Origin of the sequence: Micromonospora alfalfae, assembly GCF_022230925.1 — a bacterium.
GTDB lineage: Bacteria > Actinomycetota > Actinomycetes > Mycobacteriales > Micromonosporaceae > Micromonospora > Micromonospora alfalfae.
In genome coordinates this window covers 287,599-399,888 of the sequence record NZ_JAKKFH010000045.1, presented here as the reverse complement: position 1 = coordinate 399,888, position 112,290 = coordinate 287,599, and the positions used below count along the sequence as shown (strand labels likewise).

103 protein-coding genes, 5 tRNA genes and 1 pseudogene (1 of these 109 only partly in view) are annotated in these 112,290 nt (G+C 72.3%); 55 read left to right on the top strand and 54 right to left on the bottom strand.

What is annotated here, in order from left to right; genetic code table 11:
- Positions 1-259: 259 nt before the first annotated feature.
- Entirely contained in the window at positions 260-580 is a 321-nt protein-coding gene (locus tag MED01_RS30835) for a DMT family transporter (protein ID WP_238671961.1), read from the top strand.
- Positions 581-635: 55 nt separating this feature from the next.
- Here MED01_RS30835 and MED01_RS30830 read toward each other — a convergent pair whose 3' ends face one another.
- Positions 636-2,012, bottom strand: a complete 1,377-nt coding sequence (locus MED01_RS30830; RefSeq protein ID WP_238671960.1) for a cellulase family glycosylhydrolase — start codon at positions 2,010-2,012, stop codon at positions 636-638.
- A 375-nt stretch (positions 2,013-2,387) separates the two neighbouring features.
- Here MED01_RS30830 and MED01_RS30825 point away from each other — a divergent pair, with 375 nt between their 5' ends.
- Genes MED01_RS30825 through MED01_RS35915 form a run of 3 tightly spaced genes read left to right on the top strand, consistent with a single transcriptional unit; the run spans position 2,388 to position 4,347 of the window.
- A complete protein-coding gene (locus MED01_RS30825; protein WP_238671959.1) occupies positions 2,388-3,350 on the top strand; it encodes a TIGR03557 family F420-dependent LLM class oxidoreductase in 963 nt (320 codons plus the stop codon).
- A complete protein-coding gene (locus MED01_RS30820; RefSeq protein WP_238671958.1) occupies positions 3,347-4,222 on the top strand; it encodes an alpha/beta fold hydrolase in 876 nt (291 codons plus the stop codon). Before MED01_RS30825 ends, MED01_RS30820 begins: the two co-directional genes overlap by 4 nt.
- Positions 4,219-4,347, top strand: coding sequence for a hypothetical protein (locus MED01_RS35915; RefSeq protein ID WP_256443305.1), 129 nt, complete (start codon positions 4,219-4,221; stop codon positions 4,345-4,347). The genes MED01_RS30820 and MED01_RS35915 overlap by 4 nt, the downstream gene beginning before the upstream one ends.
- A 13-nt stretch (positions 4,348-4,360) precedes the next feature.
- On the opposite strand, the gene MED01_RS30815 is transcribed toward MED01_RS35915, so the two are convergent.
- From MED01_RS30815 to MED01_RS30790, 6 genes are all read right to left on the bottom strand, one after another.
- The gene (locus tag MED01_RS30815) at positions 4,361-5,170 is read right to left on the bottom strand and encodes an endonuclease/exonuclease/phosphatase family protein (RefSeq protein WP_238671957.1); all 810 of its coding nucleotides are present in this window, start codon (positions 5,168-5,170) and stop codon (positions 4,361-4,363) included.
- An 11-nt stretch (positions 5,171-5,181) separates the two neighbouring features.
- On the bottom strand, positions 5,182-6,672 hold the full coding sequence (locus MED01_RS30810) for a phosphatase PAP2 family protein (protein ID WP_238671956.1): 1,491 nt from the start codon (positions 6,670-6,672) through the stop codon (positions 5,182-5,184).
- 69 nt (positions 6,673-6,741) lie between these two features.
- Positions 6,742-7,743, bottom strand: a complete 1,002-nt coding sequence (locus tag MED01_RS30805; RefSeq protein ID WP_238671955.1) for a YihY/virulence factor BrkB family protein — start codon at positions 7,741-7,743, stop codon at positions 6,742-6,744.
- Positions 7,736-8,740 carry a diacylglycerol/lipid kinase family protein gene (locus tag MED01_RS30800; protein WP_238671954.1) on the bottom strand — a complete coding sequence of 335 codons (1,005 nt, stop codon included), beginning with the start codon at positions 8,738-8,740 and terminating at the stop codon, positions 7,736-7,738. The genes MED01_RS30805 and MED01_RS30800 overlap by 8 nt, the downstream gene beginning before the upstream one ends.
- Before the next feature lie 93 nt (positions 8,741-8,833).
- Positions 8,834-9,412: a Clp protease N-terminal domain-containing protein gene (locus MED01_RS30795; protein WP_238671987.1), complete on the bottom strand. Its 579-nt coding sequence runs from the start codon at positions 9,410-9,412 to the stop codon at positions 8,834-8,836.
- On the bottom strand, positions 9,412-9,648 hold the full coding sequence (locus tag MED01_RS30790; RefSeq protein ID WP_007457155.1) for an HTH domain-containing protein: 237 nt from the start codon (positions 9,646-9,648) through the stop codon (positions 9,412-9,414). Before MED01_RS30790 ends, MED01_RS30795 begins: the two co-directional genes overlap by 1 nt.
- Before the next feature lie 143 nt (positions 9,649-9,791).
- Between MED01_RS30790 and MED01_RS30785 the strand changes: the two genes are divergently transcribed.
- From MED01_RS30785 to MED01_RS30760, 6 genes are all read left to right on the top strand, one after another.
- On the top strand, positions 9,792-10,331 hold the full coding sequence (locus tag MED01_RS30785) for a helix-turn-helix transcriptional regulator (RefSeq protein WP_238671953.1): 540 nt from the start codon (positions 9,792-9,794) through the stop codon (positions 10,329-10,331).
- Positions 10,328-11,050, top strand: a complete 723-nt coding sequence (locus MED01_RS30780) for an ABC transporter ATP-binding protein (protein ID WP_238671952.1) — start codon at positions 10,328-10,330, stop codon at positions 11,048-11,050. Before MED01_RS30785 ends, MED01_RS30780 begins: the two co-directional genes overlap by 4 nt.
- A 1-nt stretch (position 11,051) precedes the next feature.
- Positions 11,052-12,815: an ABC transporter permease gene (locus MED01_RS30775; protein ID WP_238671951.1), complete on the top strand. Its 1,764-nt coding sequence runs from the start codon at positions 11,052-11,054 to the stop codon at positions 12,813-12,815.
- A gap of 102 nt (positions 12,816-12,917) precedes the next feature.
- The gene (locus tag MED01_RS30770; RefSeq protein WP_238671950.1) at positions 12,918-13,778 is read left to right on the top strand and encodes a universal stress protein; all 861 of its coding nucleotides are present in this window, start codon (positions 12,918-12,920) and stop codon (positions 13,776-13,778) included.
- Positions 13,779-13,845: 67 nt separating this feature from the next.
- Positions 13,846-16,239 (top strand): phosphoketolase family protein, encoded by a 2,394-nt coding sequence (locus MED01_RS30765; RefSeq protein WP_238671986.1) that lies wholly within the window; start codon positions 13,846-13,848, stop codon positions 16,237-16,239.
- On the top strand, positions 16,200-17,099 hold the full coding sequence (locus MED01_RS30760) for a universal stress protein (protein WP_274526454.1): 900 nt from the start codon (positions 16,200-16,202) through the stop codon (positions 17,097-17,099). The genes MED01_RS30765 and MED01_RS30760 overlap by 40 nt, the downstream gene beginning before the upstream one ends.
- Before the next feature lie 25 nt (positions 17,100-17,124).
- Here MED01_RS30760 and MED01_RS30750 read toward each other — a convergent pair whose 3' ends face one another.
- On the bottom strand, positions 17,125-19,470 hold the full coding sequence (locus MED01_RS30750) for a heavy metal translocating P-type ATPase (RefSeq protein WP_308193581.1): 2,346 nt from the start codon (positions 19,468-19,470) through the stop codon (positions 17,125-17,127).
- A gap of 231 nt (positions 19,471-19,701) precedes the next feature.
- Here MED01_RS30750 and MED01_RS30745 point away from each other — a divergent pair, with 231 nt between their 5' ends.
- Both MED01_RS30745 and MED01_RS30740 read left to right on the top strand, forming a co-directional pair.
- Entirely contained in the window at positions 19,702-20,685 is a 984-nt protein-coding gene (locus MED01_RS30745) for an Acg family FMN-binding oxidoreductase (protein ID WP_238671948.1), read from the top strand.
- Positions 20,686-20,782: 97 nt separating this feature from the next.
- On the top strand, positions 20,783-22,456 hold the full coding sequence (locus MED01_RS30740) for a sensor histidine kinase (protein WP_238671984.1): 1,674 nt from the start codon (positions 20,783-20,785) through the stop codon (positions 22,454-22,456).
- A gap of 16 nt (positions 22,457-22,472) precedes the next feature.
- On the opposite strand, the gene MED01_RS30735 is transcribed toward MED01_RS30740, so the two are convergent.
- Complete coding sequence (locus MED01_RS30735) at positions 22,473-23,111, bottom strand: response regulator (protein ID WP_238671947.1); 639 nt, start codon at positions 23,109-23,111, stop codon at positions 22,473-22,475.
- Between the two features lie 194 nt (positions 23,112-23,305).
- Here MED01_RS30735 and MED01_RS30730 point away from each other — a divergent pair, with 194 nt between their 5' ends.
- A complete protein-coding gene (locus tag MED01_RS30730) occupies positions 23,306-24,280 on the top strand; it encodes an Acg family FMN-binding oxidoreductase (protein ID WP_238671946.1) in 975 nt (324 codons plus the stop codon).
- A 15-nt stretch (positions 24,281-24,295) separates the two neighbouring features.
- Here MED01_RS30730 and MED01_RS30725 read toward each other — a convergent pair whose 3' ends face one another.
- The gene (locus MED01_RS30725) at positions 24,296-25,288 is read right to left on the bottom strand and encodes a Rossmann-fold NAD(P)-binding domain-containing protein (RefSeq protein ID WP_238671945.1); all 993 of its coding nucleotides are present in this window, start codon (positions 25,286-25,288) and stop codon (positions 24,296-24,298) included.
- A 330-nt stretch (positions 25,289-25,618) separates the two neighbouring features.
- Here MED01_RS30725 and MED01_RS30720 point away from each other — a divergent pair, with 330 nt between their 5' ends.
- The 5 genes from MED01_RS30720 to MED01_RS30700 all read left to right on the top strand — a co-directional run bounded on the left by MED01_RS30720 (position 25,619) and on the right by MED01_RS30700 (position 34,140).
- Entirely contained in the window at positions 25,619-26,551 is a 933-nt protein-coding gene (locus tag MED01_RS30720) for an ABC transporter ATP-binding protein (protein WP_238671944.1), read from the top strand.
- Entirely contained in the window at positions 26,548-27,270 is a 723-nt protein-coding gene (locus tag MED01_RS30715; RefSeq protein ID WP_238671943.1) for an ABC transporter ATP-binding protein, read from the top strand. Before MED01_RS30720 ends, MED01_RS30715 begins: the two co-directional genes overlap by 4 nt.
- A gap of 7 nt (positions 27,271-27,277) precedes the next feature.
- Entirely contained in the window at positions 27,278-30,442 is a 3,165-nt protein-coding gene (locus MED01_RS30710; protein WP_238671942.1) for a permease, read from the top strand.
- A complete protein-coding gene (locus tag MED01_RS30705; protein ID WP_238671941.1) occupies positions 30,439-33,198 on the top strand; it encodes an FtsX-like permease family protein in 2,760 nt (919 codons plus the stop codon). The genes MED01_RS30710 and MED01_RS30705 overlap by 4 nt, the downstream gene beginning before the upstream one ends.
- 309 nt (positions 33,199-33,507) lie before the next feature.
- Positions 33,508-34,140: a hypothetical protein gene (locus tag MED01_RS30700; RefSeq protein ID WP_238671940.1), complete on the top strand. Its 633-nt coding sequence runs from the start codon at positions 33,508-33,510 to the stop codon at positions 34,138-34,140.
- 104 nt (positions 34,141-34,244) lie between these two features.
- Here MED01_RS30700 and MED01_RS30695 read toward each other — a convergent pair.
- Positions 34,245-34,319: transfer RNA gene (locus tag MED01_RS30695), tRNA-Val, on the bottom strand.
- A gap of 48 nt (positions 34,320-34,367) precedes the next feature.
- Positions 34,368-34,440, bottom strand: a tRNA-Gly gene (locus MED01_RS30690).
- 147 nt (positions 34,441-34,587) lie between these two features.
- Between MED01_RS30690 and MED01_RS30685 the strand changes: the two genes are divergently transcribed.
- Positions 34,588-34,830, top strand: coding sequence for a DUF6458 family protein (locus MED01_RS30685; protein WP_091400768.1), 243 nt, complete (start codon positions 34,588-34,590; stop codon positions 34,828-34,830).
- 118 nt (positions 34,831-34,948) lie between these two features.
- Here MED01_RS30685 and MED01_RS30680 read toward each other — a convergent pair whose 3' ends face one another.
- On the bottom strand, positions 34,949-35,905 hold the full coding sequence (locus tag MED01_RS30680) for an NADP-dependent oxidoreductase (RefSeq protein WP_238671939.1): 957 nt from the start codon (positions 35,903-35,905) through the stop codon (positions 34,949-34,951).
- A gap of 48 nt (positions 35,906-35,953) precedes the next feature.
- Positions 35,954-36,535: a TetR/AcrR family transcriptional regulator gene (locus MED01_RS30675; RefSeq protein WP_238671938.1), complete on the bottom strand. Its 582-nt coding sequence runs from the start codon at positions 36,533-36,535 to the stop codon at positions 35,954-35,956.
- Positions 36,536-36,650: 115 nt separating this feature from the next.
- Between MED01_RS30675 and MED01_RS30670 the strand changes: the two genes are divergently transcribed.
- Together MED01_RS30670 and MED01_RS30665 are read left to right on the top strand one after the other, a co-directional pair.
- Positions 36,651-37,385 (top strand): GNAT family N-acetyltransferase, encoded by a 735-nt coding sequence (locus tag MED01_RS30670; RefSeq protein WP_238671937.1) that lies wholly within the window; start codon positions 36,651-36,653, stop codon positions 37,383-37,385.
- Positions 37,386-37,562: 177 nt separating this feature from the next.
- Positions 37,563-38,064, top strand: a pseudogene (locus MED01_RS30665) (winged helix-turn-helix domain-containing protein).
- A 13-nt stretch (positions 38,065-38,077) separates the two neighbouring features.
- Here MED01_RS30665 and MED01_RS30660 read toward each other — a convergent pair.
- The 3 genes from MED01_RS30660 to MED01_RS30650 form a co-directional block, all read right to left on the bottom strand.
- A tRNA-Val gene (locus MED01_RS30660) sits at positions 38,078-38,152 on the bottom strand.
- 13 nt (positions 38,153-38,165) lie between these two features.
- Positions 38,166-38,236: transfer RNA gene (locus MED01_RS30655), tRNA-Cys, on the bottom strand.
- A 34-nt stretch (positions 38,237-38,270) separates the two neighbouring features.
- Positions 38,271-38,343, bottom strand: a tRNA-Gly gene (locus MED01_RS30650).
- A 387-nt stretch (positions 38,344-38,730) separates the two neighbouring features.
- Here MED01_RS30650 and MED01_RS30645 point away from each other — a divergent pair.
- From MED01_RS30645 to MED01_RS30635, 3 genes are all read left to right on the top strand, one after another.
- The gene (locus MED01_RS30645) at positions 38,731-39,333 is read left to right on the top strand and encodes a TetR/AcrR family transcriptional regulator (RefSeq protein ID WP_238671936.1); all 603 of its coding nucleotides are present in this window, start codon (positions 38,731-38,733) and stop codon (positions 39,331-39,333) included.
- 79 nt (positions 39,334-39,412) lie between these two features.
- Complete coding sequence (locus MED01_RS30640) at positions 39,413-39,994, top strand: TIGR03086 family metal-binding protein (protein WP_238671935.1); 582 nt, start codon at positions 39,413-39,415, stop codon at positions 39,992-39,994.
- Positions 39,995-40,134: 140 nt separating this feature from the next.
- On the top strand, positions 40,135-43,065 hold the full coding sequence (locus MED01_RS30635; RefSeq protein WP_238671934.1) for a M36 family metallopeptidase: 2,931 nt from the start codon (positions 40,135-40,137) through the stop codon (positions 43,063-43,065).
- A gap of 43 nt (positions 43,066-43,108) precedes the next feature.
- Here the strand turns inward: MED01_RS30635 and MED01_RS30630 are convergent, their stop codons facing one another.
- Positions 43,109-44,002 (bottom strand): hypothetical protein, encoded by an 894-nt coding sequence (locus MED01_RS30630; protein ID WP_238671933.1) that lies wholly within the window; start codon positions 44,000-44,002, stop codon positions 43,109-43,111.
- Between the two features lie 150 nt (positions 44,003-44,152).
- On the opposite strand from MED01_RS30630, the gene MED01_RS30625 reads away from it, so the two are divergent.
- The 5 genes from MED01_RS30625 (at position 44,153) to MED01_RS30605 (ending at position 48,734) form a co-directional block, all read left to right on the top strand.
- Positions 44,153-44,821, top strand: a complete 669-nt coding sequence (locus MED01_RS30625) for a class I SAM-dependent methyltransferase (protein ID WP_238671932.1) — start codon at positions 44,153-44,155, stop codon at positions 44,819-44,821.
- 9 nt (positions 44,822-44,830) lie between these two features.
- Complete coding sequence (locus tag MED01_RS30620) at positions 44,831-46,021, top strand: cytochrome P450 (RefSeq protein WP_238671931.1); 1,191 nt, start codon at positions 44,831-44,833, stop codon at positions 46,019-46,021.
- Between the two features lie 24 nt (positions 46,022-46,045).
- On the top strand, positions 46,046-46,894 hold the full coding sequence (locus tag MED01_RS30615) for a polysaccharide deacetylase family protein (RefSeq protein ID WP_238671930.1): 849 nt from the start codon (positions 46,046-46,048) through the stop codon (positions 46,892-46,894).
- A gap of 89 nt (positions 46,895-46,983) precedes the next feature.
- Positions 46,984-47,916, top strand: coding sequence for an ABC transporter ATP-binding protein (locus MED01_RS30610; protein ID WP_238671929.1), 933 nt, complete (start codon positions 46,984-46,986; stop codon positions 47,914-47,916).
- Positions 47,913-48,734 carry an ABC-2 transporter permease gene (locus MED01_RS30605; protein ID WP_238671928.1) on the top strand — a complete coding sequence of 274 codons (822 nt, stop codon included), beginning with the start codon at positions 47,913-47,915 and terminating at the stop codon, positions 48,732-48,734. The genes MED01_RS30610 and MED01_RS30605 overlap by 4 nt, the downstream gene beginning before the upstream one ends.
- Positions 48,735-48,770: 36 nt before the next feature.
- On the opposite strand, the gene MED01_RS30600 is transcribed toward MED01_RS30605, so the two are convergent.
- From MED01_RS30600 to MED01_RS30585, 4 genes are read right to left on the bottom strand one after another with little or no spacing between them, the layout of a single operon-like run.
- Complete coding sequence (locus MED01_RS30600) at positions 48,771-49,388, bottom strand: response regulator (RefSeq protein WP_238671983.1); 618 nt, start codon at positions 49,386-49,388, stop codon at positions 48,771-48,773.
- A gap of 59 nt (positions 49,389-49,447) precedes the next feature.
- Positions 49,448-51,019: a sensor histidine kinase gene (locus tag MED01_RS30595; RefSeq protein WP_238671927.1), complete on the bottom strand. Its 1,572-nt coding sequence runs from the start codon at positions 51,017-51,019 to the stop codon at positions 49,448-49,450.
- Between the two features lie 54 nt (positions 51,020-51,073).
- On the bottom strand, positions 51,074-51,799 hold the full coding sequence (gene bioD, locus MED01_RS30590; protein WP_238671926.1) for a dethiobiotin synthase: 726 nt from the start codon (positions 51,797-51,799) through the stop codon (positions 51,074-51,076).
- Between the two features lie 55 nt (positions 51,800-51,854).
- Positions 51,855-52,991: an 8-amino-7-oxononanoate synthase gene (locus tag MED01_RS30585; protein WP_238671925.1), complete on the bottom strand. Its 1,137-nt coding sequence runs from the start codon at positions 52,989-52,991 to the stop codon at positions 51,855-51,857.
- 204 nt (positions 52,992-53,195) lie between these two features.
- Between MED01_RS30585 and bioB the strand changes: the two genes are divergently transcribed.
- From bioB to MED01_RS30570, 3 genes are read left to right on the top strand one after another with little or no spacing between them, the layout of a single operon-like run.
- On the top strand, positions 53,196-54,191 hold the full coding sequence (gene bioB / locus MED01_RS30580) for a biotin synthase BioB (RefSeq protein WP_124819840.1): 996 nt from the start codon (positions 53,196-53,198) through the stop codon (positions 54,189-54,191).
- Positions 54,192-54,196: 5 nt separating this feature from the next.
- Positions 54,197-54,388 (top strand): biotin synthase auxiliary protein BsaP, encoded by a 192-nt coding sequence (gene bsaP / locus MED01_RS30575; protein ID WP_238671924.1) that lies wholly within the window; start codon positions 54,197-54,199, stop codon positions 54,386-54,388.
- A gap of 4 nt (positions 54,389-54,392) precedes the next feature.
- Entirely contained in the window at positions 54,393-54,899 is a 507-nt protein-coding gene (locus MED01_RS30570; RefSeq protein ID WP_238671923.1) for a GNAT family N-acetyltransferase, read from the top strand.
- A 1-nt stretch (position 54,900) separates the two neighbouring features.
- Here MED01_RS30570 and MED01_RS30565 read toward each other — a convergent pair whose 3' ends face one another.
- Together MED01_RS30565 and MED01_RS30560 are read right to left on the bottom strand one after the other, a co-directional pair.
- Entirely contained in the window at positions 54,901-55,428 is a 528-nt protein-coding gene (locus tag MED01_RS30565) for a DUF488 domain-containing protein (RefSeq protein ID WP_238671922.1), read from the bottom strand.
- A gap of 130 nt (positions 55,429-55,558) precedes the next feature.
- Complete coding sequence (locus MED01_RS30560) at positions 55,559-58,462, bottom strand: glycoside hydrolase family 9 protein (RefSeq protein WP_238671921.1); 2,904 nt, start codon at positions 58,460-58,462, stop codon at positions 55,559-55,561.
- Positions 58,463-58,895: 433 nt separating this feature from the next.
- On the opposite strand from MED01_RS30560, the gene MED01_RS30555 reads away from it, so the two are divergent.
- Positions 58,896-60,461, top strand: coding sequence for an aldehyde dehydrogenase family protein (locus tag MED01_RS30555; protein WP_238671920.1), 1,566 nt, complete (start codon positions 58,896-58,898; stop codon positions 60,459-60,461).
- A 17-nt stretch (positions 60,462-60,478) separates the two neighbouring features.
- On the opposite strand, the gene MED01_RS30550 is transcribed toward MED01_RS30555, so the two are convergent.
- From MED01_RS30550 to MED01_RS30535, 4 genes are all read right to left on the bottom strand, one after another.
- Complete coding sequence (locus MED01_RS30550) at positions 60,479-61,543, bottom strand: GNAT family N-acetyltransferase (protein WP_238671919.1); 1,065 nt, start codon at positions 61,541-61,543, stop codon at positions 60,479-60,481.
- 117 nt (positions 61,544-61,660) lie between these two features.
- A complete protein-coding gene (locus tag MED01_RS30545) occupies positions 61,661-62,719 on the bottom strand; it encodes a hypothetical protein (protein WP_238671918.1) in 1,059 nt (352 codons plus the stop codon).
- Between the two features lie 61 nt (positions 62,720-62,780).
- Positions 62,781-63,482: an ACT domain-containing protein gene (locus MED01_RS30540; protein ID WP_238671917.1), complete on the bottom strand. Its 702-nt coding sequence runs from the start codon at positions 63,480-63,482 to the stop codon at positions 62,781-62,783.
- Between the two features lie 161 nt (positions 63,483-63,643).
- A complete protein-coding gene (locus MED01_RS30535; protein ID WP_372493755.1) occupies positions 63,644-65,368 on the bottom strand; it encodes an alpha-keto acid decarboxylase family protein in 1,725 nt (574 codons plus the stop codon).
- A gap of 201 nt (positions 65,369-65,569) precedes the next feature.
- Between MED01_RS30535 and MED01_RS30530 the strand changes: the two genes are divergently transcribed.
- Positions 65,570-66,649 carry a phosphotransferase family protein gene (locus MED01_RS30530; protein WP_238671915.1) on the top strand — a complete coding sequence of 360 codons (1,080 nt, stop codon included), beginning with the start codon at positions 65,570-65,572 and terminating at the stop codon, positions 66,647-66,649.
- Entirely contained in the window at positions 66,649-67,860 is a 1,212-nt protein-coding gene (locus tag MED01_RS30525) for an acyl-CoA dehydrogenase family protein (RefSeq protein WP_238671914.1), read from the top strand. Before MED01_RS30530 ends, MED01_RS30525 begins: the two co-directional genes overlap by 1 nt.
- Before the next feature lie 398 nt (positions 67,861-68,258).
- Here MED01_RS30525 and MED01_RS30520 read toward each other — a convergent pair whose 3' ends face one another.
- From MED01_RS30520 to MED01_RS30495, 6 genes are all read right to left on the bottom strand, one after another.
- Positions 68,259-69,305 (bottom strand): LacI family DNA-binding transcriptional regulator, encoded by a 1,047-nt coding sequence (locus MED01_RS30520; RefSeq protein WP_238671913.1) that lies wholly within the window; start codon positions 69,303-69,305, stop codon positions 68,259-68,261.
- 82 nt (positions 69,306-69,387) lie between these two features.
- Positions 69,388-70,809, bottom strand: coding sequence for a GH1 family beta-glucosidase (locus tag MED01_RS30515; protein ID WP_238671912.1), 1,422 nt, complete (start codon positions 70,807-70,809; stop codon positions 69,388-69,390).
- Positions 70,806-71,648 carry a carbohydrate ABC transporter permease gene (locus MED01_RS30510; protein WP_124853396.1) on the bottom strand — a complete coding sequence of 281 codons (843 nt, stop codon included), beginning with the start codon at positions 71,646-71,648 and terminating at the stop codon, positions 70,806-70,808. The genes MED01_RS30515 and MED01_RS30510 overlap by 4 nt, the downstream gene beginning before the upstream one ends.
- Before the next feature lie 10 nt (positions 71,649-71,658).
- Complete coding sequence (locus MED01_RS30505; protein WP_238671911.1) at positions 71,659-72,630, bottom strand: carbohydrate ABC transporter permease; 972 nt, start codon at positions 72,628-72,630, stop codon at positions 71,659-71,661.
- Positions 72,631-72,739: 109 nt separating this feature from the next.
- Positions 72,740-74,029 (bottom strand): ABC transporter substrate-binding protein, encoded by a 1,290-nt coding sequence (locus MED01_RS30500; RefSeq protein WP_238671910.1) that lies wholly within the window; start codon positions 74,027-74,029, stop codon positions 72,740-72,742.
- Between the two features lie 243 nt (positions 74,030-74,272).
- Positions 74,273-74,836, bottom strand: a complete 564-nt coding sequence (locus MED01_RS30495) for a plasmid pRiA4b ORF-3 family protein (RefSeq protein WP_238671909.1) — start codon at positions 74,834-74,836, stop codon at positions 74,273-74,275.
- 150 nt (positions 74,837-74,986) lie between these two features.
- Between MED01_RS30495 and MED01_RS30490 the strand changes: the two genes are divergently transcribed.
- On the top strand, positions 74,987-75,733 hold the full coding sequence (locus MED01_RS30490) for a pyrimidine reductase family protein (protein WP_238671908.1): 747 nt from the start codon (positions 74,987-74,989) through the stop codon (positions 75,731-75,733).
- A 32-nt stretch (positions 75,734-75,765) separates the two neighbouring features.
- Here MED01_RS30490 and MED01_RS30485 read toward each other — a convergent pair whose 3' ends face one another.
- Both MED01_RS30485 and MED01_RS30480 read right to left on the bottom strand, forming a co-directional pair.
- Positions 75,766-76,512 carry a hypothetical protein gene (locus MED01_RS30485; protein WP_238671907.1) on the bottom strand — a complete coding sequence of 249 codons (747 nt, stop codon included), beginning with the start codon at positions 76,510-76,512 and terminating at the stop codon, positions 75,766-75,768.
- On the bottom strand, positions 76,505-77,023 hold the full coding sequence (locus MED01_RS30480; RefSeq protein ID WP_238671906.1) for a SigE family RNA polymerase sigma factor: 519 nt from the start codon (positions 77,021-77,023) through the stop codon (positions 76,505-76,507). Before MED01_RS30480 ends, MED01_RS30485 begins: the two co-directional genes overlap by 8 nt.
- Positions 77,024-77,256: 233 nt before the next feature.
- On the opposite strand from MED01_RS30480, the gene MED01_RS30475 reads away from it, so the two are divergent.
- The 9 genes from MED01_RS30475 to MED01_RS30435 all read left to right on the top strand — a co-directional run bounded on the left by MED01_RS30475 (position 77,257) and on the right by MED01_RS30435 (position 87,989).
- Entirely contained in the window at positions 77,257-79,008 is a 1,752-nt protein-coding gene (locus MED01_RS30475; RefSeq protein WP_238671905.1) for an ATP-binding protein, read from the top strand.
- Between the two features lie 18 nt (positions 79,009-79,026).
- Positions 79,027-80,175, top strand: a complete 1,149-nt coding sequence (locus tag MED01_RS30470) for an exonuclease SbcCD subunit D (RefSeq protein ID WP_238671904.1) — start codon at positions 79,027-79,029, stop codon at positions 80,173-80,175.
- On the top strand, positions 80,175-82,649 hold the full coding sequence (locus MED01_RS30465) for an AAA family ATPase (RefSeq protein WP_238671903.1): 2,475 nt from the start codon (positions 80,175-80,177) through the stop codon (positions 82,647-82,649). Before MED01_RS30470 ends, MED01_RS30465 begins: the two co-directional genes overlap by 1 nt.
- A complete protein-coding gene (locus MED01_RS30460) occupies positions 82,646-83,605 on the top strand; it encodes a hypothetical protein (RefSeq protein WP_238671902.1) in 960 nt (319 codons plus the stop codon). Before MED01_RS30465 ends, MED01_RS30460 begins: the two co-directional genes overlap by 4 nt.
- Positions 83,606-83,623: 18 nt before the next feature.
- Positions 83,624-84,481, top strand: coding sequence for a spermidine synthase (locus MED01_RS30455; RefSeq protein ID WP_238671901.1), 858 nt, complete (start codon positions 83,624-83,626; stop codon positions 84,479-84,481).
- Between the two features lie 125 nt (positions 84,482-84,606).
- Positions 84,607-85,299, top strand: coding sequence for a sigma-70 family RNA polymerase sigma factor (locus tag MED01_RS30450; protein ID WP_091400696.1), 693 nt, complete (start codon positions 84,607-84,609; stop codon positions 85,297-85,299).
- Positions 85,296-86,078, top strand: coding sequence for an anti-sigma factor family protein (locus MED01_RS30445; protein WP_238671900.1), 783 nt, complete (start codon positions 85,296-85,298; stop codon positions 86,076-86,078). Before MED01_RS30450 ends, MED01_RS30445 begins: the two co-directional genes overlap by 4 nt.
- Before the next feature lie 203 nt (positions 86,079-86,281).
- The gene (locus MED01_RS30440; RefSeq protein ID WP_238671899.1) at positions 86,282-86,929 is read left to right on the top strand and encodes a hypothetical protein; all 648 of its coding nucleotides are present in this window, start codon (positions 86,282-86,284) and stop codon (positions 86,927-86,929) included.
- A 139-nt stretch (positions 86,930-87,068) separates the two neighbouring features.
- The gene (locus MED01_RS30435) at positions 87,069-87,989 is read left to right on the top strand and encodes a DNA-3-methyladenine glycosylase family protein (protein WP_238671898.1); all 921 of its coding nucleotides are present in this window, start codon (positions 87,069-87,071) and stop codon (positions 87,987-87,989) included.
- A 21-nt stretch (positions 87,990-88,010) separates the two neighbouring features.
- Here the strand turns inward: MED01_RS30435 and MED01_RS30430 are convergent, their stop codons facing one another.
- Complete coding sequence (locus tag MED01_RS30430) at positions 88,011-88,514, bottom strand: DUF1990 domain-containing protein (RefSeq protein ID WP_238671897.1); 504 nt, start codon at positions 88,512-88,514, stop codon at positions 88,011-88,013.
- Between the two features lie 97 nt (positions 88,515-88,611).
- Between MED01_RS30430 and MED01_RS30425 the strand changes: the two genes are divergently transcribed.
- Positions 88,612-89,106 carry a GNAT family N-acetyltransferase gene (locus MED01_RS30425; RefSeq protein WP_238671896.1) on the top strand — a complete coding sequence of 165 codons (495 nt, stop codon included), beginning with the start codon at positions 88,612-88,614 and terminating at the stop codon, positions 89,104-89,106.
- Here the strand turns inward: MED01_RS30425 and MED01_RS30420 are convergent.
- Together MED01_RS30420 and MED01_RS30415 are read right to left on the bottom strand one after the other, a co-directional pair.
- On the bottom strand, positions 89,081-89,503 hold the full coding sequence (locus MED01_RS30420; RefSeq protein WP_238671895.1) for an SRPBCC family protein: 423 nt from the start codon (positions 89,501-89,503) through the stop codon (positions 89,081-89,083). The genes MED01_RS30425 and MED01_RS30420 overlap by 26 nt on opposite strands.
- A 155-nt stretch (positions 89,504-89,658) precedes the next feature.
- On the bottom strand, positions 89,659-89,871 hold the full coding sequence (locus MED01_RS30415) for a hypothetical protein (RefSeq protein ID WP_030488637.1): 213 nt from the start codon (positions 89,869-89,871) through the stop codon (positions 89,659-89,661).
- A gap of 135 nt (positions 89,872-90,006) precedes the next feature.
- Here MED01_RS30415 and MED01_RS30410 point away from each other — a divergent pair, with 135 nt between their 5' ends.
- From MED01_RS30410 to MED01_RS30395, 4 genes are read left to right on the top strand one after another with little or no spacing between them, the layout of a single operon-like run.
- Entirely contained in the window at positions 90,007-91,122 is a 1,116-nt protein-coding gene (locus MED01_RS30410) for an ATP-dependent DNA ligase (protein ID WP_238671894.1), read from the top strand.
- Positions 91,123-91,180: 58 nt separating this feature from the next.
- Positions 91,181-92,752, top strand: coding sequence for an alpha/beta hydrolase (locus MED01_RS30405; RefSeq protein ID WP_238671982.1), 1,572 nt, complete (start codon positions 91,181-91,183; stop codon positions 92,750-92,752).
- A gap of 38 nt (positions 92,753-92,790) precedes the next feature.
- Positions 92,791-93,243 (top strand): GNAT family N-acetyltransferase, encoded by a 453-nt coding sequence (locus MED01_RS30400; RefSeq protein WP_238671893.1) that lies wholly within the window; start codon positions 92,791-92,793, stop codon positions 93,241-93,243.
- A 49-nt stretch (positions 93,244-93,292) separates the two neighbouring features.
- Positions 93,293-93,532 carry a hypothetical protein gene (locus MED01_RS30395; RefSeq protein WP_238671892.1) on the top strand — a complete coding sequence of 80 codons (240 nt, stop codon included), beginning with the start codon at positions 93,293-93,295 and terminating at the stop codon, positions 93,530-93,532.
- A 220-nt stretch (positions 93,533-93,752) separates the two neighbouring features.
- Here the strand turns inward: MED01_RS30395 and MED01_RS30390 are convergent, their stop codons facing one another.
- The 10 genes from MED01_RS30390 to ligD form a co-directional block, all read right to left on the bottom strand.
- Positions 93,753-94,478 carry an ABC transporter ATP-binding protein gene (locus MED01_RS30390; protein WP_238671981.1) on the bottom strand — a complete coding sequence of 242 codons (726 nt, stop codon included), beginning with the start codon at positions 94,476-94,478 and terminating at the stop codon, positions 93,753-93,755.
- 11 nt (positions 94,479-94,489) lie between these two features.
- Positions 94,490-95,485 (bottom strand): ABC transporter ATP-binding protein, encoded by a 996-nt coding sequence (locus MED01_RS30385; protein ID WP_238671891.1) that lies wholly within the window; start codon positions 95,483-95,485, stop codon positions 94,490-94,492.
- Between the two features lies 1 nt (position 95,486).
- Positions 95,487-98,195, bottom strand: coding sequence for an FtsX-like permease family protein (locus tag MED01_RS30380; RefSeq protein WP_238671890.1), 2,709 nt, complete (start codon positions 98,193-98,195; stop codon positions 95,487-95,489).
- Positions 98,192-101,380: an FtsX-like permease family protein gene (locus tag MED01_RS30375; protein ID WP_238671889.1), complete on the bottom strand. Its 3,189-nt coding sequence runs from the start codon at positions 101,378-101,380 to the stop codon at positions 98,192-98,194. Before MED01_RS30375 ends, MED01_RS30380 begins: the two co-directional genes overlap by 4 nt.
- A 130-nt stretch (positions 101,381-101,510) precedes the next feature.
- Positions 101,511-101,675, bottom strand: a complete 165-nt coding sequence (locus MED01_RS30370) for a hypothetical protein (RefSeq protein WP_238671888.1) — start codon at positions 101,673-101,675, stop codon at positions 101,511-101,513.
- Positions 101,672-101,887, bottom strand: a complete 216-nt coding sequence (locus MED01_RS30365; RefSeq protein ID WP_238671887.1) for a helix-turn-helix domain-containing protein — start codon at positions 101,885-101,887, stop codon at positions 101,672-101,674. The genes MED01_RS30370 and MED01_RS30365 overlap by 4 nt, the downstream gene beginning before the upstream one ends.
- Positions 101,887-102,321 carry a DUF2975 domain-containing protein gene (locus MED01_RS30360; RefSeq protein ID WP_238671886.1) on the bottom strand — a complete coding sequence of 145 codons (435 nt, stop codon included), beginning with the start codon at positions 102,319-102,321 and terminating at the stop codon, positions 101,887-101,889. The genes MED01_RS30365 and MED01_RS30360 overlap by 1 nt, the downstream gene beginning before the upstream one ends.
- A gap of 98 nt (positions 102,322-102,419) precedes the next feature.
- Positions 102,420-103,022, bottom strand: a complete 603-nt coding sequence (locus MED01_RS30355; protein ID WP_238671885.1) for a YdeI/OmpD-associated family protein — start codon at positions 103,020-103,022, stop codon at positions 102,420-102,422.
- A 229-nt stretch (positions 103,023-103,251) separates the two neighbouring features.
- The gene (locus tag MED01_RS30350) at positions 103,252-104,502 is read right to left on the bottom strand and encodes an HNH endonuclease signature motif containing protein (RefSeq protein ID WP_238671884.1); all 1,251 of its coding nucleotides are present in this window, start codon (positions 104,500-104,502) and stop codon (positions 103,252-103,254) included.
- A 292-nt stretch (positions 104,503-104,794) separates the two neighbouring features.
- Positions 104,795-105,832 (bottom strand): non-homologous end-joining DNA ligase, encoded by a 1,038-nt coding sequence (ligD, locus tag MED01_RS30345; protein WP_238671883.1) that lies wholly within the window; start codon positions 105,830-105,832, stop codon positions 104,795-104,797.
- A gap of 47 nt (positions 105,833-105,879) precedes the next feature.
- Between ligD and msrB the strand changes: the two genes are divergently transcribed.
- Entirely contained in the window at positions 105,880-106,284 is a 405-nt protein-coding gene (msrB, locus tag MED01_RS30340) for a peptide-methionine (R)-S-oxide reductase MsrB (protein WP_030336225.1), read from the top strand.
- Between the two features lie 29 nt (positions 106,285-106,313).
- On the opposite strand, the gene MED01_RS30335 is transcribed toward msrB, so the two are convergent.
- The 3 genes from MED01_RS30335 to MED01_RS30325 form a co-directional block, all read right to left on the bottom strand.
- The gene (locus MED01_RS30335; protein ID WP_238671882.1) at positions 106,314-106,937 is read right to left on the bottom strand and encodes a DUF305 domain-containing protein; all 624 of its coding nucleotides are present in this window, start codon (positions 106,935-106,937) and stop codon (positions 106,314-106,316) included.
- A 63-nt stretch (positions 106,938-107,000) separates the two neighbouring features.
- Complete coding sequence (locus tag MED01_RS30330) at positions 107,001-107,741, bottom strand: lytic polysaccharide monooxygenase (protein ID WP_238671881.1); 741 nt, start codon at positions 107,739-107,741, stop codon at positions 107,001-107,003.
- Positions 107,742-107,846: 105 nt separating this feature from the next.
- A complete protein-coding gene (locus tag MED01_RS30325) occupies positions 107,847-108,125 on the bottom strand; it encodes an isoamylase early set domain-containing protein (protein ID WP_238671880.1) in 279 nt (92 codons plus the stop codon).
- Positions 108,126-108,282: 157 nt separating this feature from the next.
- On the opposite strand from MED01_RS30325, the gene MED01_RS30320 reads away from it, so the two are divergent.
- The 4 genes from MED01_RS30320 to MED01_RS30305 all read left to right on the top strand — a co-directional run bounded on the left by MED01_RS30320 (position 108,283) and on the right by MED01_RS30305 (position 110,895).
- Positions 108,283-108,543, top strand: coding sequence for a metallothionein (locus tag MED01_RS30320; RefSeq protein ID WP_091400670.1), 261 nt, complete (start codon positions 108,283-108,285; stop codon positions 108,541-108,543).
- Between the two features lie 75 nt (positions 108,544-108,618).
- Complete coding sequence (locus MED01_RS30315) at positions 108,619-109,074, top strand: GNAT family N-acetyltransferase (RefSeq protein WP_238671879.1); 456 nt, start codon at positions 108,619-108,621, stop codon at positions 109,072-109,074.
- Between the two features lie 118 nt (positions 109,075-109,192).
- Positions 109,193-110,323: a lytic polysaccharide monooxygenase auxiliary activity family 9 protein gene (locus MED01_RS30310; protein WP_238671878.1), complete on the top strand. Its 1,131-nt coding sequence runs from the start codon at positions 109,193-109,195 to the stop codon at positions 110,321-110,323.
- A gap of 92 nt (positions 110,324-110,415) precedes the next feature.
- Positions 110,416-110,895, top strand: a complete 480-nt coding sequence (locus tag MED01_RS30305) for a GNAT family N-acetyltransferase (RefSeq protein ID WP_238671877.1) — start codon at positions 110,416-110,418, stop codon at positions 110,893-110,895.
- 163 nt (positions 110,896-111,058) lie between these two features.
- Here MED01_RS30305 and hemQ read toward each other — a convergent pair whose 3' ends face one another.
- Positions 111,059-111,760 (bottom strand): hydrogen peroxide-dependent heme synthase, encoded by a 702-nt coding sequence (gene hemQ, locus MED01_RS30300; RefSeq protein ID WP_238671876.1) that lies wholly within the window; start codon positions 111,758-111,760, stop codon positions 111,059-111,061.
- A protein-coding gene (gene hemG, locus MED01_RS30295) for a protoporphyrinogen oxidase (RefSeq protein WP_238671875.1) crosses the window boundary here: on the bottom strand, positions 111,757-112,290 show its final stretch. The gene runs 876 nt beyond the window's last position; 534 of the gene's 1,410 nt are visible here — the last part of the coding sequence; its start codon lies off the right edge, out of view; the stop codon is at positions 111,757-111,759. The genes hemQ and hemG overlap by 4 nt, the downstream gene beginning before the upstream one ends.

Sequence of the window (112,290 nt, the reverse complement as noted above, 5' to 3'; positions counted from 1 at the left end):
GCTTCCTTTGGAGCTGATGCCGTAAACGATTCACCCAACGGGACGGGTGCCGGGCCCGCGCGGCCGACTCGGATGTGACGGTGCAACGCCCGGTCCTCTGCGACGCCCGATTCGTTTGCGACATCAGCTCCAAAGGCGTTCGGTGACAGATGCTGGGCCCGCACCGACGGCACGCCGACGGGTCGGAAGGGTGAGGACATCGCCGGCACTAGCCTGGGGCGGCGACGCATTCATCGACCACGAAGGACCAAGGGGACGCATGGCGTACGTGCTGCTGGGGATCGCCATCCTCGCCGAGGTGGTGGCGACCAGCCTGATCAAGAGCACCGCCGGATTCAGTCGGCTCTGGCCGACGGTGGCGTGCCTCGGCGGTTACGCGCTGGCGTTCCTCCTGCTGGCCCAGGCCGTCAAGGAGATCCCCATTGGTGTGGCGTACGCCCTCTGGTCGGGTCTGGGCACCGCGGCCATCGTGGCGATCGGGGCGGTGTTCCTGGGTGAGTCGGTGGGGCTCGCCAAGCTCACCGGCATCGCGCTGATCATCGCCGGGGTGGTCATCGTGAACCTGGCCGGGGAGCACTGACCACCGCGGTCTCCGGTGGCCGGGTCCGACGGGGACCCGGCCACCGGTCCGACGGTCAGCTCGCCGTGCAGCTCACCACCGGCGGGCTGTTGGTGCCGGTCCAACTGCCGAGGAAGCCGAAGCTGGCACTGGACCCGGCGGCCAGCCGTCCGTTGTAGTCGGTGTTACGGGCGGTCACCGTGGTTCCGCTGCTGGTGAGGGCCACATTCCAGGACTGGCTGACGCTCTGGCCGTTGGCGAAGGTCCACTTGGCGCTCCAACCGGTGATCGCCCTCGCGCCAGCGGTCACCCGTACCTCACCCTGGAAGCCGCCCTGCCACTGGTTGGTCACCGTGTACGTCGCCGTGCAAGCACCGGCGGGCGGGGGCGTCGTCGGCGGGGGCGTCGTGGGCGGCGGCGTGGTAGGCGGGGGCGTGGTGGGCGGCGGCGTCGTCGGCGGTGGGGTGCCACCGAAGACGCTTGCCTCGCGGGCGGTCTGCCGGATGCCGTTGACGCCGTTGAAGAGGCGCTGACCCCAGTCGGTCAGGCTCGTCGGATTGAAGTTGGTGGCCAGGTCGAGATACTCGACGCCGCCGCCGTTGCCGCTCCACGACCAGCCCAGCCAGCCGATCCTGTTGGCCTGGCTGTACGCGAGGATGGCGTCCTCGTCCGGGTTGCCGTCGGAGTGGTTGAAGCCGAACTCACCGACCACGATGGGCAGCCCGGAGGTGCGGAACCGGCCCAGGTAGTCGCTGATCTCCGCGGCAGTGTCGAACACCCCGTACATGTGGATGGAGAACACGATGTTGCGGGCCGGGTCGGCGGCGAAGACCGAGGCGGCGTTGTCGCGCATGGTGAACGACCAGTCCTGCCCCCAGTTCGGCGCGTCCACCATGATCGTGTGGGTCAACCCGCCGGCCCGCAGGCGCTTGATCGCATTGGCGTTGTCGGTGGCCCACGAGGCGTAGTTCTGGTTGCCGTACGGCTCGTTGCCGATGTTGACGATGACGTACCTCTCCTGGCCGGCGAGGACGTCGGCGAGGCTGAGCCAGTAGTCGACGGCGCGGTCGAGGGTGATCGCGCCGCTCTGCTCGCCGTACCCGGTGGTGTCGTGCACCTCCAGCACGCAGATCAACCGGTTGGCCTTGCAGAGCGAGATGACGTTGGCGACGTCGGCGTTGGTGTTGCGGGTCCACCGGTCGCCGCTGGAGAGCACCACCCGCACGGTGTTCGCGCCGAGGGCCTTGACGTCGGCGAACGAGCTGGTCTGCTGCGGGTACCAGGTGTGCGCGTGGTTGACGCCGCGCATGACGAATTCGGCGCCGTTGGCGTCGTACAACTTGCCGCCAGCGACGGAGAAACCAGCCGCGGCGTGTGCCGGCTGGCCGAACGCCAGCACTGTGACGAGCAACGCGAGCACTGTCGCGCCAGCGGCGGAGAGTCGAATCTTCATGGCCTTCCTCAGGGAGGACCCCCGGTGCCCGACAGGGGTGGGGACGTGACAGGGGAAGGCGGCTGCAGCCCGGCAGCCGCGCCCGGCTCCCGGCGCAGGCATCAGCGTAGGACGATGGATTGGTCTTCGCAACCGGTTCAGTTGACGGGCCCGCAGCCCGGACAGCCGCAACGGCCCACGCGGACGCAGGCCGTCACGGGGCGGTCATCCCCACCACAGGATGTGCGCCACACCCGGCTCTTAACCGGTTAAGAGCGACGGTAGGCAGGCGGCCGGGATCCGTCAAGCACTGCGGCAGCCGAACCGGACGGGAGGGTTGACCGCCGTGCACCGGGGTATCCCGGGAACGATCCGTCAGCGAGAGGGGATACCAGGATGGTCAGCGTCGGCTACACCTTGATGAGCGAGCAGGCCGGGCCCAAGCAGCTGGTGGACCATGCGGTACGGGCCGAGGCGGCTGGATTCGACCAACTGGTGATGTCCGACCACTACTACCCCTGGCTGGACTCCCAGGGTCACTCCCCGTACGCCTGGTCGGTGCTCGGCGCTGTCGCTCACGCCACCTCCCGCGCGGAGCTGATGTCCTTCGTGACCTGCCCGATCCGCCGCTACCACCCGGCCGTGGTCGCGCAGAAGGCCAGCACCATCGGGGCGCTCTCGGACGGCCGGTTCACCCTCGGCCTGGGCGCCGGGGAGAACCTGAACGAGCACGTGGTCGGCGGCTGGCCGCACGTCCAGCAGCGGCACGAAATGTTCGAGGAGGCGTTGCAGATCATCCGGCCGTTGCTCAACGGGGAGACGCTGACCTTCTCCGGCAATCACTTCGACGTGCCCGACGCCTACGTCTGGGACCGCCCTGAACGGCCGGTGCCGATGGCCGTCGCCGCGTCCGGTCGACAGTCCGCGACGCTGGCCGCCGAGTACGGCAACGGCCTGATCTCCACCGAACCCGATCGGCACATCATCGAGATGTACGACGACGCCGGGGGCGCCGGCCAGCCCCGCTACGGCCAGGTGGCCATCTGCTACGGGCCCGACGAGGCCGAGTGCCGCAAGATCGTGCACGACCAGTTCCGCTGGTTCGGTATGGGGTGGAAGGTCAACGCCGACCTGCCCGGCCCGGAGTCCTTCGCCGCCGCCACCCAGTTCGTCCGCGAGGAGGACGTCGCCGAGGGCATTCCCTGCGGTCCGGACGTGGACGCGCACGTCGAGGCGTTCCGCAAGTTCGTCGACGCCGGCTTCACCCACGTGGCGATCATTCAGGTCGGTGGGGAGACCCAGCCGATGTTTCTGGACTGGGCGCAGGAGCAACTGCTGCCCCGGTTGCGCGAGCTGTGAACCGAGGCGCGGCACCCCGGCCGCCCGGGTCAACCAGCCGCAGCGCCGTCGGCCGGTTCGGGCCGGCCGAACTGCGGCTCGCCATGGCCGCGCCCCGGCCAGCCGGCAGGCTGACCAGCGAGTGGCGGGTCGTCGACGGATTGCGCACCCACACCCGCCGCAGCGCCGACCCGGGAACCGGGGCGCCACCCGTGGTGCTCGTGCACGGTTTGGCGGTCTCGCACCGGTATCTCACCCCGCTGGCCGTCGCCCTCGCCACCACCCATCAGGTGTACGTGCCGGACCTGCCCGGCTTCGGGCTGTCCGAACACCCCCGGGGCGCGTACGACGTCCGCCGGCACGCCGACCACCTGGCTGCCTGGCTGGCCACGTACCAACTGCCGCCGGTCTGCCTGTTGGGGCACTCGTTCGGCGCGGAAGTGGCCGCCGCGGTCGCCGCGACCCACCCCGACGCGGTACGCGCGCTGGTGCTGGCCGGACCGACAAGTGACCCGGCGGCCCGGTCCCGACGGGGCCAGTTCGGTCGTTGGCTGGTGGACAGCCTGCGCGAGGCGCCGCTACAGGCCCCGATCCTGGTACGGGACGTCTGGAACGCCCGGCCCTGGCGGGTCCTCGCCACGCTGTCGCACTCGGTGCGGAATGCGATCGAGGCGGACCTCGTCCAGGTCAGCGCGCCGACCGCCGTCGTGACCGGCGAACGCGACCCGGTCGTGCCGCAACGGTGGCGGGACGAGGCGACGCGGCTGGTGCCGGAGGCGGCCCTGGTAGTCGTTCCCGGTGCCGCGCACAACGTGGTCACGACCGCCCCAACTGCCGTCGCGGACGCGATCCGGCACCTGCTCGCCCCTCAGCCCGCACTCACGGACAGGTGACCATCATGCGCTTCGGCAACACGGAGATCCGCCCGCTCGGCGGGGGCCTCGGCTGCCTCCTGATGATCCTCTTCTCGATCGTGGCCTCGGTGGTGCTGACCGTCCTGTTGAATCTGGTGCTCTGATGGCCCGACGGCTTCAGCCCGGCGACAACTCGAGCGTGGCGAGCAGCGGATAGTGGTCGGAGGCGGTGGCTGCCACGCCGTCGCGGAGCACCCGACAGTCGTGCGTGCGCTGCGCCACCGCAGGGCTGCCGAGCAGGTAATCCAACCGCATCCCGGCGAACTCGGCCCCGCCCAACCCAGTGGGCACTGTGTGGCCGGCGGCCTCCGGGGCATCGGCGTTGCCTGACGGCCAGAGGTCGACAAGGCCGGCCGCGAGCAGCCGGGCGATCGCGCGGGTGTCCACCGTGTCACCGGAGCGACGCAGGTGCCGCCGCCGGTAGAGGGTGGGCATACCGGCCAGCCGGGCGGTGTGGTCGACGGTCGGGTCGAGTGAGTTGAGGTCACCGGCGACCAGCGTCAGCGGACCGTGGTTGCGACGCATCGCGGCGACCAACCAGTCGACCTCCATCCGCCGCCGGCCCCCGGAGTACGGGTAGAGGTGGGTGCCGAGCACAGTGAGCGGGCCGGCGGACGTGGCCACCACGACGCGGGCGGCGGCGTGGTGGAACGGACGACGCACCGACCCGGCCTCGACGACCCGGTACGGCGACCGGACCAGCACCGCCACCGGCTGCCCGAAGCAGGACCGGGCCAGGTGGGCTGTCATCCCCAACCGGTCCGCCACGGTGGTCATCAGCCCGTCCCGGTCGAAGCCGCGCAACTCCTGCAGGGCCAGCACGTCCGGTGCCTGCTCGTCGACGACCTGGACCACCTGATCCAACCGGTCGGGGCCGCCGCGATCCCGGCCGCCGGTGCGGATGTTCCAGGTCATCACCCGCAGCACGACGGCGGCGCCTAGTCGGCTCGGCCGGCCCGCGCCAGCTCGTCGTCGAGGGTGTCCACGTCCTCCGACTCGATGGCCGGTTGGTTGCCTTCCTTCAGGTCCTCGTTGGGGCGGATCACCAGGTAGAGCAGGCCGATCCAGAGCGCGGAGAGCAGGATCGCGCCCATGAAGTCGGTCGGGTGGTGCATCCCCCGGTACATCCGGGAGGTGGCCACCCCGACCGGCATGAGCACTGCCAACCCCACGAAGATCCAACGCCACCACCGGTCGGTACGCGGGAAGACGATGAGGGTGATCGCCAGCCAGACGCAGATGGTGGCGGCGATGTGCCCGGACGGGAACGACGAGGTGGGCATCTGCCCGTCAAGGTTCTCCACCGGCGGACGCGGCCGGTCGATCGCGCGGGCCGACGCGAGGAAGAGCGTCAACTCCCCCACCATCGCCAGCGCCACGAAGAGCACCGGACGCCAGCGCCGCCACACCGCCAGCACCAGCGGGCAGAACACCAGCGAGATCAGCAGGATGGCATGGGTGTCTCCGAACTTGCTCCACCACCAGCTGACGTCGGTCAGCACCTCGGTGTGCCGCTCGGCGAACCACTGCGGCACCTTGGTGTCGAGGGTGTCGAAGAAGGTGCCCTTGGCGTGGTAGCTGACGTACGTGCCGAAGCCGTACAGCGCCCCGAACACGATCACCCAGCCGACCAGCAGCTCGGCCACCGCCGAGCGGGGATGGGCCAGCACGTGTTCCTCGGCCGGGGCGGGGGCGATGTCGTGCCCCGCCTCCGGCTCCAGGCCCTCGGTCAGCGGCGGCACCGGCCGCCCCCGCTCCCGCCGCCACAGCCGGAAGGCGTACGCGGTGACGCCCAACCAGGCGGCCCCGAGCAGCCAGGCGGCCAGTACGTCGGAGACGAAGTGCACGCCCAGCGCGATCCGGGTCAGCCCGACCAGGAGCACCAGCAAACCGGCGCCGACGATGGCCGGCTTACGCCAGCGGGGCGCCATGGCCGGCAGGAACACCAGCAGCAGCGCTCCGTACGCGACGAACGAGCCGAGCGCGTGCCCGCTCGGGAAGCTGTTGCCGGGCGCACTGGCGATCGGCACGTCCACGACCGGGCGGAGCCGGCCGACGAGCGTCTTCAGTGACGGGTCGAGGATCAGACCACCGACCCCCGTGATGATCAGGTAGACGGCGAGCCGGGGCTGGCGCCGGATCAGCAACCCGACGACGGCGATGGTGACCAGCCAGATGAGGATCGGTCGGCCGCCCAGGTCCGTCACCGCCTGGAGCACCGTGACCAGCGCGTGGTGCGGGGCGACGAGGCCGTTGAACCACTCGGCGAGACCGTGGTCGACGTCCTGCAACGGGCTCCACTGCACCCGGACGAGCAACAGCAGCAACCCGAAGGCCACCCCGGCGCCGGTGACGGCCACCAGACCGGCAATGCTCCGCTCGGCGAAATGACCGAGCGGACGACGCGCCACCTCTTTGACCGCGGTCACCCCGCACCTCCCTTATCTGTCTGGCGAGGCGCTTTACCCGATCTGCGTCCGTCGTACACGCCGGTGCCGTCAGAGCGCCGACATGTCCCCGGTGTCGTACAGCTCGGCGCGGTCCGGGTCGGGCTCCCACAGATCCGGTTGGGCGGGCTCCCGCGCGCCGATGCGCAGCGCCTCCAGTTGGGCGGCGAAGGCCAGCCCACCGAAGAGCGCCATCCCGGTCAGGTTGGCCCAGAGCAGCAGCGCCATCATGCCGGTCAGGGCACCGTAGGTCTGCCCGAAACCGTCACTGAACCGCACGTACGCGGCGAGCAGCAGGCTGGCCAGCCACCACAGCGCCGTGGCGATGCCGGCGCCGAAGAACAGCCAGGACAGGCCGGGCTGGTTGCGGCGCGGAGCGTGTCGGAACAGCACGGCGACGGCGACGATGGTCAGTCCGAGGCTCAGCGGGAAGCGGATCACGTCCCAGATGCCGTTGGCGAGTTCGCCCCACTCGTAGTGTTCGCGGACCGAGTCGCCCATCGCACTGCCGCCGACCAGGATCAGGAAGCCGGCGAGGGCGGGCAGGCCAGCGGTGACGGCCAGCACGGCGGCCCGCAGGTATTTGCGCAGTGCCGGGCGGTCCCGCTCGACGCCGTAGATGCGGTTGGCGCCCCGTTCGATCTGGGCCATCGTGGTGGTGAGCGCGAACAGGCCGGTGAGCAGACCGAGGGTGAGCGCCAACTCCCCGGCGTCCTCGACGCGTTCGCCCTCGCCGAGCAACTCGCCGACCATCTGCGCGCTCTGCCCGGGGGTGAGCGCCAGCACGGTGTCGGCGACCACCTGGCCGCCCTCCTCGACGCCCAGCTCGCTGATCAGGCCGGTGAGGGCGATCAGGAACGGCACCACGGCGAGGCAGAGTTGCAGCGCGAAGGCCCGGGAGTGGCTGAACCCGTCGCCGTAGCGGAACCTGATGAACGCGTCCCGCAGCAGGTGCCAGCCGCCCTGCCCGCGCAGTGTGTGCCAGGCGTCGTCGGCGGACAGCTCCTCGTCGGCCATCAGCCGGGTCTCCGGCACGATCCGGGTACTACTCACGGCGGGCTTCCTCGATCAGCTGCTCGCCCCGCTCCCCGGCACCTTGCGCGTCGACGGCCAGGTCGGGGGCGCCCTCGGGCTGGGGGACGCAGAGCCAGAGCGCCTGCGGTCGGACCTCCGCCCGCAGTTGGCGACCCGGGGAGATCAGGTCGCCGTCCAACTCCCGAGGTTGCGCCCGGTTGCTGGTGACCACCACCCGTCGGCCCCGGAACACCTCCAGCTGCGGCACCTGGCCGCTGCGGCGGATCACCGCCCAGCCGAGCGCGAGCCAGTGCCGCAGGTTGCGCGGGGTGAGCACGGCGACGTCGAGCCAGCCGTCGTCCGGCTCGGCCTCGGTCAGCAGGGTCACGCCGCCCTGCAGGCGACCGACGTTGGCGATCAGGACCGAGCGGGCCCGGCGGCGCACCGGCGGGCGGTCGTCGATGCGGATCTGCACCCGCATCGGCCGGTCCCGTAGGTGCCGGGCGGCACCCACCACGTACGCCGGCCAGCCGATGCGGGCCTTCGTGGTCTCGTTCGTGGCTTCGAGCATCTGGGCGTCGAAGCCCATGCCGGCCATCACTGTGAAGTATCGGTCCTCCACCGCGCCGACGTCGAGCAGCCGTCGGCCGCGTTCGACTGCGATCTCCAGCCCGGCGGCCAGGTCGGTGGAGAGGCCCAGGTTGGCGGCGAGCAGGTTGCCGGTGCCCTGCGGCAGCACGGCGAGGGCCACGTCGGTGCCGACCAACCCGCTGACGCAGGACATCACGGTGCCGTCGCCCCCGCAGGCGAAGACCAGGTCGACGCCGTCCTTGACGGCCTGCTCGGTCTGGCCGCGACCGGGGTCGTCGACCGTCGTCTCGTACCACTGCGGCGCGGGCCAGCCGGCCGCGGTCAGGGCGTCGTCGACGGTGCGGCGCAACTCGTCGAGATCGTCGACCTTGACCGGGTTGACCACCACGGCGGAGCGCAACCCGCCGTCGCCGCCCGAGGGCCGCCTGTCCTGTCCAGCATCCACGGCGCCAGTGTGCAGCACCCGGGCGGCTTCAGCGACCCGGCGAGCGGCGCGCGTCGGAAGTGCCACAGACAGGTTTCAAGACGGCCCCACCCGTCAGGCCGCCGCCCGCAGTGCCAGCTCCACCCGTCGGCGCAGATCGTCGAGGTCGACCCCGGACTCGGTGAGCACCAAAGCCCCCAGCCCGTGCCCCTCCCGGAGCACCCCGAGCAGGATGTGTTCGGTGCCGATGTGCTTGTGACGCAGGCGCAGGGCTTCCCGCAGGGACAGCTCGAGCACCTTCTTGGAGCGGGCCGAGAACGGGCCGCCGAGGTACCGCTTACGTCCCCAGCGGCGGCGCGGCGCCGGCACCGCCTCCCGTAGCGCGTCCGGGCCGAAGGACTCCTCGATGCGGGCCACGATCGCGGCCAGGTCGATGCCGATCTCCCGCAGCGCCGCCGCGTCCGCGTCGCCGAGGCCGGCGCCGCCGCTGGCGGTGTGCCGGTGGATGCGTTCGCGCAGGTCGTCGGCGCGTACTCCGGCGTCGGCGAGCACCCGGCTGGCCAGCCCGGCGTCGTCGGCGAGCAGGGCGAGCAACAGGTGCTCGGTGCCGACCGGGCGCTGGCCCTCGACCCGCGCCTCCTCCAGCGCCCGTCGCACCACGTCGCGCGCCCGGTCGGTGAACCGTTCGAACATCACGCCTCCCAGGATGAATTGACCGCCGGTCGCCCGGCGTGCTTCTTGTGCACTGCCTGCCGGCTGACCTCGAGCGCGTCGGCGATCTCCTGCCAGGACCAGCCCTGTCGTCGGGCGTTGTCGACCTGGACCACCTCAAGCCGCTCGAGTAGCCGGCGTAGCGCGCGGACGGCGCGCAGCCCGACCCGGGGGTCGGTGCTGCCGGCTGCCGCCGCGAGTTCTGTCGCCTGACTCATGCCGTCAACATACGTTGACAGTGTGCCTGTGTCAACGCATGTTGACGAACGCTTGCCCGATTCCGCCCGCCGCACCCACACCCGACTTGACAGTGCTATAGCTAGCCGTTATCTATTAACGATCTAGATGAAGGACGTGCTCGGTGCAGGACGTGGTGCTGGCCATGCTGGCCAAGGAGCCGGCGCACGGATACGAGCTGCGCAGCCGGCTGCGTGCCGCGCTCGGCCCGCTGGGCGAGGCGATGAACGCCGGGCAGATCTACGTGACGCTGACCCGCCTGGGCAAGGCAGGGCTGGTGACCTCGCAGCGGGCCGAGGGCCTGCCGGATCGGCCCGAACGCCGGGTGTACGTGCTGACCCCGGAGGGGCAGCAGCGGGTCGCCACCTGGCTGGCAGAAGTGAACTGGCCGAAGCCGGACCTCGCGGAGTTTCACCTCAAGTTGGTGGCTGCCGCTACCGCCCGGCTGGCCGATCCGGTGACCCTTGTCGACGCGCAACGGCGTGAGGTGCTGCGCCGGCTGCGCGACGCCCAACGGGCCGCGTTGGACCGGTCGATGGATCCGGTCGCCGGGCTGCTGCTGGAGGGTGTCGTACTGCGGCTGCGGGCCGACCTGGAATGGCTGGAGGCGTGTGAACGCCTGTGGGCCCAACATGATCCAACCGGGCGGAAGGCGGGGGCGTGACCGGGTCGACGGTGTTGCAGGCGCGTGGGCTGAGCATGTTGTACGGCGGCGAGCGCGCGCTGGTCCGAGCGGTCGACGAGGTCGACCTGAACGTGCCGGCCGGACAGTCGCTGGCGGTGATGGGGCCCAGCGGCTGCGGCAAGTCCACCCTGCTGTACCTGCTCGGCGGGCTGCAGCGCCCGACCGACGGAGAGGTGTGGCTGGCCGACCGCCGGATCGACACGATGAGCGAACGGGCCCTGGCCCGGCTGCGGCGTGACAGCCTCGGGTTCGTCTTCCAGTCGTTCCACCTCATGGACGAACTCACCGCGGTGGAGAATGTGGAGCTGGCCGCGCTGCTGGCCGGTCAGTCACCGGGGCGGGCCCGCAAGCGGGCGATGTACCTGCTGGACCGGGTGGGGCTTGCCGACCGCGCCCGGCACCTGCCCTCGGCGCTGTCCGGTGGGCAGCGCCAGCGGGTCGCCATCGCCCGCGCACTGAGCAACGAGCCGCTGGTCGTGCTGGCCGACGAACCCACCGGCAACCTGGACAGCGCCGCCACCCTGGACGTGCTGCGGCTGTTCGAGGAGCTGCGCACCGCAGGACAGACCCTCGTGGTGGTCACCCATGACCCCCGCATCGCCGCGGTCGCCGACCGGGTGATCGCCATGCGTGACGGCGCGTTCGTCGACGACGTTGCCAGCGCCGCCACCGGCACCCTCTACGACGGGCGGCGCTGACATGGCCGGCCGCCTCCTGCTCGTCTGCCGACTGCTGATGCGGGACCTGCGCCGCCGCCGAACCGAAACCATCCTGCTCCTGACCGCGATCACCGCCGCCACCGCGACACTGACAATCGGCCTCACCCTCAACGAAATCGCCGACCGGCCGTACCAGCAGACCCGGAGGGCCACCGCCGGCCCAGACGTGATCGTCACACCCCGGGCCACCGGCCAGGCCGCATTGGACGAGCTCGCATCGCTGACCACCAAGGCCGGCGTCACCGACCACAGCGGCCCCTTCCCGATCGCCTACCTGACGATGACGGCCCGCGGCAGGTCCGCGCACACCGTCGTAGCGGGCCGGGACACCACACCCGCATCGATCGACCGACCCGCCGTGACCGACGGCACCTGGGTGCGCCCCGGCGGCGTGGTCGTCGAGCGCGCCTTCGCCGACGCCCTCGGTATCCGCACCGGCGACACTGTCAACATCGGCGGCCATCCGCTGCGCCTGATCGGGACCGCGGTCACCGCCGCGAGAGCGACGTACCCCTACGCCGGGTGGCACTACCCCGGCGGCATCCTGGTCGAGCGCGGCGGCCTGGTCTGGGTCGACCGCAGCGACATCGCCACGCTCGCGGGCAGCCAGCCACTGTCGTACACCCTCAACCTCAAACTCGCCGACCCGGCGGCCAGCAGCACGTACCCCATCGGCGACCAACTGACCACCTGGCAGGCGATCAGCCAGCTCAACGGTCGGCTGTACAGCGACGCGCAGATCGCCCTGCTCGTCGGCAGCTGGCTACTCAACGGCCTTGCGCTGGCCGGCGTCGCCGGCATCGTCGCGGGCCGGATCATCGGCCAGCGCCGCCGGGTGGGACTACTCAAAGCCGTCGGCGCCGGACCGGCCATGATCGCCGCCGTCCACCTCGCCGAGTACCTCGCGATCGGGCTTGCCGCCGCCGCGACGGGCCTGGTCGCGGGCTGGCTCGCCGCACCCGCGCTGATCCGCCCCAGCGCCGGACTCATCGGTTCCGTCAACGCCCAGCCACCCGCGCCGCGCATGGTAGTCACCGTCACGGTCCTTGCCCTCGCGATCGCTGTGGCGGCGACTCTGGTGCCGGTGTTGCGCGCCGCCACCACCAGCACCGTTCACTCGCTGGCCGACGCCGCAACGCCACCGCGGCGCCGGCGGTGGCGCATCTGGTTGTCGCGGCGGCTGCCCACCGCCCTACTGATCGGGGTGCGCATCAACGCGCGCCGACCGCGCCGCGCCCGGCTGGTCACCGTGAACACCCTGATCACCACGACCACGCTCGTCGGCATTCTCATGGTCAACACCCAGGCGGTGCACTTCGACCTCGGCTACACCGAATTCGCCAATCCCCGGGTGGAACGGGGCGAGCAGGCCACGCTCGTGCTCACCGTCGTGCTGTGCGTCCTTGCGCTCATCAACGCCGTCGTGAGCGCCTGGAGCGCAGTCCTCGACGCCCGGCAGCCACTGGCCGTCGCGCGGACGCTCGGTGCGACCCCCGCGCAGGCCGGCCTGGGCCTGGCGGCAGCGCAACTGCTTCCCGCCATACCCGGCGTCGCCGTGGGGATCCCGGCCGGCGTCGGGCTTGTTACGTTCGTCAGCACCGGGGAGGTCCAGTACCCACCCCATTCCTCGCTGCTCGCCACCGCGCTCGGAGTCCTGCTCGCCATCGCCGCGCTCACCGCCATCCCCGCGATGATTGCCACCCGGCGCCCGGTCGTGGACACACTCCGGTCCGCACCGACCTGACCGCCGAGCCATCCGATCCCGCCCGCCGCCGTGCCCATCCGACTACCCTCGGTCAGGGACAGCTTGGTCGTGCCGGGCGCGACGCCCGGGAGGTGATATCGGATGGCCGCACCCGCCGACGCAGCGGTGCTGGTCGGCCTCGGCTCGGAACTCGACCTCCCGGTGGTCGAAGAGGCCGCGCAGGAGGCCGCCGGACACGGCCGGCCGCTACACCTGCTGCACACCTTCGACTGGAGCGCGGCCTTCGCCGCGGACACCGTCGCCGCACCCCGCGACCAGGCCGAAAAACTGATCACCCGCGCCGCCCAGCTCGCCCATCAGACCGAGCCGGGGCTGACCGTACGCGGGGAGATCGTCGAGAGCTCCGTGCTGCCCACCCTCATCCGCCGCTCGGAGGGCACCTTCCTGCTGGCCGTCGGCGACAGCGGCATGGCGGGCAGCGGCCAGTGCGTTCCCGCCGAGACGACTGCCGTGCAGTTGGCCGCACGCGCCGGCTGCCCCCTGCTGGTGGTCCGACGTGAGCCGCCGCCGCAGGGCCCGGTGCTGGTGGGCGTCGACGGCTCCCCCAGCTCACACCTCGCCCTCCAGTGGGCCGTGGAGTGCGCGGCCCGCCGGGGTGCCCGACTGCTGGCGCTGCGGGTGGTCGAGTACGACGAGGACACCGACGCGGTAGCCGAGCAGCTCACTGAGGCACTGGCCCGGCACACCGGCCGCGACAACACAGTGCCGACCGAGTGTCGCGTGGTACGCGGCGACCCCGCCGAGGTGCTGATCGACAGCTCCCGCAACGCGCAGGTGGCGCTGGTCGCCGCCCGCGGCGACGAACCGGGCCGGGCCATGCTGGGCGCTGTCGCCCAGTCCCTGCTCTACCACTCCCCGGCCCCGGTGGTCGTCGTCCGCGGCCTGGCCGAGGCGCCGCTGACCGGGTCCGAGGCCCGACCGACGCGGGACCAACGGCCCTGACCCGGGGCGTCCGCAGCGGCCAGGCTGGACGCCGGACGCCCCACTCCTACCCGCGAGAGGCAGCATGATGGAGACCGCTCTCGACGTGCACCCCACCCTCACCGACGACGAGCTGCGCCGGCTGGACGCCTACTGGCGCGCCGCGAACTACCTCACCGTCGGGCAGATCTACCTGCTGGACAATCCGCTGCTACGCGAGCCGCTGGCGCCCGACGACATCAAACCCCGGCTGCTCGGACACTGGGGCACCAGCCCCGGCCTCAACCTGATCTACGCCCACCTCAACCGGGTGATCGTGGCGCGCGACCTCAACGCCATGCTGGTCACCGGCCCCGGCCACGGCGGTCCGGCCATCGTGGCCAACACCTGGCTGGAGGGCACCTGGTCGGAGCGCTACCACGACGTGGCCCGCGACGAGGCCGGGATGTCCCGGCTCTTCCGCCAGTTCTCCTTCCCGGGTGGCATCCCCAGCCATGTCGCTGCGGACGTGCCGGGTTCGATCCACGAAGGCGGCGAGCTCGGGTACGCGTTGAGCCACGCCTACGGCGCCGCGTTCGACCATCCGGACCTGCTGGTGGCCTGCGTGATCGGCGACGGCGAGGCGGAGACCGGGCCGCTGGCCGGCAGTTGGCTCTCCGACGTGTTCCTCAACCCGGCGCGCGACGGCGCGGTGCTGCCCATCCTGCACCTCAACGGCTACAAGATCGCCAACCCGACAGTGCTGTCCCGGATCCCCGAGGCCGACCTGCTCGACCTCATGCGCGGATCCGGCTACCAGCCGTACGTGGTGGCCGGTGACGAGCCCGCCCGGGTGCACCGGACCCTCGCCGCGACGCTGGACCGTGTGCTGAGCGAGATCGCCGAGATCCAGCGGCGGGCCCGCTCCGGAAGCGTCGTCGAACGTCCCCGCTGGCCGATGATCATTCTGCGGACGCCGAAGGGCTGGACCGGCCCGCGTGAGGTCGACGGCACCCAGGTGGAGGGCACCTACCGCGCCCACCAGGTGCCGCTGTCGGGCGTCCGCGACAACCCGGCACACCGGGCCGAGCTGGAGCACTGGCTGCGCAGCTACCGGCCGGAGGAGCTGTTCGACGCGACAGGCGCGCCGGTGGAGGAGCTGCTGACGCTGCCGCCGCGCGGTGACCGGCGGATGAGCGCCAACCCGGTCACCAACGGCGGTGTGGTGCTGCGCGACCTGACCCTGCCGGACTTTCGCGACTACGGCGTGGAGGTACCCGAACCGGGTACGCCGGTCGCCGGCGCGACGGGGGTGCTCGGCCCCTGGATCCGCGACGTCATCAGCGCCAACCCGGAGACGTTCCGGCTGTTCGGCCCGGACGAGGTCGCGTCCAACCGGCTGGGTGCGGCGTTCGAGGTGACCGACCGGGCCTGGGTGGCCGCCACGGTGCCCGGCGACGACCACCTCTCCCCCGACGGGCGGGTCATGGAGGTGCTCTCCGAGCACCTGTGCCAGGGCTGGCTGGAGGGCTACCTGCTGACCGGCCGGCACGGCGTGTTCACCAGCTACGAGGCGTTCATCCACATCGTCGACTCGATGCTCAACCAGCACGCCAAGTGGCTGAAGGTGACCCGGGCCATCCCCTGGCGACAGCCGATCGCCTCGCTGAACTACCTGCTCTCCAGCCATGTCTGGCGGCAGGACCACAACGGCTTCTCCCACCAGGACCCGGGCTTCATCGACCACGTGGTCAACAAGAAGGCCGAGGTGGTGCGGGTCTATCTGCCGCCGGACGCCAACACGCTGCTCGCCACCATGGACCACTGCCTGCGCAGCCGGCACTACATCAACGTGGTGGTGGCCGGTAAGCAGGCCGCCCCGAACTGGCTGACGATGACCGAGGCGATCCAGCACACCCGGCGTGGCCTGGGCATCTGGGAGTGGGCCAGCAACGACGGCGGCACCGAGCCGGACGTGGTGCTCGCCTGCTGCGGAGACGTGCCCACCCTGGAGACGTTGGCCGCCGTCGAGCTGCTGCGTCAGAACCTGCCGACGTTGAAGGTGCGCCTGGTCAACGTGGTCGACCTGATGCGACTCCAGCCGGACACCGAGCACCCACACGGCCTGACCGACAACGAGTTCGACACCATCTTCACCGAGGACCGGCCGATCATCTTCGCGTACCACGGTTATCCGTGGCTGATCCACCGTCTCACCTACCGTCGCACCAACCACGAGAACCTGCACGTGCGCGGTTACAAGGAGGAGGGCACCACCACCACCCCGTTCGACATGGTGATGCTCAACGACCTGGACCGCTTCCACCTGGTCATCGACGTCATCGACCGAGTGCCCGGGCTGGCCGCCAGCGCCGCGCACCTGCGCCAACGGATGGTCGACGCCCGACAGGCGGCCCGCGACTACACCCGCCAGTACGGCGAGGACGACCCCCAGGTCGCCGAATGGCGCTGGGTCCGCGAAACCGACCCGACCACCCCCTGAAGGAGGACGACGTGCGCGACGCGGAGATCCTGGTCGGCTACGACGGCTCCACCGACGCCTCGGTGGCCCTGAACTGGGCCGTGGAGGAGGCGCGGCACAGCGGCCAGCCGGTGCGGCTGGCGTACGTCTTCGAGTGGCTGACAGTGGCCAGTTGGGTCGGCCCGGGCGTGGCCCCCGGCGTGTGGCCGGACGACACCGCCCGCCGGCAGGTCGAGGACCTCGTTCGCAGGGCCGCGGCGGACGCCACCGCGGCAAACCCCGGGCTGCGGATCACCGGCGAGGTGTACGACGGGCCGCCCGCGCTGGTGTTGCAGGAACGCTCGGCGGAGGCCGGGATGCTGGTACTGGGCAGCCGGGGTCACGGCGGCTTCGGCGGCCTGCTCGCCGGGTCGACGGCGGTCTCGGTGGCCGCGCACGCCCACTGCCCGGTCGTGGTGGTCCGCGACGGGCCCTCGGTCGCCGCGCCGGCCGGCCCGGTGGCGGTCGGTGTGGACGGTTCGGAACCCTCGCTGGTGGCGCTCGGCTTCGCGGTCGAACGGGCGGCGCAACGGCGGACGCCGCTGCGCGTCCTGCACGCCTGGACCCCGGGCCCCGGCGGGGCGGCCGGGGTGCCCGACGAACGGGCCGCCGTGGAACAGGCGCTGGAGCCGTGGCGGCGGACGTTCCCCGAGCTGGCGGTAACCGTCGACCTGGTGCCGACGAGCCCGGCGGCGATGCTGATCGAGGCGAGTCGGGACGCGCGGCTGATCGTGGTCGGCAGCCGAGGCCGGGGCGGGCTGGCCGGCATGCTGCTCGGCTCGGTCAGTCAACAGCTCATCCAACACGCCAACTGCCCGGTCGCCGTGGTTCGCGAACGCTGACCGCGGCGGGCGCCCGGGTGGCGGTTCACCGCCGCGCAGGCGTCGGGTCCGACGGGTCGAGGGAGAAGAACTCCTCCTCTTCCTGGGCCAGGTGCAGGCGCAGCAGCGCGTCCAACCCGTAGAGGGTGGCCAGCAGGTCGGGAACCTGATCGGGACGCAGCCGGCCGTCGGCGATCTGGGCGAGTTGGGCGCCGAGCAGATCCACCTGGCGGCGAATCTCCACGTGCGCCCGGCTCATCGTCGAAGTCGCCTCCCCGCTGCCCAGCGGGGAGGCCAGCGCGGGGTAGAGCTGTCGCTCCTCGGCAGCCTCGTGCGGCAGCACCCGCTCGGTCAGCCGGCGGTGCGTCTCGCGTACCGCCGGCACGCACCTCGGCGAGGCCGGGTCCGTGGCGACCAGGTCGGCGCTGTCCCGCAACCCGGCCCGTACGTCGCGGACCGCCTGGTGTTCCGCCGCGTAATGGGCGAGCAACTCCCGGGTACGCGCCGGGACGTCCCGCCGGCGCAGCCCTCCCCGCAGTGCCCGCAGCGCGTTGAGGATCACCAGCACGTCGATGCCCTCCTGGAGGAACGCGCCAGCGACCGGGGGCAGCCGACCGGCCGCCGCCACGAGCATCGCCAGCACGGCCAACCCCATCCCAACGGTGGCGCTCTGCACGGCGATCCGCCGGGCGTACCGGGCGATCTCCACCACGTCGGCGAGCCGGTCCAGCCGGTCCACGGTGAGCACCGCGTCCGCCACGTCCGCCGAGGCGTTCGCGCCTGTCGCACCCATCGCCACGCCCACGTGCGCCTCGGCAAGCGCAGGAGCGTCGTTGACCCCGTCGCCGACCATCACGGTGACCGCCCGGTCGGCCTCCGCCCGGACCCGGGCCACCTTCTCCTGCGGCGTGCAGCGGGCCAGCACGTCGTCCACCCCGACCATCGCCGCGACCTGCGCGGCGGTGGTCGGCTGGTCGCCCGTGACCAGCACGATCCGCCGCAGCCCCGCCGCACGCAACCGACGCACGGTCCGGCGGGCGTCGGGGCGCACCGGATCCTCCAGCAGGATCGCGCCGAGCGGTCCGCCCTCGTCGCTGACCCACACCGCTGACCAACCGGCCAGCTCGGTGCGGGCCCGCGCCCGGTCCGCCCACTCGGGCAGTTCCCCGGTGAACTGACCAACCCGGACCAGGCGCCCGTCGACCCGGCCGCTGACTCCCCGTCCCGGCTCCTCGGTGACGCCAGTCGGCTCGGTCAGTGTCAGCCCACGATCGCGGGCCTGCCGAACCAACGCAGTGGCCAGCACGTGCGGCGACAACTGCTCGACCGAGGCCGCGAGGCGCAACACCTCGTCACGATCACCACCTGGGGCGACGACGGTCTCGGCGGCGCGCGGACGGCCGGCGGTCAGAGTGCCGGTCTTGTCCACCAACAGCGTCCGCGCCCGGCCGAGCAGTTCCAGCGCGCCACCGTCGCGGACCAGCACCCCGCGCCTGGCCACCCGGGACAGGCCGGACACGATCGCGATCGGCGTGGCCAGCAACAGCGGACAGGGGGTGGCCACCACCAGCACCGCCACCGCCCGCACCACGTCGCCGGAGAGCAGCCAACCCAGCCCGGCCAGGACCAGCGTGAACGGCACGAACGCGGCGGCGTACCGGTCGGCCAGCCGCACCATCGGGGCCTGGCGGGCGGTCGCCTCCTGGGCCAGCCGGACGATCCCGGCGTACGTGCTCTGCGCCGCGTTCTTCGTCGCGCGCATGCCGAACCCCGCGCCGGCGTTGACCACACCGCTGGCCACCACCTCCCCGGCCGCCCGCTGGACCAACCGCGACTCCCCGGTCACCACCGACTCGTCCAGCGTGGCGGCCTCGTCGACGGTTCCGTCGACCGGCACCACGTCCCCCGGGCCCACCAGCAACCGGTCCGCCACCGCCACCTGGTCCAGCGGCACGACCTCGATCGCGCCGCCGGGCCCACGCCGACGGGCGGTACGCGGAGCGCGCGCCAGCAACGCCCGCAGGTCGCGGGTGGCCCGGCGCTGCGCATACGACTCCAACGACCGCCCGGTCGCCAGCATCACGGCGATGACCGCCCCGGCCAGGTACTCCCCGACGCCGAGCGCACCGGCCAGGGCCAGCACGGCGATCACGTCCACCCCGAAGCGCCGGTGCCACAACGCGCGCAGCATCGACCACGCAGCCGGCAGCAGCGCGGCCACCGTGACGGCCGCCCAGATCAGGTTGGCCGCGCCCGGCCGGCCGGCGATACGTAACGCCGCGCCGGCCAGCACCCCGATGCCGAGCCCGACGAGTGGAGTCCAGGCCCACCACCGCCGAACACGGCCGCGGACCGGCTGCTCCGGTACGCACCTGGTCGGCTCGGCCCCCACCTGCGCATCGTCGCAGCCGGAGGGCTCCGAGCGGCCCTCCCCCGGATGTTTCGTCCGGTGGACGTACGTCGTGGCGGTGCGTCGAACCTCGCTCGGCGGGCGTAACGGCCCGGCGAGGTCGGGACCTGTGGCCCTGCGGGGGCACCGCCGAAGGCCACAGGATGAGGCGGCAACCCCGGGCGCGGTGACGCGCCATACGGCACGATGAGCAGAGACGGAAAGGTCGTGACCATGAGTCAGGAAAGTCAGCTGACCACCGCGCTGGCGGAGGCCGCCGCCACCGCAGGCCACGCTCCCTCGGTGCACAACACCCAGCCGTGGCGTTGGCGGGTGCTGCCCGACGCGTTGGAACTGCGCTCGGTCGCCGACCGGCAGCTCGCCGCCAGCGACCCCGAGGGGCGGCTGCTCGCGATCAGTTGCGGCATCGCTCTGCACCACGCCCGACTGGCGCTGGCCGCCGAGGGCTGGCGCGCCGTGGTGGAGCGGCTGCCCGACCCGGACGACAACGAGCTGCTGGCCCGGCTGACCGACCTCAGCCACACCGGGGCCGACCCGGACGCCATGCGCATGGTGCAGTGCATGCAGGTGCGGCACACCGATCGGCGGCCGGTCAGCGACGAGCCGGTTCCGCCCACGGCGATCGAGGAGATCACCCGGGCGGTCAGCGAGGAAGGCTGCCGGTTGCAGATCCTCGACCGTGACCAGGTGCTGGAGCTGGCCGCCACCGCCGGGCACGCCGACCGGGTCGAGGCCGAGGACCCGGAGGTACGTAGCGAGCTGGCGTACTGGACCAGCCGGGCTGGTTCGGGCACCGGCCTGCCGGCCGAGGTGCTGCCCGAGCAGCCCGCGCAGACGACAGTGCCGGGTCGGGACTTCGGGCGTCCCGGCAGCCTGCCGGTGGGTCCGGGCCACGACCGGATGGCGGTGTACGCGATGCTGCACGGCGACGAGGACGAACGGGACAACTGGTTGCGTGCCGGCGAGGCGCTCTCCGCCGGTTGGCTGACCGCCACCCGACTCGGCGTGTCGGTGGTGCCGCTCAGCGCGGTGGTGGAGGTGCCGGGCACCCGGCAGACCCTGCGGCAGCTGCTCTCCGGGATCGGCTTCCCGTACCTCGTGCTGCGGTTGGGCATCGCGGACCCGGCACACTCCGGCCCGCCGCACACGCCGCGGTTGACCACCGCGCAGGTGGTCGACACCTCCGCCGTCAGTTGACGGGTCTGGCGACGAGCGGCACCGGCGCTACCATCCCCCGGTGACCAGCAGCGCGCCGTCGCCCCGTCAGGAACCGTCCCCGACACCGTCGCTCGGGCTGAGCCCGCTGTCCCGGGTCCGTCTCGACGAGCTGTTGCAGGAGATGCTGGTCCGGGTCGGCGAGGTGGTGACCAGCCGGGAGCGCCTGCGGGCCCTGCTCGACGCGGTGGTCGGCATCGGCACCAACCTGGATCTGCGCACCACACTGCAACGCATCGTGCAGGCGGCCTGCGAGTTGGTCGGCGCCCGCTACGGCGCGCTCGGCGTGGTCGGCCCGGACCGGTTGCTGCACGACTTCATCGTCCACGGCGTCACGCCCGAGCAGCATGAGCAGATCGGCGACCTGCCGCACGGGCGCGGCGTGCTCGGCCTGCTCATCGACGATCCCCGGCCGCTGCGGATGCCCGACATCACCCAGCACCCCCGCTCCTTCGGGTTCCCGGCCAACCACCCGCCCATGCACAGCTTCCTGGGCGTGCCGGTCCTCATCCGCGACCAGATCTTCGGCAACCTCTACCTGGCGGAGAAGCAGGGCGGCGCGGAGTTCACAGAGGACGACGAGGAGATCGTCGTCGCGCTCGCCGCCGCCGCCGGTGTGGCCATCGAGAACGCCCGCCTGTACGCCCTGGCGCACCGGCGGGAACGCTGGCTCGCCGCCACCGCCGAGATCACCACGGTGCTGCTGGGCGAGGTACGCCGTACCGACGCGTTGGCGTTGGTCGCCCGCCGCGCCCGCGAGGTCGCCGAGGCCGAGCTGGCGCTGGTGCTGCTCTACGACAGCGACACCGAGCAGTTCTCCGTGGAGGTTGTCGACGGCAACGACGGGCAGGCCCTCGCGCTCGTCGGCGCGGTCCTTCCCGCCGTCGACACCAGCTTCGGCGCGGCGGTCGCCCAGGGCCGGCACGACCAGGTGGACGACCTGGCGCACGCCGCGCCGTGGCCGGCGCTGCTGCACACCGGCCAGGCGATGATCTCACCACTCGCCACCGCGGAGACCCTGCACGGTGTGCTGATCGTGGCGCACCGGCCGGAGCGCGGCGGTGGCGCCAGCGAGGAGGATCTGACGCTGCTGGGCAGCTTCGCCGGGCAGGCCGCGCTGGCGATGGAACGGGCGCGCGGCCAGGAGGAACGGGAGCTGCTGGTGGTCCTTGAGGACCGCGAGCGGATCGCCCGCGACCTGCACGACGTGGTGATCCAACGGCTCTTCGCCACCGGTCTGCAACTCCAGAGCGCCGCACCGATGGCCCGCCCCGAGCTGGCCAAGCGGATCAACGCGGCCGTCGACGACCTGGACGCCACCATCCGGGACATCCGCCGGACGATCTTCGAGCTGCGTACGCCGATGACTTCGGAGCTGCGCACCGAGATCCGTGCGGAGATCGAGGTGGCCGCCGAAGCGCTGGGCTTCAAGCCGCACCTGGACCTGACCGGGCCGGTGGACAGCGCTGTGCCGGACGCCGTCCGCCCGGACCTCACCGCCGTGCTGCGCGAGGCGCTGTCGAACGTGGTCCGCCACGCGCGGTGCACCCGCGTCGACGTCGTCGTACGCGTCGACGCCGGCCAGGTCACCGTGGCAGTCACCGACAACGGGGTGGGCTGCGACCCGGCCGCCGCCCGGGGTGGCCTTGTCAACCTGCGCGAACGCGCCAGCCGCCTCGACGGCACCTTCACGATCGCCCCGGCCGAGCCGCAGGGCACCGAGGTGCGCTGGGCCGTGCCGCTGCGCGACTGACCCCCGCGACCCTGGGTCAGGGCGTCTTGCCGAGCAGACGCGTGGCCAGAACGGCGGCCTGCGTGCGGCGCTCCAGGCCGAGTTTGGCCAGCACGCTGGAGACGTAGTTCTTCACCGTCTTCTCGGCCAGGAACATCCGCCCGGCGATCTCCCGGTTGGTCAGCCCCTCGGCCACGTACTCCAGGATCCGCCGTTCCTGCTCGGTGAGTGACCTCAGCTCGCGCGGCTGCTCGACGCCGTTGCGGACGCGCTCCAGCACCCGGGCGGTGATCGCCGGGTCGAGCAGCGACTGCCCGGCCGCGACGCGGCGCACCGCGTCGACCAGGTCGGTGCCGCGGATCTGCTTGAGCACGTACCCGGCGGCACCCGCCATGATCGCTGCGAACAGCGCCTCGTCGTCCTCGTAGGAGGTGAGGATCAGTCCCTTGATGGACGAGTCGACGGCGCGGACGTCACGGCACACGTCGATGCCGTTGCCGTCGGGCAGCCGTGCGTCGAGGATCGCCACGTCGGGCCGCAACGCCGGGATGCGGCGGGCCGCCTCCTGCGCCGAGCCGGACTCGCCGACCACCTCGATGTCGCCGCTGCTCTGCAACAGGTCGGCCAGGCCACGGCGGACGACCTCATGGTCGTCGAGGAGGAACACACGGATCATCTCTCGTTTCTACCCGCTGACCCTGGCCCACCGCACGGGCCGAAGGTCCCGATCGGCACGCGGCGAGCGGGCGCTCGGACCCGACCGGTCGGGACGTCCGGCCCTGCTCGGCGACGACGCAACGATGGACCGTGAAGGTATGCCAGCCAGCGCGGCACCACCCGCCGCCGGCCCAGCGGGAGAGGAGCACCGACATGGACATCGGCTACACCGCAGCCCAGTTGCGGACCGCCGCCGTGGACGCGGTCCGGGCACCGTCGTTGCACAACACCCAGCCGTGGCGGCTCCGGCTGCGCGACGGCGGCATCGAGGTGCTGGCCGACCCCACCCGCCGGCTGCCGGCGACCGACCCGAGCGGGTGGGGTCTGCGGATCGCCTGCGGGGCCGCGTTGTTCAACCTGCGGATCGCCCTGGCCGTGGCCGGTGTCCCGGCCCGGGCGCGGCTGCGCCCCGACCCGGCCGAGCCGGACCTGCTGGCCCGGCTGGTGCCGGACCTTCCACGCCGGCCCACCCCCGCCGAGCAGAGCCTGTACGCGGCCATCCCACGCCGGTTCAGCAACCGCCTGCCGTTCTGGCCGGACCCGGTGCCGGCCGACGCCCGGTGGCGCCTCGGCGAGGCCGCCCGTGCCGAGCAGTGCTGGTTGGAGCTGTTGATCGGGGTGAGCGCGGTCTCCGCGTTCGGGGAGATCGCGCGCAGCGCGCACCGGGTGCTGGAGCGCGACCCCGCGTACCGGGCCGAACGGGAACGGTGGCTGCGCCGGGGGTCCACCCCGGACGGCGTGCCCGCCTCGGCCGGAGGTCCGCGGGGCGAACCGCAGGACGTCCTCCCGGCGCGCGGCTACGGTGGGCGCGACCGCGCCCCCGGGCGGGACTTCGAACCGGAACCCCTGGTGGGGGTGCTGGGCTCGGCGGGCAACACCGCAGTGGACCAGGTGATCGCCGGGCAGGCCCTGCAACGCCTGCTGCTCACCGCCACCGACGCCGGACTCAGCGTGTCGATGCTCTCCCAGCCGATCGAGGTGCCCACGGCGCGGGAGCAACTGCGGCTGTCCCTGGGCCGGTTCGGCACGCCGCAGATGGTGCTGCGGATCGGGTACGGTCAGCCGGGTCGACCGACCCCCCGACGTGGCGTCGACGAGGTGCTGGACCTGCCGGTGGTGCCCGCCTGACCCGCCGGGGCACTGTCAGGCGGCGAGCACGGCGGCCTCCACTGCCGGGTCCAGCCCGATCGAGCTGCGTCGCTGCCGCCCGGCGCGCGGCGGAACCGTACCAACCTCCCGCAGCCAGCGCCAGGTGTCGCCGACTGTCTCGGCCACCGGCCGGCAGGTCAACCCGGCCGCGAGGGCCCGGGTCACGTCCTGCTCCAGCAACCCCCGGTACGGGTGCCCGCGCGGCAGCCAGATCGGCAGGTCGCTCCACGGCTGCACCCCGGCGGCGAGGATCGACGCCGGATCGGTCCAGCGCAGCCTGGCGTCCGCGCCGACTGCGGCCACGCACGCGTCGAGCAGCTCGCCCATCGTGGTCTGTGCCGGAGGACCGACCGCGTTGAACGTGCCGCCCACCTTCCGGGCGCCCGCGTCCAGCATCCACCCCGCCAGGTCGCGGACGTCGACGTACTGCACGGGCAGGTCGGCCGGCGCGGGGGCGAGCACGTCCCCACCCCGCTCGATGCGCCGTAGCCACCAGGGCAGCCGGCCGATGTCCTCGCCCGGACCCAGGATCAGGCCGGCCCGGGCGACCAACGCACGCTGACCGAAGACCTCCCGCAGGGCGCGCTCGGCACCTGCCTTGAGCTGCGGGTAGTCGCCGTCGACGGAACCCGCGTCGGCGGCCACCACCGGGGAGTCCTCCTGCAACCCCGCCACGGCATGGTCGGTGTAGACCGAGCCGCTGGACACGTACACGTAGTGACCGACCGCGTCGACCAGGGCGCGGGCGGCGTCCCCGGCGGCCCGCGGCGCGCCGTCCCAGGTGTCCACCGCGACGTCCCACTCACCGCCGGCCAGCGCGCCCAGGCCGTCCGGCGCGGTGCGGTCACCCCGCAACCGGTGTACGCCGGGCGGCACGCTGCCGTGCAGCCCTCGGTTGAACACCGTCACCGACCAGCCGCGGCGCACCGCCTCGGTGACAGTGGCCCCGCCCACGAAGCCCGTACCGCCCAGCACCAGCAGTCTCATGCGCTCCACTGTGCCGGCACCGACCGGCGGAGGGCGCCGGTGTTCACCGGCAGCGGATCTGCCCGTGGCAGAACCGGACGGTGGGCAGGAGGGTGCTTGCGTTCACGCTCGCCAGCGACGCCCGTCCAGAATGCAGGAAAGCCGCCCGGGGCATGGTCAACGACGCCGCCGATTGCGAAACTGCTTCAATCTGCGTCAGCACGGGCAATCGAGGCGCTTGACACATTTGGTGACCACGCGTGCCGATCAGGTGACAACACGTGCCCGATCGACAGGCCCGACGCTACCCCAGGCTGGCGCGACGTCGGCACGACCCGAACGGAGAAGGGCATGTCCGGCACACCGCTGTCCCTGCCGCAGCCATCCGCGCGGGCACCCGAGTTCGGCCGGGACGCGCTCATCGTCTGCGAGAACCTGGTGCGGATCTACCAGACCGGTTCGATCGAGGTGCAGGCACTTCAGGGCCTGGACCTGGCCGTGGAGAGCGGTGAGCTGGTCGCCGTCGTCGGTGCCTCCGGGTCGGGCAAGTCGACACTGCTCTCCATCCTGGCCGGCATCGACGCCCCCACCGCCGGGCGGGTCCGGGTCGACAGGTGGAATCTGCTGACGATGTCCCGCGCGGACCGGGTGGCCTACCGGCGGCACACCGTCGGGTTCGTACGGCAGCAGACCGCGAGCAACCTGATCCCCTACCTGACCGCGCGGGAGATGGTGGACCTGCCGATGACGGCTGCCCGTACCGCGAAGCAGGAACGCCGGGAGCGCGCCGCCGAACTGCTGGACAGCCTCGGTGTCGCCGGCTGCGCCGACCGCCGCCCCGGGCAACTCTCCGGCGGGCAGCAGATGCGGGTCGCGATCGCTGTGGCGCTGGCCAACCAGCCGCAGGTCCTGCTCGCCGACGAGCCGACCGGCGAGCTGGACGCCGCCACGTCCGCCGAGGTCTTCGGCGTGCTGCGGGACGTCAACCGGCGCTACGGCGTGACGGTGGTGGTGGTGACCCACGATCCGGAGGTCAGCGGCCAGGTCGAACGGACCATCGCGATCCGGGATGGGCGTACCAGCAGCGAGGTGCTGCGCCGCAGCACCACCGACGCGGAGGGCGACACGCACATGATCGCCGAGGAGTACGCGGTGATGGACCGGGCCGGGCGGGTCCAGGTGCCCCGCGAGTTCCGCCAGGCGCTGGCGCTGACCCGACGGGTCCGGCTGGCCCTGGAACCCGACCACATCACGATCCACCCCGACTCGGGAAGCGGCGAATGAGCAGCGAGCCGATGCTGAGCGTGCGCGGCGTACACCGGCGCTTCCGCACCGGGCCGACAGTCGTACACGCACTGAACGGCGTGTCGTTCGACGTGGCCGCCGGATCGATGGTGGCGCTCGTCGGCCGGTCCGGCTCGGGCAAGACCACCCTGCTCAACGTCATCGGCGGCCTGGACCGCCCGGACGCCGGCACCGTGCACGTCGACGGCACCGACGTCACCGCCCTCGACGAGGACGGCCTGTCCCGGCTGCGACGCGAGAAGGTGTCGTACGTCTTCCAGAGCTTCGGGTTGATCCCGGTGCTGTCGGCCGCGGAGAACGTCGCCGCCCCGCTGCGGATGGCCCGCGTCGCCCCGACCGAGCGCGAGCGGCGGGTCGAGTTGCTGCTGGAGCTGATCGGTCTGGCCGACCACGCCCGGCAGCGCCCGGCAGAGTTGTCCGGCGGCCAGCAGCAGCGGGTGGCGATCGCCCGCGCGTTGGCCGCCTCGCCCCAGCTTCTGCTCGCCGACGAGCCCACCGGGCAACTGGACGCCGAGACCGGCCTGTCGGTGATGGCCCTGCTGCGCGGCATAGTGGAATCCGAGGGCGTCACCGTACTGGTGTCGACGCACGACGCGGTGATGATGGCCCTGGCCGACCGGGTGATCCGCATCCACGACGGACACCTCGACGAACAGGCTGCCGGGCAACCGTACGCGCCCGCGCCGGACGCCCGGTGACGCGACGATGAGGCTGGTCAGCCGGCGCGCCCGCGCGCAGTGGCCGTTGCTGGCGGCCCTCCTCGGGGTCGTCACGATCGGCGCGACAGTGCTGGGTACCTGCACCCTGTTGGTCACCCGCACCGCCGAGCGCGCGCTGGAGGTCGCCGTGGCCCGCGCCGCCCCGTCCGCCGTCGACGTGACCGTCTACACCGGCACCGTCGAGGGCCGGGACACGCCGTCCGTCGCCGCCGACACCCGCACGGTGGTGGCCTCCACCCTCGCACCGTTCCCGGTGACAACAACCGCGCGGGCGTCGACGGTGCTGCGGGCGCTGCCGCCCGGGCTCGCCACCGGCACCACAGTCCCGGCCCAGGCGTACCTGTCGGGGCTGGACGACCTGCCGGCCCGCAGCGAGCTGGTCACCGGACGGTGGCCACAGCACCCCGGCGACGCGGTGCTGCTGGAGTCCACGGCACAACTGCTCGGCCTCACCCCCGGTCGCCGGGTGCGCCTCGGTGCCGAACTGGCTCACGCGCCCGTCCCACCCATCGACGTGCTCGTCGTCGGTGTCGTACGCCCGCTGCCGGCGCGTGGCTGGGACCGCGACCCGCTGGCCACGGCCGGCTCCGCCGCCGGCTACCGGGACGGCCGCTTCATGCAGCCGGTCAACGCCTACGGCCCGTTCCTCGTCGACCTGGCCGACCTGGTCACCACCGGTGCCACCGTCGACCGGATGGAGGTCACCGCCCATCCGGACCTGTCCCACAGCAACCGCCACGACCTGGAGACAGTGGTTGAGGCCGTCGACGGTGTCGACCGCCGGCTGGCCGGCACCCTCGGCGACCGCGTTCAACTCGCCCGTGTCGCCTCCGAACTGCCGGCGACCCTGCGGTCCGCCGACGACCAACGGCACGTCACCGCCGCCGCTGTGCTCGCCATCGCCGTCCTCGGCGGTGTCCTGGCCGCGACGGCACTCGTCCTCGCCGGCCGGCTGACCACTGGCATACGCGCCGACGAGACCGCCCTGCGGTCGGCCCTGGGCGCCAGCCGTCGCCAACTCGCCGCCACCGCGACGGTCGAGGCCGGGTTCGTCGCCGCCGTCGCCGCCGCGCTCGCGATACCGGCCTCGTCGGCCCTGCACGCCGGCCTGACCCACCTGCCGCCGCTGGACGGCGCCGGCCTGACCGTCCGGCCGGCCGTCGTCGGCGCCCAGGTCCTCGCTGTGGTCGGCGGTGCGCTGGTGCTCGCCGCTGTCCTCATCGTCCTGGCGATCCGGCCCGTCCCGGCAGCCAGCGACCAGCGCACCCGCCGCGAACTGCTGGCCCGATCCGGTGCCGACCTGATGCTCGCGGTCTTCGCCGCCGCCGGATGGTGGCAGCTGTACGCGCAGCCCACCGACGCCAGCCCACGCGCCGACGCGGTCCGGATGCTCGCGCCGGCGCTGCTGCTCACCGCGGGTGCCGCCCTGGCACTCCGGGTGGTACTACCGGCCCTGCGCGGCGCCGACCGGTTGGCGTACCGCGCCCGCGGGCTGGCGTTTCCGCTGGCGGTCGCCGAGGCCGCCCGCCGGCCACAGGCGGTCGCCGCCGGGCTGCTCGTCGGGCTGGCCTGCGCGGCCGGGACCTTCGGCCTCGCCTTCGACGACACGTGGCACCAGTCGCAGCGCGACCAGGCCGCGCTCGCCGTCGGCACCGACCTGGCACTCACCCTCAGCACGGCGCCGGTGGCCGGCGACGGCGCGGTCCTCAGCGCGGCCACCGCGGGTGCGGTGAGTCCGGCCCTCGACCGTGGCACCGCCGTCGGTCAGTGGCTCGGCAGCGCCGGTGACGCGCCGCGCCTGGTCGCCGTCGACACCACCCGCGCCGACGCGCTGCTGCGGGGGCGGCTGGACAACGACCGCGGATGGGCCGACGTGGGTGCCACGCTGGCACCACCCACCCGGGTCAACGGCCTCGCCGTTCCGGCTGGCGCCCCGCTCGTACTGAGCGGGACCGCCGCCGGTGACACTCCGCCCGTCGTGACGCCCCGGCTGATGCTGCAGGACGCCACCGGCCTACGCACGGCCTGCACCGGTCCCGCCGTACCGCTCGACGGCAGGGAGTTTCGGCTGCCCGCCTGCGCGACGGCTGACGGGCTGCGTCTCGTCGCTGTCGCCCTGCCGGTCACCGCCGACGCGGGCGGCGGACCTGTCGCCGTAGCCGTCACACTCACAGTTCCCCCCGCCGGGCCGGCGGAGGATCCCACCGACGGATCGGATTGGACAGCCACCTCCGCGCCGCCGATCCCGAGCAGGCTGAGGGACCCGACCGTCATGGTGTCCGCCACCCCGACGGGAACCACGTTGCGGATGGCCGCGACCGTCGACCTCGGCGGCGTCGAGGACGCCGCCCGGACCCTCGTCGCCACCGCCTTCCCGGACCCCGGCCCGGTGCCCGTCGCCGTGTCCGCCCGCTTCGCCAGCGAGGTCGGTGTCGAGAGCGGCAGCCAGCTCAGCGTCACTGTCGGCATCACGCCCGTCCCGGTCGTCGTCACCGAGGTCGTGCCGGCCGTCCCGTCCGCCCCCGGCGCCGTCGCCGTCCTGGCCGACCTGGACACGCTGTCCCGCGCACGTGCCGTCACCGGCGACCTGACGTTCCCGGTCGACGCCTGGTGGGTCGGCCACCCGGCCGGCCCCGGTGCCGCCGAGCGGGCCACCGCCCTGCACCTGGGCGCCGTCGCGACCCGCGAGGCGGAGACCGCCCGCCTCATCGGCGGCCCGTTGCTCGCAGGGCTGCCGGCCGCGCTGCGCCTCATCGTCCCGGCCGCAGCCCTGCTGCTGCTGGCCGGCGTCGTCCTGCACGTCACCTGTGATCTCCAGGCCCGCGCCGTCGAGGTGACGCGGCTGCGCGGCCTGGGGATGTCCCGACGCGGCATCCGGGCCGTGCTGCTCGGCCAGCACGCCGGGGTCCTGCTGCCGGTGCTCGCGGCGGGCGCGGCCGTCGGCGCGCTCGCCACCCGCGTCGTCGCTCCCCTGCTCGTGCGCTCCGAAACCGGCGCCGCGCCCGTCCCGGCCACCCAGGCACACTGGCCGTGGCCAGCCGAGGCCGCACTGCTCGCCGTACTGCTGGCCGGATGCATGCTGGCGGTCGCCGTCGTGGTCACCGTCCAGGTCCGTCGGGCCGACGCCACGCACCTGCGGGTGGCGCCGTGAAGCGGTGGCTGACCCGTCGGTGGCCGACGCCGCACTGGCCCAGTATCCGCGGCCGTGGCCGTGCCGACGTCGGACCGCTGCTGCTCACCGCCGCCGTCATCGCGGCCGTCGCGCTGCTCGCCGGAGCAGCGCCGGCGCTGCTCCGCGCCGCCGCCGACGACGCCGTGCGGGACACGGTCCGCCGCGCCGGCCAGGACTCGAACGTCCTCGTCCACGCCAACTGGGAACGCGACGACGGACCGACCGGCGGGCGGGTCCGCATGCCCCACCTCGCCGATGACCTCGGCGACTTCCGCGACCGGGCGACATCGGCCCTCGGGCCCGACCTGGACGCCGCGCTGCTCCCGCCAGTCACCGCTGTCAACGGCCCGATCCTCACCATCACCGACGGCAACGCGCCGCGTACCTTCCAGTTCACCTACCTGGCCGGTGACCTCGACGGCCCGGACGTGACCTGGATCGCCGGCAGCCCGCCCGGTCCCACCGTCTCCGACGAGTACGTCGAGGTCCCCTACGGCGGACCGCCCTGGCCGGTGCAGGTCGGCCTCTCCGAGGCGGACGCCGCCGCACTCGATCTCGGCCCCGGCGATCGAATCCCGGTGAAGGACGGCCAGGGTCGCGACAAGGACGTCCGGATCAGCGGGATCTACCGACCCACTGACAGCGCCGACCCTGCCTGGCGGCTCGCCGCGGCGCTCCTGCGCCCCGTGCCCGGCGCCGACGGCCCGGGGACCACCCGGTTCGCCGGCCTGCTGTCGCGCGAGTCGTTACCGGACGCCCGGCTCGCCGTCGACGAGGACCAACTGCGACGCACCGTCCACTTCGCACCCGTTCCCGACGCGCTCACCTGGGACGCCGCAGCGGCGCTCGCCGCCCAGGTGGTCAAGCTCAAGGCGACCTCGGGCTCATCGAGCGACCGCGACCAGTCCCTGAAGTGGGAATCGCAGCTCGACACCGCCCTGCGCGACGCCCGTACCCGGAACAGCGCCGCTTCCACACAGGCCGCCGTCCTGCTCGCCGGGGTCCTGACCGCCACGGTGCTGGTCCTGCTGCTCGCCGCCAACCTGCTGGCCCGCCGCCGTACCCCGGTGCTGAGTGTCGCCCGGCAGCGTGGGGCGGCGCTACCCGACCTCGGCGCGGAACTGATCATCGAGTCCACTGTGGTGTCGGTGTCGGCCGCCGCCGTCGGGCTCGCGCTCGCGCGCGCGGCCGCTCCGGGCGTCTCCTGGACCTGGGCGGTTCCCGTGGTCCTGGCCGGGGCCCTCGCCGGCCCGGCGTTCGGCACCCTCGCCGCCGCCCGCGCCAGCCGTGACCGACGCCAACCCGCCAACCGGGCCGCTCGGCGCTGGATCCGGGCCACCGGTCAGTTGCGCCGCACCGCGGTGGAGGCGGCTGTCCTGATCGCCGCGGTGGCCGCCTTCGTCACACTGCACCAGCGCGGGCTCCTGCCCGTCGACTCCGACGGTGACAGCGGTGAGCTGACCGGCGACCTCATCCTGCCGATCAGCGCCCTCGCTCTGGGCGCGCTCGTCGGCGCGCTCGTCCTGCTCCGGCTACTGCCCCTCGGGGCGCGGTTCGCGCTCCGAGAGGCCCTGCGCTCGCGCCGCCCGCTGGCCGTGTTCAGTGCCGCCCAGGCGGCCACAACGGCCGGGCGTGCGCTGCCGCTGCTGGTTCTGGTCAGCACCACGGCGCTCGCGTCGTTCGCGCTCATCCTCGGCGCCACCGTCACCCGGGGCCTGACCGACGGCGCGTGGAGCACCGTCGGCGCCGACGCCCGCCTCGACGTCGGCGCCGACGCCGAGGCCGCCACGCCCGCACTCGCCGAGCGCATCGCCGCCGCACCGGGGGTGGGGCAGGTCGTCGTCGCGCAGGTGACCAACTCGGCACGCGTCTTCAGCGAATCGACGCTGCTCACCCCACGCCTGGTCGTCGTGGACACTGCGGCGTTCCAGCGCCTGCTGGCCACCACTCCGCTGCCCGACGCGCCGGCGTTGGCCCGGCTCAGGGCACCCGGTCCTGGCCCCGGGGAGGTCCCAGCGCTGGTCCGTTCGAGTGACGGCGATCTGCGGACCGGCACGCGGCTGCAGCTACCCCGGGACGGGGCCCCGGCGATCCGGCTCGCCGCCGTCGGTGCCGCTCCCTCGGTCGGCGGCGCCACCGACGTCGTCATCGTGGACGCCGCGGCCCTCGCCGACGCCGGGCTGCCCGCCGTTCCGAACACCGTCTGGGTGACCGGCCCCGGCGCGGGCCGGGCCGTGTCGAACACCGGAGTCGCCTCCGACGTCGTGCTGCGGGCGGACGTCCTGCGGGCGCAGCGGGTGGCTCCGCTGACGGCAGGGCTGGTACGGCTGGCGTGGACGGCCGCCGCGGTGCTGCTGGCGCTGGGGTTGCTCGGCCTCATGCTCGCCGCCGCCGCCGGCGCCTCGCAGCGGTGGCAGACCCTGACCCGACTGCGGACCCTGGGCCTGCGGCCACGCGACGCCCGCTGGGTCGCCGCCGGAGAGCTGCTGCCGCCGGTGGTCGTCACCGCGGTGTGCGGCCCGCTGCTCGGGGCCCTGCTCGCGCGCCTGACGCTCGGCCCGCTCGACCTGTGGCTGCTCACCGGTCAGGCCGCCGATCCGACGGCGGTCCTGCCGTGGTGGCTGCTGGGCCTGGTGAGCGTGGCGCTGCTGGCGACGGCCGCCGCTGTCGTACCTGTGGAGTCGGCGCTGCGGCGACGCGACCGGCTGAGCGAGGTACTCCGCGCCGGCGAGTGACCGACTATAAAACCGAGGGCTGCCCACAGATCCCGGAGCATTCGCCCGAGCGGCTGGCTCGTCGGTGGTCACCGGCTCGGTGCAGTGAGGGGCAGCGGTGGGCTTCCACTTTTATGGCAGGCTGCGGTGGTGATCATTAGCTCGCGCAAGGTTGTCCGCATCACCGCAGCAGTGCTCGTCGCGACGCTATGTGGTGCCTGCGGAACAGGTCGCCGAGACGCCGTAGCGGAACCTCCACAAGAGGCGACACCGTCCGCGTCGGCGGCACCACAGCATGAGAATCGAGCCTCGACGCCGGATGGATCCGTCGTGCTGCCATGGGTCGCAGCGGTCGTCGCTCGCGACGACACCTCGATCACCGTGGCCACCGGCATAGACAGTGCAAACTGCGGAGAGCCCACGCGTTCCCCCGAGGCGACGATCACCCATCAGGACGAAACCCAGGTGGTCATTTCGGTGACCACGAGCACTGTGCGAGCAGAGGAAGAAGCCTGCGCCACCACCGGTGACGCTGCGCCCGCTTTCGTGTCGCTGCAGAAACCCCTCGGTGACAGAGTTCTGCGCGACGCCACCACCACCCGGCCGCATCCGACCTACTTTCAGCGGGATGTGCCGGACGTCCTTGCAGACAAGCGGTGGGATCCTTCCGGAGGACACCTGCGGCCCGACGAACGCTGGTTTCAGAGCTTTCGCGACCCTGGCGGCACAACGCTGCTCCTCGACGCGCAGCCCACAACCAGGGTGCACCGGCCCGCCACTGTCGCCACGGTCCCAATCCGCTCACAGCAAGGCATCATCACTACCTACGGCGCACCAGGCTCTTGGACGGTCTGGTGGGAGCTCGGGCAGGTCACCTACTCCCTGTCGCTTGTACCGCCCGACAGCCACGGCTTCACCCTGAAACAGTTCAAGCAACAACTCGCCGGGCTTAGCTGGAGTTGAGCCCCGTTTCTGGGCCCACCTCAGCGAGCTCGCTCGCCTGAGGTGGGTTGGTCACCCAGCAATAGCAAGAGGCCACATCCATCGATCGGATGTGGCCGCTGAGCTGGTGGGCGATACTGGGTTTGAACCAGTGACCTCTTCCGTGTCAGGGAAGCGCGCTCCCACTGCGCCAATCGCCCGTGGCGGCCGCCGAACCCGGCAGCCAAGCCCCAATGGGGCGGATCGCGAGCGGACGACGGGATTCGAACCCGCGACCCTCACCTTGGCAAGGTGATGCGCTACCAGCTGCGCTACGTCCGCACGTCCCCGGCAAGCGCCGGCGACAGGTGAACTCTACCCGATGCCAAGATCGCTTGGCACGGCACCCTGGCCGGTCACGGTTGCGCTGGTCCCGGCCGGGGTACTGAAGGGCTCGACAGCGCACCACACCCCCTTAAGGAGGCTGTCGTGGGTATCGGCACCAGCATCTTCCTGATCGCGCTCGGCGCGATCCTCACCTTCGCACTGGACGCGAGCGTCGGCGGCATCAACCTCGACGTGGTCGGTTGGATCCTGATGGGCGCCGGCGTGCTCGGCCTGATCATGACCACGCTGATCTGGGGTCGCCGCCGCCAGGTCGTCACCACCACCGAGCAGCCGGTGGAGTATCGCCAGGTCGAGGAGCGGCGGGACATCGCACCGCCGCTGTGAACCAGCCAGCTCCACCGCTGGCGGAGCCGCCAGACCACAGTGATTGCGGGCCGGCCACCTTCGGCGAAGGTGGCCGGCCCGTCGCACCGGCGACCCCGCGCCGCAGCGGACGCCGGGATCAGAACTCGATGACCAACCGGCCGCGCACCCCTCCCGCTTCCAGGAGCTGATGCGCGCGGGCCGCCTCCTGCGGCGGGAACCGGCCGGCGACCCGCAGGGTCAGCGCCCCCTCCTCGGCGAGTCGCCGAAGCAGGTCGAGCTTGTCGGGGCGCCCGTCGTACTCGTGCACGTACGCGGACACCATGTCGATCCTGCGCTGGTCGGCCTGCGCCCGAAGCACCGGATCGGGCCCGCCGCGCAGTAGCGCCACGACGCCCCCGTCGCGTACCGCGGGCAGCAACGCGCCGCCGAGCAACGCGGCGTCGACAGCGGCGTCCACCCCGTCCGGGGCATGCTCCTGGAAACGGTCGGCGACATCTGGACCTCGGGTGACCGTCACGTCGGCCCCGAGCGCGGCGACCAGTTCGGTGTCACTCGGCGACGCGTCGGCCAACACCCGGTGACCGGCGGCCTTGGCGAGCTGGACCGCGTACCCGCCGACGGCACCGGCCGCGCCGGTCACCGCGAGGGTGCTGCCGGGTGGCAGCCGCAACTGGTCCAGGGCGTGCAGTGCCGTCAACCCGTTCAACGGCAGAGTGGCCGCCTCGGCGGGTGACACGCCCGCCGGAGCGGGCACCACCCAGGCCTCCGGGAGCACCACCCACTCGGCGTACCCGCCGCCGGCCGCCCGGGTCGGGTTGATCATGGCCATCACCGGGTCACCCGGGGCGAGCGCGCCACTGGTGTCGGAGCCCACCTCATCGATGGTGCCGGCGATGTCCTGGCCGGGCAGCAGCGGATCGCTGCCGCGCAGTCGCACCGGCGTCATACCGGCCCGGATCAGGGTGTCCGCGGGGTTGACCGCCGCGGCGCGTACGCGGATGCGAACCTCGCCCGGGCCGGCGTGCGGCGTCGGAAGCTCGACCACCCGCAGCACCTCGGGCCCGCCGTAGCGCAGCAGTCCGACCGCTCTCATGCTCGACTCCTCATTTCGGGCGCCCCGGCCGCCGACCGTGTCCGGTGTTCAGTTCAGGCAGGTGAGCGCGACCTCTGCGTAACGCGTCAGCGCCGCCCGATCCGGGTTGATGGCACCCATCACCCGCAGGCCCTGAAGGCTGGTGACCAGGAAGCCGGCCAGGTCGGTGGCGCTGCGGTCGGTGGTGATCTGACCCCGCAACTGCGCCTCGGCGAGCAGGTCGTAGAGCGCCAACTCCAGGGACTGGGTGGTCGAGCGAAGCCGCTCGGCGACCCGCACATCCTGGTGCGCCCGTTCCATCGACGCCCCGACGATCAGGCAGGAGAGGTACCGGCCGTCGCCGGTGATGTCGTCCACGGCGCCGATGAACACCTCACGGATGACCGCCCGCGGATCGTTGCCCGAGCGCAGCAGATCGACCATCGGTGTGGCGTAGCGCTGCCGGTACAGGTCGAGCACCGCCAGGTAGAGGCCGTCCTTGCTGCCGAACGCCGCGTAGATCGAGCCGCTGCCCAGGCCGGTCGCCTCGGAGAGGTCCCGCATGGAGGTGCCCTCGTAGCCCTTTCTCCGGAACACGTCCATGGCAGCGTCGACAGCGGCGTCGAGGTCGAACTCACGGGTGCGGGCCATGGCTGAACGCTACCCGCTATCTGGAACGATCGACAAAGTACCGCCGGTCACAGCGGCCGATCCGAGCCGTTTCCGCTGGCCGAGAGCGTGCGACCCCCGCGTTACGATCCAGATCATGAAGCCTCTCGACGCGGTGCTGGCCGCGCACCGGGCGTATCTGCTCGGTTGGAACATCGGTGTCGCCGGGGGGCCGGACCTCCCGACCTACCGCAGTAACGTGCCGCACGCACCCCTCAACGGCGTGCTGCGGGTGGTCGGGCGCACAGCGCAGGACGCGCTCGCCGAGGCCCGCGAGCGCCTGCACGGCGTACCCCGGGTCTGGTGGGTTGGCCCGGACAGCGACGCCGGCACCGCCGACGGTCTGGTCGCCCTCGGAGCGGTGCAGGTCGCCCGCATGCCGATCATGACCGTGGGGATCGGGGCGGTGGCCGAGGTGCCGATTCCGGCCGGTGTGCGGATCGCCGAGACCACCGACCTCGCCACGTTCGTGCCGGCGTATGCCCGGGTGTCCGGAATCCCGGCGGACGGTGTGGCGGCGACGATCGAACGGGAGAAGGCGTTCAGCGGCGACGGCACTGTGCTCCGGCTGGCCGGCCGCCTTGATGACGGCCGGGTGGTCGCGACGGCCGTCGCCTGGATCAGCCGCGGTCTGGTCACCCTCTACTTCGTCGCCACCCAGCCCGAGCAGCGCCGCAGGGGCGTCGGCGCGGCAATGACCAGGGCGGCGCTGGATCTGGCCGCCGAGCGGGGTGCCCGCACCGCCGCCCTCACCTCGTCGGCCGTCGGTGAGTCGGTCTACCGCGGCCTCGGCTTCCGGCCGGTGGGCGAGTTCCGCCTGTTGACCTTCTGAGAGCGGGCGCGCGTCCCGGCGAGCCGCAGTGGATCACGGGTGGCCGCCCCGGCGGAAACCATTGACTACGGGGTTCAGACAGCGTTGTCTTTTACTGGCGCCTGGGGAGGTACGACAGTGATCGACGATGTGTCCCTCGTGTTCTGCGTGACCGCCGACGTGTCGGTGCGCGAGCGGATGGTGCGGCGCCTGGACGGACTCGGCACCCTGGTGATCTGCACCGACCTCGCGGAATTGCAGGCGATGATCGGCGGGCCGGTCATCAGCGGGCCGACGCGGCCGCCCACCGCCACCACCGCGTCCGCCCCCGCTCCAGCCGTTGGCGTGGCCGGCCAGATCAACCTCGGTGAGCTCACCATCGACCCGCTCGACCATCGGGTGACGTGGCGCGGCGAACCTCTGGCCCTGACCCGGCTGGAGCGCAACCTGCTCACCCAACTCGCCACCGCACCGGTCGGAGTCTGGACGTACCAGCGGCTCTTCGAATCGGTCTGGGGCTGCGCGTTCCTCGGCGACACGTCGATCCTGCACTCGGCCGTGAAGCGGTTACGTCGCAAGCTGGACGCCGTCGACGACACCCTGCGCGTGCACACGGTGCGGGGCATCGGCTACCGGCTCAGCGTCGACTGACGACAGTGGCGCCACAAGCGAAACGGCTCGCCACCGGGTCTTCCGGTGACGAGCCGTTCTCGTGGTGGGCGATACTGGGTTTGAACCAGTGACCTCTTCCGTGTCAAGGAAGCGCGCTCCCACTGCGCCAATCGCCCGTGCTTGTTGCCGAGGTGGGGACGGGATTTGAACCCGCGTACACGGCTTTGCAGGCCGTTGCCTCGCCTCTCGGCCACCCCACCGAGGTTGCCCCCGTCATGCGTGGCGGCAGCTCCGAGCGGACGACGGGATTCGAACCCGCGACCCTCACCTTGGCAAGGTGATGCGCTACCAGCTGCGCTACGTCCGCACGCCCCCGGACGTTCCCGGGTGACGGATGAGAACTTTAGCCGAGTAGGTGTTTGACTGCCAACTCGGGGTCGACTCGGCGCGTCAGGGGTGGCCGGGGCTGGACCGGAGCCACAATCGGCAGGCTTCCTAGGTGGCTGATCTGGTGCCTGATTCGCGCATCGCCCATCACCCTCCGACATCACTACGCAATGATCGTCATCATCGCGTCGCAAGCCCGACCATCGACGTCCGCACGCCCCGACAGCGCGCAGCGGACCTCGACGAACGCCCTCCATGGAACGATCGACGACACCCGGAAGAAGTGTCCGGCTTCCGACTGTCACCGCGCGGATCGGCGCGCGGTGGTAACTGTTCGTGTTCAGTCGGATGGGCTACGGTAACGGTCGTGACGAGACGTGCGGCCGAGATCCGCCTGGATGCCCTGCTGCGCACCGCCTGCGACGTGATCGTGGAGCGCGGTCTGGCCAACACCCGGACGGCGGACGTGGCGAATGCCGCGGGCGTGAGTCAGGCGTTGGTGTTCTACCACTTCGCCACCAAGGAGCGGCTGCTCGCGCAGGCCTTCGCGTACGCGGTCGAGCAGGATCTGGCCCGCCTGGACGCCGTGACCCGCTCCTCGGCCGCACCGCTGACCAAGCTCCGCCGGATCCTCAAGCTCTACACCCCGGCCGGGCGGGCGACCTCCTGGTCCATGTGGATCGACGGCTGGTCCGAGTCGCTGCGTACCCCCGAACTGGAGAAGGTCTCCCGGCGGCTCGACCTGCGCTGGCGACAGGACCTGGCCGCGGTGATCACCGCCGGGGTGGCCGACGGCACCTTCCAGTGCGCCGACGCCGACGGGGCCGCCTGGCGGATCAGCGCGGTGATGGACGGCCTCGCCGTCCAACTCGCCGTGCACGACCGGGTGATCTCCCGCCGCCAGTTCGGCGAGTGGGTCCGGCTGGTCACCTCCCGAGAGCTCGGCCTGGACCCGACCGACCTGGACTGAGCGGGGCCAGCACCGATCCCCCGCACCGGGCCGGGCAAAACGGACACAGCCCGCCCCGTCGACCGGAACAATCGGCAGCATGGACCTCCTGGAGGCGTACCGCCGAAGCCTGGCCGAGTTCATCGACCGGGTGGATCAGATCGAGCCCGGCCAGTGGTCCGACCCGACACCCTGCTCGGACTGGGACGTCCGCACGCTCGTCAACCACGTGGTGAGCGAGGACCGGTGGAGCGTTCCGCTGCTCGCCGGCCGGACCATCGACGAGGTCGGCGACCGGCTCGACGGTGACCAACTCGGCGCCGACCCGATCGCGACGGCCCGGGAGGCCGCCGCGCAGGCCGAGGTCGCCGCCACCCACCCCGGCACCATCGATCGCACAGTGCACCTCTCCAGCGGCGACACCCCGGCCACCGAGTACCTCCAGCAACTCCTCGCCGAGCACCTCGTGCACGGCTGGGACGTGGCGGTGGCGATCGGCGCACAGCCACGGCTCGACCCGGACGCGGTGCACGCCGCCGCCCACTGGTTCGCCGGCCAGATCGACGCCTACCGGCGCAACAATCTGGTCCACACCGGCGTACAGGTGCCCGACGACGCCGACGAGCAGGACCACCTGCTGGCCGCGTTCGGCCGCGACCCCGACTGGGCGCCGGGCGCCTGACCAGATCTCGATCTGTTGGTGCGACAGCGGCTCGGGACCTTGCCGTGACCTCGGGAGACTGATATCCACAGATGCGCATGCGTCACCGCGCATCTGTGGCCGGCGACACGCCGGCCATCCCGCTCCCACGAGGAGGTCCCGTGCCACAACCGGAGTGGTCACCCCCGATGAGCCGGCGTCGACGCCGGCTCATCGCCATCCTGGCGACGACGGCGACGGTCGCCGCGCTGCTCCCCACCGGCGCGAGCACCGCGGCCCCCACCGGCGGCGCGACGTCCGCCGAGCGCCGGTCCGGGCCGTTCGCCGAGGGACACACGCCCGCCGATGCCGACAACCGCACCGGTACGGCGGCACCCGACGCCCGCCAACGCGGCCTCGCCCGCGCCGTCGACCCCGACGTCCGGTGGAACCGGCTCGGCACCCCGCAGGCGCTCGGCCCCGGCCGCAGCCCGCTGGCCAGCGGGCTGCCCGCCGACCCGGAGGCTGCCGCCCGCGCCTATCTGACCGCCAACCACGACCTGTTCGGCATGGACGCCGCCACGGTGGCCAGCATGGAACGGGTGCTGGTCCGACCGATCGGCAGCGGCACAGTGGTCACCCTCCGGCAACGCTTCGGCGACCTCCCCGCCGGGCCGGACGGCCTCGTCACCCTCGCGGTCACCGACGGCGCGGTGCTCTCGGTCAGCTCCTCGCTGGCCCGCAACACCGGCACGCCAGCGCCGGCCACCCGCACCGCCGAGCAGGCGTACGCCGCCGCGCTCGCCGACGCCAAACTGACCGCCGACGCGGTGGCCAGCCACACCATCCGGTCGGTGGCGGTGCCCACCCCGCTGGACGGGCCACGGGCCGCCTACGAGGTGACCATGATCGGCGCGGACACCGAGCACCCTGCCGCGTTCACCAGCTACGTGGACGGCAGCACCGGGCAGGTGCTGGTCCGCGAGGACCTCGTCGACTTCGACTCCGACAACCCGAGCTGGGCGGTCTTCCCGGCCACCCCGCCCCGCGACCTCGGCCCCGGGCAGGACCCCCGGGTGCGCTGGTGCGGCGACCCGGCCCCCGGCTGCCAGGCGGCCTTCCGCGACCCGGCCACCGGCCAACAGTGGGACGTCGACGCGGCCACCGGCACACCAACCTTCACCTCGCGCGGCAACTCGGCCAACACCGTGTTGTCCTGGGGTGCGAACACCCCGGTCGTGCCGGCCCCCACCAGCCCCGAACGCCGCTACGAGTACCAGTTCACCGACCAGTGGCACCAGGCGAAGTGCAACCCGGGGGTGTTCACCTCCGCACAGCGCAACGACGCGGACGCGTCGATCGCCAACCTCTTCGCCATGCACAACCGGATGCACGACTGGTCGTACCAGCTGGGCTTCACCGAGTCGGCGTGGAACCTCCAGGCGGTCAACCTCACCCCGTCCGGCCTGGGCGGTGACGCCGAGCAGGGGCGTGCCCAGCAGGGCGCGTTGTCAGGCAACCGGAACAACGCCAACCAGGGCACCCCGCGCGACGGGTTGCCGCCGACCACCAACATGTACCTCTGGCAGCCGCAGGCCGGCGGGCCGTACCCGCCGTGCGTGGACGGCGACTACGACATGACGGTGATCGGTCACGAGTACACCCACGCGATCACCAACCGGATGATCGCCGGCCCGGACAGCGGGATCAGCGGCCACCAGGGCGGGTCGATGGGTGAGTCCTGGGGCGACCTGCTCGCCGCCGAGTACCTCTTCCAGCACGGGCTGCGCGCGCCCGGCGAAACGCCCTTCATCACCGGCGGCTACGTCACCGGCAACCTGGTCAGCGGCATTCGCAACTACGACCTGAGCCGCAGCCCGCTCAACTACTCCGACATCGGCTACAACACGGCCGGCCCGGCCGTGCACGCCGACGGGGAGATCTGGGGCGCCACCAACTTCCGGGTCCGCTCCGCCCTGGTGAAGCGGTACGGCCTCGGCACCCCGCAACGGCAGCTCGACTGCGCACTGGGCACTGTCGCGGCAGACAAGTGCCCGGGTAACCGGCGGTGGTCGCAGCTGGTCTTCGACTCGTTCCTGTTGCAGGCCGCCAGCCAGGTCAGCATGCTCGACATGCGGGACAACATGCTCACCGCCGACCTGCTCCGCTTCGGCGGCGCGAACCAGGACCTGATCTGGGCCGAGTTCGCCCGCTCCGGGATGGGCCGGGACGCGGCCACCAACGGTGCCGGCGACACCGACCCGACGCCGAGTTTCGCCTCGCCGCGCGGCGGCAACGCGACGCTCACCCTGCGCCCACGGGGAGACAGCGCCGACGCGCCGATCCGGGTGTACGTGGGGGCGTACGAGGCGCGGGCCGTGCCGGTGGCCGACACCGACCCGGCGACGCCGATCCCGGACACCGTGGAGATGGTGGCCGGCACGTACGACCTGCTCGCCGTGGCCCCCGGGTTCGGGCACCAGCGGCTCAGCGTGGTGGCCAAGGCCGGCCAGGACGGGTACGTCGACCTGCGGATGAGCCGCAACCTCGCCTCCGCCGCGTCCGGCGCCACCATCAGCGGTGACGGGGTCAACCTGGACCAGGTCGTCGACGACACCGAGGCGACGAACTGGGCGTCGGTGGACGGGGTCGCCGGCCGGCAGCTCACAGTGGCGCTGCCGGGCGACGCCCCGCAGACGGTCAAGCGGGTGAACGTCAGCGCGATGCTGCGCCCGGCGATCACCGGCGACGCCGACACCGGCGCGCAGAACGCGCTCACCGCGCTGCGTTCGTTCGCGGTGTCCGCCTGCAACGCGACGACCACCGACTGCGCCGATCCGACGCGTTGGCAGCGCATCTACACCAGCGCCGGGGACGCGTTCCCCGGCGGGGCGTACCGGGCGTACAGCCGCGACATCAACCTCCGGACGTTCGCGGTACCCACCACCCTCGCCACCCACCTGCGCCTCGAGGTGCTGGCGAGCCAGTGCACCGGCGGCCCGCACTACGCGGGCGAGCAGGACGACGACCCGGCCACCACCACGGACTGCGCGACCGCCAGCCCGGCCCGGAGCCAGGTCAGGATCGCCGAGTTCCAGGCGTTCTCGAAGTGACGCAGTGGGGCCGGCGGATGTCCGCCGGCCCCACTGCCCTCGATCAGCGGTGCGCTCGACGCCAGGGATCCGCGACGGCCGGGCGTTCCCAACGTCGGTCCACCGGGGGGTCGTCGCCCTCGTCGGCGTCCCCGGCCGTGGCCCGGGTCAGCTGCCGCAGCCGCAGCAGCAGCCCCACCCCGAGGAAGAGCAGCAGCCCGCCGAGCAGGAAGGCGACCTGCACCACGCCGAACGCGCTGGACTGCGACACCGGGCGGTCGGCCGACGGTGGTACGGCGTCGGCCGGGTAGTCGGCGGCCGGCTCCTCCGTTGTCGCACTCTCGTCGTCGGTCGGCTCGCTCGCGGATTCGGTGGGCTCCGGCGGGCTCTTCGTCGGCTTCGGCTTGCTGGTCGGGTCGCCGCCCACCCCCACCACCGAGCGGGTGGCGGTCTGCCGGGCCAGCAGGCGCAGGTTGGCGTCGTACGCCTCGGCCGCGAGGGTGACCCGCCCCTGGGTGACGTCCTCGTCGAAGGCCACCCGGTAGCGGGCCGTGACGGTGCGGCCCGGGCAGAGCGTGCCCGGGTCGAGCTGCCGGTCGGTCAACCGGGCCACGTCACCCTCGGTGCGGATCTCCAGCGGAAAGTCGCCGGTCTCCTCCACCCGGTCCATCTTCACCTGGTCGAGCCGGAGGCCCCCCTGCACGCTGAGCACCATCGACCAGCGCACCTTCGCGCACCTGGCGCGCCGGTCCGTCTGGGAGACCACAGCGGAGATCGTCCGCACCTGCTCACCGGCGGTGAACCGTCCCGGCAGGCCGCTCATCTCGGTGGTGAAGGCCGCCTGTGCCGGGGCGGCCACCGCCAGCTCCACCCCACTCAGACAGGCCAGCACCACCCCTGCCCTCAGCGCATACCGCCACACCGTCACCACCGCCGTCCTCCGTTCGGTCGCCTCCACCCCGCAACGCTAGAAGCGGGGGACCGCACCGACCAGACGGGTGTGTTCGCACCGGACGGCAAGGACGGGGTGGGTTTTCACCGACCGTGGTGAACCGGTCACCACTCCCCCGCGACACGCCGGGAGTCGGGCCGCTGGGAGAATCACGCCGTGTCCGAGCTCTCCAGCACGTTCGTCCGGCTGCACGCCCGGTTGGCCCCGGTCGCCTTCGTTCCCGAGGTGCGGCTGCACCAGGCTGACGAGCCGATCGGCCTGTGGGAGCTGACCGAGGGCGAGTTCTCCACCGACCGGCCGCCGCCGTTCTGGGCGTTCGCCTGGGCCGGCGGGCAGGCCCTCGCCCGCTACGTGACCGACCGCCCGGAGCTGGTCGCCGGCCGGCGGGTGCTCGACCTCGCCTCCGGCTCCGGCCTGGTGGCCATCGCCGCCGCCCGCGCCGGCGCGGCGTCCGTGCGGGCCGTCGAGGTGGACGAGTTGGCGGTGGCGGCGGTCGCGCTCAACGCCGAGGCCAACGGGGTACGCGTCGACGCCGAGTTCGGCGACATCCTCGACGGCGACGCCGGGGATGCCGAGGTGGTGCTCGCCGGAGACGTCTTCTACAGCGAGGCGATGGCCCGCCGCGTCCTGCGGTTCCTGCTGCGCGCCGCCCGGGCGGGCGCGCCGGCGCTGGTCGGTGACCCCGGCCGGGCGTTCCTGCCCCGGGACCGCTTCGACGAGGTGGCCGAATACGACGTGCCGGTGCCGGAGGCGCTGGAGAGTGTGCGGGTGAAGCGCACCACCGTCTGGCGGCTGCGGGCCGGGCTGCCGGGGGCCTCCGGCTAGCGTGTCCGGGTGCTGTTCCGCAGCTGGGCGCAGGTGGCCGACCCCGCATGGCCGGACGTGGCCCGGGTGCCGGACCACGTCGGCGGCACCCACCTGGTCGTGACCCGGCACGCGCTGGTCCGCCAGGTCCTCGCCGACCCGGTCACCTACCGGCCGGACAACGCGCTGGACGCGGTGACGCCGATGCCGGTGACCGCGCTGCGGGTGCTCGCCGGGCACCGGTTCCGGCTGCCGCCGACCCTGGCGAACAACTCGGGCGTCAGCCATCCGCAGATCCGGGCGATAGTCGCGGAGGCGTTGCACCCCGCCCGGGTGGCCGCGCAGCGGCAGTGGCTCACCTCGCTGGTCCGGGAGCGGGTCGCCCGGATCGACGCCGCGCTCGACGCCGGCGAGCCAGTCGACCTGTACGCGGACCTCGCCGCCGACCTGCCGCTGCTGGTGCTGGCCCGGCTGGTCGAGCTGCCGGACGCGCCGGTCGGCGCGGTCAAGGAGTTCGCCCGCGCCGCGCTGGAGCTGTTCTGGGCACCACTGGACTCCGACCGGCAGGTGGCGCTCGCCACCGAGGTAGGCCGGTTCCACCGCGTACTGCGTGACTTCGCGGCCGTCGGGGGCGGTCTGGCCGGGGAGCTACGCGCGGCCGGGCACCCGCCGGACGTGGTGGTCGGCGCGCTCTTCTTCCTGTTGGTCGCCGGGCAGGAGACCACCTCGCAGTTCCTCACACTGCTACTGCACCGGTTGGCCAACGAGCCCGTCGTCCGGGCCGGCCTGCGCAGCGGCGAGGTCGCGGTGGCCGACGTGGTCGAGGAGGGGCTGCGGCTCGAACCACCGATCGTCACCTGGCGGCGGGTGGCGACGACGGAGAGCACGCTGGGCGGCACGCAGGTGCCGGCGGGCAGCAGCCTCGTGCTGTGGCTGGGCCGCGCCGGTCGGGACCCGGCGGTGGTGGAGTCGCCCGACGAGTTCCGTCCGGGCCAGCGTGGATCACGCCGACACCTGGCGTTCGGGGCGGGCGCGCACCGTTGCGTCGGCGACGTGCTGGCCCGGATGGAGGCGGCAGTGGTGGTGGCCGAGGCCGCGCCGCTGCTGGACGGGGTGGCGGTGCTCCGTCCGCCCTGGTGCCCGGACAATCTCACCTTCCGGATGCCGGACGCGTTCGTGGTCCGCCGCCTCCCCGAGGCCACCGGGCTGACCGGATCCTGACATCCGCTCGGTATGTTTCCGGGCGTGTCAGCCATCCCCACCCGTCGGATCCCTGCCGTCGTAACGCTTCTGGCAGTGCTGGCGTTGACTGCCTGCACAGTCGGTCCCAGCCACTCGGCGCACGCGCGGCAGGCCGCAGCGCTCCAGCCGACTCCGTCCGCGCCAGTGCCGACCCCCTCGGTCTCGCCGTCCCCGACCGCGAAACCCGCGTTCAAGAGCCTGGCCTGGTACGTGTCCCAGGTGCCGACGTTTCCCGAGGCGCCGCAGCCGCAACCGGTGGAGCTGCCCACCACCGGTTCGGCCGCGTTCTGGCACCGCCTGCCGACCGACCAGAAGGTCGCCTTCATCACCATCGACGACGGTGGGCTGGCCCGCCCGCCTGGGGTGATCGACTTCATCTGGGAGGCGCGCATCCCGGTGACGATGTTCCTCAACTCTCCGGCGGCGACGGAGCACACCGACTACTTCCGGCAGATCGAGGCGGTGGGTGGGGTCGTGGAGAACCACACCATCAGGCACAACTCGCTGGCCGGCCGGTCGTACGACTATCAGAAGCAGGAGATCTGCGGCGCCGCCGACAAGCTGGAAGGGCTGTTCGGCAAGCGGCCCACCCTGTTCCGGCCACCGTTCGGTGAGCATGACAGCAGCACGCTGAAGGCCGCGCACGACTGCGGCGCGAAGGCGGTCTTCCACTGGACCGAGACCGTCCACGAGGGGAAGGTGCGCTACCAGACCCCGGAGAAGGTGGTCCAACCTGGCGACGTGCTGCTGATGCACTTCCGACCGGCGCTGATGGACGACCTGCTCGCGGCGTTGAAGGCGATCCACCGGGCCGGGCTCACCCCGGCACTGTTGGAGCAGTACGTACGGTGATCAGCCCGCCACCGACCTGACGAAAGTCAGGGGTGGGTGGTGCCGTTCGGGCGCGGCGGCGCGGCAGCTCGCTCGCCTAGCGTCAGCGCATGATCACATTACGTGGGTTGACGAAACGGTTCGGGTCGACCGTCGCGGTCGACGCGTTGACAGTCGACATCGCGCCCGGCCGGGTCACCGGCTTTCTCGGCCCCAACGGCGCCGGCAAGTCCACCACCATGCGGATGATCCTCGGGCTGGACCGTCCGACCGCCGGGCAGGCCCTGGTGGGCGGGCGCGCGTACCGGGAGTTGCGCCGGCCGCTGCACGAGGTGGGCGCGCTGCTCGACGCCCGGGCCATCCACCCGGCCCGGTCCGGCCGGGCGCACCTGGGGGCCATGGCGCACAGCAACGGCATCCCGACCCGCCGGGTCGACGAGGTGTTGGACACCGTCGGGCTGGACGGGCGGGCCGCCGCCAAGCCGGGGCGGACGCTCTCGCTCGGCATGGGCCAACGGCTCGGCATCGCCGGCGCGCTGCTCGGCGACCCACCGGTGCTGATGTTCGACGAGCCGGTGAACGGACTCGACCCGGACGGGGTGCGCTGGGTGCGGCAGCTGATGCGCTCACTGGCCGACGAGGGGCGGACGATCTTCGTGTCCAGCCACCTGATGAGCGAGATGCAGCTCACCGCCGACCAGCTCGTGGTGATCGGCCGGGGGCGACTGCTCGCCGACGAGCCGATCGGCGAGGTGATCGCCCGCAGCACCGTCGCGGTCCGGGTCCGCAGCCCACACCCGGACGGACTGGCCGCGCTCGCCGCGCGCCTCACCGCCGCCGGCGCGACAGTGGAGGCGGCGGACCGGAACGAGCTGACCGTCGTCGGCGCCACCGCCGACCAGGTCGGCGACCTGGCCCACGAACTGGGGGTACGACTGCACGAGCTGAGCGCACACGCCGCGTCGCTGGAGCAGGCGTTCATGGAGCTGACCGCCGACAGCGTCGAGTACGCGGGCGGCCCGATCGAAGGTGGGCACCGATGAGCACGCAGACCGACACGGGCACCCGCCCCGCCATCGCGCCGGCCGCCGGTGCGGCGGCCGCCTTCCGGGGTGCGGTGGCCGCCGAGTGGACCAAGCTCGCCTCGGTCCGGAGCACCTGGTGGACGGCGCTGGCCGGCCTGGTGGTGATGGCGGCGAGCGCCGGCCAACTGGCCATCTACGTCGCCAACGGCAACACCAACGACGACCCGGCCGACGACGCCGGCGTCGTCACCGTCGGCAGCGTGCTGATCGACTCGGTCGAGCTGACCCAGTACGTGGTGCTGGCGTTGGGCCTGCTGGCGATCACCGCCGAGTTCACCAGTGGCACCATCCGCACGACGTTGCAGTGCACCCCGTCGCGCGGTCGGGTGCTGCTGGCCAAGGCCGCCGTCACCGGGGCGGTGACCTTCGCGCTCGGGCTGCCGCTCGGCGTCGTCGGTGTCCTGGTCGCCCGGCCGGTGCTCGGCGAGTGGGGCAGCGCTCCGGTCATCGACACGATCGGCGACATCGTGGCGGTGGCGACCTACCTGGCGCTGATCGGCGTGCTCGCGCTGGGCCTCGGTGCCGCGCTCCGCAGCGCGGTGCTCACCATCGTCGTGCTCCTCGCCACCCTGATGATCGTGCCGCTGTCCCTACAGGAGCCGGACATCGAGGTGCTGAACCGGATCGCCGACGTGTTCCCCGGTGTGGCCGGCGGGCACTTCCTGGCCGGCGACACCGAGCCGTACCCGCCATTGGGCGGGCTGCTCCTGCTCGCCGGGTGGGCCGCCGCCGCGCTACTGCTGGGCCGAGTCGCCCTGCGCCGCCGCGACGCGTAGTAGGTGCAGGTTGAGCGGGGGCCACCCGGCCCCCGCTCAGCCGTCGACCAATCCCGCCTCGTACGCCAGGATCGCCGCCTGCACCCGGTTGCGGACGTCCAGCCGGGTGAAGATGCTGGTCAGGTAACTCTTCACGGTGCCCTCCACGAGGTGCAGCCGGCGGGCGATCTCGGCATTGGAGAGGCCCGCCCCGACCAGGGCCAGCACCTCCCGTTCCCGCTCGGTCAGCCCGGCCGCACGGTCCCGGGCGGCGGGTCGACGGGCCAACCGGTCGGCCCCCAGCTCGATCACCCGACGGGCCACCCTCGGCGACAGGTACGCCCCACCGTCGGCGACCGCGTGCACACCGGCGATCAGCTCACGCGGGTCGCCGGCCTTGAGCAGGAACCCGCTGGCACCGTGCCCGAGCGCCCGGGCCACGTGGTCGTCCTCGCCGAACGTTGTCAGCATGATGGTCGCGGTGTCCGGCACGATCCGGCGGATCTCGGCGGCGGCGGCCAACCCGTCCAGCCGCGGCATCCGGATGTCCAGCAGCGCGACCCGGGGTCGGTGGGCCCGGACCAACTCCACCGCCGCGTGCCCGTCGCCGGCCTCGGCGACCACCTCGATGCCCGGGTCGCTGGCGAGGATGGCCCGGACGCCGGCCCGGATCATCGCCTCGTCGTCGGCCAGTACCACCCGGATCGGCGGTGTCCCCGTCGTGTCGGTGTCCACTAGGCGATCCACTCCTTGCTGACCAGCCGGCCGTCGGTGAAACAGAGCCGCCAGGTCGGCGCGGCGAGGGGAAAGTTACCGTCGGTGTAGTACTCGCAGCCGGCCAGGTCGACCGCCGCTGTGCGTTCCAACTGCCGCCGGGGCAGCCCGACCAGCTCCGACCGGGCCGCGCCGACACGCAACTGGTCGAAGGTGGCCCGGTCCAGCACCGTCCCGGCGGTCGCCACCGGGTAGTAGACGAACGAGAGCACCACTGCGAAACCGACCGGGGCGACGAGCGCCACCAGCAGGCTGCGTCGGACCCGCCGCCGGGCGTCGTGCAGCCGCCGCTCGGCGTCCACCGGCCGCTCCGCCGGACCCTGTCGCTCGTCGGACCAGGACGCGAGCCCGGCCTCGGCCGCCGACCCGATCGGCTCCGGCGGTGCCGCGGTGGCCGGCAACACCGCCCGTACCGCGAACCCGCCGTCGGCCCGGTGGCCGGCGTCGAGCGTCCCGCCGGCGAGGCGGACCCGCTCGGCGAGGGCGAGCAGCCCACTGCCCTGCGACGGTGGGGCGGGCAGCGGCCCGGCCGGCGGCGCGTCGTTGACGACTGTCACCTCGACCCGGTCACCGTCGCGGGTGAGGCGCACGTCGACCGGGGCGCCCGGCGCGTACCGGGCCGCGTTGGTCAGCGCCTCCCGGACGATCCGGTGCGCCGCGTGCCCGGTCATCGGCGGTAGGTCCGCGACCACCGGGGCAGTGTCCAGCCGTACCGCCATCCCGGCCTCCCGGGCGCCGTCGACCAGGTCGGCCACGGTCTCCCCGCTCGGACGCAGCGACGCGCCAGCCTCCTCGCGGAGCACCCCGATGATCTCGTGGAGTCGCTCGGTGGCGGCGGAGACGCTGGCCCGCAACTCCCCTGCCGCGGCCCGATGGCGGTCGTCCAGGTCGGCGGCGACCTCCAGGGCGGCGGCGCGCAACGCGATCAGGCTGAGGTCGTGACCGAGCGAGTCGTGCATCTCCCCGGCGATCCGAGCCCGCTCGCGCAATCGGGTCCGCTCGGCGGTGCCCCGCTGCTCGCGGGTCAGCGCGTCGACGTGCCGGCGACCCGCGTCGGTCAACTCCTGCTGCTGGCGGCGGTACCGGCCGACCAACCAGGGGAACACGGCGGCGAAGAGCAGCACCGAGGCGAGCAGGAACCAGGTGGCCGCGCCGGCGCCGAGCAGCCCCAGGTTGAGCGCCGTGCCACCGGCCACGATCAGCACGAAGACCATGATCGCCGGACCCGCGGTGGCGCTACGCCGCCCGGCGAGATAGCTGAAGACCGGAATCGCGAACATAAAGTTGCCATCGACCAACGACCCGAGCACCGCCAGCACCGGGGCGACCAACGGCTGACGTCGACCCGCCACCACCGCCGCGCCGAGCACCAGCAGCTTGCCGACCAGAAGCGGCACCGTGTACCGCGAATAGGGCGGGTTGGCGTCGGCGTAGCCGATCGGGGCGGCCACCACCGCCCAGAGCAGCACGTCCAGCAGCAGGCGACGCCGCCGGTGCAGCCAGCCCGGCGACGGGAAGTCGAGGATCCGCACGGCGGTCAGGCTACCGACGCCCGACCTGCGCGGACACCGACGAAAGTCAGGTGTTCAGCCGCTCTCCTCGGCCCAGACCCGCCAGTCGTCGAGCACACCGTGCAGGGCCGGGGTGAGCCAACCCGGCGCGGACCGCCGGAACACACCCGGGTCCATCGCGCCCGCGCCGTCGGGCAGCGCGCCGAGAAGGTTCGGCACCAGATCGGTGAGGTTCGTCCAGTGCACCAACTCCGGCCGGGCCGGCCAGGCGCCGATCACCACACCGGCCGGCACCGCCCTACGGTCCAGTGCCTCCAGGGTCAACGCGGTGTGGTTGAGCGTGCCCAACCCGGCGCGGGCGACCACCACAGCGGGCGCGCCGAGCGACACCGCCAGGTCGGCCATCGTCCACGGCTCCCCCGACGGCCGCAGCCCCATCGGAACCAGCAACCCGCCCGCGCCCTCGATCAGCACGAGGTCGTGCTTGTCGGCCTCCGCGCGGACGGCGTCCACCGCCGTGTACAACTCCAGCGGCGGCAGGTCGGCCACCCGCGCTGCGGCCAACGGGGCGAGCGGATCCGGGTAGCTGGCAAGGGTCCGACCGGTCAGCGGCGCAGCCAGCCGGTTCACCGCGTCCACGTCGCCGGGCTCACCGCCGGCCGTACCGGTCTGACCCGGTTTGACCACCGCCACCCGCAGCCCGGCGGCCTGCGCGGCGGCCGCGATCGCCGCTGTCACCACCGTCTTGCCGACCTCGGTGTCCGTTCCGGTAACCAGCACCGACCCCGCCCACCCGGTCATGACGCCCCCTGGGTTCGCGACTGCGGGGCTCGCCGAGCCGGCTCGCTCCGCGCGCTCACGGCGCGGTGTCCACGATGACGTCCAGCGCCCGCTCGAACGCCCTCCGGGGCACCCCCGCGCTCACCGTCAGGCGCAGGCGGGAGCGGCTGTCCGGGGTGGATGGTGGCCGGAAACAGCCCACCGCGACGCCCCGGTCCCGGCAGTCCGCCGCCCACGCGGTCGCCGCCTCCGGCCCCGGGGCCGTCACCGAGATCACCGCCGCGTCCGGGGCGGAGACGGTCAGCCCGGCCGACCGCAGTCGACCCACAGCCAGTCCCACCCGGTCGGAGAGTTCGGCGCGCAGGTCGTCGCCGGCCTGGGCGAGCCGCAGCGCGGCGTGCACACCGGCGGCGACCGCCGGCGGCAGTGCCGTGTCGAAGATGAACGTGCGCCCGGTCTCGACCAGATGCCTGACGAACTCGGCCGGGCCGGCGACAACGCCACCCGCGCCACCGAGCGCCTTGGACAGGGTGGCGGTGACCACCACGTCCGGCTCGCCGGCCAGCCCGGTGGCCGCCACCGCGCCCGCGCCGGCCGGGCCGGTCAGTCCCAGCGCGTGCGCATCGTCGACCAGCAGCAGCGCGCCGTGACGGCGGGCCACGGCGTGCAGCCGAGCCAGCGGGGCGAGATCACCGTCGACCGAGAAGACCGACTCCGTCACCACCACCGCCGGGCGGCCGGGAGCGGCAGCGAGCGCGGCGGCTACCGCATCGACATCGGCGTGCGGGGTGACCACCGTCTCCGCACCGGAGATGCGGCAGCCGTCGATCAGCGACGCGTGGTTGTGCGCGTCGGAGACGAGCAGCGTCCGAGGTTGGACGAGCGCCCGCAGCGCGCCGAGGTTGGCCAGGTAGCCGGAGGAGAAGACCAGAGCGCCGTCGGTGCCCAGCCAGCGGGCCAGGTCCTCCTCCAGCGCCCGGTGCGCGTCGGTGGAGCCCCGGACCAGTCGCGACCCGGTAGCCCCCAGCCCGTACGCCGACAGGGCCGCCGTGGCCGCGACGATGACGTCCGGGTGGGTGGCCAGGCCGAGGTAGTCGTTGCCGGCCAGATCGGTCATCTGATCGTCGGCCGGACGCGGATGCAGTCGCCTGGTGAGCCCGGCCTTCGCCCGCAGCTCCGCGCGGCGGTCGAGCGCCGCCAGCCAGTCCGCCACCGTCACCCTCCCCCGCTGTGCGTGCCGGTCAGCCCGACACCCGCCGGGCGAAATTACCACCCGCCGCCACCGGCCCGACGATTCCACTCGGTGCGAGCTGTCCACGAGCTGCCAGGGCGTTCGGGCTGATCGGGTGGTCCAGGGCCTGTTTCGAAGCCCCTGGCCGGCCCGGGGCTTTGGCACAGGCCTAGTAGGGTACGAGCCATGCCAGAGATCCTCGACCAGGCCCGGACCCAGGTCCTGGGTGACGGTGTCGGCCTCGATCAGGCCGGCATCCTCGCCGTGCTGAACCTGCCCGACGAGCACCTGCCCGCCGCCCTCCAGCTCGCTCACGACGTGCGGATGCGCTGGTGCGGCCCGGAGGTCGAGGTCGAGGGAATCGTCTCGCTCAAGACCGGCGGCTGCCCGGAAGACTGCCACTTCTGCTCGCAGTCGGGCCTGTTCACCTCGCCGGTGCGCTCGGTCTGGCTGGACATCCCGTCGCTGGTCGAGGCGGCGAAGCAGACCGCCGCGACCGGGGCGACCGAGTTCTGCATCGTCGCTGCGGTCCGCGGTCCGGACGCCCGGCTGATGAAGCAGATGCGCGAGGGCGTCGCCGCCATCAAGGCGGCCGTCGACATCCAGGTCGCCGCGTCGCTGGGCATGCTCACCAAGGAGCAGGTCGACGACCTGGTCGACATGGGCGTGCACCGCTACAACCACAATCTGGAAACCTGCAAGTCGTACTTCCCCAACGTGGTCACCACGCACTCGTGGGAGGAGCGCTGGGAGACCCTGCGGATGGTGCGCGACTCCGGCATGGAGGTGTGCTGCGGTGGCATCCTCGGCCTCGGTGAGACCGTCGAGCAGCGGGCCGAGTTCGCCGCGCAGCTCGCCGAGTTGAACCCGCACGAGGTGCCGCTCAACTTCCTCAACCCGCGCCCCGGCACCCCGCTCGGTGACCGTCCGGTCGTGGAGGGCAAGGACGCGCTGCGGGCCATCGCCGCGTTCCGGCTGGCCATGCCGCGCACCATCCTGCGGTACGCCGGTGGTCGCGAGATCACCCTCGGCGACCTCGGCACCCGTGACGGTCTGCTCGGCGGCATCAACGCGGTGATCGTCGGCAACTACCTGACCACGCTGGGTCGACCGGCAACAGCCGACCTGGAGCTGCTGGACGAGTTGAAGATGCCGGTCAAGGCGCTCTCCGCCACGCTGTGACGACAATGACGACTACGCAAGCGTGGTGCGACAGGTGCGGTGAGTCGGCGACGGCCACCGCCCACCCCGCCTGCGCGTCGGCCCGCCAGTTGGAGCCACCCCGGTTCTGCCACCGCTGCCGTCGCCGGATGAAGGTGCAGGTGCTGCCGGTGGGCTGGTCGGCGGTCTGCGTCGAGCACGGCGAGATCCGGGGCTGAGCCGGTGCTGCGGGGGCGGGTGGTGACACTACGACCGGCGACGGTCGCGGACGTGCCGGCCCTCGCCGCGATCCGGGCCGACCCGGAGGTACGCCGGTGGTGGCGGGGCGGCGACGACCTGGCCGACTCCGTGCGCGCCGACCTCGCCGACGACGACCTGCACGTGTACGCGATCGAGCACGACGGCCGGGTGATCGGCGCGATCCAGTGGTACGCCGAGGCGGACCCTGACTACCGGCACGCCAGCCTGGACGTCTTCCTCGACCCGGCGGAGCGTGGCGCCGGCCTCGGCGGCGACGCCATCCGCACCCTGGCCCGACATTTGATCGACGAGTACGGCCACCACCGCTTCACCATCGACCCGGCCGCGGCGAACAGCGCCGCCATCCGGGCGTACGCGAAGGTTGGTTTTCGCCCGGTGGGGGTGCTGCGCCGCTATGAGCGCGGCGCGGACGGCCGCTGGCACGACGGCCTGTTGATGGATCTGCTCGCCGACGACCTGGTGGAGTGACTCAGCCGTCCCACAGCAGGTGGCCGTCGGGCAGTCGGCGGGCGCCCTCGGCCGGCCGGTGCGGGCTGAGGCGGCCGTCCGGCATCAGGTGCGCCACTGGGACTCCGCTGCCCAGCGTCGCGACGTCGGCGATCAGCCGGCGGTGGCAGCGCCACCACACGCTCTCGCTGCACATGACCGCGGTGGTCCGACGATCCGCCCCGGCGAGCACCTCGGCGAGCGCGTCGTCGAACTCGGCCGTCCGCGTGTGGGCGGCGTACGCCCGGAACGCCGCGACCGTCCACCAGGTGTCCGGCTCGGGTTTCCCGGCGGGGACGTGCCGTCGTCCGCCCAGTCGCGGCTCCCAGCGGTAGTCGACGCCCCACTCGGGCAGCCACCGTTCGAGCTCCTCGCGGCGGACGTCCGGGTTGGTGCGGCTGGCCGGGTATCGCCGCACGTCCACCACCTGGGCGATCCCGGCCCCGGTCAGCAACTCTCCCAGCCGGCCCCGATCGGCAGCGCCGTGTCCGACGGTCAGCAACTCCCGCACGATCGTGGCTTGCCCGAAATCCCGCCGACCTATCCCCCCGAGTCCGCCCGCGAGGGCCGGGCAGTGCAGATCTTGGACAGTTACCGTCCGCGCGGAACGGTAACTGTCCAAGATCTCGTCGCGGTGCCGGTCAGGCGATGGTGCAGGGTGTGTTGTTGACGGTGAAGGCCGTCGGTTTCGGGTTGGCGCCGCTGTACGTGCCGTTGAAGCCGAAGCTCACCGACGCGCCCGCCGCGATCGTGCCGTTGTAGGACAGGTTCGTGGCGGTGACCGCCGCGCCGCTCTGGCTGATCGTCGCCGACCAGCCCTGGCTGACGCTCTGCCCACCGGGGAAGCTGAACCGCACCGTCCAACCGTTGATCGCTGTGGTGCCGGTGTTGGTGATCGACACGTTGGCGGTGAAGCCGCCGCCCCAGTCGGTGGTGGCGTACCCCACAGTGCAGGTGCCACCGACCGGCGGCGCCGCGGTGGTCACCGCGACCGGCGTGGACGCCGCGGAGGTGTTGCCCGCCGCGTCCACTGCCACCACGTAGAACTGGTACGCCGTCGAGGCGGTCAGCCCGGACACCGCCTGGGTGGTGCCGGTCGGCGAGCCGACAAGCACGTCGGTGGCGCCGGCCTCGCGATAGACCCGGTAGCCGGTGACGCCCACGTTGTCGGTCGACGGGGTCCAGGCCAGTGTGAGCCCGGTGGCGGTGACGGCCGAGGCGACCGGCGTGCCGGGGGTGCTCGGCGCTGTGGTGTCGGCGGTGCCGGCCGGCGGCGTGGTCACCGTGAGCTTCGGTGAGGCGGCCGACGTGTTGCCGGCCCCGTCGCGGGCCACGACGGTGAACTCGTACGACGTCGCTGGCAGCAGCGTCGTGATGGTCAACGTCGTGCCGGTGACCGGCCGGACCAGGACCGTGTCGCTGTTGACCTGGACCTCGCGGACGTCGTACCCGGCGAGGCCGCTGCCGCCGCTGTCAGTGGACGGCGCCCAGGTCAGGGTGACGGTGCGGGGGCCGAGGTTGGACGCCACCGGGGTACCGGGGACGGTCGGCGCGGTGGTGTCCGGTACGACCGGGCCCGGCTCCTCGCCCCACACCCGGGTGGCGCCGGAGTAGAGCGGCACCTTCCGGTTGGGCCCGGCGGTGGCCTGGTACGACGGGTCGTTTGTCGGGTCCCAGGTGCCGCCCTCCGGCACGCCGACCTTGAACTGGACCTCCATCCGGTGCTGTGACTGACCCGCCGGGGCGATGGTGTACCCGGCGCAGTTCACCTCGACGTACCAGATGTCACCGCTGTACTGCTTGGCTGTGGTCGGGGACGGGCAGCCCTGGGTGTAGCCGGCGGTGACCTGCACCGGGCCGGTGCCGTCGGGCCGGAAGTAGTACCGGAACCGGCCGTCGGTCAGCGCGCGGGCCGGGAACGCGGACTTGTTGTAGACCATCACCTTGAGCCCGGTGGCCCGAGGTTCGGCCTGCGTCACAGTGGTCTCCACTGTCAGCTCGTCGATGTCCGGCGTCTCGGCGACCGGGAAGTTCGCCAGCGGCGTGCCGCCGTACTCGGAGGTCAGCCGGACCAGCGCGGACGTGAAGCCGGCGTTGTAGTCGGTGGCCACCTCGTTCATCACGTAGTCCGAGCGGCTGTCGCTGTACGCGTCGTTGGCCGAGGACGGGCCGCCGACCAGCGCGCCGTAGAGGGTGTGCCGGGTCTCCACCGGCACGGTCTGGCTGTCCCACCAGGAACCGTGCGCGGTGCGGTGGTGCGGGTTCTTCGGCGAGTTGGCGCCGAACCCGATGACGTAGCTGGAGTTGCGCGGGTTGTCGCCGAGCGCGTAGTTGATCTGCCGGACGGCGAAGTCGTGATAGCGGGCCTTGCGGGTGGTGTCGGTGGTCTTGTCGCTGTAGACCAGCGCGGCGAAGGAGGTGTTCGCGGCGTAGCGCAGCGCGCCCCAGGAGTCGAGCACCGCCATCCCGCCCGGCGAGTACGGCACCCGCTGCCCGTTCACCCCGACGGTCCAGTAGTCCAGCCACCGGTTGGCGTCGTCGACGTACTTCTGCTTGCCGGTCAGGTTGGCCAGCAGCACGTACGCGCCGAACTGCTTGTTGTCCCAGGCGATGGTCCACTTGTAGGAGCGGGTGGTGGACTGGTTCTCGGTGCCGAGCTTGTCGTACTCACTCTCGGCCTTGGTCAGGTAGCTGGCCTCGCCGGTGGCCCGGTGCAGCCAGATCGCGGCCCAGACCAGCTCGTCCTGCCAGCCGCTCCACGAGCGGTAGAAGCTGGTGGCGTCGGTGATGCACTCGTGGTAGGCCTTCCGCACCGTGTCGGCGAAGGTGTAGAGCTGCCGGGCGTGCCCGAGCAGCTTGTCCGCGTAGGCCGCGTCGGTGGGCCGGAACACCATCGAGGAGGCGGCCATCGCGGCCGCCGTCTCCCCCGCCAGGTCCGCGCCGCCACAGCTGGCATCGATCTTGTACGCGGGCCGCGCCATCGGCAGCACCTCGGCCGGACCCCACCACTTGTGGTCGTCGTCGCCCTTGCCCACCTGTCCGTAGAGGACGTTTGCCGACGGGTGCGCCTTGATGAAGTAGTCGTTGACGAAGCGCAGGTTGTTGAGCAGGTGCGGCAGTTGCCCGGAGGCGGTGTAGCCGCTGCGGTACTCGACAGCGCCCCAGGCGAGCATTGTGGCGCTGAACGCCATCGGGAAACCGAACTTGACGTGGTCGCCGGCGTCGTACCAACCGCCGGTGAGGTCCACGCCCGCGCTGGCGCCGTCGGTGAGCGCGCTGTCTCCGCGCCAGGAGACCCGGTTCCAGTCGGGCAGTCGACCGGACTGCTGCGCCTCGTAGAAGAGCAGCGACTTCTGCAACGCCTCGGCGTAGTTGTAGGTCGCGGCGGGCGCGGCGGAGGCGGGCTCGGACGGTGGGGCGGTCACCGCGAGGGACGCGCCGGTGAGCAGCGCGACGCCGAGGGTCAGCAGCCGCCGCGGCCAGGGCTGGTCGGCGGCCGGCGACCGGCCGGGCTGGCCGCTGAACGGCCGGGTCAGGTGGCGCATGGCGGACTCCTGTCGGAGGCGCCGCCGGCGGTCGCACCGACGCGGGACGGCGTACGGGCGGCACGGCCACCGGCGACAGCGGGGTGGCGGTGTGACCATGGGCCATGGAAGCGCTCCCATGGATAACCGACAATGTAATGGGCGGCTCGCTGGTTGGGAAGCCTGGCAACCAGGACCTACGTGCGCGGCACCGCTTCCGTACTCGCGAGTAACCATTGCGGACCATCTCACACCATCGACAGTCTTCGATCTGTGAATCGGGTTTGCGCAGCTCACGACGGTAGCTTCCGCGACGGTTTTCGCGCCGTTCGAGCGCTTCGTCGGCCAGCCAGACAAACGTACTGTTGCTGACCCACTACCAAGCGCGAGACAGTACCGCTCACCAGCGGTGCCGTCGACGCCGCCGCTCCCTGGTCAACCCTGAGGAGAAGCGATGGCACTACGACTCGCCGACGGCACCACCTGGACCGACATCCTGGCCCGCGCGGTGGCCGCCGCCCCGGAGGCGTTCGGCGCCGAGGTCGACGGCGTCACCACACTGCACAACCTGATCGAGGGCGAATGGCGCGCGGTCGGCCAACCCGCCCCGGTCCGCACCCCGGTGGACAACACAGTCCTCATCAACCTGCCCCGGGTCGACGCGACCACCGCACGTGCCGCGGTGACCCACGCCGCCGCCGCGCACCGGGCCTGGGCCCGGACCCCGCTGGCCGACCGCAAGGCCCGGGTCGCCGAAGCCCTGGACTCGCTCACCGCCCACCGCGACCTGCTCGCCCTGCTGCTGGTCTGGGAGATCGGCAAGCCGTGGCGGCTGGCCTGCGCCGACGTGGACCGGGCGCTCGACGGCGTCCGCTGGTACGCCGACGAGATCGACCGGATGCTCGCGGACGGCCGCGAACCGCTGCCCGGCCCGGTCAGCAACATCGCGTCCTGGAACTACCCGATGAGCGTGCTGGTGCACGCCGAACTGGTCCAGCTCCTGGCCGGCAACGCGGTCATCGCCAAGACCCCGTCCCAGGGCGGCGCGGTGTGCCTGACCGTCGCGCACGCGCTGATGCGCCGGGCCGGGCTGCCCGCCACGCTCGTCTCCGGCAGCGGCGGGGAACTGTCCGAGGTGCTGGTCCGGGCACCCGAGATCGGCGCTGTGGCTTTCGTCGGCGGCCGGTCCAACGGCGGCAAGGTGGCCGCCGCGCTGCTCGACAGCGACAAGCGGCACTTCATCGAACAGGAGGGTCTCAACGCCTGGGGCATCTGGAACTTCACCCAGTGGGACCTGCTCGCCACTCACCTCAGGAAGGGTTTCGAGTACGGCAAGCAACGCTGCACCGCGTACCCCCGCTTCGTGGTGCAGCGAGACCTGGTCGACGAGTTCCTCGACATGTACCTGCCGGTCGTCCGCTCGGTCCGCTTCGGTCACCCGCTCGCCGTCGGCGACGACTGGGCCGCCGGTGACCCGCTGCCCGAGCTGGACTTCGGGCCGCTGATCAGCGCCGCCAAGGCCGACGAGCTACGCCGCACCGTCGACGAGGCGGTCCGCGGCGGCGCGATCCCGCTGCACCGCGGCAAGCTCACCGGCGCGCCGTTCCTCTCCGGGCAGGACACCTCGGCGTACGTGGCGCCGTCGGTGCTGCTCGCCCCGCCCGGACGGTCCCGACTGATGCACGCCGAGCCGTTCGGTCCCGTCGACACGATCGTCGTGGTGGACACCACCGACGAGCTGCTGGCCGCCATGAACGCCTCCAACGGCGCGCTGGTGGCCTCGCTGGCCTGCGACGACACCGACGAGGCCGGCAAGCTCGCCGTCGACCTTCAGGCGTTCAAGGTGGGCATCAACAAACCGCGCTCACGCGGTGACCGGGACGAACCGTTCGGCGGCCGGGGCGCCTCCTGGAAGGGCGCGTTCGTCGGCGGCGACCTGCTGGTGCAGGCCGTCACCGTCGGCGGAGACAGCCGGCTCTACGGCAACTTCCCCGACTACACCAGCCACCCCACCACCTGAGCACCGCAACCAGGGCCCTAGGCGAACGCGCCAGTGCGCTCCGCCGAGGAGGCGACGGCGAGCGGGACGGTGAGAGTGAGCAGCCCACCGTCGCGCTCCGTCACGGCGGGCCGACCCAGCCGGTGCAGCGTACGCAGCATCGGGTCGTTGGTGGCCTGCACGTGCAGCACCAGCGCCGCGTACCCGGACCGGTCGGCGTGCTGGACCACCCGGCGCAGCAACGCCGAGCCGAGCCCACGCCGCTGCCAGTCGTCCCGCACCAGCAGCGCCACCTCGGCCTCGTCGCCCTCGCCGAGCAGGTTCGCCATGGCGACCACCGACTCGGCCGTACCGTCGGAGCCGGTGGTGCCAGCGATCAGCGTCAGCCCTCGGCTCGGCTCCAGCAGTCGACGCAGGCGGGCCGGCTGCGGCAGCGCTGCCCCGCCCAGGTAACGCCGCTGCCGGCTACGCGGTGAGCACGCCTCGTGCAGCTCCAGCACGCCGGGCAGATCGTGGGCGCTGGCCGGCCGGACGGCCACCTCCGCGCCGTCGGGCAGCACCATTGTGACCTGTTCGGCGGCCCGGCGCGCCACGGTGGCGGCCAGCTCGACCAGGGCCTGCGCCCGCGCGTACTCCGCCGGGGTGAAGTCGGGTGCGGCCCGGCGCAGCGCGAACGAACCGCCCGCCGGGTCGGCCAACAGCATGCCGGCCCCGGTGATCCCTCGTTCGCCGCCGACCGACGCGGGTCGCCAGCTCACGACGTCGGCGGCGAGCAGGGTCCGCAACGCCTCACCCGTCGCGTCCGGGTCACGCACCAGCCGGTTGGCCAGCCCGAGCACCCGGGTGGGCTGGTCGGCCAGACCACGCGCCTCGCTGCGCGCCACCCAGCAGTCCCGGCCCCGACCACGCTCGACCGCGGCGATCAGCTCGGCCTCGTCGAGCGCGTCCGGCGCGTCGACCAGGAAATCGTCCACCGCGCCCTGCTCGGTGGGCTGCACCTGCACGGTGAGGATGTTGACCCCGCGCAGCGCGAGACTCGCGGTGAGCACCGACAGGTAACCCGGCCGGTCGTCCACCGTCGCTCGGATCCGCCACAACGTCATGGTTGGCTCCCTTCCCCGGGTACCACCCTCGTCCCCCGCTGTTGCCGCCCGATTGCCCGGCGGTGACGGGTTGCGCTCGGGAGCGTGACCCCGCCGGGCGGGTCACCGGATCCGCCGCTACGCGAAACGGCCGCGGTAGCCGATGGGGCCCTCGCCGACCCGCTGGTAGGTGCCCAGGAACCCACCGCCGCCCAAGGCGATCGTGCCGTTGTTGCCGCGCAGGTCCCGCCAGGCCAGCCTGCTGAGCGGGTGGTCGCGTACCCCCACGGCGAGGAGCAGGTCACCCGAGCGGTGCCAGCCGCCGGCCCAGCCCTCCTGGGTGTGGAAGCGCCGCGCCTCCTTGGCGACGGTGCCGCGCTCGGTCAGCCGGCCGCGGAACTCCGTCGGCTCTCCACCCGGCTGCCGCCGCCAGCCGTAGAAGGCCTGCTGTTGCTTCTCGAACGTGATCGCGTACTCGGCACCGGACGTGTCGGCCCACGCCACCTGGTCGAGGACGGACTGCTCGCCCCGATCGACGAAGATGGTGACCTCGCCGACGGCACTCGTGTACCGCAGCACCGGCTCCGCGATCGCCTGCCGGACGAGGGCCAGGCCCGCCTGGTCATGCGCGTACATCGGGTCGACAGTGACCCGGTAGAGCCACAGCATGCTCCGGGCGTCGACACCGCTCGCGATCCGCATCGTGTTCCGGCCGGCGACCAATTCCACGGCCGGGACCGCGAAGACCAGCCGTTGCGGAAGCCCACCACCGTTCGGGATGCGGAACTCGTCGGCCAGCGGCCGGCCGTTGAGGACAACGGTGAGCGGGGCGTACCCGGGACCCCCGGCCAGCATCGACGCGAGCGCCATCAGGGTGACGCATGCCTCCCGGACCACGGCCGGGTCGGGTACGTCGAACTCGAACTCGACCGACCCGCCGGCGTTAATCGAAAGGTGGTCGTCCGCCGCCGAGGACCGGTGCACGCCGGTGATCTCGACGTTGCCGAGGCGGGGCGGCTCGGTGCCGAAGTCCGCGTAGGTGGGTGCCATCTGGATCCCCGGCCGCCGCCCGGGCACCGGCGCGGCAGCCGGCGGGTGCGGCAGCTTGGCGTCCCCCTCGTAGCCCTGCGGCGCACCGGACCGGGCCCGGCCGCCCGCGGCGGTCTCCGCGCGATATTCATCAGTGGACTTGTTCATCCCGAGGAGACTAGATCAACAAATCCGGCCTCCGCGGGCTGCCCGGTCGACGGGTGGCGCCTCAGGGGTTGGCGCTGACCGGTGGTGCGCCGACCAGGTCCAGTCGGTCGCCGAGGATCACCGCGCAGGCCCGGACGAGCTGGGTGAGCCGATCCACCTCGGTGCTGTGGAACGCCGCGGCGGAGAGGGTCTCGCTACGCTCGCGGGCCACCACCAGCACCAGGCCCGCCCGGCCGAACGGCGCGATCGCGTGGTGGGTGCCGTCGGGCGTGGTCATCGACCGCCCGCGCAGCGGGGTCACCTCCGGCAACCGCGGGGGTACGGGAGCACGCCAGCTCGCGTGCCCCACCGTCGCCCCGCCGCCCCCGCTCCGCGAGGCCCAGTCGACAGGCACCACGGCGCCCACGGCCCAATCGGCGGCCAGCAGCCCCGGCACCGCGTCGACAAGGGTGGCCAACCCGTCCGCCGGGTTGGCCGCGACCTGGGCCAACAGCTCCGCGTCCTGGCCTGTGGTGGTGGGCGCGCCGATCGCCCGCCACACACCGTCCACCCGCACCCCCGGTATCGCCGCGAGGCCGGCCAGCAGCCGCTCCACCCGCGCCGCGCCCGGCCAGACGACAGTGAAGTCGTCCACCGCGCGCCCGCCGAGCCGTTCGAGGACCACCACCTGGACGATGTCCGCCCCGGAGACGCCCAAGGTACGGGCAACCTGACCCAGGGTGCCCGGACGGTCCGGCAGGGTGACCCGAACTCGCAGCAACATGTCTGTCCCTCCGCTCGGCGGGCCGGCGAAGGAGCGGCCGGCAGGCTGACCCCAGCCTGGTCGTTGACCATTTCGTCCCTGTTGCAGGGGCATGTCCCGAGCGGAAACTTACCGGTCGGTGACCGAGCGGTTTCGGCAGGTGAGGAAGCGGACGCCGACGCTCAGGGCAGCCCGCCCAGGGGCAGGACCGGTGTGGAGGCCAGCTGTGCGTGGTAGTCCGCCGCGGACGTCTCCCGACCCCACTGGGGCATTCCGGCGGGCAGGTCCAGCCGGTCGGTCTCCACCTCGATGAGGGTCAGCTGGGGCGGTGGTCCGTCGATGCCGGCCAGGATGGCGGCCAGCTCGCCTTCGGTCCGGGCGACGTGGGCGGTGAAGGTCCTGTCCCGCGCGAACACTGCGGGGAGTTCCGTGTACCGCCAGTTGTCGATGTCGTTGTACGGCTGGTGCCGTCCGTCGACTGCCCGTTCGACGGTGTAGCCGCCGTTGTTGACGACGACGATGATCGGGCGTTGGTTCGTGGCGAGCATCCGGCTGATCTCCTGCACTGTCAGTTGCAGTGATCCGTCGCCGGTGATCAGCACCGTCCGTCGATCCGGTGCCGCCACCGCGGCGCCGAAGGCGGCCGGTGTGGCGTAGCCGATCGAGCCCCAGATGGGCGGTTCCACAACGGTGACCCCGGCGGGCAGCCGCATCGTCGCCGCGCCGAAGGACGGGGTGCCGGTTTCCGGGACGAAGATGTCCCCCTCACGCAGCATGCTCTGGATCGCCGGCCAGAGCCGTGCCTGCCGGATCGGTTCGTTGTTCGACGGGTCGAGTACGGGCGGGTCGCCCGCCAGCAGCGGCGCGCGTGACCATTCCGTCGTACGGTTCGGGGCGATCTCGTGCAGGCACCGCAGCGCCGCCGGCAACGCGATCGGGGCGAAGCGGGTGCCGGCGACGACGGCGGCGTCCCGGTGCAGACTGATCACCCGGTCCACCTTCAGGTCGGCGGTGAACAGGCCGTCCCAGTCGAAGAACGTGGTGCCCACGCAGACCAGGGCGTCCGCGCCCTCCACCACCTCCGCAACCTCATCGGGGCTGTCGCCGCCGTTGTAGATGCCCACGTAGTGGGGGTCGGACTCGTCGAGCAGTCCCCGTCCCAGCGACTGCGCGGCGACCGGCCAGTTTCGGTCGGCGACCATGGCGGTGACGGCCGCGCCGAGGTTGAAGCGGATCGGCAGGTTTCCCACCAGCATGGCCGGCCGCTCGGCACCGGCGAGCAGTCGCCGGGCGGCCGCGGCGAAGGCGTCGAGCTGCCCGGGCGCCACCACCGGCTCGGGCCTGGTGAACCGTTTCCCCGGGCCGGCGACCTCGGCGTGGGCCACGTCGCCGGGAATCCGGATGTAGACCGGGCGCTGCTGCGACCAGCACTCGGTGAGCACCCGATCGACCTCCCCCGCAGCGTTCTGCGCGGTCAGCGAGGTCTGGGCGACTGTCACCTCGCGCGCCACCCGTATCCAGTGGTCGAAGTCGCCGTCGGCGAGCGAGTGGTGCATGGAGGTGTGCTGCCGCATGATCTCTTCGGTCGGACCGCCGACGATCGAGACGATGGGTACCGACTCCGCCATGGCCCCGGCCAGCGCGTTGACCGCCGACAGCTCGCCGGGACCGAACGTGGTGAGGATCGCGGCCACACCCGCGAGGCGGGCGTACCCGTCGGCGCTGTAGCCGGCGTTGAGCTCGTTGCAGCTACCGACCCACTCGATCCCGTCGAACGCCTCGATCTGATCGAGGAAATCCATGTTGTAGTCCCCCGGCAACCCGAAGACATGGCGCACTCCGAGGTCGTGGAGCCGGCTGAGCAACAGCTCGCCGACCGTTGTCGTACCCTTGCTCGCCTTCACCACGATTGACCCCCGTCGCTCCGAAGACCGCCGCCGCGATCCGCCCTCAAGACGATATCCAGGCAGTTGTCGGAAAGGCGGAGATTGTCCGTCATGCCGGCTCAACCGGCGGCGGCGCCACGTCCGAGCGACCGAAGCCCTCCCGACGACGCATCCGACGAATCTGACCTTGACAACGTGAACGGGCTGCCATCAACTAGTCGGATGAGTGATCCGGCCGTCGATGCGTCACGGCCGGCGGCCGTCCCGACCTCCCCAGCAGGGCTGGACCTGGACCGACTCGCCCACCATCTGGCAACGCACCGACCCGAGCTGGCCGTCGGGCCGCTGCGTGCCCAGCTGATAGCGGGCGGCAAGTCCAACCTCACCTACCTGCTGCGCCTCGGCGACCGCGAGGTGGTGCTGCGCCGTCCCCCGCTGGGGCACGTGCTGGCGACCGCTCACGACATGGCGCGCGAGTTCCGGGTCATCTCGGCGCTGGCGCCGACCGAGGTGCCGGTCCCGGGCGCGCTGCTGCTCTGCACCGACCCCGAGGTGATCGGCGCGCCCTTCTACCTGATGGAGCGGATGCCCGGCGAGGTGTTCCGCACCCGCGCGCAGACCGACCCGCTGGGCGACGAGCGCCGCCGGGCCCTGGCCATGGCGATGATGGACACGCTCGCCGCGTTGCACAGCGTCGACCCGTCCAGCGTCGGGTTGGCTGACTTCGGCCGTCCCGAGGGCTACCTCGCCCGGCAGGTCCGCCGCTGGGCCGGGCAGCTCGACCGCTCCCGCAGCCGCCCACTGCCCGGCATCGACGAACTGCGTGACCTGCTCGCCGCGACCGCCCCGGAGGGCGCAAACGCCGGCCGGATCGTGCACGGCGACTACCGGCTGGACAACCTCCTCGCCTCGGCCGACCCGGTCGCCGTGCACGCGGTGCTCGACTGGGAGATGGCCACCCTCGGCGACCCCCTCGCCGACCTGGGGCTGCTGCTCACCTACTGGGACGTGCTCGGCGGCAGCGACACCGCCGCCGGCAACCCCGTCGCCGACGGGCTCGGCCCGCGCGCCGGCTTCCCCACCGGCAGCGAGCTGATCGACAGGTACGCCGGCCGCAGCGATGCCGACGTCGGGCCGCTGCACTGGCACGTGGCTCTGGGCTGTTTCAAGCTCGCTGTCATCTGCGAGGGCATCCACTACCGCCACACGCTCGGGCAGACGCTCGGCGAGGGCTTCGACCGGATCGGCGAGATGGTGGCACCGCTGGTCGCGCACGGGCTGACCGCCGCCAGGGAGCGGTGATGGACTTCTCATACGACAGCCGGACCGAGGAGCTGCGCGCCGAGCTGACCCGGTTCCTGACCGAGCACGTCTATCCGGCCGAGGCCGTGCACGCCGAGCAGGTGGCCACCGGGGACCCGTGGTCGCGTACCCCGGTGTTGGCCGAGCTGAAGGCGGAAGCCCGCAAGCGCGGCCTGTGGAACCTCTTCCTGCCCGACCCGCGTTACGGCGCCGGCCTGACCAACCTCCAGTACGCCCCCCTGGCCGAGCTGACCGGGCGCAGCCCGCACCTCGCTCCGGAGGCGGTCAACTGCGCGGCACCGGACACCGGCAACATGGAGCTGCTGGCCGAGTTCGGTTCGGAGGCGCAGCAGAAGCGCTGGCTGATGCCGCTGCTGGAGGGTGAGATCCGCTCGGCGTTCTGCATGACCGAGCCGGATGTCGCGTCCTCCGACGCCACGAACATCGCCACCCGGATCACCCGCGACGGCGACGAGTACGTGATCAACGGACGGAAGTGGTGGTCGTCCGGGGCCATGGATCCTCGCTGCGAGATCTTCATCGTGATGGGCAAGACCGACCCCACCGCCGACCGGCACCGCCAGCAGAACATGGTGCTGGTCCCCCGGGACACCCCCGGGGTGAACGTGCGCCGGGGCATGACCGTCTTCGGCTACACCGACGGTTCGCACGGCGGGCACGCCGAGATCGACTTCACAGACGTCCGGGTGCCCGCGGAGAATCTGATCGGCGCCGAGGGCACCGGCTTCGCCATCGCCCAGGCCCGGCTGGGGCCGGGCCGGATCCACCACTGCATGCGATTGATCGGAATGGCCGAGCGGGCATTGGAGCTGCTCTGCAAGCGGGCGCTCGGGCGGATCGCGTTCGGCCGACCGCTGGCCGAGCAGGGCGTCGTCCGGGAGTGGATCGCCGAGTCCCGGGTCCGCATCGAGCAGGCCCGGCTGCTGGTACTCAAGACGGCCTGGCTGATGGACACCGTCGGCAACAAGGGCGCGCACACCGAGATCCAGGCCATCAAGATCGGCACGCCGGCGATGGCGGAGTGGGTGATCGACAAGGCCATCCAGGCCTACGGCGGCGCCGGTGTCAGCCAGGACACCCCACTGGCCGCCCTCTGGGCACAAACCCGCACCCTGCGCCTGGCCGACGGTCCCGACGAGGTGCACCGCAACTCCCTGGCCAAGCGCGAACTCCGCCGCTGGGCCCAGTAACCCCGCCTGGCCGCCGCACTTCCCCGCCGCCCGCGCCCACCCCACACGCCGCGCCCACCCCGCACGCCGCACGCCGCAGCCACACGCCGCACGCCGCACGCCCCCATGCCGCACGCCCCATGCCGCACGCCGCACGCCGCACGCCGCACGCCGCACGCCGCACGCCGCACGCCCCAGGCCGCAGGCCGCAGGCCGCAGGCCGCACAAGATCGCGCAACTTCCTGGATGTAGTGGCCTCCTCAGGCACGATGACCACTACATCCAGGATCGAGCGCGATCTTGCGCTATGCGCGGGCGCGGGCGCGAGGTGACGCGGGCGCGAGGTGACGCGGGCGCGAGGTGACGCGGGCGCGGACGCGAGGTGACGCGGACGCGAGGTGACGCGGGGTGGGTGTGGGTCAGGCGGAGGCTCGGTGGACCAGTTGGGTGTCCAGCAGGATGTGGGAGGCGGGTAGCTCCTCGCCACGGATCCGGGCCACCAGCAGGCGGGCCATCTGCCGGCCCATCTCCTCCACCGGCTGGAAGACAGTGGTCAACGGCGGCTCCGCCCGTAGGGCGATCGTCGCGTCGTCGAAGCCGATCACTGCGACGTCCTGCGGCACGCGGCGACCGGCCTCGCGCAGGGTACGCAGCGCACCGAACGCCATGAGGTCGGAGGCGACGAAGACCGCGTCGAGGTCCGGGCAGGCGTCCAGCAGGCGACGCATGGCGGCCGCGCCGCTGCCCTCACTGAAGTCGCCGTACGCGATCAGGTCGGGGTTGACGCCGGCCCCGGTGGCCTTGACCGCCTCGGTGTAGCCGGTCAACCGGGCCAGGCCGACGCCCATGTCCTGCGTTCCGGCGATGGTGGCGATGCGTCGCCGCCCCTGGCGCGCCAGGTACTCCACCGCCTGCCGGGCCCCGCCAACGTTGTCCACGTCGACAAACCAGGCCGGTTGGGCGCCGGGTTGCAGCATCCGGGCGGGCCGACCGCCGAGCACGGCGGGCAGGCCGCGCTCCTCCAGCAGCGTCGGCAGCGGGTCGGAGTCGTGCAACGACAACAGCAGTACGCCGTCGACGTGCTGGTTGGTGAGGTGGTGCTCGACCCGCTCCCGTTCCACCGGAGACTGGGCCATGGCCAGCCAGAGCTGCATCGGCGTCTCCAGCAGCCCGGAGCTGATCCCCCGCACGATCGCGGCGAAGAACGGCTCGGTGAAGACCCGCTCGCCGGATTCGGACACCACCAGCGCGACGGAGTCGGTCCGCTGGGTGACGAGCGCACGGGCGGCCCGGTTCGGCACGTACCCCAGCTCGGCGATGGCCTGTTGGACCGCGGCCCGGGCCTCCGGGCTGACCTGGGGCGAGCCGTTGACCACGCGGGAGACCGTGCCCCGACCGACGCCGGCACGCGCCGCGACCGCATCGAGGGTCGGGCGCCCGAGCGACCGGGTGCGCTGCGTTGTCATCGTCTGCTCCTCCGACGGCGGGCGGACCCGGCGCCACCTGCGAGAGGTGGACGCCGGGGCCGTCCTGATGGCTGGCCCGAGCCTATTGTGCGGCCAGACCGTTGCGCCGGATCACCGAGGCGTACCACTTGGCGCTGGACTTGGGGGTGCGAACCTGGCTGTCATAGTCGACGTGGATCATGCCGAACCGCTTGGTGTAACCCCAGGCCCATTCGAAATTATCCATCAGCGACCAGGCAAAGTATCCCCGCAGAGGCACTCCGGCGTCGATCGCCTCGTGGGCGGCGCGCAGGTGGGCGTCGAAGTAGGCCAGCCGATCGACGTCGTCGACCTGCCCGTCGACCACCGAGTCGACGAACGCGGAGCCGTTTTCGGTGACGTACAGGGGCAGGTCGGTGTAACCGTGCACCCGGCGCAGCGTCTCGGTGAGACCCGGGGCGTCGATCTCCCAGCCCATGTCGGTGACCGGAACGCCACGGGTGACGAACCGGACGTCCTCGCTGCCCGGCCAGCACGAGGGGGCCGGGTCGGCCGCCTCGCCCTGGACCGGCGCGGCGACCACGTGCCTGCTGTAGTAGTTGACCCCGACCAGGTCCAGTGGCGTGGAGATGGTCGCCAGGTCGCCGTCGCGCACGTGCTCGAAGTCGGTCACAGTGCTGAGGTCGGCCACCAGGTCCTCCGGGTACGACCCGCGCAACAGCGGATCCAGGAAGAACCGGTTGGCCAAGCCGTCGATACGCCGGGCGGCGTCGGCGTCGGCGGGACTGTCAGTGGCCGGGTCGACCGGGTAGAGGTTGACTGTCACGCCCACCTCGGCGGCCGGCCGGGCGGCCCGCATTGCCTGCACGGCCAGGCCGTGACCGAGCATCAGGTGGTGTCCGGCACGCACCGCGTCCGCTCCGTTGGTGCGGCCGGGGGCGTGCACGCCGGAGCCGTAGCCGAGGAACGCTGAGCACCACGGCTCGTTCAGGGTGGTCCAGTAGCGCACCCGGTCACCGAGCGCGTCGGCCATCAGTGTGGTGTAGTCGGCGAAGCGGGCCGCGGTGTCCCGCGCCGGCCAGCCGCCGGCGTCTTCCAACGGCTGCGGCAGGTCCCAGTGGTAGAGGGTGAGCCACGGCTCGATGCCGTTGGCCAACAGCTCGTCCACCAGTCGCCGGTAGAAGTCCAGGCCGGCAGGGTTGGCCGCACCGGTACCGGTGGGCTGCACCCGGGACCAGGAGACCGAGAAGCGGTACGACTTCAGGCCCAGCTCGGCCATCAGCGCGACGTCGTCGCCGAGGCGGTGGTAGTGGTCGCACGCCACGTCCCCGGTGTGCCCGGCGACGACACGACCCTCGGTGTGGCTGAAGGTGTCCCAGATCGACGGGGCACGGCCGTCCACGGCCGCCGCTCCCTCGATCTGGTACGCCGCCGTCGCGGCCCCCCAGAGGAATCCGGGTGGAAAGGTCAGCCCGGGACGCTCGTCGAGGACGTCGACGGCGGGTGGGCTGGCGGGGTTGCTCACGACTTGACGGCACCTTCCATGATCCCGCCGATGATCTGGCGGCCAAACACGAGAAAGACGATTACCAGGGGGATGGTGCCGATCGCCGTGGCGGCGAACACCTGGGAGTAGTCGGTGTAGTAGGCGTACGAGAGGAAGGAGAGCGAGACCTGGAGGGTCGGGTTCTCCGGGGTGAGGATGGCGTACGGCCAGAGGAACGAGTTCCAGGTCTCCATGAAGGTCAGCAGACCGAGGACGCCGGCGGCCGGGCGCAGCGCGGGCAGCACGATGCTCCAGTAGATCCGGAACGTGCTCGCGCCGTCGACGCGGCCGGCCTCGATCAGCTCGTCGGAGATCGCCTGGCTGGCGTACTGCCGCATCATGAACACGCCGAAGGCGGTGACGAGGAACGGCACGGTGACCGCGTAGAGGGTGTCGTACCACCCCAGGTCCTGCATCATGCCCCAGAGCGGGATGAGCCCCATCTGGGTCGGGATCATCATCGTGACGATGATCGCCAGCAGGAGGGCGTTGCTGCCGCGGAACTTCAGCTTGGCGAAGGCGAACCCGGCCAGCGAACCGGTGAGCACCACCGAGACGGTGACCACCGAGGAGACGATGATCGAGTTCATCATGCCGGTGAGGAAGTTGGCGGCGTCGTTGTCGAGCACCCGCCCGAAGTTGTCACCGAACGCGCCACCGGGGGTCAGCGGCGGCGGCACGTCGTTGATGTTGTCCAGGCTGCGGGTGCCGATCACCAGCATGTAGTAGAACGGGTAGATCGACAGCAGCGCCGCCAGGACGAGCGCCAGGTAGGTCAACGGGCTGGTGCGCCACAGGCGCTGGGAAGCCGAGATCATCGATCTCTCCTCACTTCGCCGAGCGGCGGACGAGTAGGAAGTTGAACAGCGACACCACGATGATGATCATGAAGATCGCCCAGGCGACCGCAGCTCCGTAGCCGGCGGTGTTCAGGTTCACGATGCCCATCTCGTACATGTACATGGCCAGCGTCTGGAACTCCCGCTGGTTGCCGCCGATGATGTTGCCGTTGCCGAACAGCAGGGGCTCGGTGAAGAGCTGCATGCCGCCGATCGTGGACAGGATGACCACGAAGATGAAGGTGGGCTTGAGCATGGGCAGGGTGATCTGCCAGAACTGCCGCCACGGACCGGCGCCGTCGATCTCCGCAGCCTCGTAGAGGTCCTTCGGGATCGCCTGCATGCCGGCGAGCAGGATCAGGGTGTTGTACCCGGTCCACCGCCAGTTGACCATGGAGGAGATGGCCGTCCAGGAACTCCACCGGTGCCCGTCCCAGTCGACAGGGTCGACACCGACGAAGCTGAGCAGCCAGTTGAACAGGCCGAACTCCCGCTGGAACAACATTCCGAAGACGATCGCGACAGCGGCCACCGACACCACGTTCGGCATGAAGATGGCCATCCGGAAGAACGTCTTGGCGCGCAGTAGGGACCGGTTGAGCAGGTTCGCCAGGAAGAGGGCGAGCAACAACTGGGGGATGGTCGACAGGGCGAAGATGCCGAACGTGTTGACCAGCGCGTTCCAGAAGTACTCGTCGGACACCAGCCGGGTGTAGTTGTCGAAGCCGATGAACGTGTGCTCGCCGATCATGTCCCAGTCGTGCAGCGACATCCAGGCGGTGCGCAGCATCGGGTACAGCCCGAATACACCGAAGAGCACGAAGAACGGGGCGATGTAGAGGTACGGCGAGTACTTGACATCGAGGCGGTTGAGTAACCTTCCCCGTCGACGTCGGCGAGAGACGTCGGGAGAAGGCGGTGCTGCTGGCGACGGCCGTGCCGTCGTGGCCGACAGGCTCATGCGAATTTCCTTTTCCGGCGAGGCCCGGGGGCCCTCGCGCAGGGCGCTACGCGGAGGGGACCGGCCGGTGGCGTCCGGGAAGCCCCGAACGCCACCGGCAGGGAATCACTCAGAAGGCACCCTGAGTCTTTGCGTCCTTCGTGAACTGCTCCCAGGCCTTGGCCTTGTCGGCCTGCCCGTTCTCGAACGCCCGCAGGGCCGGCTCGAGCGCGTTCTCCTTCACCGCCTGGTGCTTCGGGCCCAGGTGGATCGGCTGGATCTTGGCGACGCTCTCCCCGAAGATCTTGCCGGTCGGCGCGTTGCTGAAGTACTCGTTGGTGTAGCTGAGGAACGCCTCGTTCTTCAGCGCCTCCAGGTTGGTGGGCAGCGGGCCCTTGAGCTTGAAGGCCTCCACCTGGCTCTTGGCGTTGGTCAGGTACTCGGCGAGCTTCGCCGCCTCCTTCGGGTACTTGCTCTGCGCCGGAACGGCGAGCCACGAGCCGCCCCAGTTACCGCCGCCACCAGGCACGGACGCGACGTCCCACTTGCCCTTGTTGGCCGGACCGGAGTTGTCCGACACGATGCCGAGCATCCAGGACGGGCAGAAGGTAGCCGCGAAGGTGCCCTGCTTGAAGCCACCCGACCACTCCGGCGACCAGGTGGACGCCTTGGCGGAGATGTCCGCCATCGAGGTGGCGGTGTCCCAGGCGTTCTTCACCGCGGGGCTGGTGTCCGCGATGACGTTGTCTTCCTTGTCGTAGAACAGGTCACCGTTGCCCTGGAAGAGCACGCCGTTGGAGACGGCGGTGATCGAGTCGATGAACGCCTTGCCGCCGCTGCCCTGCTTGTACTTCAGGCCGGCGTCGTGGAAGCCCTTCCAGTCCGGCCAGAGCGCCGACACCTGGTCGCGCTCGGCGGGCAGACCGGCAGCCTGGAACAGGTCCTTGCGGTAGCAGACGGCGAGGCTGCCGACGTCGGTCGGCAGGCCGATCAGCCGACCGTCCGGCGCCTTGCCCAGCTCCCACTTCCAGGGCAGGTATTCCTTCGAGTGGTCGGGGACCAGCGGGCTGAGGTCGGCCCAGTTGCGCGCGTTGGGCTTGAACTCGTTGAGGATGCCCTCTTCCAGCGCGGTGACGTCCGCCGCGCCCTTGCCGGTGGCCAGGTAGCGGACCAGCTTCGGCCGGTACTCACCGAGCTGTGCGGTCTTGCGCAGCTCGACCTTGATGCCGGTGTCCTTCTCGTACTGCTTGACGAGCTCGTCGTAGCCCATCTCGCCGAACGTGTCGACGACCAGCTTGGCCGGCTTCTCGCCGGCCGCCGGCTTGTCGTCGTCCTTGCCGCAGGCCGCGAGACCGCTGATTGCGGTGACCGCAGCCAGGGCAGCGACCGCCAGGCGGGTACGCCGCGTGGTGACACTCATGCGCTGACCCCTCTTTCCGGTGGTGAGGCTGATGTGTGTGGTGGGGGGTGTCTCATCGCGCCAGGCCGGGGATGCGTGAGTGACCCATGCCACCTCCGGGAGCGCTCCCATGAGATTGCCGGCGGGTAACGGGAGTGTCAATAGGGCGATGGGAGCGTTCCCAGATCGTTACCGCTGATCACTCCCGCAACAGCCACCCCAGCGGCACCACCCAAAGCGGGTCTCAGCAGAAGCTGGAGCGGTTCAGCAGAAGCGGCGCAGGAGGGTGGTCGCCCGTTCCGGGTCGAAGCCGGACGGGTCGAAGGCCGGACCCGCCCAGTCGCGCAGCACCGCGTGGCGGGAGCTGACGAGGTCGGCAGGGGGACTCTGGTCGTCCAGGGCTTCCAGGAGCGCCTGGTAGCCCAACGGCCCGCCGACACCCTCCGGCGGGCAGGCCCGCTCGCCGGCCAGGCAGACCGGGTACCGCTCGTCGGGGTCGGCTGTCAACGCGTCCTCCACGACCAGGTCGTGCTCCCACCAGTCACCGAAGTCGTACGTGTAGGAGAACCGGCTGCCCTTGCCGAGCACCGCGTCGAGCCGCACGTCCAGCTCGTCGTGCGACGCCAACTCCCCGTCCGGGTCCGGCTCGCCGTACTGCACCGCGTCGATCTCGAACGAGTGCAGGTGGCAGTCCCGCCAACCCATCGCGTGCTGCACCACCCGGTGCAGCCGGTCCAGCGTGTAGCCGGCCGGCACGAGCACACGGCGCCACACCGGCGGCCGGGTCCCGCCGAGGGACATCTTCAGCTGGAAGATCTGACGCGACATGCTGTCCTGTCCTCCCGCGGCTTAGGCTGCGAGCATGATCTGCCGAGCGTGCCGGGCCCGGCGACACGACGACTGCCCGGGCCGGAACTGGTGCGACTGCCAGCACCGTACCGCCGAACCCACCCCTCCGGTCACCGGTCCGGCCGGCGAATGACCGTCGGAATTCCGATCCGACGGCTCTGGCCCGAGCCGTCGACGCAGCCCCTCGACGACACCGAACTGACCGCCCTCTACGGCCGCGCCGACCAACCCCGGCTTCGGGTGAACTTCGTGACCAGCCTGGACGGCGCGGTCAGCGTGGACGGCTACTCCGCGGGGCTCTCCGGCGAGCCTGACAAACGGGTGTTCGGCCTGCTGCGGATGACCTGCGACGCCCTGGTGGTGGCCGCCGGCACGTTCCGCCACGAGGGGTACCGGGCGGTCCGTCTGAACGAGACCCGCCGCGCCTGGCGTCGGGCCAACGGGCTCGCCGAGTACCCGACACTGGTGGTCGTCTCCGGCTCCCTCGACCTCGACCCGGCGCAGGCCGCCTTCGCCGACGCGCCGACCCGCCCGATCGTGCTCACCCACGCCGACACCGATCCACCGCCCGGGCTCACCGACGTCGCCGACGTGCTGCGCTGCGGCACCGGGCGGGTCGACCTGGCCGCCGGCCTCGCCGAGCTGCACGGACGCGGGCTGACCCAACTGCTCTGCGAGGGCGGCCCGCACCTGTTCGGCGCGCTGACCGCCGCCGACCTGGTGGACGAGCTGTGCCTGACCGTCTCGCCGCTGCTGGCCGGGCCCGGCCCCGGCCGGATCACCGCCGGCGACACCGCGCCGCCCCGGCATCTGCCGTTGCGGCACGTGCTCGCCGCCGAGGACGGCGTCCTCCTGCTCCGCCACGCCCGCCAGTAGGTCGGTTGGCGCGCATCGAGGCGCGGATGAGATCAGTCCGTGAGCACCGCCCCCGGAGCCCACGGGATCCGGTAGCGCTGGCCGTCCGCAGTGCTCGCCCAGACCTGCACCTCGTCGTACGGCTCGGCGGCGACCACCTCCGCCACCGCGCCGCGCGGCGCCGGGCCGACCGGGTGTGACACGCCTGCGGCGACGACCTCGACGGTACGACCCGGCGGCGCCTGGACCAACACGTAGAGCCGACCACCGGAGCGCCGCGCCACGGCCACACCCAGCCCGCTGCCGGTGGCTCGGACCGCCGCACAGGCCGCGTCACCGTCGACGCAGGCCAGGTCGTACGAGAGGTAGTCGCTCAGCCGCCGCGGATCTCCCCCGTCCGGGGCGGTCCAGACCTCCGCCGCCCGACCCCCGGCGGCCCGCTCCGCGCCGTGTGGCTCCCGTCCGACAAGCACGAGCGTCTCCGTCCCGGCACGGCCGACGGCGACCACCTGCGCCTGCGTCACGGGTCGACCGTCAGGATCGACGATCCCGGCCGGGACGTCGACAACCGCGCTCGGCACGATGCCGCCGGCCTCGCCGTCACCGCGACCGACCGGCCCCAGCTGCGAACCCAGCAGCACCCCCACGGCGACCGCCACCGCGGCCGTGCCGCCCGACAGCAGCAGACGTCGGCGACGCCGCGCCCGGCCACCGGTGATGACCCGGCGGGCGAAGTCGGGCGGCAGTTCCACAGTTGCGACAGCATGGTCGAGCAGGCCGGCCACCTCGTGGTCACGCATGGTTCTCCTCCGCGAGGTCGAGATCGAGTGGAGTGACACCGGCGGCTTCCAGTCGGGCCCGCAGACGGTGCAGACCACGGGAAGCCTGGCTCTTCACCGAGCCCACCGAACAGTCCAGTTCGGCGGCTGCCTCCGCCTCGGAGAAACCAAGCCAGTACCGGACCACCACCACCGCCCGCATCCGCGGTGGAAGCTCCCGCAGTGCCTCCAGCAGCAGCTCCCGGTCGTCGACACGGGTCATCTCATCCTGCTGCGGCGTCGCGTCCGGAAGACCGGCGACCCGACGTCGGTTCCACGGCGAGCGCCACCGGCTGACCAGCCGGTTGGTCATCGCGCGACGCAGGTAAGCCTCCGGCTGCCGTTGCCGGACCACGTGCCAGCGCGGGTACGCCTGCTCCAGCACCTCCTGCAGCAGGTCCTCGGCGTCCGCCCGCTGCCCGGTGATCAGTACGGCGAAGCGGAGCAGTCGCGGGCCGCTCGTCGCGACGAAAGCGCCGAAGTCGTCATTCATGCGTGCTCCATGCCTAGGTAACGCGACCGGCGCCCCGCGAGTTGAGTCCGGACCTCGCGCGGGTACACGTACACGACTCCCGCCCACCTGGTGCGCTCGGTCGAGCACCGAGCGTCATGAGTGTGACGGCGCATGGTGTCGTCCGCCGCGTCGCGTGGCGACCTGTCGTACTCCTCGGGCAGGATGCACTGCATGCGCGCCGACAGTGATGCCCGAGCGACCCGAGCGACCCGATGACCGACGCCGAGCTCGACAGCCCGGGCGAAGTCGTCGGGCGGGTGCTGGGCACCGCCGATGCCACCCCGTTGCAGTTCTGGACGGCAGTCGCGCCCGGCAGCTACCTCCAGCTCGACGACGTGGTGGTCACCCGACGGGAGCTGCCGGACCGGGAGCCGGTGACGATCGCCGGGGTGGTCACCCAGGTCCGCGCTCGGCACGAGGGCGCCCAGTTCGAGTCCGACGTGTTCGCCATCGCCGACGGCACGCTGCCCGCGCAGGTGCAGGAGGCGGCCGAGGTCACCACCACCCGGGTCGATCCGGAGCTGTACGTGCCGCCGACCCCGGGCGCCGTGGTGCACCGGGCCGAGGGGGACGCCCGGGCCCGCGCACTGCACTTCGACCGGATGGAGCGGCGCATCCCGATGGGCATGGGTCGCGACGGGGTCCCGGTCTACCTCAACGCCGACTTCCTCGACGGCAGCCGGGGCGCGCACGTCTCCATCTCCGGCATCTCCGGGGTGGCCACCAAGACCAGCTTCGCCACCTTCCTGCTCTACTCGGTCTTCCGCTCGGGCGTGCTGGGTGGCGACGCGGTGAACGCCAAGGCGCTGATCTTCAACGTCAAGGGTGAGGACCTGCTCTTCCTCGACCACCCCAACACCCGCCTCGACGAGCCGACCCGCGCGGCGTACGCGAAGCTCGGGTTGAGCGCCGGCGCGTTCCCCGACGTGCGGGTGTACGCCCCGCCCCGGGCCGGTGACGCGGCCGGCACGCCGGATGTGAGCAGCCGGCTCACCGGGGTCGACTCGTTCTACTGGACCCTCGCCGAGTTCTGCTCCGACCGCCTGCTGCCGTACGTGTTCGCCGACGCCGACGACGAGCGCCAGCAGTACACGATGGTGGTCCATTCGGTGGCCGCGCACCTGGCCCGCTACGCCCAGCCCGCCGACGGCGGGGTGAGCATCGACGGGGTCCGGCTCGGCTCCTACGGCGATCTGGTCGACCACATCGTCGATCAGCTCAACGACGACGAGACCCGCTCCGACTGGGCGGGTAGCGCGGTCGGGCTGGGCACCGTCAACGCGTTCGCCCGGCGGTTGATCGGCAGTAAGAAGGACCTGGCCCGGCTGATCCGCGGCGACCTCGCCACCCGCCGCCCCCACTCGATCAACACGAGCGAGTCGGCCCAGGTCACTGTGGTCGACCTGCACAACCTTCCCGACCGCGCGCAGCGGTTCGTGGTCGGTGTGACGCTCAAGAGCGAGTTCGAGCGCAAGGAGAAGTCCGGCACCGCCAAGCCGCTGCTCTTCGTCGTCCTCGACGAGCTCAACAAGTACGCCCCCCGGGAGGGCTCCTCGCCGATCAAGGAGGTCCTGCTGGACATCGCCGAGCGGGGCCGCTCGCTCGGGGTGATCCTGATCGGCGCGCAGCAGACGGCGAGTGAGGTGGAGCGGCGGATCGTCACCAACTCGGCGATCCGGGTGGTCGGCCGGCTCGACCCGGCGGAGGCGTCCCGCCCGGAGTACGGCTTCCTGCCGCCCGCGCAGCGCCAGCGGGCGTTGCTGGCCAAGCCGGGGACCATGTTCGTCAACCAGCCGGACATCCCGGTGCCGCTCTGCCTGGAGTTCCCGTTCCCGGCCTGGGCCACCCGGGTCTCCGAGGCGGGCCGGGCACCATCGGAGACGCTGCGCTCGATCACCCAGTCCGCCGACCCGTTCGCCGTGGTGGGCTCCGGCGGCGGCACCGACGACGACATCCCGTTCTAGCTAGGGGCCGGCACAGCCATGAAGATCCTGCACACCTCCGACTGGCACGTGGGAAAGGTGCTCAAGGGGCAGTCCCGGGCCGACGAGCACAAGGCCGTGCTGGCCGGGGTGATCGAGATCGCCCGTGCCGAACAGCCGGATCTGGTGATCGTCGCAGGTGACCTCTACGACACCGCGGCGCCCAGCTCGGAGGCGACCCGCCTGGTCACCAGGGCGTTGACGGCGTTGCGGCGGACCGGCGCGGACGTCGTGGCGATCGGCGGCAACCACGACAACGGCCCGGCGCTGGACGCGCTACGCCCCTGGGCCGATGCCGCCGGCATCACGCTGCGCGGCGGGGTGCGGGAAAACCCGGACGAGCACGTCATCGACGGCACCACAGCAGGTGGCGAGCGGTGGCGGCTGGCCGCGTTGCCGTTCCTGTCCCAGCGGTACGCGGTGCGCGCGTTGGAGATGTACGAGCTGACCGCCGCGGAGACCAATCAGACGTACGCCGACCACCTGGGCCGGGTGCTGGGGCGACTGACCGAGGGATTCACCGAACCGGACCGGGTGCACCTGGTCACCGCGCATCTGACGGTGACCGGCGCGGCCGCCGGTGGTGGCGAGCGCGACGCGCACACGGTGTTGGGCTACGCCGTTCCGGCCACCGTCTTTCCGGCCACCGCGCACTACGTGGCGCTGGGTCACCTGCACCGGGCGCAGCGGGTCGCGGGCCCCTGCCCGGTGCGGTACAGCGGCAGTCCGCTCGCTGTGGACTTCGGTGAGCAGGAGAACATCCCCTCGGTGACGATTGTCGAGGTGACGGCCAGCACCGCAGCCCGGGTGCGGGAGGTGCCGGTGACGGCGGCGAGCGCGCTGCGGACGGTGCGGGGCACCCTGGCCCAGCTCGCCGAGATCGAGGCGCCGGACGCGTGGCTGCGGGTGTACGTGCGGGAGCAGCCCCGCGCCGGCCTGCGCGAGGAGGTCCAGGAGCTGCTCCCCCGGGCTCTGGAGATCCGGATCGACCCGGAGCTGTTGGCCGCGCCGGGCAGCGGGGCGCGCATCGCCCAGCGGTCGGGGCGTTCGCCCCGGGAGTTGTTCGCCGACTACCTGGACAGCCGGGGCCACGCCGACGAGGGTGTCCGGGAGCTCTTCGACGAGCTTTTCGAGGAGGTCGAGCACTGATGCGTCCGATGCGGTTGGACATGGCCGGGTTCACTGTCTTCCGAGACGAGACCACAGTCGACTTCACCGACGCCGACTTCTTCGCGCTGATCGGCCCGACCGGTTCGGGCAAGTCGACAGTGCTGGACGCGATCTGCTTCGCCCTCTACGGCATGGTGCCCCGCTGGGGTGGTGCCCGAGGGTTGGCGAACGCGCTCGCGCCGTCGGCGACCGAGGCGCGGGTCCGCCTGGTCTTCGAGTCCGGCGGCGCCCGGTACGTGGCGACCCGGGTGGTCCGCCGGGACGGCCGGGGCAACGTGAAGACCGCGAACGCCGGGTTGCAGCTGATGCCGGCCGGCTTCGACGTGACCAAACTCGACACCGGGTTGAGCCCGGACGACCTCGGTGAGGTGGTGGCCGGCACCCCTGCCGAGATGGAGCAGGCGGTGCTGGAGGCGGTCGGGCTGCCGTACGAGCAGTTCACCAGCTGTGTGGTGCTGCCGCAGGGGCAGTTCGCCGACTTCCTGCACGCCAAGCCGGCGACCCGGCAACAGATCCTGGTCAACCTGCTGGGCCTGGGCGTCTACGAGGACGTGCAGAAGAAGGCGACGGCGCGCGCCGCGCAGGCGGAGGCCCGGCTGGAGGCGGTCGACCAGGTGCTCGCCGGGTTGACCGGCGTGGACGACGAGGCGTTGGCCGAGGCCGACGCCCGGGTGGAGCGGATGGCCGAGCTGGCGGCCGCGGTGGCCGAGGCGGTGCCGGAGCTGGCGGCGGCCCGGGTCACCGCCGGGGAGGCCGCGGCGGCGCTGACCGCACTGGACGACGAGTTGACAGTGCTGGCCGGGGTGCGCGCGCCGGCCGGGGTGGCCGCCGTCGCTCGCGCGGTCGCCGCGGCACGGGCCGACGCCGAGGCGGCGGCGACCGGGGTGTCGCTGGCCGAGGAGCGGGAGGACAAGCTGCGCGGCGAGCTGGCCGCCGCCGGTGACGAGAGCGCGCTGCGACTGCAACTGCGGGCGTACGACGATCGGGATCGGCTGTCCGGCGAGGCGGAAACGGTCCGGGCGACGGTGCGCGCGGCGAATGACGAGCACGCCGCCTCGGTGGCGGCGCTGGCCGCCGCACGGGTGGTCGCCGAGCGGGCCGACGCCGAGCTGGAGGCGGCCTTCCGGGCGCACGAGGAGGCGAAGGCCACCGACCTGGCGGTGAGCCTGCGGGTCCACCTGCATGCCGGCGCGGCGTGCCCGGTGTGCGAGCAGCCGGTGGCCGAGGTGCCGGCGGTGCCGGCCGATTCGGCGGTGGCGGCCGCGACGGCGGCGGGCAAGGCCGCGCGGGCCGCTACCAAGGCCGCGCAGGCGACGGTGCAGGAGCGGGACACGGCGGCGCGGGAGCTGGAGCGGCTGCTGGTGCAGGCGCGAGCCCGGCAGGAGCAGACGGAGGCCCGGTTGGCCGAGCTGGACGGGCAGCTCTCCGGCGCGGCTGAGCCGGCCGTGCTGCGCCGGGAGTTGGCCGAGCACGCCCGGTTGCGGCGTGCGCTGGAGGAGGCGGCGACCGCGGTTCGGGCCGGTCGCGAGACCGCTCGGCAGGCTCGGGCCGCTGTGGACGCCGCCGAGGAGCGGCTGCGCTCGGCGTGGCGGGCCTTTGACACCGCCCGTGACGGGTTGGCCCGGTTCGGCCCACCGGCGACCGATCGGGACGACGTGGCTGCCGCGTGGGCGACGCTGACCGAGTGGGCGACCACCGAGGCGGACCGCCGCCGCGTCGAGCGGGCCGGTCGGGCCGCCGCCGTGGCGGAGGCCGAGTCGGTGGCCGACGGGGTGCAGCGGGAGATCGCTGGCATCTTCGCCGCCGCCGACGTGCCGGTCGGGGACGACCCGGTGCACGCGGCGACGGTGGCGGTGGAGCGGGCCGACGCCGACCGACGGCGGCTGCACGAGCGTCGCGAGCAGGCCGGGACGTTGCGCGAGCAGCGGGCGGGGCACGAGCGGGAGGCGCAGGTGGCGCGCGCGCTCGCCGGGCACCTGCGGGCCAACAACTTCGAGCGGTGGTTGCTGGCGGAGGCGTTGGACCTGCTGGTCGACGGCGCGTCGGGGATCCTGCGCGAGCTGTCCTCCGGGCAGTACGAGCTGGTGCACGACAAGGGTGAGTTCGTGGTGGTGGACCACCATGACGCGGGGCTGCGTCGCGGCGTGCGCACCCTCTCCGGGGGTGAGACGTTCCAGGCGTCGCTGGCGCTGGCGTTGGCGCTCTCCGAGCAGTTGGCCGGGATGTCCACCACTGCGGCCAGCCTGGAGTCGATAGTCCTGGACGAGGGTTTCGGCACGCTCGACGCCGCCACCCTGGACACGGTGGCGGCGACCCTGGAGAACCTGGCGGCCCGGGGCGATCGGATGGTCGGGGTGGTCACCCACGTGCCGGCGTTGGCCGAGCGGATCCCGGTCCGCTTCGAGGTGCGCAAGGATGCCCGGTCAGCGCGCGTGGAGCGGACGGGCCGGTGAGTGACGCCGCGTTCTTCGTCGATTCGTGGGATCCGGCGTACGGGGCGTCGTTCGAGGCGTCCGCCGCCGGGCCGGCCGCGCCGAGCAGCGCCCAGGTCGACGCGGACGTGGAGCTGCCCGCCGTGGACTGGCGGGCGATCGGGGTACGCCCCGGGGTGCGGGCGCCCGACGTGGTGTTGCTCGTCGACGGGGTTCGCCGCATCGACGCGAGCATCTGGACGGCGGAGACCGACGGCGTGTCGTTCCCCGGGTTGGCCGCCTCGTATGCGGCCGGGGTGGTCCGGTGTGACCTGGGTCGGGGTGCGGCGCAGTTGGCGGGCACCCGGGTTGGTCGGGGCCTGTTCACCGCGAGCCCCTCGGCGCAGGACGTGGTGGCGGGTGCGATCCGTTACCCGGTGCACAGGGTGGGTGGCACCGGTGAGCTGGCGAAGCTGCCGGCGGCCGTGCAGGGCCCGCTGACCGCGTTGGAGGTGGCGGTGTCCGACGCCGCCCGGGTCGACGGTGACCTGTTGGTGGTGGACGGCCCGTTGCGTAGTCGCCGGCAGTTGCCGCGCACCCTGGGCTACATCAAGACGCAGCACAGTCAGTACCTGGATGCCCGGCTGACCGCGGTGGTGACGGGCATGGCGTCGGGTGAGCGCTCCCCGGTGTTCCGGCTCGGCACCGCCTGGGGCGGTTGGTCGTGGTATTTGCGGCTGCCGGTGGCGATCGGCGCGCCGTGGGCGGGCATCGTCCGGGTGGAGTGCTCCGCCGACCTGCCCGTCGAGGCGGCGATCGAGCTGGCCGACCTGTCGCTGGCGACCCTGCCGCGCTTCGCTTCCACCCCGTACAAGGATCCGCGGGCCCCGCAGAACCTGATCCCGATCGCCGGTCTGGAGCGTCGACTGCGGGCCCTGCTCGGCGATTCCCGGCTGCTGCACCGCGCGTTGACCGCCGCGGCCCGGGCCGCCCGATGAGCGCGGAGACTGGTTCCGGTGGGGCGTAAACGGGCTGGTGACCGGGTGGTCGAGCAGGTGGACACCGGGCTGGCGGAGTTGGTGCCGGATCCGGATCGTGCCGGCTCGTGGACGCTGCTGCTCGACGGCGCGCCGCAGTCGCACGTCGACCTGACCGATCCCACCCACCTGGAGTTCGAGTACGTGCGGCGGTTGGCCGCGGCAGTGGATCTGATCGCACCTGCCGGTGCGCCGCTGCGGGTGCTGCATCTGGGTGGTGGCGCGCTGACCCTGCCCCGGTACGTCTCCGCCACCCGACCCGGATCGACCCAGCGGGTGTCCGAGGTGGACGGTGCGCTGGTGGAGCTGGTCCGTCGGGCGTTGCCGTGGCCGTCCGACGCCCGCTTGCGGGTCCGGGTGGAGGATGCCCGCGCGGTGCTGGCGTCCACCCGGGAGGCCAGCTACGACGTGGTGGTCGCCGATGTGTTCGCCGGTGCGCGTACGCCGGCCCACCTCACGTCTGTGGAGTACGCGGCCGAGGTGGCCCGGGTGCTGCGCCCCGCCGGTTGGTACCTGGCGAACCTGGCCGACGGTCCGCCGCTGCGGCACGCCCGTGGGCAGGTCGCCACGGTCCGTTCGGTGCTGCCGCAGGCGTGTCTGGTCGGGGACGCGGCGGTGCTGCGGGGGCGCCGGTACGGCAATCTGGTGCTGGTCGCCGGGCGGTCCGCACCGCCGGTGCCGGAGCTGACCAGACGCGCCGCCGGTGACTGGTTCCCCGGTCGGGTGGTGGCCGGCGACGACCTGGACCGCTTCGTCGGTGGCGCGCAGGTGGTGCGGGACGCCGACGCGACCGGCTCCGATCCGCCACCGCCGGGGCTGTTCTCGGTGCGCCGCTGACCGTCCACTCCATATCGGTGGGGAAGTTTTTCCGTCGTTTGTTGATCCGCTGGGGCCGGCGCTGCGTACCACCGGGCGGCCCACCTCGTGGGCCGGCGTTGGTCACGGACATCCCGGAGGTCTGCATGCACGCGGTGGCGGCCGGTTGGCATGGCGACGCGGTACGCGCTGACTGGTTGTCGGCGCGACCCTCGTCACGGTCAACCTCGTCTGCCCGGGGGGTCGACGCGCGGGCGACGCCTCGCCAGAATGGTCCGGTGACGCCGCGACCGGCGCCCGGACGCCATCAGGCGACGACAACCGAGGCCAGCCACTCCGACCAGTTGATCCGTCAGCTCTACGCCGAGCATGCCGGCCCGTTGCTGATGTTCGTCATGCGCCTGACCGGGGGGGACCGGCAGCGCGCGGAGGACATCGTCCAGGAGACGCTGCTGCGGGCCTGGCGCAACGCGCACCGCCTGGGCACCCAGGGGCAGGGTTCGCTTCGGCCGTGGTTGGTCACTGTGGCCCGCCGCATCGCCATCGACGAGCACCGCAGCCAGGAGGCCCGGCCGCCGGAGACGTACGACCGGGACCTCACCGCGTTCGCCGAGGCGGACAGCACCGACCGGGTGCTGCGGACCATGACTGTGGCGGACGCGCTGCGTACGCTCAGTCAGTCGCACCGGGAGATCCTGATCTCGACGTACTTCCGGGGGCGGACGGTGCCGGAGGCCGCCGAGGAGTTGGGTCTGCCGCTCGGCACGGCCAAGTCGAGGGTCTACTACGCGCTGCGCGCGCTGCGCACGGCTCTGCAGGAGCGGGGGGTGACAGAATGAGCCGGCCGGACCATATGGACGTCGCGGCGTACGCGCTCGGTGTGCTCGATGAGCAGGACACTGAGCGGTTCGAGGAGCATCTCGCCACCTGCTGGGCGTGCGCGGCCGAGTTGGAGACGATGGTGCCGGTGGTCGGGCTGCTCTCCGACATCGACGGCGAGACGATGATGGCGCTGGAGCAGACGGCGACCGACCCGGCTCTGCTGGACCGGACGCTCGGCGCCGTCCGGGCCGACCGGCGGCGTACCCGGTTTCGTCACATGCTCGCTACGGCCGCCGCGATCGTGGTCTTCGGCGGTCTGACCGGGTACGGCTTCGTCAGCGTGACCGGGAACGAGCAACCGCCGGGGGTGCTCGCCGAGTCGACGCCGAGCGCGCCGAACGACCCGACGACGAGCGTGCCGACGGCCGCGCCGAGCGGCCCGGGTGTGGGCGGCACCGAGGTGGAGGGCGATCAGGTCGAGGCGACCGACCCGACCACCGGTGTGCAGACCACGATGTTCCTGGTGACCAAGGACTACGGCACCCGGATCAATTTCAGCCTGCGGAAGCTGCCCGGCCCACGCATCTGCCGACTGGTGGTGGTACGCAAGAACGCCACCACCGAGGTCATCTCCACCTGGTCGGTGCCGGAGGGCGGGTATGGCACCAACACCCGGCCGCAGGGTCTCGAACTGAGCGCCACGACGTCGGCTCTGCCGCCTGACATCAAGCAGCTCCAGGTGCAGTCGGTGGATGCCAACGGCGTGGCGAGTCCGCTGGTCACCGTACCCATGTAAGCGCGCCTACCGCATCGGCGCCGGTCATTGCCACAATGACCGGCGCCGATCTGTCGTTGCGTGAAGGGTCCCTCGCGGGGGCGTACGCATGGCGGCGGGAAACGGTTCAATCGGATTACGTGAAATTGACCACTGTTACTACTTCAACCTTGACAGCCTGCCCGCCGTACCTATGGGTGAACTGTCAAGAATGAGGAGGGCACGTGGCACAGATGAAGCGGACCGTCATCGTCGCGAGCGCGATGGTCGCACTAACGGCCTGCGCTCCCGCGGGTTACGACGGGGCGAACTCGAGCGCGGCCGAGCCGGTCGCCGTCGCCGCGGCCGAGCCCACCGCGACGGTTGAACCTGAGGCCTCGGCTTCCGCGGAGGCGCCCGCCGCCGACGCCCCGCCCGCGGACGTCGACCTGACCGAGAAGTTGGTCGGTAAGAGTGTCGCCCGGATGGGCAAGGTGGTCACCGACCAGGACGGCTGGATCCTGTACCGCTTCGACAAGGACACCGCCGACCCGCCGTCGTCGAACTGCGTCGACAAGTGCGCCGAGGTGTGGCCCCCGGCACTGACCGACGGCAACCCGGAACTCACCGGCGTCTCGGACGACAAGGTCAGCAGCGTGACCCGGCAGGACGGCACCCGGCAGCTCACCGTCGGCGGCTGGCCGGTCTACCGCTACATCGGTGACAAGAAGCCCGGCCAGTGGAAGGGCCAGGCTGTCGGTGGCACCTGGTTCGTGGTCCAGCCGGACGGCAAGAAGAACCTGAGCTGCCTGCCCAAGGGCACGCCCAAGGCGGTCGCACCGCCGGCGGACAGCGGCTCGAACGACGCCGGGGGCGCGGGCTACTCGTACTGAGCCTGGTCGCCCACGAGGGCACGGTGGTCGGTCGTCGCCGGGGAGGGCGCGGCCGGCCACCGTCGTGTCCGGGGCGGGTTCCCGGGCCGGACCGGTACGGCGGTCGTCAACCCCCACCGTGACCTGGCAGAGTAGCGGGGTGACCGAGACCGAACCCGCCGCGACCAGGGTGCTGCGCCCACCGGTCGGCTACCGGCTGGCCGCCTCGGTCCGCGCGCTCACCTTCAGCCCGTACGATCCGTGCGCCCGGGTGGCGGCCGGCACCTTCTGGTGGGCCACCCGCACCCCGGACGGTCCGGCCACGCTCGCGCTGCGACCGGCTGGCGGCGAGTTGCTCGCGGAGGGGTACGGGCCGGGCGCCGAGCACGTCCTCGCCCGCGCCGACGCGATCGCGGGGCTGCGCGACGACCTGACCGGCTTCACCGAGCTGGCAGCGGCGCACCCGTTGGTCGCCCGGCTGGCCCGGGAGCACCGGGGCCTGCGGATGCCCGCGACCGGGGAGGTCTTCCCCCGACTGCTACGCGCGGTCTTCGAGCAGAAGGTCACCGGCAAGGAGGCCTACCGGGCGTACGCGGCGATGGTGCGGCACTTCCGGGAGCCGGCTCCCGGCCCGTTGCAGCCGCTGCTCCTGCCGCCCGCGGCAGCCACCGTGGCCGCGGCCCCGTACTGGGTGTTCCACCCGTTCGGGGTGGAGCAGCGGCGCGCCGACACGCTCCGTCGCGCCGCCGCGCTCGCCGACCGCCTGGAGCGCAGCACCGACGCCACCGACGCCACCCGCCGGCTGACCGCGATCCCCGGCATCGGGCCGTGGACGGCCGCCGAGGTGGTCCGGATCGCGTACGGCGACCCGGACGCGGTCAGCGTCGGCGACTACCACATCCCGAACGCGGTGGCCTGGGCGCTCGCTGGCGAACCGAGGGGCGACGATGCCCGGATGATGGCCCTGCTGGAGCCGTTCCGAGGTCACCGGGGCCGGGTCTGTCTGCTGCTGGAGGCGGCCGGCATCCGGGCGCCGAAGTACGGCCCGCGCGCCCCGATCCGCTCGTTCGCCAGGTTCTGAGTCGCTCCAGCGCCAGGTGTTTCAGCGACCCGCGCAGAGCCGACGCAGGGTACGGCCGAGCCACCAGGCGTACGCGTGCTGCACGGCCCGTACCGCCGGGCCTCCGGCGCGGGTGAACCAGCGGTCCGGCAGGCTGAACGCGCGGACCTCGAACCAGACCGCGCCGCTGTCGTCGCGGACGACCTCGAAGGCCTCCTCGCCCCGCTCCGGGTGCCCGGGCAGGGTGCCGTAGCCGAAACCGGCGAGCGTGGGCGAGTCCTCGCTCCAGACCACCTGGCAGGGCCCCCAGAGGCGGGCCGGACCGACGCCGAGGCCGGAGGTCACCAGGACACCGGTGGTGGCTCGCGGCGCGTCGGTGCGAATCCGGACGCCAGCGGCGCGGTGCAGCCGCCAGCTCAGCACCGCGTCGGCGGCGGTCTCGAAGGAGCCGCCGGGCAACGGATACCGGTGGCGCAGGTGGTGGTACCCGCCGGGCAGCGGCCCGTGCCGGGTCGACCCCACCTCCGGGTACGTCAGCTCGGCCACCGTTGCCCCCTCGAGCTCGACCGGACACGGGTCAGGGTACGGCCGGCGCGGTCGGGCCGCCCGTCGATGACAACGGCCGCTGTGGTGTGCTGCCCGGATGAACGCCGAGGCGAGCATCGTTCCGGCCGGTGTCGTGGACGCCGGCGAGATCCTCACGGTGCAGCGTGCCGCGTACCTGAGCGAGGCGCAGCACTACAACGATCCGTTCCTGCCTCCGCTGACCGAGACGTTGGACGAGGTCGTGACGGTGCTGACCGGCCCGGGCACCGTGCTCGCCGCCCGGTTGGGTCACCGGCTGGTCGGCTCGGTGCGGGCCCACCTGGACGGGGACACCGCGCACGTCGGCCGTCTGTCGGTCGCTCCGGACCAGCAGGGGCGGGGTGTCGGGGCGCAACTGCTCACCGCCATCGAGCGGGTCTGCGCCGGCCGGGCGGCCCGCTTCACCCTGTTCACCGGGGCGGACAGCGGGCGCAACCTGCGGTTGTACCAGCGGCACGGCTACCGGATCGTGGCGCACCGCCCGGACCCGAACGGCATCTCGTTGGCAGTGCTGGAGAAGCCGGCCGTCAGCTCCGCTCGCAGCGACGCCTGAGCCCGTCGGCCTCCATCCGCACGTAGCGGCGGAACAGCCCGCCGTAGAGCCAGCCGATCAGGCCGGCCAGCGGGCCGGACTGGTCGATGACCAGCTCGACGCGGGTACGACCGTCGGGCAGCGGCAGCAGCCGGTGCTCCCCAGTGGTCCGCACACCCGGCGCGGCGGAGACCCAGACGAACTCCCGCTCCTCGGTCAGCTCGGTGACCTGCCAGAGCGCCGGCCGCAGCTTCGGCTGGGTCAGTCGTGCTGTCGCGCCGACGGTCAGCGGACCCGACTCCCCCCGCTCGGCCCGGGTCACCGAACCCGTCCATTCGGGCCAGCGGGGCACGTCGACCAGCACCGCCCAGATCTGCTCGGCTTTCGCGGCGACTTCGGTATCGGCCTCGAACCGCATGGCGTCCCCTCCCCGGCGACGCCGCTCGGCACCACCACGGGTGCAGACGAGGCCGCCGGGAGCAGTGTGACAGCGACCTTCAAGCGCCGTCTCTCCTCAGTGGAGGCACCTGGGCCCGGCACCCGAAGGTTCCCGGCCACACGCCGCCGCCCGGGTCAGGCGGCCTCGTGCAGGTCGGCCAGTGTGAGCGGGGTACGCCGACGCAACAGCTCCTCCAACTCGGGCACCGAACCGACCTCGCCGAGCACGTTCCGGCCGCCGCCGAACCGTTGCGGGTAGCGGCGGGTCAGCCGGAAGCGGTAGCGGCCCCGGATCAGCTCGACGCTCACCCGCCACCGCCCGCAGCAGTCACAGACCCACTCGGACACCTCGCGAAAGTAGCTCTGAGCTGGGGTTATTCGATTCGCCCGGTGGGGACGAGCGACGCGTAGGCGGACACGCCGCCCCGTCGTCCACGGTGATCTGCCTCACGACTGTCGGCACCGTCTGATTGACTGGTCGGCGTGGACCTGCCGATCAACCCGCCGGTCGAGCCGATGCTGGCCAAGAGCGTTCCCAAGCTGCCCACCACGCCCGGGGTGACCTACGAGCCCAAGTGGGACGGGTTCCGGTGCATCGTGTTCCGCGACGGCGACGAGGTGGAGTTGGCCAGCCGGGGCGGCAAGTCGATGACCCGCTACTTCCCCGAGGTGGTCGAGCAGGCCCGCCGGCAGCTTCCGGAGCGGTGCGCTGTCGACGGGGAGCTGATCGTGATTCGGCGCGACGGGCCGAGCGGCCAGCCCCGGCTCGACTTCGAGCTGCTGGCCCAGCGGGTCCACCCGGCCGCGTCCCGGGTGAAGATGCTGGCCGAGACCACCCCGGCCGACTTTGTCGCGTTCGACCTGCTGGCGATCGGTGACGAGGCACTGCTCGACCAGCCCTACCCGCGCCGCCGGGAGCGGCTGGTCGAAGCGCTGGCCGGGGTACGCCCGCCGGTGCACGTCACCCAGGTCACCACCGACCCGGACACGGCGCGGCGCTGGTTCGACGTCTTCGAGGGCGCCGGGCTGGACGGTCTGATGGTCAAGCCGGCCGATCTGCCGTACGAGCCGGGCAAGCGACTGATGTTCAAGGTCAAGCACGCCCGCACCGCTGACGCTGTGGTGGCCGGCTTCCGCTGGCACAAGTCCGGCCCGGTGGTGGGCTCGCTGCTGCTCGGCCTGTACGACGACGCCGGGGTGCTGCACCACGTGGGCGTGAGCGCGTCGTTCAGCATGGCCCGCCGCGCCGAGTTGCTCGACGAGCTGGCGCCCTATCGGGACACCGGCGGTGTGCACCCCTGGGTGCACGGCGACCACGAGCGTGGCCAACGCATCCCGGGTGGGGTCAGCCGGTGGACCGGCACGAAGAACCTGGAGTGGGAGCCGGTGCGCCCCGAGCTGGTGGTCGAGGTGAGCTACGACGCCATGGAGGGTGAACGGTTCCGGCACACCGCGCAGTTCGTCCGGTGGCGCCCGGACCGCGACCCCCGGTCCTGCCGCTACGACCAACTCGACCGGCCGATCCGCTTCGACGTGGATCAGGTGCTGCGCGGCGACCCGACGGCCACCGTGGACCGAGCCGCCACCGGCTCGGCGTAGCCTGGCCGTCGACCCGATTCCGGAGGACCACGTGACCCGCACCGCCGACCAGCCTCGGATGGCGTCCCGCCGCCGGGTCCGTCGCACTCTGGCCGCCTTCGTCGTCGCCGCGCTGCTCACAGCGGGTTGCACGCTGCCGGCGTTCGCGCCGCGCACCGAGGTGGAGGGCGCGGCCGCCCCGACCGGCAGCGCACCGAACTGGCGGCCCTGCCCGGAGGTGCCCGACGAACTGGTCGGGCGGAGCGCACCGAACATGCGCTACGAGTGCACCCGGATCGCGGTGCCCCGTGACTGGGGCACCGGCGGCGGGGCGAGCGCCGGCCCAGGCGCCGGGCAGACCTTCGAGATCGCCCTGCTGCGCGCCCGCTCCACCAAGCAGCGCGACCGGGTGGGCTCGTTGGTGATCAACCCGGGTGGTCCGGGTGGTTCCGGTGTCGACACCGCCGTCTACCTCTCCTTCGGCCCCCAGTTCGGCGGGCTGCCCGCCTCGATCACCGAGCGCTTCGACATTGTCGGCTTCGACCCGCGCGGGGTCGCCCGGTCCAGCCCGGTGAAGTGCATCTCCGACGCCGACCTGGACGCCAGCTTCGGTTTCGATCCGGATCCGGCGAGCCAGTCGGCGTTCGACGGCTTCGTCGGCCTGAGCCAGCGGATCGGGCGCGGCTGCGGCGACCGCTACGGCGACCAGTTGCCGCTGTACGGCACCGAGCAGGCCGCCCGCGACATGGACGCGGTACGCGCCGCAGTGGGCGACGACAAGCTCACCTACCTGGGCTACTCGTACGGCACCCTGCTCGGTGCCACGTACGCCCAGCTCTACCCGCAGCGGGTGCGGGCGCTGGTGCTCGACGGCGCTGTCGACCCGCAGCAGCGACTGGTCGAGGGCTCGGAGAGCCAGGCCCGCGGCTTCGAACGGGCCTTCACCAACTTCACCCGCTGGTGCGCGGCGAACGCCGGCCGCTGCCCGATCGCACCGGACGCCCGCGCCGCTGTCACCTCGGCCATCGACAAGGCCAAGGTCTCCCCGGTACGCGGCGCCGACGGGCGGGAGGCCACCAGCGGCTGGGTCTTCTACGCCGTCATCTCCTCGCTCTACACCGAATCCGGCTGGCAGGAGCTGGCCCAGGCGATCGACAAGCTCGCCGAGGGCGACCCGAAGGACGTGTTCCGGCTCGCCGACGCGTACGCCGGCCGGGAGAACGACGGGCACTACTCGAACCTGTTCGACGCCAACCTGGCCATCAACTGCGCCGACGAGACGGAGAAGCCGAGCCGGGAGCAGATCCGCCGGTTGCAGTCCGAGTGGCGCGGGAAATACCCACTGTTCGGGCCGGCGTTGGCGGTCGGCATGCTGAGCTGCGTGGAGTGGCCGGGCGGGCGCGACCCGTACCCGACGGGCAAGGCGAACGGCGCGCCGCCGATCGTGGTGGTCGGCACCACCGGCGACCCGGCGACGCCGTACGAGCAGACCCCACGGCTCGCCTCGATGCTGGGCGTCGGCCGGGTGCTCACCTGGGAGGGCGAGGGCCACACCGCGTATCCGCAGACCTCCTGCATCACCAACGCTGTCGACGCCTACCTGATCGACCTGACGGTGCCACCGGAAGGGCAGCGCTGCCCGGCCCGCTGACTGGTTGGGTTGGGTTTCGCTGTGCCAGGATCACCAGCATGAGCGACGTGACCTACCGGGAGGCGGTCCGGGCCGACCTGCCCGCCGTCATCGCCCTTCTCGCCGACGACGTCCTGGGGAAGGCCCGCGACTTCACCGAGGTCGACGAGGCGTACGAGAAGGCGTTCGCGGACATCAGCGCCGATCCGCGCAACCAGCTCATCGTGGCCGAGCAGAATGGCGAGACGGTCGGCTGCCTACAGATCACCTACATCCCAGGTCTGGGTCGGCACGGCAGCGAACGGTCCCTGATCGAGTCGGTGCGGGTCCGCTCCGACCGGCGTGGTCAGGGGCTGGGCCGACAGCTGATGACCTGGGCCGTCGACCAGGCCCGTGAGCGTGGCTGCGCACTGGTGCAGCTCACCACCGACAAGACCCGCGCGGACGCGCACCGCTTCTACCTGGGCCTCGGCTTCGTGGCCAGCCACGAGGGCATGAAACTCGCGCTCTGACCCGCCGTCCTCCTGGTCATCGTCGCGTTCTGGCTGCCCGCCTGGCGCGGTGTCTATCTCCAACGTGCTCGCCTGCGGCAGCCTCACCGGGGCGTACTGGTATTTCGAGGCCGAGGACCCCTACGTCGAACACGAGTTGATCTCGACGGGGCCGGGTGCCGGTCTTCTCCTCGCCCTGCTGGGCTGCCTGCTGATCCCGCTCGCCGGGTCTCTTCCCGACGGCCAGAAGCGCACCGACCAACCCAGGATCGACCGGCCCACACACGACCGGCCCGATCAGACGCGGTAGGGGAACTCCCTCGCCCTACCGCCGTACGTAGGCTGTGGAGCTGATGTCGTAGACGAGTCACCGTCCGGCGATTCGTTGACGACATCAGCTCCACATCGAGCGCGGACCACCACCCGCCGCCCAGCCACCCGCCGACCACCATCCGCCGCCCAGCTACCCGCCGCCCAACTGCCGCACACGGCGGGGCGTGGGACAGCGTCGGGCAGCAGTTCGATGGCGGTCAGCCGTTGACCAGGCGGCCGTCGCGCAGGACGAGCACCCGGTCGGCGAGATCGATGAGGGCCGGGTCGTGGGTGGCCACCAGCGCCGTCATGCCGCGGGCGTGCACCACCGCGCGCAGCAGGTCCATGATGGACCGGCCGGTCTCCGAGTCGAGCTGACCGGTGGGCTCGTCGGCGATGAGCAGGTCCGGCTCGTTGGCCAACGCACGCGCCACCGCGACCCGCTGCTGCTGGCCACCGGAGAGTTCGTACGGGCGCTGCGCGGCGTGCCCGCCCAGGCCGACCAGTTCCAGCAGCACAGCGACGCGCTCCTCCCGCTCCGCGGCCGGCACCTGCGCCAGCCGCAACGGCACGCCCACGTTCTCGGCGGCGGAGAGGATCGGCACCAGCCCGAAGGTCTGGAACACGAACCCGACGGTGCCCCGGCGCAGCCGCAGCAGCTCCGCCTCCCCGGCCGAGGTGACCTCGTGCCCGGCCACCACCACCTGGCCGCTGTCCGGCCGGTCCAGCCCGCCGATCAGGTTCAGCAGCGTGGTCTTGCCGGCCCCGGACCGACCTCGGATGGCGACCAACTCGCCCCGGTTGGCGGTGAACGACACGTCCCGCACCGCGTGCACGGCGTGCTCACCACGACCGAAGGTCCGGCTGACCCCACTGACCCGGACCACCTCGTCGGGGTGCGCCGCTGGCGCACCGCCGAAACCTGCCGCTCCGGTCACCACCATGTCCTGCCGGCTCATGCCCGCGCCCCCCGATCGTCCGAGGCCCGGTTGCCGGGCCGTACCTGCACGTGGTCCGGCTCCAGGTCGAGTCGGACCCGCTCCTTCAGCGAGAGCGCGTCGACGAACGCAGCGGGTAGCTGCATCCGACCGTTGCGGTCCAGCACCGCGTACTCCTCGCTGACCAGCTCGGTGTTGCCGTCCGCGTCGATCCGCGCGGTCCGGCGTACCTCGGAGGCGGTCCGACCGTCGCGGATCGCGACGGTCCGGCGGACCTGCGTGGCCACGGCGTGGTCGTGGGTGACGACCACGATGGTGACGCCCAGTTCCGCGTTGATGGTGCGCAGCGCCGCGAAGACGTCCGCGCCGGTCGCCTCGTCCAGCTCACCGGTCGGCTCGTCGGCGAAGAGGACCTCCGGGTCGTTGGCCACCGCCACCGCCACCGCGACCCGCTGCTGCTCGCCGCCGCTGAGCTGGCCCGGCCGCCGGTCGGCGCAGTAGCCCACACCGACCAGGTCGAGCAGTTCCCGGGCCCGCGCCCGGCGGGCCTTGGCGCTGCGCTTGCCCGCCAACTGCATCGGCAGCTCGACGTTCTCCAGCGCGTTGAGGTACGGCAGCAGGTTGCGGCCGGTCTGCTGCCAGACGAACCCGACCAACTGCCGGCGGTAGCTCAGCCGCCGCTTCGCGGAGAGCGAGAGCAGGTCGTAGTCGGCCACCCGGGCGATACCGGCGGTCGGGGTGTCCAGGCCGGAGAGGATGTTGAGCAGTGTCGACTTGCCCGAACCGGAGGCACCGACGATCGCCACCAGCTCACCCCGGTCGATGACCAGGTCGAGCCCCTGCAGGGCGACCACCTCCACCCCCTCGGTCTTGAAGATGCGCACCAGGCCGTCGCAGACGATGTGCCCGCGTAGGCGGTCCTGCCCGCCGGCCCGCTCGGCGGCGCGTTGTGCGGCCCGCTGTTGCAGGGCGGCCAGGTCAGGCACCAGTGGAGTCTGGGCGGTAGCGGTCATCTCAGCTCTCCTCTCCGAGCCGAAGCACCTCTCCGAGGCGCAACCGGCGGTTGTTCAGGGCCTCGACGGCGACCGCGAAGCCGAGGGCGACGGCCCCGAGCGCGAGCACCGCGGCGACCAGGCTGGGCTCGAAGGCCACCCGAACCGGCACACCACTGGTGAACGCGGACAGGCCGAGCACCGGGTTGAGTAGCAGGGGCAGCACCGCCCCGACGAGCGCGCCGGTCAGCACCGACACCGCTACCAGCGGGGTCAACTCGACCAGCAGCAGCCCGCGCCACTGCCGGCGGGACAGGCCGAGGGTACGCAGCCGGGACAGCACCTGGCCCCGGGCGCGCGCGCCGGCCAACACCGTGAACGCGATGGCCAACAGCCCGAGCACCGTGCCGCCAGCGGCGCCGGCCACGAACCCGAAGGCCAGCACTCCGTTCGCCCCGCCCTGGCCAAGGTCCCGGCGGACGTCCGCCCTGGTGTCGACGGTGACGCCGATCAGCCGTTCCCGACCGGTGACCGTGCCGCCCCGCTGGTAGCGCTCCTGCCCCTGGTCGCCGGCGACGCGCAGCGCCTCGGCGTCCAGCGAGTCCCCGGCGATCAGCAGGCTGGTCGGCACGGGTGTGGTGGTACGCGTCGGCAGGGCCTGCCAGGGCAGGATCACGAACCGGCTGGTGTTCGCCGCCAACATCGGGAACCCGTCAGCGGTGCCGGCCACCCGGAACTCGTACCGCTGGCCCTGCACCACGATGAAGGCGGAGTCGTCCAGACCGGCCTTCGCCAGGTCGGCGGCGACCGCCGGTGAGACGATCGCCGGCAGCGGACCCGGGCCGGGTCCGGCGGTGCGCAGCGCGGCCGGAACCGACACGTCCACCTGGGACTGGCGGGCGACGGTGTCCAACCCCGAGCCGTCGACAAGCAGCACGTCCGTCTGCTCGATGAAGGCGTCGGTGCCGGCCTCGTCGGAGGCGAACCGCTCGTCGTCCTCGAACAGCACCCGGGTGACGGCCCGGACCCCGGGCAGGCGGCCCAGTTCGTCGATGGTGTCGGGTGCGAAGCGTTCGCCACGGATCACCGCGTCGGCGGGCACGATCTGCGCGGCGGCCCGTTCCCTGCTCGCGTCGACGCCGGCGGCCACTACCGCGCAGAACGCCGCGGTGCCGATCGCCAGCACCACCACCACCAGCGGGGCGGCGACCGCCGCGCGGCCGGCGCGGGCCGTGCCGAGGAACGCCACGCTGCCCCGGGTACGCGCGGCCAGCCGGCTGACCAGCAACAACGGCCACGGGTACGCGCGCAGCGCCAGCACCGCCGCCGCGACCGCGAGGAGCACCGGCACCGACACGAGTAGCGGGTCCACCTCGCCGAGGGTCAGGCCCCGCCGACGCAGCAGCACCGCCGCGAGCCCGGCCAGGAGCAACAGGGAGACCTCGACGGTGAGCCGACGGGCCGACGGGCGCACCCGGATCAGGTCCCGGCGCCCCGCTCCCCCGGCCGGTACGGCCAGCGTCGCCAACGGCAGTGCCAGCGTGACGAGCACTGCCACGCCGATGACGTACGGCGTGGTGGGATCCGGGGCACCGGGGAACAGCGTGCCCAGCCACCAGCCCAGCACGGCGGCGATCGGCACCACCAGCACCGACTCGGCGAGGCTGCGCCGGGCGCCGGCGGTGGCCCCGCCCCCACGGGCACGCAGCAGCGCGAACTCCGAGCGACGCCGCCTGGTGGCGAGACTGGCCGCGAGCACTATGAGCCCCGCCAGGGTGGCCAGGACGCCGGCCGCGATCACCGCGAGCAGGGTCCGGACGGCGTCGATCTGGGCGGCGAACGCGCGCAACGGAACGTCGGCGCCCTGGGTCAGGGTGATCCCCGCCGGCCGGTTGCGCTGCATCACCTGAAGGCCGTCGATTATCTGGTCCAGCTCGCGGGCGTCGATCCGGTCGACGCCCAGTCGGTACCGCCAGTTGGACTGGATCGGCCAGCCCTCGGCGGCACGCTTGTTGAGGGGCGACTGCGCGACGACGCCGACGATGACGAACGGCTGGCCATCACCCTGCGGTTCGATGATCCGCAGCAGCTGCGGGAGCCCGTCCCAGATGCCGTTGGCGCGATCGACCGGGCGGAACAGCCCGGTCACCGCCAGCGGCGCACCGCTGATGAGTCTGCCCTTGTCGTCGGTGTTGCCGATGCGCAGTTGGCTGCCGGCGCGCAGGTTGAGCTTGCGGGCCACGTCGACGTCGAGCGCCACCTCGATCGGCCGGTCGGGAACGTACGTCTCGCTCGGCCACGCCCCCTCGACCAGGGTGCTCGCGCCCTGAATGTCGGGCATGGCCCGCAGGCTCATGTCGACCAGCAGGTTGCGGGCCGCCAGGTCCGGTCCGACCACGCGGGCCGCGGCGGTCTCGACGCTGTACCACCGCTCGGTCACTGCCGAACGCACCGGCGGCGGCATCTCGGCGGCCAGGGCGTCGAACCGTTCGGCGGCGTCGCCCATCGCCGTCCGCCGCGAGGTCGCGGGCTCAATGCTGGTGGTGTACGAGAGGTCCCGGCGGGCGGCCGGCTCGCTGTTGAGCTGCGCTCGCAGCCCCTGTTCGGCGAGCCGGTTGACCAGCCGGGGCACTCCACTGATCAGCAGCGTGACCACAAGTGTCAGCACCGCCAGCAGCAGGAACTGACCCCCGTACGCCCGGACCCGCCGGACGGCCGCCCCGACGCTCATCGTTCTCCCCCGATTCGCAGCTGCACCGCCGCCACCCGCTGACGGATGCCGGTGGCGATGAACGCGCTGAAGGCGAGGGCCGCCAGCAGCAGACCGGCAGCGGTCAGGCCGATCGGCACCCAGGGCAGCACGAACGCCGCCGGGGGGATCGGCCGGCCGGCGGCCGGGGTGAGGATGACCAGTGGGGCCATCGTCGCGCCGACCACGGTGCCGAGTAACAGCCCGACGCCGACGCCGATGCCGGCGAGGAACGTCTGTTCGGCGAGCAGCGCCCGGGCCATCAGCCGGGGCGTGGCGCCGAGGGTGTGCAGGACCGCGAACTCGCCGAGCCGACGCCGGGCGGTGGCCCACACGTCCACCATCAGGCCGACGAGGGCGAGCAGCACCGCGCCGAGCGCGGCGGCGAGCATCCCGGTACGCGAGCCGCGCCAGTACGGGTCGTCGGCGGCCGCCTCGATGGCCGCCTCCCGGTTGAGCACCGTGACGCCCGGGAGTGCGCTGACCGCTTGGGCGGCGGCGTTCGCGTCGGCGGCGCCGACCCACCATTCGGGTACCTGTCGCACCGCGCCGCTGCTCCGGATCATCGCGTCGACAGCGGCCGGCAGGTCCAGCAGCACACCGGCCGCGGTGGTGGTCGTCGGCACGGCGCTCAACTCGCCGACCAGGTGCACCGGCACCGTCACCCCGGAGAGCGTGAGGTCGACGGTGTCGCCGACGTTCAGGCTCAGTGCCTCGCGTACCTGGGGGGTCATCAGCACCGGCGCGGGCTTGCTCACCCCGCCCGCCACGACGGAGAACCGGGTGGGCGGTTGGTACGCGAACTGCCCGCCGGGAATCACCTCAACGGCGTGGACCGCTGCGAAACCGGCCCCGGCGGTCTGCACCGGCGTGGACGCGACGCCGGGGGCCGCCAGCACCCAGTCGCCGCTCAGCTCGGCGGGTCGGGTCGTGCCGTCGGCGTTGACCACCGCCAACCCGTCCACCTGGAGTCGGTAGGCGTTGCCGGCCGCCAGCCCGCCGTCGGCTTCGAACCCGGCCAGCCGCAGCCGCGCCCCGTCCACGTCGGGCAGTTGTACGGAGAACCGGGTGGCCCGGCCGTCACCGTCGGCGTTCGCCGCCGGCAGCCGCAGGGCGAGCCCGTCGGAGCTGGTGACCAGCAGCGTCACCGCGACCTTCAGCGACCGGGCGGCGCTGCTCACCGGGGTACGGACCGTGCCGGTGATCGCCCGCGCCCCGGCTGGCAGTTCGACACCGGCGGGGGCCCCGCGCTCATCGATCATGCGCTGGTACTGCTCCGACGCCGACCCGTCCCCGAGCCGGTCGGCGAGCCGGACGACGCCCGGGGCGCTGGCCGGGTCGACACCGATCACCGTCGCCGGCAGGTTCTCCCGCCCGACCCGGATCTCGTCGCGCCACGCCGGCAGCACCCGGTCCACGCCTGGTAGCGCGGCGAGTTCAGCGGCCCGGGTCGGTGGGGCGCCCCCGGTCCGTTCGGTCACCCGCAGGTCCGCGCCGACCGTGTGGCCGGCCTGCTCGACCTGGGACCGCTCGCCGGTGCTGATCAGCGACCAGGCCAGTGTGCTGCCGCCGACGGCGAGGGCGAGCAGCAGCACCGGGCCGGCGTGGGGACGCCGGCCGGCCTGCCACATGCCGAACATGGTGGCGGTCCAGGGACGTCGGTCGACGAACCGCTCCGCGAACCGGGTGAGCGGCGGGAGCACCCGCAACGCCAGTACGGCACCGGCCAGCACGCCGAGCGTCGGGGCTGCGACCAGCAGCGGGTCGAGCCCGAGCTGTCCACCCGAGCCGGCCAGCGGGGAGGCGTACCGGCGCAGCTGCACCCAGGCGAGCACGGCGAGCGCCACGAGCACCAGGTCGACGCTGGCGCGTTGGACGCTCGCGGACCGGTTCGGCCGGGATCGGGCCGCCATGTCGGCGACGTAGGTACCGGCGCCACGCAGCGTCGGAAGGACCATGGCGACGAGGCAGCCGGCCGCGGTGGCCGCTGCCGCCGCCCAGACCAGTGTGGTGTTGCCGCCGGCGGTGTAGACGTCACCCGACCCGCCGGGTCGGATGTACCGCAACGCCTCACCGGCGATCAGCGGACCGAGCACGGCGGCGGGGGCGACCACCAGGGTCGCCTCACGGGCGGCCAGGCCGGCCAACTGCCGACGGGCGGCCCCGCGGGCGCGCAGCAGCGCGGTCTGTGGGCGGCGGTCCTCGTGCAGCAGCGCGGCGACCAGCACCAGCGCGTAACCGGCGAGCACCAGGATGAGCAGCAGCGGGGTGGCCAGCGACGAGCGACCCACCAGGTCGGCGCGGCCGATCCGGTCCAGCAACTGCGGCATCTTGGTCACCGTCTGCCCGGAGCTGCCCAGTTGGGCGGCCTCGGGCACGGCCGAGACCGCCTCGGTGAGGGCTTTCCGAACGGCGGGCAGGTCGGCGGTGTCGACGCCACCGAGGTCCGGTTGCGCCAGCCAGGACGCCGACACTGAGCCCGGGAAGGTGGCCGCGAAGTCGGCCGGGTCGAGCGTGAACGGCCCGTACGAGGTGCCGGAACCGACGCTGCCCGCTCCCACGCCGGGGGCCAGCAGCCAGTACGCGTCCGCCGGGTCGCGGGGCCGCCAGGTGCCGGCGAGCACCAGTTCCCCGCGTCGTTCGGTGGCCCGGTCACGCACCGGGACGCGTTCGCCGACGGTCAGGCCGAGGGCGCCGGCGACCCGCTCGGGCAGGCTCACCTGGACGGGGTTCGCTCCGGGGCTGGGCCAGGCTCCGCTGGTCAGCTCCGCGTGGCTGGCGAGGTCGGCGAGGGTGGCCAGGTTCGCGAAGACCGGTTCGTCGGCCGTACGCGGGATCTGCCCGAGGTCGCCGGTCAGTTCCCGGCCGGTGCCGTAACGGGCGGCGGTGACACTGACCGGGACGCCGCCGAGCCCGGTGGCGAACTCGGCCCGGACCGCCTTGTCCCGGGCGGCGAACTCGGCCGCGTCCCGCCCGCCCGAGCCGGTGACCAGAAGGCCGCGCTCCTCGGCGGGCGAGGCTCCGACCAGTGCCCGCTGCCCGGCGTCCACCGCCCGACGGTTGTAGTCGGACAGCCCAGTGACCAACGCGACGGCGACGAGGGCAGCGATCACCGCTGCGACCAGCAACCCTCGCGCCTCGCGGGCCCGCCTCCACACCAGCTTCATCCGACGCCTCCCCTGGCCCTGGCGGGCCGACGACCATCAAGACAGGCCACCTACCGGGAAAGGTTCGCGCCCGTTACATGATCGTTATTGCGGGAGGGGTCAGCTCAGGCCGGCCAGCGCGCCTGAGCGGCTAACTGCCGCCTCGGATGTTGCGGATGCCGAACACCACCGCGCCGAGTACGAGCACGACGCCGAGGAGTTGGAGACCCGGCGAGTCGTCGGCCTCGCCGTGCACGATTCCGGCGACGCCGAGGGCGACCACGAGAACGGCGGCGACGGTCAGGACGTACTTCATCCGGTTTCCTCCTCGACCCACTCCAGCAGGTCTCCGGGTTGGCAGTCGAGCACTCGGCACATCGCTTCGAGGGTGCTGAAGCGGACCGCCTTGGCGCGGCCGTTCTTCAGCACCGCCACGTTGGCGGGGGTGAGCCCGACGCGCTCGGCGAACTCGCCGACGCTCATCTTGCGCTTGGCCAACTCCACGTCGATGCGGACGACGATGGGCATCAGATCACCGCTTCCATGTCGGTCCGCAGGGTGGTGGCCTGCCGCAACAGCGCCCGCATCACCACCATGAGAAGCCCCAGCACGCTGACACCCACCGTCAGCAGGAACAGCAGCAGCGGCAGCCCCGGGTCGTCGGCGTTGAACCCCACGTAGAGGAAGACACCCACGAGCACCAACCACGCGGCGGCGATGGCCCAGACGATCGCGTCCACCCACTTCAGGGACGCTTCGGTGAAGATGCGGTCGCTCTTGACCAGGCTGAGCAACTTCCAGGTCGCGACGATGACGATCTGGACGCACAGCACCCAGAACACCGCCACGACCGTTGCCGGCCACCTGAGGTAGGCGTCCTGCGGCGATTCCTGGGCCATGTGGGCGAACTGCCCGGGCAGGGAGAAGGTCTGAAACAGGACCAGGACCCCGAACAGCACCACGAGGAAAACTCTGAGAGCGGCAACCGCTCGATGCTCTGTAACCATGCATCGAGTTTCGCTCGTTACCTATCGAAAGTCAATCGACTGCTTCAGGCCTCTCACGACGACGTCGGCTTCGCCTTCTGGGGATAGAACGTCTCGTGCCGGGCCAGCATGGCGACGAATTCGCCGATCTTGCGCTCGCGGGTCTCCGCCCGCTTGACGGCGTTGAGGCGATGGATGAGAGCGAACCGGTTGGCCTTGGTGAGCACGTCGAGCATGGCCTGGGCGGCGGGCTCGGCGGCGATGGCGGCGAGCAGATCGGCCGGCACCTCCGCCTCCGACGGCGGGGCGTAGGCGGCCGCCCACCGCCCGTCCGCCTTCGCGGCATCCACAGCGGCGTGGCCCGCCGGGAGCATGCGCCCCTGCTCCTCCAGCCGAGCCACGTTGGCGACGTTGCGTTGGGACCACGAACTGCGGGACCGGCGTGGGGTGAACCGGATCCAGGAGGACTCCTCATCCCGCTTCCGGGCCTGCCCGTCGATCCAGCCGACGCACAGGGCCTCGTCGACCGCCTGTTGCCAGGTCACCGTGGTGACGGTGCCGCCCTTCCTGGTCAGGGCGAGCCACACGCCGGGCGACGTGGCGTGGTTTGCCGACAACCACGCGCGTAGGGCGTCGGCGTCCGCGACGACCAACTCATCCAGCTCGGCGCTCGTCATGCACGCAAGCTATCCGCCGGGTCCGACAGCCGGTGACCACCGTGGGACTCGATCAACGCCGTCGGCGGCAGCGACCGCGCGGTCGTAGAACTCGTCTGGTCGCACCGCCATGCGGCAGAGACTGGCACGACAAGATCCACCTGATCGACTGATCGACTGATCGACTGATCGACTGATCGACTGACTGACGGCTGCGGCTGCAGCGGCGGCGGCGGCGGCGAAACGCGCCCTACGCTCGTCGGTGGTAGTGGTTGCGGCGCGGAACCTGCTCGGGGTCGAGCCAGGCCGGCGGCACGAACTCCGGATGGTCGTCGTCGCCGAGCCGGACCACCCAGTCGGCCTGGTGGACGTGCCGGTGGTGGTGGCCGCAGAGCAGCACCGCGTTGTCGAGGCTGGTCGGGCCGCCGTCGGCCCAGTGCCGGATGTGGTGGGCGGCGCACCATCGCGGCGGCCGGTCGCAGCCGGGGAAGGCGCAGCCGCCGTCGCGCAACACCAGCGCCCGCCGCAACGGCCCGGTGATCAGGCGGCGTTGCCGGCCCACGTCGAGCACCTGGCCGGCGCCGCCGAGCACTGCGGGCAGGATGGCGGCGTCGCAGGCAAGCCGGCGAACCGCGTCCGGGGTGAGCCGCAGGCCGATGTCGAGGGCACCGGCACCCAACTGCCGCGCCAGCCCGTCGTGGTCGGTGGTGACGACGATCTGGGCCGGGTCGCCACCGTTCTCGGGCAGTTCACCGGTACGCAGCGCCAGCCGGCACACGTCGGCGAGAGCGTCGTGGCGGCGCTGGCCGGCACAACGGGTGTCGTCCGGCCCGGCGGGTGCGCTCAGCGGGTCGATGACGGCACGCAAGAGTGCCGCGGCCTCCGCGTCGAGGGTGCCGCTGAGCCGTAACCGCCCGCCGGTCTGCTCGGAGATGGTGACGTGCCGATCGCGGGAGGCCCGGGCGGCCTCGGCGGCCAGGGCCGCCGCAGCGGCGGCGTCGGCGAGGTCGGGAGCGACGTGATCGAGGATCCGGGTGCCCATCCGGCGCAGCAGGGTGGGGTCGAATTGCGCCGCCCACCCGACCAGCACACCGACTGCCTTGTCGGCCACCTCGACGCCCGCCGACGCCGTCACAGTGGCGGCCGTGTCGGCGACGACCCGGGCCTGCTCCACGCTGACCGCCCCGCTCGCCAGGGCGTCGCGTACGCCGGGCGGGGCCACGTCGAGCGAGGCGGCGAGACCGACCAGCCGACGGGCGGCGGAGACGTCGAGTCGCAGGCGGTGACGCAACCACACCGTCGTCGAGGAGGCGCCCTGCGCGAGCGCGGTGCCTCGACCGTCCAGTTCACGGACCACCGCCAACTGCGCTGCCGCCAGCCGTTGCTGTAGCCGGTGGGTGGTGTCGAGCGCCGCGATCAGATCGCGCTCGGAGAGGGCCCAGGCCGGGGCGTCGACGCAGGCCGCCACCGCACTCTCCGCCCGCACCAACTCATCGATCACGAGCAAAGCCTAGAACAGGTGTACGACAATTCCGGTCGCGCCGGACCACCCGTTAAAGGGCTTCGTCAACCCTCAGCCAGCCCCGGCCGGCGCTCCCGAATCCACGCCATTACGTCCGACCTCCGCCAGAGCTTTCCCATCGCCAGCACGGCGACCGGCTCCGGGAAGTTCCGCTGATTGGCGATCACGGCCGACCTGCTCAAGCTCAACCCCGACCCAGCACCCGACCCACGGGCGCTGTTCGACAGGTTTCTGGCGTCGACGGCTCAGCCGAGGCCATGACAGCAGGGGGTCAGGCGCTGTCGTCGTCCGGGGTGCGCTTGGCACGGCTCGGCTGCACCCGTTTGGGTTCGCCGGGCATCTTCGGGTGGTCCGGCGGGTACGGCAGGTCGCCCTGGCCGGCTGCGGCGTCCCGCTCGGCCCACTCCAGCAGCGGGGTGATGTCCCACGGCGCGTCGTCGATGCCGGCGTGCGGATCACCTCGTTCGGCGAGCCGGGCTGGCACGGTGCGCAGGTCGAAGTCGTCCGGGTCGACGTCGGGTAGCTCGTCCCAGGTGACCGGGGTCGAGACGGTGGCCCGCGCGTTGGCCCGCAGCGAGTACGCGCAGGCGATGGTGCGGTCGCGCGCCATCTGGTTGAAGTCGACGAAGACCCGGGTGCCGCGCTCCTCCTTCCACCAGGCGGTGGTGACCAGGTCGGGGTTGCGGCGCTCCACCTCCCGGGCCAGCGCGATGGTGGCCCGGCGCACCTCGGTGAACGTCCAGCGGGGTTGGATGCGCAGGTAGACGTGCACGCCCCGGCCGCCGGAGGTCTTCGGCCAGCCGGTCGCGCCCAGCTCGTCGAGGAGCGCGCGGACCTCGCCGGCGGCCCGCGCGGCGTCGGCGAAGTCGGTGCCGGGTTGCGGGTCCAGGTCGATTCGCAGCTCGTCGGGGCGGTCGACGTCGGCGGCCCGCACGGGCCACGGGTGGAAGACGATGGTGCCCATCTGCGCCGCCCAGGCCACGTGCGCCAGATCGGCCGGGCAGAGCTCCGCCGCGGTCCGCCCGCTCGGGAAGGTGATCTGCGCGGTCGTCACCCACTGTGGCACCCCCCGGGTGGGCACCCGCTTCTGGAAGAACGCCTCGCCGTCGACGCCCTCGGGGAAGCGTTGGAGGGTGGTCGGCCGGTCCCGCAGGGCACGCATGATCCCGTCGCCGACCGCGAGGTAGTAGTGGAAGACGTCCGCCTTGGTGAACCCCCGCTGCGGGAAGATCACCCGATCCGGACTGCTCAGCCGTACGCTGTGCCCGGCCACCTCGACCTCGGTGACCGCTGCCTTGGTGCCCGCCATCTCGCGACCATATGCCACGCCCCCGACGTTCGACGTACCGTTGGGTGGTGAGTCTTGACGACAACGAGCTGCCCCGTACCGACGAAGAGTGGCGGGTCCGACTGACCCCCGAGGAGTTCCACGTTCTACGGGAGGCCGGCACCGAACGCCCGTGGACGGGCGAGTACGTGGACACGAAGACCCAGGGGGTCTACCACTGTCGCGCCTGCGGGTTGGAGCTGTTCTCCAGCGACACGAAGTTCGACTCGCACTGCGGCTGGCCGAGCTTCGACGACGCCATCCCGGGCCGGGTCAAGGAGATCGAGGACCGCAGCCTCGGCATGGCCCGTACGGAGATCCGCTGCGCCCGCTGCGACAGTCACCTCGGGCACGTCTTCCACGGCGAGGGCTTCACCCCGAAGGACACCCGGCACTGCGTCAACTCGGTCTCCATCAAGCTGGAACCCCGCTGACCAAAGCGCCGGTCAGGGCGTGACTGCGCTCACTGCGTACCCCTGAGCAGCTTGACCTCGGCGGTCCGGGACTGCTCGATCCGCCGGGCCAGGTCGCGGACCTGCTCGTTGCGGCCGACGCCGACGTGGGATCGGGCCAGGTCGGCGGCCGATCGCTGGTGGTCGGCGAGCACGTCGCGCAGCACGCGGTCGACGTCGGCGTCCGGCGCGGTCCGCAGCCGGTCGAGCGCGGCGTCGTCGCCGTGTCCGTCGTGGTGGTGTGCTGCCGCGCTGGCGCCCGGCCCGGTCGTGGGCAACCAGCCGCGCATGGCGGCCAGTTCGTCGGCCTCGGTCGCCTCGACGGCGGCGGCCAGGGTGCGCAGCGCGTCGTCGCGCACCCGGTCCCGTGCCAGCCGGACGATCTGGAGGGTGCGTTCGCTGTGCCCGACCATGGTGCTCAGGAACACCACGTCGATCCCGCTCATCGCGTCCGCCTCGATCGAGGGCCCGGCACTCGCGGACCCGACGCCCGCGTCCCCGGCCGCGGTCGATCCGGCCGGGGAGGCGGGGGCCGGCTGCGGCAGGGCCGGCGGGCTCGACGTGGGCGGTCCGGCGCAGGCTCCGGTGAGCAGCAGAGCCGCGACGAGGGACACCAGCGGGGTACGGCGGGGCATGCCGGTTGCTCCGTTCACGCGAGAGCGGCGACACGGGTGCGACCAGGGGCCGCACCCGTGCGGTCAGACCTGGAGCCAGAGCGCCGGTACGTTCGGCGGCTCCCAGCCCGGGATCGCGGTGTGCGCCTGCCGGCAGCGGTACGTCGCTCCGCCGTAGGTGACCTGGTCGCCGACCTGGTAGGCCCGGCCCGTCGTCCAACTGCCGCCCGGCGCTGGCGGAGTGGTCGGAGTCGCGGTCGGGGTGGGCCGTGGGGTGGGTGAGGTGGTGGGGGTGGGTGTCGGGTTCGACCCTCCGCCGCCGATCTGCACGTCAATGCAGGAGTAGAAGGCGTTCGCCGTGTCGGAGATGTTCCACACCGCGAGGATCTTCTGCCGGCCGGAGAAGCCGCCGAGATTGACGTTGTGCGACACAGTGGCGCCCGGCTGCTGGCCGTTGCCGTTCACCACGCCGACCCGGGTGTTGCCGATCCAGTACTCCCAGTTGCTGGTGGCGTGCCGGGCGGTGTTCACCCAGGTGAAGGTCAGTGAGCTGCCCACCGAGGTGGCCGGCCAGCCCCGACTGTCGTCGTTGAGGACGGCGAACTGGGCGATTCCGGCATTGCAGCTGCGCAGGCCCTTGGGCCCTTCGACGCTCTGCGGCTCGTACTTGATCTGCCCGCAGTCGGGCACCCGGCCCTGCGCGCAGAGCGCCTGCCTGCTCGGTGGGGCGGAGACGTAGCCGTGCGCCTGCGCGGGGGCGGCGACGGTGAGGGTGGCGGCGACGGCGCCCGCCGCCACCAGCGGGATGGTGATTCTTCGACGCATCGGGGCAGCTCCTTCTCCAGGTGCGGTGAGGTGCCCCTCAAAGTAATTTAAACATTGTTAACAGTAAAGACTCTCATCGATAAATACATCGATGGCGGCAGTTTTCTAACCGAGCCGGAGCAGGCTGCCCCGGTCGTCGACCTGGTCGGCCGACTCGTCGTCCAACCAGACGCCGCCGGTGCCGAGGTAACGGAATCGGTGCTCCCCCGGCGGCAGCTTCACCGTCACCGTCCTGGTGCCGTCGCGGCGGGCCACCAGCTCGTGTCGACCAGGCTGCCAGCCGTTGAAGGAGCCGACGACGCTCACCGGGCCGGGCGGGACATCGCGGGGCAGACAGAAGGTGACCCGGGTCTGGTTGCCGAAGAGCCTGTTGCGCTTGATCACGGTGATCCTCCCGGGGGTTACGGCGGTTCACCTGGCACAACGGGCAACACGCCGACGCCGACACGCCGCCGCAGTGGCCAGGCATCGACGTTCCGCCCTCAGGGCGGAGCCGCCTGGGGGATTCTGTAGGCACTTGTCCACTTAACGGAGGTTTTCGGTGGCAACCTGCGAGGTCTGCGGCAACGACTACTGGATGGCGTTCGAGGTGCACACGGTCAGCGGCGACGTGCACACCTTCGACTCGTTCGAGTGCGCGATCCAGCGCATGGCACCGATCTGCGAGCACTGCCAGGTCAAGATCGTCGGGCACGGCGTCGAGGTCAACGGCCGCTTCTTCTGCTGCGCGCACTGCGCCCGCGCCGTCGAGGGCGCGGTGGGCGCCGAGATCCGCGACGCCGTCGGCGCCCGCCCGGCCTGACCGCGCCCGCCCGGCCACCTACCTCGCACCCGACCGGGCGGACCCAGGCGAACACGCCCGACCTACCATCGGTGGGTGCCCCAGCAGACCACCGAACTCCGGACGGCCTCCTTCGCCGACCTGACCGCCCGCACCCTCCACGACCTGCTCAAACTGCGCATCGACGTGTTCGTGGTGGAGCAGAACTGCCCGTACCCGGAGCTGGACGGGCGGGACGTCGAGCCGGGCACCCGGCACATCTGGCTCACCGACGGCGGCGCGCCGCTGGCGTACCTGCGGATTCTGGCCGACCCGGACGGTGTCGCCCGGATCGGCCGGGTCGTGGTCGCCCCGGCGGCGCGCGGCGGCGGACACGCCGGCCGACTGATGACGGCGGCGCTGGAGGTGGTGGGCAACCGGCAGTGCGTGCTGGAGGCCCAGTCGCACCTGGTCGCGTTCTACTCCCGGCACGGCTTCGCGGTCAGCGGCCCCGAGTACGTCGAGGACGGCATCCCGCACACGCCGATGCGACGCGAGGCCATTGACGGCTGACGATCGAACTGGCATGGTGCCGGGTAGCGCCATCGCGGGAGCCAGCGATCAGGCACGGGAGTGGGCAACTCCCGACGATCCGGGTGTCGACGTCCGACCTCATCCCCCCGGGGGCTCCATGTTCACTCTCACCCGATCACGACGTGCGCTCTGGCTGTTCGCCGTCGCGGCGACCGCCACGCTCCTGTCGGCGACCGCACTGACCACCATCCTGGCCAAGCCCGCCTCCGCGCATGGTTCGGTCGTCGACCCGGCCTCGCGCAACTACAGCTGCTGGCAACGCTGGGGCGGTGACTTCCAGAACCCTCGGATGGCCACCGAGGACCCGATGTGCTGGCAGGCCTGGCAGGCCGACCCGGCCGCCATGTGGAACTGGAACGGCCTGTTCCGCGAGGGTGTCGGGGGCAACCACCAGGCCGCCGTCCCCGACGGCCAACTGTGCAGCGGCGGACGCACCCAGAGCCCTCGTTACAACGCACTGGACACCGTCGGCGCCTGGAAGACCACAGCGGTGTCGAACAACTTCCGGCTGCGCTTCTTCGACCAGGCCAGTCACGGCGCCGACTACATCCGGGTGTACGTGACCAAGCAGGGCTTCAACTCCGCCACCCAACCGCTCGGCTGGGGGAACCTTGAGCTGGCGGGCCAGATCGGCAACACCCCGGCCTCGCAGTGGGACCAGGACACCGGTGGTGTCTCGATCCAGATCCCGGTCAGCGCGCCGGGACGCACCGGACGGCACATCGTCTACACCGTCTGGCAGGCCAGCCACTTCGACCAGTCGTACTACCTGTGCAGCGACGTCGACTTCGGCGGCGGATCGACGACCCCGCCGCCCACCACGCCCCCGCCGACGACCCCGCCGCCCACCACCCCGCCGCCCACCACCCCGCCGCCCACCACCCCGCCGCCGACCACGCCCCCGCCGACCACGCCCCCGCCGGCCGGTGCCTGCACCGCGACGTACCAGGTGACCGGTCAGTGGTCCGGTGGCTTCCAGGCCGAGGTGAAGGTGACCGCCGGCGGTTCACCGACCCGGGGCTGGTCGGTGAGCTGGAACTACAACAACGGCCAGCAGGTCACCTCGTCGTGGAACGCGACGGTCGGCGCCAACGGCACGCTTGTCACCGCACGTAACGCGAACCACAACGGCACCCTTGCCGCCGGAGCGAGCACCACGTTCGGTTTCCTCGGCTCGTGGAACGGCAGCAACCCGGTTCCGCTGGTCTCCTGTACGACGACCAGTTGATCCCCGTCCGGCGCCGCACCCGGGCGGGGGTGCGGCGCCGGCCGGTGGGAAATGCGGTGGTGCCCGCCAGTCCGTCCGGGCACCATCCCCGCATGATCGAGATCAGGGTGCTCACCCCCGACGACTGGCCGACCTGGCGTGAACTGCGGCTGGCCGCCCTCACCGAGGCACCGGGGGCGTTCGGCTCCCGGCTCGCCGACTGGCAGGGCGACGGCGACCGCGAGCAACGCTGGCGCGACCGGCTGAGCATCCCCAACTCACACAACGTGGTGGCCGTCCTGGACGGGCGGCCGGTCGGGATGTCGAGCGGTGTGCCCACACCGGATCCGCTGATGATTGACCTGATCTCGATGTGGGTGCACCCCGACGCCCGCGGCACGGGTGTCGCAGACCGCCTGGTGAACGAGGTGGCGCAGTGGGCCCACGAGCGCGGCGCCACCCGGCTGAGGCTCAACGTCAGGCTCGACAACGCGCGAGGGAAGGCCCTCTACCGCCGCGCCGGCTTCCGGATGACCGACGAGCCGGGCAACCTGACGCCCGACGGCGAACAGGTCATGCTCCGTCCCCTCTAACCCAGCCGCGCCGCACCCCCGCCCCGCCCCTGCCCCACCCTCCCGCGATCTTGCACTTTCGGTCGCCCAATCGCGGCTTATGCCCTTTTCGCCGGGACAGAAACCGCAAGATCGGCGAGGGCGGGGCGGGGGCGGGGCGAGGGGCGGGGCCGGGGTGGGCGGGTCAGACCAGGCAGTTGACGATCTCGGCTACCGAACGGCGGCGGCCGGTGTAGAACGGGACCTCTTCGCGGACGTGCCGGCGGGCGCCGGAGGCGCGCAGGTCCCGCATCAGGTCGACGATCCGGTGCAGTTCGTCGGCCTCGAAGGCGAGCATCCACTCGTAGTCGCCGAGCGCGAACGAGGCGACCGTGTTGGCCCGCACGTCCGGGTAGCCGCGGGCCAACTTGCCGTGCTCGGCCAGCATCTCGCGCCGCTCGGCGTCGGGCAGCAGGTACCACTCGTAGGAGCGGACGAACGGGTACACACAGATGTAGGGGCGAGCCTCCTCACCGGCCAGGAACGCCGGGATGTGACTCTTGTTGAACTCCGCCGGCCGGTGCAGCGCCATCTGCGACCACACCGGGGTCAGCGCCCGCCCCAGCGTGGTGCGGCGCAACCGCAGGTAAGCGTCCTGGAGCGCGTCGGGGGACGCGGAGTGCCACCAGATCATCACGTCCGCGTCGGCGCGCAGCCCGGAGACGTCGTACACGCCCCGGACCACCACGTCCTTACCGGCCAACTCCTCGAAGAGGGACTCGACCTCACCGGTGACGTTGTCCCGCAGCGACGGCAGCGGGGCGCTGGCCCGGAACACCGACCACATGGTGTAGCGGATGCTGTCGTTCAGCTCCCGCAACCGGGCCGCGTTGGTCTGCTCGGTCATCTCGCCGATCCTCCCAGTGCTGTGATGATCTCCTCGGCCGCCGTCTCGCCGGAGCGGACGCAGACCGGGATGCCGACGCCGTCGTAACCGGCGCCGGCCAGGACCACTGTGGGGTGCGCTGCCCGCAGCGCCGCCCGCGCGGCGGCGAGCCGGTCGGCGTGCCCCGGCGTGTACTGCGGCAGCGCACCGCCCCACCGCTGCACGTGCCCGTCGACCGGGGCGGGCAACGGGGTGCCGAGCACCGCCGACAGCTCCCGGTGCACGGTGGCCGCCAGGTCCGCGTCGGGGCGCTGAAGGTGCGCCTCCTCGCCGTAGCGGCCCACCGAGGCGCGCACCAGTGCCAACCCGTCCGGCTTGCGCAGGTGCCCCCACTTGGTGGTGAAGAAGGTCGCCGCCTTGATCAGCAGGCCCTCGGTGCTGGGCACCAGGAAGCCGGACAGCTCGGGCAGTCGCGGTTGCGGCAACGCCATGGTGACCAGCGCGACGCTCGCGTAGTCCAGCGCGCCGACGCCCGCCGCCACCGCCGGCGC

Bases quoted from the DNA above. Each gene is read 5' to 3' on its own strand.
- MED01_RS30835 (WP_238671961.1), top strand. From the start codon at position 260: ATGGCGTACGTGCTGCTGGGGATCGCCATCCTCGCCGAGGTGGTGGCG.
- MED01_RS30830 (WP_238671960.1), bottom strand. From the start codon at position 2,012: ATGAAGATTCGACTCTCCGCCGCTGGCGCGACAGTGCTCGCGTTGCTC.
- MED01_RS30825 (WP_238671959.1), top strand. From the start codon at position 2,388: ATGGTCAGCGTCGGCTACACCTTGATGAGCGAGCAGGCCGGGCCCAAG.
- MED01_RS30795 (WP_238671987.1), bottom strand. From the start codon at position 9,412: ATGTTCGAACGGTTCACCGACCGGGCGCGCGACGTGGTGCGACGGGCG.
- MED01_RS30790 (WP_007457155.1), bottom strand. From the start codon at position 9,648: ATGAGTCAGGCGACAGAACTCGCGGCGGCAGCCGGCAGCACCGACCCC.
- MED01_RS30775 (WP_238671951.1), top strand. From the start codon at position 11,052: ATGGCCGGCCGCCTCCTGCTCGTCTGCCGACTGCTGATGCGGGACCTG.
- MED01_RS30770 (WP_238671950.1), top strand. From the start codon at position 12,918: ATGGCCGCACCCGCCGACGCAGCGGTGCTGGTCGGCCTCGGCTCGGAA.
- MED01_RS30765 (WP_238671986.1), top strand. From the start codon at position 13,846: ATGGAGACCGCTCTCGACGTGCACCCCACCCTCACCGACGACGAGCTG.
- MED01_RS30760 (WP_274526454.1), top strand. From the start codon at position 16,200: ATGGCGCTGGGTCCGCGAAACCGACCCGACCACCCCCTGAAGGAGGAC.
- MED01_RS30745 (WP_238671948.1), top strand. From the start codon at position 19,702: ATGAGTCAGGAAAGTCAGCTGACCACCGCGCTGGCGGAGGCCGCCGCC.
- MED01_RS30735 (WP_238671947.1), bottom strand. From the start codon at position 23,111: ATGATCCGTGTGTTCCTCCTCGACGACCATGAGGTCGTCCGCCGTGGC.
- MED01_RS30730 (WP_238671946.1), top strand. From the start codon at position 23,306: ATGGACATCGGCTACACCGCAGCCCAGTTGCGGACCGCCGCCGTGGAC.
- MED01_RS30725 (WP_238671945.1), bottom strand. From the start codon at position 25,288: ATGAGACTGCTGGTGCTGGGCGGTACGGGCTTCGTGGGCGGGGCCACT.
- MED01_RS30720 (WP_238671944.1), top strand. From the start codon at position 25,619: ATGTCCGGCACACCGCTGTCCCTGCCGCAGCCATCCGCGCGGGCACCC.
- MED01_RS30715 (WP_238671943.1), top strand. From the start codon at position 26,548: ATGAGCAGCGAGCCGATGCTGAGCGTGCGCGGCGTACACCGGCGCTTC.
- MED01_RS30710 (WP_238671942.1), top strand. From the start codon at position 27,278: ATGAGGCTGGTCAGCCGGCGCGCCCGCGCGCAGTGGCCGTTGCTGGCG.
- MED01_RS30680 (WP_238671939.1), bottom strand. From the start codon at position 35,905: ATGAGAGCGGTCGGACTGCTGCGCTACGGCGGGCCCGAGGTGCTGCGG.
- MED01_RS30675 (WP_238671938.1), bottom strand. From the start codon at position 36,535: ATGGCCCGCACCCGTGAGTTCGACCTCGACGCCGCTGTCGACGCTGCC.
- MED01_RS30670 (WP_238671937.1), top strand. From the start codon at position 36,651: ATGAAGCCTCTCGACGCGGTGCTGGCCGCGCACCGGGCGTATCTGCTC.
- MED01_RS30640 (WP_238671935.1), top strand. From the start codon at position 39,413: ATGGACCTCCTGGAGGCGTACCGCCGAAGCCTGGCCGAGTTCATCGAC.
- MED01_RS30610 (WP_238671929.1), top strand. From the start codon at position 46,984: ATGATCACATTACGTGGGTTGACGAAACGGTTCGGGTCGACCGTCGCG.
- MED01_RS30605 (WP_238671928.1), top strand. From the start codon at position 47,913: ATGAGCACGCAGACCGACACGGGCACCCGCCCCGCCATCGCGCCGGCC.
- MED01_RS30600 (WP_238671983.1), bottom strand. From the start codon at position 49,388: ATGATCCGGGCCGGCGTCCGGGCCATCCTCGCCAGCGACCCGGGCATC.
- bioD (WP_238671926.1), bottom strand. From the start codon at position 51,799: ATGACCGGGTGGGCGGGGTCGGTGCTGGTTACCGGAACGGACACCGAG.
- bioB (WP_124819840.1), top strand. From the start codon at position 53,196: ATGCCAGAGATCCTCGACCAGGCCCGGACCCAGGTCCTGGGTGACGGT.
- bsaP (WP_238671924.1), top strand. From the start codon at position 54,197: ATGACGACTACGCAAGCGTGGTGCGACAGGTGCGGTGAGTCGGCGACG.
- MED01_RS30560 (WP_238671921.1), bottom strand. From the start codon at position 58,462: ATGCGCCACCTGACCCGGCCGTTCAGCGGCCAGCCCGGCCGGTCGCCG.
- MED01_RS30555 (WP_238671920.1), top strand. From the start codon at position 58,896: ATGGCACTACGACTCGCCGACGGCACCACCTGGACCGACATCCTGGCC.
- MED01_RS30550 (WP_238671919.1), bottom strand. From the start codon at position 61,543: ATGACGTTGTGGCGGATCCGAGCGACGGTGGACGACCGGCCGGGTTAC.
- MED01_RS30545 (WP_238671918.1), bottom strand. From the start codon at position 62,719: ATGAACAAGTCCACTGATGAATATCGCGCGGAGACCGCCGCGGGCGGC.
- MED01_RS30540 (WP_238671917.1), bottom strand. From the start codon at position 63,482: ATGTTGCTGCGAGTTCGGGTCACCCTGCCGGACCGTCCGGGCACCCTG.
- MED01_RS30530 (WP_238671915.1), top strand. From the start codon at position 65,570: ATGAGTGATCCGGCCGTCGATGCGTCACGGCCGGCGGCCGTCCCGACC.
- MED01_RS30525 (WP_238671914.1), top strand. From the start codon at position 66,649: ATGGACTTCTCATACGACAGCCGGACCGAGGAGCTGCGCGCCGAGCTG.
- MED01_RS30520 (WP_238671913.1), bottom strand. From the start codon at position 69,305: ATGACAACGCAGCGCACCCGGTCGCTCGGGCGCCCGACCCTCGATGCG.
- MED01_RS30510 (WP_124853396.1), bottom strand. From the start codon at position 71,648: ATGATCTCGGCTTCCCAGCGCCTGTGGCGCACCAGCCCGTTGACCTAC.
- MED01_RS30505 (WP_238671911.1), bottom strand. From the start codon at position 72,630: ATGAGCCTGTCGGCCACGACGGCACGGCCGTCGCCAGCAGCACCGCCT.
- MED01_RS30500 (WP_238671910.1), bottom strand. From the start codon at position 74,029: ATGAGTGTCACCACGCGGCGTACCCGCCTGGCGGTCGCTGCCCTGGCT.
- MED01_RS30495 (WP_238671909.1), bottom strand. From the start codon at position 74,836: ATGTCGCGTCAGATCTTCCAGCTGAAGATGTCCCTCGGCGGGACCCGG.
- MED01_RS30490 (WP_238671908.1), top strand. From the start codon at position 74,987: ATGACCGTCGGAATTCCGATCCGACGGCTCTGGCCCGAGCCGTCGACG.
- MED01_RS30485 (WP_238671907.1), bottom strand. From the start codon at position 76,512: ATGCGTGACCACGAGGTGGCCGGCCTGCTCGACCATGCTGTCGCAACT.
- MED01_RS30480 (WP_238671906.1), bottom strand. From the start codon at position 77,023: ATGAATGACGACTTCGGCGCTTTCGTCGCGACGAGCGGCCCGCGACTG.
- MED01_RS30475 (WP_238671905.1), top strand. From the start codon at position 77,257: ATGACCGACGCCGAGCTCGACAGCCCGGGCGAAGTCGTCGGGCGGGTG.
- MED01_RS30470 (WP_238671904.1), top strand. From the start codon at position 79,027: ATGAAGATCCTGCACACCTCCGACTGGCACGTGGGAAAGGTGCTCAAG.
- MED01_RS30465 (WP_238671903.1), top strand. From the start codon at position 80,175: ATGCGTCCGATGCGGTTGGACATGGCCGGGTTCACTGTCTTCCGAGAC.
- MED01_RS30450 (WP_091400696.1), top strand. From the start codon at position 84,607: ATGCACGCGGTGGCGGCCGGTTGGCATGGCGACGCGGTACGCGCTGAC.
- MED01_RS30445 (WP_238671900.1), top strand. From the start codon at position 85,296: ATGAGCCGGCCGGACCATATGGACGTCGCGGCGTACGCGCTCGGTGTG.
- MED01_RS30425 (WP_238671896.1), top strand. From the start codon at position 88,612: ATGAACGCCGAGGCGAGCATCGTTCCGGCCGGTGTCGTGGACGCCGGC.
- MED01_RS30420 (WP_238671895.1), bottom strand. From the start codon at position 89,503: ATGCGGTTCGAGGCCGATACCGAAGTCGCCGCGAAAGCCGAGCAGATC.
- MED01_RS30405 (WP_238671982.1), top strand. From the start codon at position 91,181: ATGGCGTCCCGCCGCCGGGTCCGTCGCACTCTGGCCGCCTTCGTCGTC.
- MED01_RS30400 (WP_238671893.1), top strand. From the start codon at position 92,791: ATGAGCGACGTGACCTACCGGGAGGCGGTCCGGGCCGACCTGCCCGCC.
- MED01_RS30390 (WP_238671981.1), bottom strand. From the start codon at position 94,478: ATGGTGGTGACCGGAGCGGCAGGTTTCGGCGGTGCGCCAGCGGCGCAC.
- MED01_RS30385 (WP_238671891.1), bottom strand. From the start codon at position 95,485: ATGACCGCTACCGCCCAGACTCCACTGGTGCCTGACCTGGCCGCCCTG.
- MED01_RS30380 (WP_238671890.1), bottom strand. From the start codon at position 98,195: ATGAGCGTCGGGGCGGCCGTCCGGCGGGTCCGGGCGTACGGGGGTCAG.
- MED01_RS30375 (WP_238671889.1), bottom strand. From the start codon at position 101,380: ATGAAGCTGGTGTGGAGGCGGGCCCGCGAGGCGCGAGGGTTGCTGGTC.
- MED01_RS30370 (WP_238671888.1), bottom strand. From the start codon at position 101,675: ATGAAGTACGTCCTGACCGTCGCCGCCGTTCTCGTGGTCGCCCTCGGC.
- MED01_RS30365 (WP_238671887.1), bottom strand. From the start codon at position 101,887: ATGCCCATCGTCGTCCGCATCGACGTGGAGTTGGCCAAGCGCAAGATG.
- MED01_RS30355 (WP_238671885.1), bottom strand. From the start codon at position 103,022: ATGACGAGCGCCGAGCTGGATGAGTTGGTCGTCGCGGACGCCGACGCC.
- ligD (WP_238671883.1), bottom strand. From the start codon at position 105,832: ATGGCGGGCACCAAGGCAGCGGTCACCGAGGTCGAGGTGGCCGGGCAC.
- MED01_RS30335 (WP_238671882.1), bottom strand. From the start codon at position 106,937: ATGCCCCGCCGTACCCCGCTGGTGTCCCTCGTCGCGGCTCTGCTGCTC.
- MED01_RS30330 (WP_238671881.1), bottom strand. From the start codon at position 107,741: ATGCGTCGAAGAATCACCATCCCGCTGGTGGCGGCGGGCGCCGTCGCC.
- MED01_RS30310 (WP_238671878.1), top strand. From the start codon at position 109,193: ATGTTCACTCTCACCCGATCACGACGTGCGCTCTGGCTGTTCGCCGTC.
- MED01_RS30305 (WP_238671877.1), top strand. From the start codon at position 110,416: ATGATCGAGATCAGGGTGCTCACCCCCGACGACTGGCCGACCTGGCGT.
- hemQ (WP_238671876.1), bottom strand. From the start codon at position 111,760: ATGACCGAGCAGACCAACGCGGCCCGGTTGCGGGAGCTGAACGACAGC.